The sequence below is a fragment of the Candidatus Njordibacter sp. Uisw_002 genome (assembly GCF_047730155.1).
Classification (GTDB): Bacteria; Pseudomonadota; Gammaproteobacteria; order Pseudomonadales; family Balneatricaceae; genus Njordibacter.
On sequence record NZ_CP159832.1, the window covers coordinates 162,440 to 277,782 of the forward strand.

113 protein-coding genes and 1 tRNA gene (2 of these 114 running past the window's edge) are annotated in these 115,343 nt (G+C 43.3%); 55 read left to right on the forward strand and 59 right to left on the reverse strand.

What is annotated here, in order from left to right; genetic code table 11:
• Positions 1-344 carry the 3' end of a hypothetical protein gene (locus tag ABXT42_RS00765; RefSeq protein WP_443628477.1) on the forward strand. 2,833 nt of this gene lie to the left of the window's left edge, so 344 of the gene's 3,177 nt are visible here — the last part of the coding sequence; the start codon falls outside the window, past its left edge; it ends in the stop codon at positions 342-344.
• Between the two features lie 653 nt (positions 345-997).
• Here ABXT42_RS00765 and exaC read toward each other — a convergent pair.
• Positions 998-2,518: an acetaldehyde dehydrogenase ExaC gene (exaC, locus tag ABXT42_RS00770; protein WP_443628478.1), complete on the reverse strand. Its 1,521-nt coding sequence runs from the start codon at positions 2,516-2,518 to the stop codon at positions 998-1,000.
• A gap of 176 nt (positions 2,519-2,694) precedes the next feature.
• Here exaC and ABXT42_RS00775 point away from each other — a divergent pair, with 176 nt between their 5' ends.
• The gene (locus tag ABXT42_RS00775; RefSeq protein ID WP_443628479.1) at positions 2,695-3,627 is read left to right on the forward strand and encodes a helix-turn-helix domain-containing protein; all 933 of its coding nucleotides are present in this window, start codon (positions 2,695-2,697) and stop codon (positions 3,625-3,627) included.
• A 63-nt stretch (positions 3,628-3,690) separates the two neighbouring features.
• Here the strand turns inward: ABXT42_RS00775 and ABXT42_RS00780 are convergent, their stop codons facing one another.
• From ABXT42_RS00780 to ABXT42_RS00790, 3 genes are all read right to left on the reverse strand, one after another.
• A complete protein-coding gene (locus tag ABXT42_RS00780) occupies positions 3,691-3,942 on the reverse strand; it encodes a hypothetical protein (protein WP_443628480.1) in 252 nt (83 codons plus the stop codon).
• Positions 3,943-4,853: 911 nt separating this feature from the next.
• Positions 4,854-5,450, reverse strand: a complete 597-nt coding sequence (locus ABXT42_RS00785) for a hypothetical protein (protein WP_443628481.1) — start codon at positions 5,448-5,450, stop codon at positions 4,854-4,856.
• A 155-nt stretch (positions 5,451-5,605) separates the two neighbouring features.
• Entirely contained in the window at positions 5,606-6,757 is a 1,152-nt protein-coding gene (locus ABXT42_RS00790) for a DUF6538 domain-containing protein (protein ID WP_443628482.1), read from the reverse strand.
• A gap of 233 nt (positions 6,758-6,990) precedes the next feature.
• Here ABXT42_RS00790 and ABXT42_RS00795 point away from each other — a divergent pair, with 233 nt between their 5' ends.
• The 8 genes from ABXT42_RS00795 (at position 6,991) to ABXT42_RS00830 (ending at position 15,171) form a co-directional block, all read left to right on the forward strand.
• Complete coding sequence (locus tag ABXT42_RS00795) at positions 6,991-8,160, forward strand: tyrosine-type recombinase/integrase (RefSeq protein ID WP_443628483.1); 1,170 nt, start codon at positions 6,991-6,993, stop codon at positions 8,158-8,160.
• Positions 8,153-8,698, forward strand: coding sequence for a hypothetical protein (locus ABXT42_RS00800; RefSeq protein WP_443628484.1), 546 nt, complete (start codon positions 8,153-8,155; stop codon positions 8,696-8,698). The genes ABXT42_RS00795 and ABXT42_RS00800 overlap by 8 nt, the downstream gene beginning before the upstream one ends.
• Positions 8,699-8,740: 42 nt before the next feature.
• Positions 8,741-8,950, forward strand: coding sequence for a helix-turn-helix transcriptional regulator (locus ABXT42_RS00805; protein ID WP_443628485.1), 210 nt, complete (start codon positions 8,741-8,743; stop codon positions 8,948-8,950).
• 47 nt (positions 8,951-8,997) lie between these two features.
• The gene (locus ABXT42_RS00810) at positions 8,998-9,846 is read left to right on the forward strand and encodes a hypothetical protein (RefSeq protein ID WP_443628486.1); all 849 of its coding nucleotides are present in this window, start codon (positions 8,998-9,000) and stop codon (positions 9,844-9,846) included.
• Between the two features lie 378 nt (positions 9,847-10,224).
• Complete coding sequence (locus ABXT42_RS00815; protein WP_443628487.1) at positions 10,225-11,760, forward strand: hypothetical protein; 1,536 nt, start codon at positions 10,225-10,227, stop codon at positions 11,758-11,760.
• 107 nt (positions 11,761-11,867) lie between these two features.
• Complete coding sequence (locus ABXT42_RS00820) at positions 11,868-12,275, forward strand: hypothetical protein (protein ID WP_443628488.1); 408 nt, start codon at positions 11,868-11,870, stop codon at positions 12,273-12,275.
• 516 nt (positions 12,276-12,791) lie between these two features.
• Positions 12,792-13,148 (forward strand): hypothetical protein, encoded by a 357-nt coding sequence (locus ABXT42_RS00825; RefSeq protein WP_443628489.1) that lies wholly within the window; start codon positions 12,792-12,794, stop codon positions 13,146-13,148.
• 52 nt (positions 13,149-13,200) lie between these two features.
• Positions 13,201-15,171 carry a hypothetical protein gene (locus ABXT42_RS00830; protein WP_443628490.1) on the forward strand — a complete coding sequence of 657 codons (1,971 nt, stop codon included), beginning with the start codon at positions 13,201-13,203 and terminating at the stop codon, positions 15,169-15,171.
• A 94-nt stretch (positions 15,172-15,265) separates the two neighbouring features.
• Here ABXT42_RS00830 and ABXT42_RS00835 read toward each other — a convergent pair whose 3' ends face one another.
• The gene (locus ABXT42_RS00835) at positions 15,266-15,967 is read right to left on the reverse strand and encodes a hypothetical protein (RefSeq protein WP_443628491.1); all 702 of its coding nucleotides are present in this window, start codon (positions 15,965-15,967) and stop codon (positions 15,266-15,268) included.
• An 885-nt stretch (positions 15,968-16,852) separates the two neighbouring features.
• Here ABXT42_RS00835 and ABXT42_RS00840 point away from each other — a divergent pair.
• Positions 16,853-17,167, forward strand: a complete 315-nt coding sequence (locus ABXT42_RS00840; protein ID WP_443628492.1) for a hypothetical protein — start codon at positions 16,853-16,855, stop codon at positions 17,165-17,167.
• 80 nt (positions 17,168-17,247) lie between these two features.
• On the opposite strand, the gene ABXT42_RS00845 is transcribed toward ABXT42_RS00840, so the two are convergent.
• Entirely contained in the window at positions 17,248-17,493 is a 246-nt protein-coding gene (locus ABXT42_RS00845) for a hypothetical protein (protein ID WP_443628493.1), read from the reverse strand.
• A gap of 250 nt (positions 17,494-17,743) precedes the next feature.
• On the opposite strand from ABXT42_RS00845, the gene ABXT42_RS00850 reads away from it, so the two are divergent.
• Complete coding sequence (locus ABXT42_RS00850; RefSeq protein WP_443628494.1) at positions 17,744-18,667, forward strand: ADP-ribosylglycohydrolase family protein; 924 nt, start codon at positions 17,744-17,746, stop codon at positions 18,665-18,667.
• A gap of 91 nt (positions 18,668-18,758) precedes the next feature.
• Here ABXT42_RS00850 and ABXT42_RS00855 read toward each other — a convergent pair whose 3' ends face one another.
• Positions 18,759-19,196 carry a hypothetical protein gene (locus tag ABXT42_RS00855; RefSeq protein ID WP_443628495.1) on the reverse strand — a complete coding sequence of 146 codons (438 nt, stop codon included), beginning with the start codon at positions 19,194-19,196 and terminating at the stop codon, positions 18,759-18,761.
• 217 nt (positions 19,197-19,413) lie between these two features.
• Here ABXT42_RS00855 and ABXT42_RS00860 point away from each other — a divergent pair, with 217 nt between their 5' ends.
• Genes ABXT42_RS00860 through ABXT42_RS00875 form a run of 4 tightly spaced genes read left to right on the forward strand, consistent with a single transcriptional unit; the run spans position 19,414 to position 21,189 of the window.
• The gene (locus ABXT42_RS00860; RefSeq protein ID WP_443628496.1) at positions 19,414-19,848 is read left to right on the forward strand and encodes a hypothetical protein; all 435 of its coding nucleotides are present in this window, start codon (positions 19,414-19,416) and stop codon (positions 19,846-19,848) included.
• On the forward strand, positions 19,827-20,393 hold the full coding sequence (locus tag ABXT42_RS00865) for a hypothetical protein (RefSeq protein ID WP_443628497.1): 567 nt from the start codon (positions 19,827-19,829) through the stop codon (positions 20,391-20,393). The genes ABXT42_RS00860 and ABXT42_RS00865 overlap by 22 nt, the downstream gene beginning before the upstream one ends.
• The gene (locus ABXT42_RS00870) at positions 20,390-20,959 is read left to right on the forward strand and encodes a hypothetical protein (protein ID WP_443628498.1); all 570 of its coding nucleotides are present in this window, start codon (positions 20,390-20,392) and stop codon (positions 20,957-20,959) included. The genes ABXT42_RS00865 and ABXT42_RS00870 overlap by 4 nt, the downstream gene beginning before the upstream one ends.
• Before the next feature lie 20 nt (positions 20,960-20,979).
• Positions 20,980-21,189 carry a hypothetical protein gene (locus ABXT42_RS00875; RefSeq protein ID WP_443628499.1) on the forward strand — a complete coding sequence of 70 codons (210 nt, stop codon included), beginning with the start codon at positions 20,980-20,982 and terminating at the stop codon, positions 21,187-21,189.
• A gap of 293 nt (positions 21,190-21,482) precedes the next feature.
• On the opposite strand, the gene ABXT42_RS00880 is transcribed toward ABXT42_RS00875, so the two are convergent.
• Entirely contained in the window at positions 21,483-22,196 is a 714-nt protein-coding gene (locus ABXT42_RS00880) for a hypothetical protein (RefSeq protein WP_443628500.1), read from the reverse strand.
• 261 nt (positions 22,197-22,457) lie between these two features.
• Here ABXT42_RS00880 and ABXT42_RS00885 point away from each other — a divergent pair, with 261 nt between their 5' ends.
• Positions 22,458-23,195, forward strand: a complete 738-nt coding sequence (locus ABXT42_RS00885) for a hypothetical protein (RefSeq protein ID WP_443628501.1) — start codon at positions 22,458-22,460, stop codon at positions 23,193-23,195.
• A 10-nt stretch (positions 23,196-23,205) separates the two neighbouring features.
• Positions 23,206-23,844, forward strand: coding sequence for an AAA family ATPase (locus ABXT42_RS00890; RefSeq protein ID WP_443628502.1), 639 nt, complete (start codon positions 23,206-23,208; stop codon positions 23,842-23,844).
• An 86-nt stretch (positions 23,845-23,930) separates the two neighbouring features.
• Here ABXT42_RS00890 and ABXT42_RS00895 read toward each other — a convergent pair whose 3' ends face one another.
• From ABXT42_RS00895 to ABXT42_RS00905, 3 genes are all read right to left on the reverse strand, one after another.
• Positions 23,931-24,488: a tyrosine-type recombinase/integrase gene (locus ABXT42_RS00895; protein WP_443628503.1), complete on the reverse strand. Its 558-nt coding sequence runs from the start codon at positions 24,486-24,488 to the stop codon at positions 23,931-23,933.
• Between the two features lie 132 nt (positions 24,489-24,620).
• Positions 24,621-24,902, reverse strand: coding sequence for a hypothetical protein (locus ABXT42_RS00900; RefSeq protein WP_443628504.1), 282 nt, complete (start codon positions 24,900-24,902; stop codon positions 24,621-24,623).
• Between the two features lie 15 nt (positions 24,903-24,917).
• Positions 24,918-25,307, reverse strand: coding sequence for a hypothetical protein (locus ABXT42_RS00905; protein WP_443628505.1), 390 nt, complete (start codon positions 25,305-25,307; stop codon positions 24,918-24,920).
• Positions 25,308-26,394: 1,087 nt separating this feature from the next.
• Here ABXT42_RS00905 and ABXT42_RS00910 point away from each other — a divergent pair.
• Positions 26,395-26,769: a hypothetical protein gene (locus tag ABXT42_RS00910; RefSeq protein ID WP_443628506.1), complete on the forward strand. Its 375-nt coding sequence runs from the start codon at positions 26,395-26,397 to the stop codon at positions 26,767-26,769.
• 189 nt (positions 26,770-26,958) lie between these two features.
• Entirely contained in the window at positions 26,959-27,666 is a 708-nt protein-coding gene (locus ABXT42_RS00915; protein ID WP_443628507.1) for a hypothetical protein, read from the forward strand.
• A 263-nt stretch (positions 27,667-27,929) separates the two neighbouring features.
• Here the strand turns inward: ABXT42_RS00915 and ABXT42_RS00920 are convergent, their stop codons facing one another.
• The 3 genes from ABXT42_RS00920 to ABXT42_RS00930 form a co-directional block, all read right to left on the reverse strand.
• Positions 27,930-28,427, reverse strand: a complete 498-nt coding sequence (locus ABXT42_RS00920) for a hypothetical protein (protein ID WP_443628508.1) — start codon at positions 28,425-28,427, stop codon at positions 27,930-27,932.
• 523 nt (positions 28,428-28,950) lie between these two features.
• On the reverse strand, positions 28,951-30,492 hold the full coding sequence (locus tag ABXT42_RS00925) for a hypothetical protein (protein WP_443628509.1): 1,542 nt from the start codon (positions 30,490-30,492) through the stop codon (positions 28,951-28,953).
• Positions 30,493-30,657: 165 nt separating this feature from the next.
• Positions 30,658-31,965 carry a tyrosine-type recombinase/integrase gene (locus tag ABXT42_RS00930; RefSeq protein ID WP_443628510.1) on the reverse strand — a complete coding sequence of 436 codons (1,308 nt, stop codon included), beginning with the start codon at positions 31,963-31,965 and terminating at the stop codon, positions 30,658-30,660.
• A gap of 115 nt (positions 31,966-32,080) precedes the next feature.
• On the opposite strand from ABXT42_RS00930, the gene ABXT42_RS00935 reads away from it, so the two are divergent.
• Positions 32,081-32,554, forward strand: coding sequence for a hypothetical protein (locus ABXT42_RS00935; RefSeq protein WP_443628511.1), 474 nt, complete (start codon positions 32,081-32,083; stop codon positions 32,552-32,554).
• Between the two features lie 130 nt (positions 32,555-32,684).
• Here ABXT42_RS00935 and ABXT42_RS00940 read toward each other — a convergent pair.
• The 3 genes from ABXT42_RS00940 to mutY all read right to left on the reverse strand — a co-directional run bounded on the left by ABXT42_RS00940 (position 32,685) and on the right by mutY (position 34,212).
• Positions 32,685-32,760: transfer RNA gene (locus ABXT42_RS00940), tRNA-Phe, on the reverse strand.
• Positions 32,761-32,899: 139 nt separating this feature from the next.
• Positions 32,900-33,172 carry an oxidative damage protection protein gene (locus ABXT42_RS00945; RefSeq protein WP_443628512.1) on the reverse strand — a complete coding sequence of 91 codons (273 nt, stop codon included), beginning with the start codon at positions 33,170-33,172 and terminating at the stop codon, positions 32,900-32,902.
• The gene (mutY, locus tag ABXT42_RS00950) at positions 33,172-34,212 is read right to left on the reverse strand and encodes an A/G-specific adenine glycosylase (protein WP_443628513.1); all 1,041 of its coding nucleotides are present in this window, start codon (positions 34,210-34,212) and stop codon (positions 33,172-33,174) included. The genes ABXT42_RS00945 and mutY overlap by 1 nt, the downstream gene beginning before the upstream one ends.
• Positions 34,213-34,369: 157 nt before the next feature.
• Here mutY and hisB point away from each other — a divergent pair, with 157 nt between their 5' ends.
• From hisB to hisF, 4 genes are read left to right on the forward strand one after another with little or no spacing between them, the layout of a single operon-like run.
• The gene (hisB, locus tag ABXT42_RS00955) at positions 34,370-34,963 is read left to right on the forward strand and encodes an imidazoleglycerol-phosphate dehydratase HisB (protein ID WP_443628514.1); all 594 of its coding nucleotides are present in this window, start codon (positions 34,370-34,372) and stop codon (positions 34,961-34,963) included.
• A gap of 22 nt (positions 34,964-34,985) precedes the next feature.
• On the forward strand, positions 34,986-35,621 hold the full coding sequence (gene hisH, locus ABXT42_RS00960; protein ID WP_443628515.1) for an imidazole glycerol phosphate synthase subunit HisH: 636 nt from the start codon (positions 34,986-34,988) through the stop codon (positions 35,619-35,621).
• 34 nt (positions 35,622-35,655) lie between these two features.
• A complete protein-coding gene (hisA, locus tag ABXT42_RS00965; protein WP_443629422.1) occupies positions 35,656-36,387 on the forward strand; it encodes a 1-(5-phosphoribosyl)-5-[(5-phosphoribosylamino)methylideneamino]imidazole-4-carboxamide isomerase in 732 nt (243 codons plus the stop codon).
• A gap of 26 nt (positions 36,388-36,413) precedes the next feature.
• Positions 36,414-37,187 carry an imidazole glycerol phosphate synthase subunit HisF gene (hisF, locus tag ABXT42_RS00970; RefSeq protein WP_443628516.1) on the forward strand — a complete coding sequence of 258 codons (774 nt, stop codon included), beginning with the start codon at positions 36,414-36,416 and terminating at the stop codon, positions 37,185-37,187.
• Here the strand turns inward: hisF and ABXT42_RS00975 are convergent.
• From ABXT42_RS00975 to gpmI, 4 genes are all read right to left on the reverse strand, one after another.
• Complete coding sequence (locus tag ABXT42_RS00975) at positions 37,161-37,880, reverse strand: divergent polysaccharide deacetylase family protein (RefSeq protein ID WP_443628517.1); 720 nt, start codon at positions 37,878-37,880, stop codon at positions 37,161-37,163. The genes hisF and ABXT42_RS00975 overlap by 27 nt on opposite strands.
• An 82-nt stretch (positions 37,881-37,962) precedes the next feature.
• Positions 37,963-39,186 carry a S41 family peptidase gene (locus ABXT42_RS00980; RefSeq protein ID WP_443628518.1) on the reverse strand — a complete coding sequence of 408 codons (1,224 nt, stop codon included), beginning with the start codon at positions 39,184-39,186 and terminating at the stop codon, positions 37,963-37,965.
• Between the two features lie 8 nt (positions 39,187-39,194).
• Positions 39,195-40,346 (reverse strand): murein hydrolase activator EnvC family protein, encoded by a 1,152-nt coding sequence (locus ABXT42_RS00985; protein WP_443628519.1) that lies wholly within the window; start codon positions 40,344-40,346, stop codon positions 39,195-39,197.
• Entirely contained in the window at positions 40,333-41,877 is a 1,545-nt protein-coding gene (gene gpmI, locus ABXT42_RS00990) for a 2,3-bisphosphoglycerate-independent phosphoglycerate mutase (protein WP_443628520.1), read from the reverse strand. Before gpmI ends, ABXT42_RS00985 begins: the two co-directional genes overlap by 14 nt.
• Before the next feature lie 139 nt (positions 41,878-42,016).
• On the opposite strand from gpmI, the gene ABXT42_RS00995 reads away from it, so the two are divergent.
• From ABXT42_RS00995 to secB, 3 genes are read left to right on the forward strand one after another with little or no spacing between them, the layout of a single operon-like run.
• The gene (locus tag ABXT42_RS00995) at positions 42,017-42,433 is read left to right on the forward strand and encodes a rhodanese-like domain-containing protein (protein ID WP_443628521.1); all 417 of its coding nucleotides are present in this window, start codon (positions 42,017-42,019) and stop codon (positions 42,431-42,433) included.
• 25 nt (positions 42,434-42,458) lie between these two features.
• The gene (gene grxC / locus ABXT42_RS01000; RefSeq protein WP_443628522.1) at positions 42,459-42,743 is read left to right on the forward strand and encodes a glutaredoxin 3; all 285 of its coding nucleotides are present in this window, start codon (positions 42,459-42,461) and stop codon (positions 42,741-42,743) included.
• Between the two features lie 41 nt (positions 42,744-42,784).
• Positions 42,785-43,318, forward strand: a complete 534-nt coding sequence (secB, locus tag ABXT42_RS01005; protein ID WP_443628523.1) for a protein-export chaperone SecB — start codon at positions 42,785-42,787, stop codon at positions 43,316-43,318.
• 12 nt (positions 43,319-43,330) lie between these two features.
• On the opposite strand, the gene trmL is transcribed toward secB, so the two are convergent.
• From trmL to glnA, 4 genes are all read right to left on the reverse strand, one after another.
• Positions 43,331-43,789, reverse strand: coding sequence for a tRNA (uridine(34)/cytosine(34)/5-carboxymethylaminomethyluridine(34)-2'-O)-methyltransferase TrmL (gene trmL / locus ABXT42_RS01010; protein WP_443628524.1), 459 nt, complete (start codon positions 43,787-43,789; stop codon positions 43,331-43,333).
• A 114-nt stretch (positions 43,790-43,903) separates the two neighbouring features.
• Entirely contained in the window at positions 43,904-45,295 is a 1,392-nt protein-coding gene (ntrC, locus tag ABXT42_RS01015) for a nitrogen regulation protein NR(I) (protein WP_443628525.1), read from the reverse strand.
• On the reverse strand, positions 45,292-46,365 hold the full coding sequence (gene glnL, locus ABXT42_RS01020; RefSeq protein ID WP_443628526.1) for a nitrogen regulation protein NR(II): 1,074 nt from the start codon (positions 46,363-46,365) through the stop codon (positions 45,292-45,294). The genes ntrC and glnL overlap by 4 nt, the downstream gene beginning before the upstream one ends.
• Positions 46,366-46,462: 97 nt before the next feature.
• On the reverse strand, positions 46,463-47,869 hold the full coding sequence (gene glnA, locus ABXT42_RS01025; RefSeq protein ID WP_443628527.1) for a glutamate--ammonia ligase: 1,407 nt from the start codon (positions 47,867-47,869) through the stop codon (positions 46,463-46,465).
• A gap of 478 nt (positions 47,870-48,347) precedes the next feature.
• Here glnA and typA point away from each other — a divergent pair, with 478 nt between their 5' ends.
• The 3 genes from typA to ABXT42_RS01040 all read left to right on the forward strand — a co-directional run bounded on the left by typA (position 48,348) and on the right by ABXT42_RS01040 (position 51,304).
• Complete coding sequence (typA, locus tag ABXT42_RS01030) at positions 48,348-50,156, forward strand: translational GTPase TypA (protein ID WP_443628528.1); 1,809 nt, start codon at positions 48,348-48,350, stop codon at positions 50,154-50,156.
• 198 nt (positions 50,157-50,354) lie between these two features.
• The gene (locus ABXT42_RS01035) at positions 50,355-50,738 is read left to right on the forward strand and encodes a hypothetical protein (protein ID WP_443628529.1); all 384 of its coding nucleotides are present in this window, start codon (positions 50,355-50,357) and stop codon (positions 50,736-50,738) included.
• Between the two features lie 254 nt (positions 50,739-50,992).
• Positions 50,993-51,304 (forward strand): polyhydroxyalkanoic acid system family protein, encoded by a 312-nt coding sequence (locus ABXT42_RS01040; RefSeq protein WP_443628530.1) that lies wholly within the window; start codon positions 50,993-50,995, stop codon positions 51,302-51,304.
• Positions 51,305-51,369: 65 nt separating this feature from the next.
• Here the strand turns inward: ABXT42_RS01040 and hslU are convergent, their stop codons facing one another.
• From hslU to ABXT42_RS01065, 5 genes are all read right to left on the reverse strand, one after another.
• The gene (gene hslU / locus ABXT42_RS01045) at positions 51,370-52,695 is read right to left on the reverse strand and encodes an ATP-dependent protease ATPase subunit HslU (RefSeq protein ID WP_443628531.1); all 1,326 of its coding nucleotides are present in this window, start codon (positions 52,693-52,695) and stop codon (positions 51,370-51,372) included.
• A gap of 12 nt (positions 52,696-52,707) precedes the next feature.
• Entirely contained in the window at positions 52,708-53,247 is a 540-nt protein-coding gene (hslV, locus tag ABXT42_RS01050; protein WP_443628532.1) for an ATP-dependent protease subunit HslV, read from the reverse strand.
• A gap of 124 nt (positions 53,248-53,371) precedes the next feature.
• Positions 53,372-53,953 (reverse strand): SPOR domain-containing protein, encoded by a 582-nt coding sequence (locus ABXT42_RS01055; RefSeq protein WP_443628533.1) that lies wholly within the window; start codon positions 53,951-53,953, stop codon positions 53,372-53,374.
• A gap of 2 nt (positions 53,954-53,955) precedes the next feature.
• Complete coding sequence (gene argS / locus ABXT42_RS01060; RefSeq protein WP_443628534.1) at positions 53,956-55,713, reverse strand: arginine--tRNA ligase; 1,758 nt, start codon at positions 55,711-55,713, stop codon at positions 53,956-53,958.
• A gap of 80 nt (positions 55,714-55,793) precedes the next feature.
• On the reverse strand, positions 55,794-57,983 hold the full coding sequence (locus tag ABXT42_RS01065; protein WP_443628535.1) for a primosomal protein N': 2,190 nt from the start codon (positions 57,981-57,983) through the stop codon (positions 55,794-55,796).
• Positions 57,984-58,276: 293 nt separating this feature from the next.
• Here ABXT42_RS01065 and rpmE point away from each other — a divergent pair, with 293 nt between their 5' ends.
• Entirely contained in the window at positions 58,277-58,489 is a 213-nt protein-coding gene (gene rpmE, locus ABXT42_RS01070) for a 50S ribosomal protein L31 (RefSeq protein ID WP_443628536.1), read from the forward strand.
• A gap of 88 nt (positions 58,490-58,577) precedes the next feature.
• Here the strand turns inward: rpmE and ABXT42_RS01075 are convergent, their stop codons facing one another.
• From ABXT42_RS01075 to ABXT42_RS01085, 3 genes are all read right to left on the reverse strand, one after another.
• Positions 58,578-60,293: a SulP family inorganic anion transporter gene (locus ABXT42_RS01075; protein WP_443628537.1), complete on the reverse strand. Its 1,716-nt coding sequence runs from the start codon at positions 60,291-60,293 to the stop codon at positions 58,578-58,580.
• Between the two features lie 107 nt (positions 60,294-60,400).
• Positions 60,401-62,851, reverse strand: a complete 2,451-nt coding sequence (locus tag ABXT42_RS01080) for an ABC transporter permease (protein ID WP_443628538.1) — start codon at positions 62,849-62,851, stop codon at positions 60,401-60,403.
• Positions 62,844-63,545 (reverse strand): ABC transporter ATP-binding protein, encoded by a 702-nt coding sequence (locus tag ABXT42_RS01085; RefSeq protein ID WP_443628539.1) that lies wholly within the window; start codon positions 63,543-63,545, stop codon positions 62,844-62,846. The genes ABXT42_RS01080 and ABXT42_RS01085 overlap by 8 nt, the downstream gene beginning before the upstream one ends.
• Positions 63,546-63,612: 67 nt before the next feature.
• Here ABXT42_RS01085 and ABXT42_RS01090 point away from each other — a divergent pair, with 67 nt between their 5' ends.
• Positions 63,613-64,260, forward strand: coding sequence for an arylesterase (locus ABXT42_RS01090; protein WP_443628540.1), 648 nt, complete (start codon positions 63,613-63,615; stop codon positions 64,258-64,260).
• Between the two features lie 56 nt (positions 64,261-64,316).
• Here ABXT42_RS01090 and rpoH read toward each other — a convergent pair whose 3' ends face one another.
• From rpoH to ftsY, 4 genes are all read right to left on the reverse strand, one after another.
• Positions 64,317-65,204 carry an RNA polymerase sigma factor RpoH gene (gene rpoH / locus ABXT42_RS01095; RefSeq protein WP_443628541.1) on the reverse strand — a complete coding sequence of 296 codons (888 nt, stop codon included), beginning with the start codon at positions 65,202-65,204 and terminating at the stop codon, positions 64,317-64,319.
• A 241-nt stretch (positions 65,205-65,445) separates the two neighbouring features.
• On the reverse strand, positions 65,446-66,420 hold the full coding sequence (gene ftsX, locus ABXT42_RS01100) for a permease-like cell division protein FtsX (protein ID WP_443628542.1): 975 nt from the start codon (positions 66,418-66,420) through the stop codon (positions 65,446-65,448).
• 2 nt (positions 66,421-66,422) lie between these two features.
• Positions 66,423-67,094, reverse strand: a complete 672-nt coding sequence (gene ftsE, locus ABXT42_RS01105; protein WP_443628543.1) for a cell division ATP-binding protein FtsE — start codon at positions 67,092-67,094, stop codon at positions 66,423-66,425.
• A complete protein-coding gene (gene ftsY / locus ABXT42_RS01110) occupies positions 67,091-68,284 on the reverse strand; it encodes a signal recognition particle-docking protein FtsY (protein ID WP_443628544.1) in 1,194 nt (397 codons plus the stop codon). The genes ftsE and ftsY overlap by 4 nt, the downstream gene beginning before the upstream one ends.
• A gap of 90 nt (positions 68,285-68,374) precedes the next feature.
• On the opposite strand from ftsY, the gene rsmD reads away from it, so the two are divergent.
• The gene (gene rsmD, locus ABXT42_RS01115) at positions 68,375-69,055 is read left to right on the forward strand and encodes a 16S rRNA (guanine(966)-N(2))-methyltransferase RsmD (RefSeq protein WP_443628545.1); all 681 of its coding nucleotides are present in this window, start codon (positions 68,375-68,377) and stop codon (positions 69,053-69,055) included.
• 23 nt (positions 69,056-69,078) lie between these two features.
• Here rsmD and astB read toward each other — a convergent pair whose 3' ends face one another.
• The 7 genes from astB to ABXT42_RS01150 all read right to left on the reverse strand — a co-directional run bounded on the left by astB (position 69,079) and on the right by ABXT42_RS01150 (position 81,480).
• A complete protein-coding gene (gene astB / locus ABXT42_RS01120) occupies positions 69,079-70,446 on the reverse strand; it encodes an N-succinylarginine dihydrolase (protein ID WP_443628546.1) in 1,368 nt (455 codons plus the stop codon).
• 9 nt (positions 70,447-70,455) lie between these two features.
• Positions 70,456-71,919, reverse strand: a complete 1,464-nt coding sequence (gene astD / locus ABXT42_RS01125) for a succinylglutamate-semialdehyde dehydrogenase (RefSeq protein WP_443628547.1) — start codon at positions 71,917-71,919, stop codon at positions 70,456-70,458.
• Positions 71,920-71,928: 9 nt separating this feature from the next.
• Positions 71,929-72,969, reverse strand: coding sequence for an arginine N-succinyltransferase (gene astA / locus ABXT42_RS01130; protein ID WP_443628548.1), 1,041 nt, complete (start codon positions 72,967-72,969; stop codon positions 71,929-71,931).
• 141 nt (positions 72,970-73,110) lie between these two features.
• Positions 73,111-74,118, reverse strand: coding sequence for an arginine N-succinyltransferase (locus ABXT42_RS01135; RefSeq protein WP_443628549.1), 1,008 nt, complete (start codon positions 74,116-74,118; stop codon positions 73,111-73,113).
• On the reverse strand, positions 74,112-75,380 hold the full coding sequence (locus tag ABXT42_RS01140; protein ID WP_443628550.1) for a hydrolase: 1,269 nt from the start codon (positions 75,378-75,380) through the stop codon (positions 74,112-74,114). The genes ABXT42_RS01135 and ABXT42_RS01140 overlap by 7 nt, the downstream gene beginning before the upstream one ends.
• Positions 75,381-75,401: 21 nt before the next feature.
• Positions 75,402-76,619 (reverse strand): aspartate aminotransferase family protein, encoded by a 1,218-nt coding sequence (locus ABXT42_RS01145; RefSeq protein ID WP_443628551.1) that lies wholly within the window; start codon positions 76,617-76,619, stop codon positions 75,402-75,404.
• Between the two features lie 55 nt (positions 76,620-76,674).
• Positions 76,675-81,480: an NAD-glutamate dehydrogenase gene (locus ABXT42_RS01150; protein ID WP_443628552.1), complete on the reverse strand. Its 4,806-nt coding sequence runs from the start codon at positions 81,478-81,480 to the stop codon at positions 76,675-76,677.
• A gap of 164 nt (positions 81,481-81,644) precedes the next feature.
• On the opposite strand from ABXT42_RS01150, the gene ABXT42_RS01155 reads away from it, so the two are divergent.
• Both ABXT42_RS01155 and ABXT42_RS01160 read left to right on the forward strand, forming a co-directional pair.
• On the forward strand, positions 81,645-82,640 hold the full coding sequence (locus ABXT42_RS01155) for a GlxA family transcriptional regulator (RefSeq protein WP_443628553.1): 996 nt from the start codon (positions 81,645-81,647) through the stop codon (positions 82,638-82,640).
• Between the two features lie 25 nt (positions 82,641-82,665).
• The gene (locus ABXT42_RS01160) at positions 82,666-83,256 is read left to right on the forward strand and encodes a MarC family protein (RefSeq protein WP_443628554.1); all 591 of its coding nucleotides are present in this window, start codon (positions 82,666-82,668) and stop codon (positions 83,254-83,256) included.
• 31 nt (positions 83,257-83,287) lie between these two features.
• Here ABXT42_RS01160 and ABXT42_RS01165 read toward each other — a convergent pair whose 3' ends face one another.
• From ABXT42_RS01165 to ABXT42_RS01210, 10 genes are all read right to left on the reverse strand, one after another.
• On the reverse strand, positions 83,288-83,983 hold the full coding sequence (locus ABXT42_RS01165; protein WP_443628555.1) for an RraA family protein: 696 nt from the start codon (positions 83,981-83,983) through the stop codon (positions 83,288-83,290).
• On the reverse strand, positions 83,983-84,681 hold the full coding sequence (locus ABXT42_RS01170; protein ID WP_443628556.1) for an alpha/beta fold hydrolase: 699 nt from the start codon (positions 84,679-84,681) through the stop codon (positions 83,983-83,985). Before ABXT42_RS01170 ends, ABXT42_RS01165 begins: the two co-directional genes overlap by 1 nt.
• Before the next feature lie 2 nt (positions 84,682-84,683).
• Positions 84,684-85,646, reverse strand: a complete 963-nt coding sequence (locus ABXT42_RS01175; protein WP_443628557.1) for a cupin domain-containing protein — start codon at positions 85,644-85,646, stop codon at positions 84,684-84,686.
• A 61-nt stretch (positions 85,647-85,707) separates the two neighbouring features.
• Positions 85,708-86,676 (reverse strand): hypothetical protein, encoded by a 969-nt coding sequence (locus ABXT42_RS01180; protein ID WP_443628558.1) that lies wholly within the window; start codon positions 86,674-86,676, stop codon positions 85,708-85,710.
• Positions 86,673-87,692 carry a LacI family DNA-binding transcriptional regulator gene (locus ABXT42_RS01185; RefSeq protein ID WP_443628559.1) on the reverse strand — a complete coding sequence of 340 codons (1,020 nt, stop codon included), beginning with the start codon at positions 87,690-87,692 and terminating at the stop codon, positions 86,673-86,675. Before ABXT42_RS01185 ends, ABXT42_RS01180 begins: the two co-directional genes overlap by 4 nt.
• Positions 87,692-88,456, reverse strand: coding sequence for an SDR family NAD(P)-dependent oxidoreductase (locus tag ABXT42_RS01190; protein WP_443628560.1), 765 nt, complete (start codon positions 88,454-88,456; stop codon positions 87,692-87,694). Before ABXT42_RS01190 ends, ABXT42_RS01185 begins: the two co-directional genes overlap by 1 nt.
• A 29-nt stretch (positions 88,457-88,485) precedes the next feature.
• On the reverse strand, positions 88,486-89,517 hold the full coding sequence (locus ABXT42_RS01195; protein ID WP_443628561.1) for an ester cyclase: 1,032 nt from the start codon (positions 89,515-89,517) through the stop codon (positions 88,486-88,488).
• The gene (hisD, locus tag ABXT42_RS01200; protein ID WP_443628562.1) at positions 89,517-90,827 is read right to left on the reverse strand and encodes a histidinol dehydrogenase; all 1,311 of its coding nucleotides are present in this window, start codon (positions 90,825-90,827) and stop codon (positions 89,517-89,519) included. Before hisD ends, ABXT42_RS01195 begins: the two co-directional genes overlap by 1 nt.
• A 9-nt stretch (positions 90,828-90,836) precedes the next feature.
• Positions 90,837-91,367: an ester cyclase gene (locus tag ABXT42_RS01205; protein ID WP_443628563.1), complete on the reverse strand. Its 531-nt coding sequence runs from the start codon at positions 91,365-91,367 to the stop codon at positions 90,837-90,839.
• 29 nt (positions 91,368-91,396) lie between these two features.
• Entirely contained in the window at positions 91,397-92,461 is a 1,065-nt protein-coding gene (locus ABXT42_RS01210) for an ABC transporter ATP-binding protein (protein ID WP_443628564.1), read from the reverse strand.
• A 374-nt stretch (positions 92,462-92,835) separates the two neighbouring features.
• Between ABXT42_RS01210 and ABXT42_RS01215 the strand changes: the two genes are divergently transcribed.
• The 8 genes from ABXT42_RS01215 (at position 92,836) to hemW (ending at position 101,117) form a co-directional block, all read left to right on the forward strand.
• A complete protein-coding gene (locus ABXT42_RS01215; RefSeq protein ID WP_443628565.1) occupies positions 92,836-94,083 on the forward strand; it encodes an ABC transporter substrate-binding protein in 1,248 nt (415 codons plus the stop codon).
• Positions 94,084-94,168: 85 nt separating this feature from the next.
• Positions 94,169-95,197 (forward strand): carbohydrate ABC transporter permease, encoded by a 1,029-nt coding sequence (locus ABXT42_RS01220; RefSeq protein WP_443628566.1) that lies wholly within the window; start codon positions 94,169-94,171, stop codon positions 95,195-95,197.
• A gap of 16 nt (positions 95,198-95,213) precedes the next feature.
• A complete protein-coding gene (locus tag ABXT42_RS01225) occupies positions 95,214-96,095 on the forward strand; it encodes a carbohydrate ABC transporter permease (protein ID WP_443628567.1) in 882 nt (293 codons plus the stop codon).
• 4 nt (positions 96,096-96,099) lie between these two features.
• Positions 96,100-97,104, forward strand: coding sequence for an ester cyclase (locus ABXT42_RS01230; RefSeq protein ID WP_443628568.1), 1,005 nt, complete (start codon positions 96,100-96,102; stop codon positions 97,102-97,104).
• Between the two features lie 198 nt (positions 97,105-97,302).
• A complete protein-coding gene (locus ABXT42_RS01235; protein WP_443628569.1) occupies positions 97,303-98,691 on the forward strand; it encodes an L-serine ammonia-lyase in 1,389 nt (462 codons plus the stop codon).
• 15 nt (positions 98,692-98,706) lie between these two features.
• Positions 98,707-99,321 carry a helix-turn-helix domain-containing protein gene (locus tag ABXT42_RS01240; protein WP_443628570.1) on the forward strand — a complete coding sequence of 205 codons (615 nt, stop codon included), beginning with the start codon at positions 98,707-98,709 and terminating at the stop codon, positions 99,319-99,321.
• A 30-nt stretch (positions 99,322-99,351) separates the two neighbouring features.
• Positions 99,352-99,957, forward strand: coding sequence for an RdgB/HAM1 family non-canonical purine NTP pyrophosphatase (rdgB, locus tag ABXT42_RS01245; RefSeq protein ID WP_443628571.1), 606 nt, complete (start codon positions 99,352-99,354; stop codon positions 99,955-99,957).
• Complete coding sequence (gene hemW / locus ABXT42_RS01250) at positions 99,957-101,117, forward strand: radical SAM family heme chaperone HemW (RefSeq protein ID WP_443628572.1); 1,161 nt, start codon at positions 99,957-99,959, stop codon at positions 101,115-101,117. The genes rdgB and hemW overlap by 1 nt, the downstream gene beginning before the upstream one ends.
• Before the next feature lies 1 nt (position 101,118).
• Here the strand turns inward: hemW and ABXT42_RS01255 are convergent, their stop codons facing one another.
• On the reverse strand, positions 101,119-101,574 hold the full coding sequence (locus tag ABXT42_RS01255; protein ID WP_443628573.1) for a DUF4426 domain-containing protein: 456 nt from the start codon (positions 101,572-101,574) through the stop codon (positions 101,119-101,121).
• Between the two features lie 108 nt (positions 101,575-101,682).
• On the opposite strand from ABXT42_RS01255, the gene ABXT42_RS01260 reads away from it, so the two are divergent.
• The 5 genes from ABXT42_RS01260 to ABXT42_RS01280 all read left to right on the forward strand — a co-directional run bounded on the left by ABXT42_RS01260 (position 101,683) and on the right by ABXT42_RS01280 (position 106,052).
• Positions 101,683-102,426, forward strand: coding sequence for an SDR family oxidoreductase (locus ABXT42_RS01260; RefSeq protein ID WP_443628574.1), 744 nt, complete (start codon positions 101,683-101,685; stop codon positions 102,424-102,426).
• Positions 102,427-102,521: 95 nt separating this feature from the next.
• Positions 102,522-103,103, forward strand: a complete 582-nt coding sequence (locus tag ABXT42_RS01265; RefSeq protein WP_443628575.1) for a YggT family protein — start codon at positions 102,522-102,524, stop codon at positions 103,101-103,103.
• Positions 103,104-103,349: an exodeoxyribonuclease VII small subunit gene (locus ABXT42_RS01270; RefSeq protein ID WP_443628576.1), complete on the forward strand. Its 246-nt coding sequence runs from the start codon at positions 103,104-103,106 to the stop codon at positions 103,347-103,349. It begins immediately after the preceding gene.
• 2 nt (positions 103,350-103,351) lie between these two features.
• Positions 103,352-104,248 carry a polyprenyl synthetase family protein gene (locus ABXT42_RS01275; protein ID WP_443628577.1) on the forward strand — a complete coding sequence of 299 codons (897 nt, stop codon included), beginning with the start codon at positions 103,352-103,354 and terminating at the stop codon, positions 104,246-104,248.
• Between the two features lie 4 nt (positions 104,249-104,252).
• Positions 104,253-106,052, forward strand: coding sequence for a 1-deoxy-D-xylulose-5-phosphate synthase (locus ABXT42_RS01280; protein ID WP_443628578.1), 1,800 nt, complete (start codon positions 104,253-104,255; stop codon positions 106,050-106,052).
• Here ABXT42_RS01280 and ribA read toward each other — a convergent pair.
• Positions 106,038-106,628: a GTP cyclohydrolase II gene (ribA, locus tag ABXT42_RS01285; protein ID WP_443628579.1), complete on the reverse strand. Its 591-nt coding sequence runs from the start codon at positions 106,626-106,628 to the stop codon at positions 106,038-106,040. The two genes, ABXT42_RS01280 and ribA, sit on opposite strands and share 15 nt — an antisense overlap.
• A gap of 170 nt (positions 106,629-106,798) precedes the next feature.
• On the opposite strand from ribA, the gene ettA reads away from it, so the two are divergent.
• Positions 106,799-108,457: an energy-dependent translational throttle protein EttA gene (gene ettA / locus ABXT42_RS01290; protein WP_443628580.1), complete on the forward strand. Its 1,659-nt coding sequence runs from the start codon at positions 106,799-106,801 to the stop codon at positions 108,455-108,457.
• A 53-nt stretch (positions 108,458-108,510) separates the two neighbouring features.
• Here ettA and ABXT42_RS01295 read toward each other — a convergent pair whose 3' ends face one another.
• From ABXT42_RS01295 to ABXT42_RS01305, 3 genes are all read right to left on the reverse strand, one after another.
• Positions 108,511-109,332: a mechanosensitive ion channel family protein gene (locus ABXT42_RS01295; protein ID WP_443628581.1), complete on the reverse strand. Its 822-nt coding sequence runs from the start codon at positions 109,330-109,332 to the stop codon at positions 108,511-108,513.
• A gap of 94 nt (positions 109,333-109,426) precedes the next feature.
• Positions 109,427-110,254, reverse strand: a complete 828-nt coding sequence (proC, locus tag ABXT42_RS01300; RefSeq protein WP_443628582.1) for a pyrroline-5-carboxylate reductase — start codon at positions 110,252-110,254, stop codon at positions 109,427-109,429.
• Positions 110,255-110,290: 36 nt separating this feature from the next.
• The gene (locus ABXT42_RS01305; RefSeq protein WP_443628583.1) at positions 110,291-111,076 is read right to left on the reverse strand and encodes a YggS family pyridoxal phosphate-dependent enzyme; all 786 of its coding nucleotides are present in this window, start codon (positions 111,074-111,076) and stop codon (positions 110,291-110,293) included.
• 164 nt (positions 111,077-111,240) lie between these two features.
• Here ABXT42_RS01305 and ABXT42_RS01310 point away from each other — a divergent pair, with 164 nt between their 5' ends.
• From ABXT42_RS01310 to ABXT42_RS01330, 5 genes are all read left to right on the forward strand, one after another.
• Positions 111,241-112,005, forward strand: a complete 765-nt coding sequence (locus ABXT42_RS01310; protein ID WP_443628584.1) for an ABC transporter ATP-binding protein — start codon at positions 111,241-111,243, stop codon at positions 112,003-112,005.
• A gap of 55 nt (positions 112,006-112,060) precedes the next feature.
• Positions 112,061-112,816, forward strand: a complete 756-nt coding sequence (locus ABXT42_RS01315; protein WP_443628585.1) for a transporter substrate-binding domain-containing protein — start codon at positions 112,061-112,063, stop codon at positions 112,814-112,816.
• Positions 112,817-112,887: 71 nt separating this feature from the next.
• Complete coding sequence (locus ABXT42_RS01320) at positions 112,888-113,574, forward strand: ABC transporter permease (RefSeq protein ID WP_443628586.1); 687 nt, start codon at positions 112,888-112,890, stop codon at positions 113,572-113,574.
• Positions 113,574-114,281: an ABC transporter permease gene (locus ABXT42_RS01325; protein WP_443628587.1), complete on the forward strand. Its 708-nt coding sequence runs from the start codon at positions 113,574-113,576 to the stop codon at positions 114,279-114,281. The genes ABXT42_RS01320 and ABXT42_RS01325 overlap by 1 nt, the downstream gene beginning before the upstream one ends.
• Positions 114,268-115,343 carry the 5' portion of an NAD(P)/FAD-dependent oxidoreductase gene (locus ABXT42_RS01330; protein ID WP_443628588.1) on the forward strand. It continues 52 nt past the right edge of the window, so only the first 1,076 of its 1,128 coding nucleotides appear in the window; it begins with the start codon at positions 114,268-114,270; its stop codon lies beyond the right edge, outside the window. The genes ABXT42_RS01325 and ABXT42_RS01330 overlap by 14 nt, the downstream gene beginning before the upstream one ends.

Consider the following 115,343-nt stretch of genomic DNA (forward strand, 5'->3'; position numbering starts at 1 on the left):
GGCGTAAAGTGTTCGTATTATCAAGTGTGCCACTAGACCTAGTTGTAGATCACTTAGTCTCTTGGAAGAAGTTGCAGGATTTTACTGAATGCTGGAAAGCTGGCGGTGGCATAGTGCCACTCAATACGCAGCATCTTAAGAAAGTCTGTAGAGCAAATAAGAGTGATACGACTCTTGATACTTGGGTCGCATCCTTTAGGACTATGCTTCCAGTTATATCAATGATAATGGCCGATGATGAACCAATACTCTCTGATTATAGAGTATCTAAGGCAAAGTTATCTTCTGCTATTCACTCCAAAGACCTGGAAGACCTTGCTTTGACGATAAATAAACATTTGTAATTGAAGCGGCCCAAGGATACCAAATAGAATACCCCAGAAATCCTGATAATATACTTATTAGGGAAACTGGGGTTTTCTCCTCACAATGAACCCATGATTAGTTCGATGGATCCCCAAGTAGCTAAAGTTCATCGGGATCTGTGGTGTAACTCATCTCAACAATACATTAATTAAACCCTGCTATATGGGGTACCTGAATAACTTCAACACCCCCCGATGTTCAAGTATCTAGCCCAGCAAATACCAAAGGTTAGACACGGTTTAGCCACCATCAGAACCACCACTGAGGTTCCATACAAGCCTCCTGAGGGGCGCTATAATACTAACCAAAGCAAGTACATTAGGGATATAGATTAAGGTGTTATGGCATCGGTGATGAACTAAGTTGTACGGACCAGCAGCAGGATCAAAGAAATCAAAGATAACTGGCTTGCTGAAGGGCTGGCATTTCCATTGAAATAAACCAACCGTTAACGAATCTACAGATCCTCAAACGTCAGGACCTAGTAATTAACATTGTCGATAAGCCAACCCGTGCTTAGAAATTAGCAGCATTCAAGGCGCGACGCGCAAACCTTTTAGGTGCGCCTTATTTAAGTCATACCTAACCAACACCTGACTCAACCAATGTGCCAGGCGCTGGTTAATTAGTCTTAGAAAAAACCAAGTGGATTGGTGTCGTAACTAACCAATACGTTTTTGGTTTGCTGATAGCTGCCTATGGCCATCTTGTGTGTTTCACGGCCAATGCCTGATTTTTTATAACCACCAAAAGCGGCATGAGCAGGGTACGCATGGTAGCAGTTGGTCCAAATTCGACCCGCTTCTATCTGGCGGGCTAAATGGTAGGCACGATTCATGTCTCGAGTCCATAGACCGGCCCCCAAGCCAAACATGCTGTCATTGGCAATAGCAATGGCTTCGGCCTCGTCTTTAAAGGTGGTCACACCAACCACCGGACCAAAAATTTCTTCTTGGAACACGCGCATGGAGTTGTTGCCTTTTAACAACGTAGGTTGCACAAAGAAGCCTTTATCGTAGGGCATTTCTAAGTTGGCTGGCCCACCACCGGTTAAAACCTGAGCGCCTTCTTTGCGACCTAGATCGATATAATTTAAGATCTTTTCGTATTGTGCGCTAGAGACCTGCGCGCCAACTTGCGTATCTGTATCTAAAGGGTTGCCACGGACAATACTATTGGTGCGCTTGATGACCATTTCCATAAATGGCTCGTACACGTCTTCTTGTATTAAGGCCCGTGATGGGCAGGTGCACACTTCGCCTTGGTTAAAGAAGGCCAACACTAACCCTTCAACACACTTGCTCAGGTAGCTGTCTTCAAAGTTCATGATGTCGTTAAAGTAAAGATTAGGTGACTTGCCACCAAGCTCTACCGTTGAGGGAATGACGTTTTCAGCAGCACATTTTAAAATTTGAATGCCCACTGGAGTTGAACCAGTAAAAGCGATTTTAGCAATGCGTTTGCTGCTCGCTAAGGCCTGACCCGCCTCTGCACCATAACCATTGACCACGTTTAGAACGCCCTCTGGTAGTAGATCAGCAATGAGTTCTATTAACACTAAAATAGAAGCTGGTGTTTGCTCTGCAGGCTTAAGTACCACGCAATTGCCCGTCACTAATGCTGGCGCTAATTTCCATGCGGCCATCAAAATGGGAAAGTTCCACGGAATGATCTGCCCCACAACGCCCAGTGGTTCGTTAAAATGGTAGGACACTGTGTTGGCGTCTAGTTCACCTAGGGTGCCCTCTTCGGCGCGCATACAGCCAGCAAAATAGCGAAAGTGATCCACGGCTAATGGGATGTCGGCGTTCAGCGTTTCACGGATGGCCTTGCCATTGTCCCATGCTTCCGCCACTGCTAGTAGCTCAAGGTTTTGTTCCATACGGTCAGCTATTTTTAACAGCACATTTGAACGTTCAGTAACCGATGTGCTGCCCCAGGCCTGCTTAGCTCGGTGCGCCGCATCTAAGGCGAGGTTAATGTCTTCTTCAGTTGAGCGGGGAATCTGACAAAAAGTGGCGCCATCAATGGGGCTAATATTGTCAAAATATTGTCCTTTAATAGGTGCCACCCATTGGCCACCTATGAAGTTTTGGTATTGCGTTTTAAAGGTCATTAAACTGCCATTGGTACCAGGCGATGCGTAGATCATAATATTTCCCTAAAAGTGAGCTATAGTTATTTGAATAAGACCTATGATTAATACTATATCAACCATGTGTCTGTTAATTTGTATTATTAATATAACGCTGGCCTGCTAGTGGTTGGTTGCCTGTGAGTACACAACGCTTGCCTTAAAATCCGATGTTTTAGTAAATGGAAAGCACAATGAATGACCTGAAATTAGCCAATAAGCTGGGTTTAGACAAACCGAAAACCTTAGTTGAAAACCGCGTGAGTTTTGCTGGGCCTCATTCAGAACTTAGCATTTACGACACCTACCTACCGGCAGAAAATGTGTTGTTGCATTCTTCTGGCTTACTTTATTGCGGAATGATCCAAGGCCGAAAGTTATTGCACGGCGCCGATGCCAGCACCAATTCAATTGATTCTATGGAGTTTATTCCCAATCAATCATTTGTGATGGCGGCAGACACCACGGTGGCTATTGATTTTCCAGAAGCACGCATTGACCACCCAACACGTTGTTTGACCGTAGAAATTGACAGTGAACGGGTGACGGAAATTAGTGAACGGTTAGACCAACAACTGGGTAGTCCACTGGAGCTGGAGAGTTGGCAGGTTTTAACACAGCAGCATTTGCATACGGCCCATTCGCAAGGCACACAAATGTTACTGCAGCGATTATTTAACAGCTTTATTGAAAATGAATCAGAGCGAAATATCGCCATTGAATTTGGCGTATCTGAACTGATTACGCGCATATTACGTCACCAAGCGCGTGATTTTATTCTACAAAACTCACTTGAAAATTCAGATAAAAGTGGTTTACAGCAATCGATTCACTACATTAAAACCCATTTAAACGAGGGCCTTCATATTGATCAATTATGCAAATTGGCCTGCATGAGTCGCTCAAGTTTTTATCAATCGTTTAAACAAAAACTGGGCTGTACTCCCTTGGAATTGCAACAGCAGTTGCGGCTAGACACTGCAGCGCAGCGGTTGACTGGAGGCGAGTCTGTGAGTAGTGTTTGCTTTTCTTTGGGATATAGTAGCTTGAGTCATTTTAACCACCGCTTTCACGGGCGTTTTGGTATGCCTCCATCTCATTATGCAGGTAAAAAACTGCACCACTAGAATATCATCCCTAAGCAGTCGACGAGCCAAAACGAGGGTAATCCAAGCACCGGTTCGCTTTGCTTAATAGTCAGAAGAATTAACATTAGTAGAGCGGTCAAAAGCTTTGGCTACTTCGATAGCACGATCTAAACTCTGACTATTCTCATTACGAAGGGCCTCACGATATACATTAGCCAGCAAGCCAATCCCTTCACTATTTGGTATGTAATAAAAATCAGGGTTAAGCATGTTCCCAGACCTAACCAACTCATCCTTAGCTAGCTGTTGTATAAAATAAAGCCTCAGCTCTCTTTTGATGTCTGTAATACCCATATTTTTTACCCCTAAAAATGACACTAAGTGTAACCTTTGCAGCATAAAGGGGTTATTGGTAAACCTCAGCTCATATAGAGAAGACACCAAAGTAGCTGCAATACTGCCATTATCTGCAACAACAAAAGTAACGTTAGTTCATCAGAATCTTTGGTGTAACTCATCTCAACAACACATCAGTTACACCCTGCTATATGGTGTACCTGAATAATTTCAACACCCCCCGATGTTCAAGTATCTAGCCCAGCAAATACCAAAGGTTAAACACGGAATAACCACCATCAGAACCACCGCAGAGGCCTCCATACAAGCTCTCTGAGGAACACTAAAATACCAACCTAAGCCTGTGTATTGGTGATATAAATCAAGGTGTAGGAGCTAATGTCGGAGATTAAGAGACCCATCATTAAGTCTAGGAATATCAATAAGTTACATGCTGCAGCTATAAACCCCTCCCTCAGGATCTATTGAGCCTCCTGAGGCCCATATCTAGTCTGTCAGTTATGCCATACATTACGCTTAGACAGCTTTTGCGCTACTCAATAGAACCTGCTGAACGTGTTGACGGTTAGTGTGCTTTACCGTGTGTGAAGTCATGCAGTTATCACAGGAGTTGGGTGGTGTGAGGGGCTATGGGTATTGGGATTATCAATACAAAAATGAAGCCATACATTACAACCATTAGAGGCTGCAATGTATGGCTTTGTTATAACTGTAGACCAAACTGTAGACCGGTGAGATCCTCTTGACCAGCGGGAGAGGCACTGATATCGTTGTAAGTGCATGTATTTGAAGGTTTTGAGACCTTCTTAAGGAATCGAGGCTGTCTCCGGGCACCATAATCCCCTAAGAATCCCTCTGTAACCCGCATTATACCTGCATTTCCATCAATTTTACTTGTGGGTGTGTGTCTAAGAAGCCACTACCAGTTTCCCCTCATCGACTTTTATGCCCAACAGTTTTATGGCGTAACACTCAAGCTCCAAATAGCTAGTAATCCTGCCTGCTTCGTTTGTAGGGTCATCACAAAGTTCAACATCAGCACCCACACAAATTTCTATACTTGTACTTGGATTCGAGTACGCAGAGAACCAAGCAGAAGTCTCATTAGGCCCCGCTATGCATAAGGTGTGGGCTACCTTCGGATTAAGGCATCCCTTCATTGTGGCAGCTGTTGTGTAAGTCAGGCCAGCTCTATTGCCTTCAATAATACGAGGGTCACCTCCTCGTGCTCGATCACCACACTGGATGCGTATCGCAGGTTCAAAGACTGTAGGCGAGACTACTACGCCTCCTACAATCGAGCCATATTGCCTGCCTTTGGTGTCGTCAATTAACACCTCAAGGAGGACGCTACTTTTCGTGACTGGTTTTATAACCGTGGGCAGTCGATAACCAACTCTGAGAGGTTTGTCGTGTCCGAGTTTTGTGTACTCAGAGTATATGAACCCATCATCATTATAGACTTCTACGCCTTTTGCTTGTCTTGTGCAATCAACCTGAGGCATGTTGGGAATACCCTCTGTCAGCACGAAAAGTAGACAGTACGGGTGAACTTGATAATCTGTGTTGTTCATAAATTAATTCCTTCTAGATCGAAAAGCACCCTCGATCTGGGCGCTTTATTAACGTTAATTCGATACTTCAAAGGAGCGGTGCAGTTCTACTCAATCAGTTTGACCCACCTGTGCAACACATCAATAGGATAGCCAGAACCATAGTTTTGACCAGCGCCAGATTTGCTCCAGCCACCAATTGAATCCACTATATCTGTAGGACACTCAACAGCTCGAAGTCTGTCGCGCATACTGTGTCTGAATGAATGAATGACACAGCCATCATCAACATAGTTTTTCATCCACTTGTTTAAAGCTGCACTGGCTGAGTTAGCGTTACACTTGCCACCTTTAGTATATCTGGGAAAGAGGTATTCATCTTTCCTATAAGGTACTTGAATGTTTTGTGTTGCTTGAGTAGCTGCCCAGAGTGCAGCACCCACAAGGGGAACTTTTCGCATACTGGCTTGTGTCTTAAGGCTTCGGCATTCATTGGGTTGAATTATGATGTATGGAGTCGGGCTATCCAAAATGACATCGGAACACTTAAGGCCACAGGCTTCCGCTAACCGAACCCCTGTGTTGCTTACTAAGGCGATAATCCATCTAAGGTCGTCATTAATATCGACACATAATGATTGAACGTGCCTAATCGTGGGCAAAGGGATAGGCTTCCTTTTTTCCATTAAGGGGCCTTCGGGCATGTAGGTCTGTGCTAGAGGATTAGTAGCCTGTAACCCGTGCTCTTTAATCATCAATCCGATAATTGGCTTTAGAGAAGAAAATACTCGCCTTATTGAGCTAACCGCTAAACCACGTTCAAGTAGGAAGTCCCTAAAGACAGCGCCATGCGAGGTCGTGTATTCGTATAAGTCACGATTACCCACAGCATCGATGAGGTAATCGACATTGCGCTCAACAGTGCGCACAAAGACGTGATCCTTACCTTCAGCTTTGAGCTGTATGTAGTGCTCTTTTGCATCCAGTAGGTCATACCCGCAGCCATCTGGCGTGACTGTAGCCACTGGAGCACTAACTAGTCCTTTGGTTATTTCTTCGACGCGAAGAGAACTCCAGTATGTCTCAAGCTGGAAGCTAATCTGATTTGAAACACGCAATGCGATTCGTTTTGTTCGGGTCTTTAGGCTTTTAACGATTCTTTTAGAAGCGTAATGGCCTTCCATATCCAAAGGGACACGTCTAGAAAAGTAATAAATATTATTTCGAAGGTACAGATAGCTATTTTGGTCTACAACCATGGTTTACACACCCACAAGTAAAATTGATGGAAATGCAGGTATAATGCGGGTTACAGAGGGATTCTTAGGGGATTATGGTGCCCGGAGACGGAACCGACACCACGCTTCATGATATATCACTAAGTAACATTATCTATTCAAATTATTGTTTTATATGCTTATTATATACTAGCTTGTATCATTGCGCTTCATTGCGTACCATATAAAAAGATGGGTAAAAAAGTGGGTAAGTGATGAGTGCAAAGCATAGATTGTTAGCAAACGCAGTACGTACAATTCCAGCGGGCATGCATTGCGATGGCAATGGTTTGTGGCTCAAGAAGCGGAAAGAAGGTGGCCATCAGTGGGTGTTGCGTTATCGCATAAATGGTAAAGTGGATGAGATGGGTCTGGGTGGCAGTCATGTCACGCTAAAAGAGGCCCGAAACATTGCAGACGAGTACATGGCTATTGCTAAGTCGGGGACAAACCCAAAGCATCACAAGAGAAAAGTTGGCCGTGAAAGGTCAGAACAAGATAACACCCTTGGTAGAATTACAGAGTTAGCTTTTGAAGCTAAAAAACACAGTCTTAAGGGCGAGGGTACTTCAGGACGGTGGCTATCTCCTCTTACAAACCATGTCTTACCCGTGCTGGGTAAAATGCCAATTGATCAACTCAACCAGCATGATATTAAAGCTGTGTTATCACCTATCTGGCACACTAAGTATGCAACGGCTGCGAAAGCCATCTCTAGGTTAAAAATAGTTTTTAAACATGCAGCTGCAATGGATGTGGAAGTTGACCTTCAAGCTATTGAGAAAGCTAAGTTATTGTTGGGCGAGTCCAGCCATGTTGAAGAACATATAAAATTCCTTCCTTGGCCCGAAGTTCCGGCTTTTTACCAATCACTATCCGAAAGCAGTGCATCCCACCTAGCACTTAAATTGCTGATATTAACTGGTGTGCGCTCCGCTTCAATTCGACAGATGCAAACTGAGCAAATACAGGCTGGCAACTGGATTATTAGTGGTGCTTCAATGAAAGGTCCCAAAGGTAAAACAGCAGACTTTAGGGTGCCGTTGTCAATTGAGGCTAAACGAATAATTGACCTAGCGCTGCCATTTGAACGTAATGGCTACATTTTCACAGGTACGCAGGGGATGCCCATAAGTGATGCGACTATGCCTCGAATTATGCAACGTATGGGCATGGATGAGAGACCTCATGGGTTTCGGACAAGTATACGGATATGGTTGTCAGAGGCAGAAGTTTGTTCTTACGAAGTTGCAGAGACGATAATGGCTCATTCGGTAGGGAACAAGGTCACAAAGGCCTATAACAGAACTGACTACCTATCACTGCGAGGGCAAGCTCTGGAAAAATGGTCTGAATACTTGTCGGGGGAGCGTCACTATGAGTAATAATAGAAGCACAAATTTGGGTTTCATAGAAGGCCCAATGTCAGTAGACGGTTTATTATCTGGGTCAGCTGAATTAGATGCCCAAGCCAAGCAAGAAATCTATCTGAGTACGTGCGCAGTATTTCAGGCAGAGTATTCTGAAGATGATTCGTTGATGTTTAAGTTACTGGATATGGGTATCGTCAACGAATACATGGCCGAGTATATAAAAACAAGATTATCTGGAGCTAAGCAAGGATCGATACTCAATCCGATAAATCTGGGGAGAAAAACGAATCATAAGCCAAATAAGATTCATTTTTCATGGTATTTGATGGTTAGGCACGCTGAGTTAATTAATAAAATTCCCAAAACCAGAGCTTTGAAGCTGGTCGCAGACACACAACTAAAAACTATAAGTCCTGAAACAATCAACTCTTCCATTAAAAGAATCAAGAAAAAGGTTATAGCAGCGCTTGGTGAGGAGCCTGATCTAGATTTGGTCACACTCTGGTGCAAGAATACCAACACTATTATTGCACCCAAAAACGAGAAATAATGGTGGTAATTTGTTGTCTCACACCACAGCATGAGGCACCAAATGAAATTATTATCATTCAAGGAAGTTCAAGTCATATTAGGCGGACGCTCGCGGTCAAGTATTTATCGTGACATTGCATCTAATACTATCCCCCAACCATACAAACTCGCTGGAAGAGTATTTTGGCGAGATGACGAAATATTTGATTTCATCAAATCTCTGACCCATACATCCTCAGATTCGCTTGGGGTTAAGCATGTGCAATCATAACTTAGCAGAGCGTTGCGTTGCCCTTTCAAGGTGGAACGCACTAGAGAATGGGTTCTATAAAGCATCTCGCGTTGGTAACGATGTCTAGTACACCATCGGTTAAAGACTTATTGACTCGAGGTGATGAGCTAGAAATAGTGGATGGTCGCCTTAATATCATCGCTGAAAGTGGACTTCCTGTTACTGCAGAATGGTTAAAGCTGCACGAAGATAAACTGGTTTATGAGTTGGTTAGCCAGATGGCTATTGATGTCCTAGTTTATGAAAGCTACAGCACTGGACGGTATGGGGCGGAGCGCAACAGCGGTGTTAACCTGCAATTCATAAACCTATTAACTGATGATAGTCGGTATGCAGTTTTTAATGCTGACTTAGATCGCGTTAAAGCCACTAAAAAAGGCCCTATTGGCTCACCCCTGCCTAGCGGCCAGTTTCGTGTGGGAAAGCGCAGTAGATTCTGTAGGTTCTGGTTAAATGCAAACCAACCACTTCCCCCAAGGTTGTCGTCATTCCATGACTATATGGGAAACCTTAAAGGCACGTTATTTACAGGAGTTGTTGTTAGAGAAGAGAGGCTTGATAAGCAGTCAATTAAGCTGCTGAACATTACTTATGTGCAGATTGCTGCTGCTTTTTTTCCAAGTGTCTTGCCAGACAATCCACATACACCATCCATACACAGCCCATACAAATACCACACAGCAATGCCATACAACGAAAGCATGAAGCGCCTTATGCAGCGTGGTTTAGAGCCAATTCAAACTACGGGTAATTGCAACTACGGTACAAGCTCATTAGCCAGTAAGGTAACAAGGGGGAGAAGTATTGTGCCTACAACAAAAAAGATACCACAAGATCAAACTGTTGAAGAATGGTTAGAAGATTATGATTTATAGCTGTTCAATTTACATTCGCTTCATGTGAATGCGCAGAAGCATTTTTACAGATGCTCATACTTGGCAAAGGTGTGAGGTAAGGGCTATGGCCAGCCAAGTAGTAATAACTACTCAGCTAGATGGGTTTAGATTTTGATCTGATAATTTGCATATCATGCTATCGATAAAAATCTTGGTTAGTTGACATTGTTTTCAAGGCGTTTAAATATAATAGGGTATTAATTTAGGAAAAATTCTTAGACTTTTCAGTGTAAGTTAAACAACTAGCTTGATCAATATCCACAGTAGCAACCAATATTTTTGCCCATAAATAGATTAGTTTTTCTAGTCAAATATGATTACTGTGTCGAAAGGTATTTAATTTACAGGAGCAGTTTAATGCGCGCATATGGATTCTTATTACTAGCAGTATTTTCCCAAACCTCCGCGGCTTTAGACGTAAGCTCTTGGAGCGATAAAACGCTCTGTAGAGTAGCTAAAGAACAGCCAGAAAACGAAGACTTTAAAAACGCCATAGATTTGCGTGGATTGAGCTGCATTGTTGCAGTTTCAAAAGCTAAGTCACAAGGTGTTATCGCAGGCGAGTACAACACACGCTTGCTTCCACAATACCACAAGTACAAAGACATAATTAAGACACCATTGCGCGGACTGAAGGTGCCTAGTGGGTTTACACTAGTAGACGATTATACTTCGTTTATGAATTGGCATTCTAAAATCACGTACGACAATATGAGGGACACTGAATTTGAAATTGGATATCAAAGCCAGTTTGTGGATCCTGATGTATGCGTAGACGACGTTATTAGTACAATTACATACAAATCATTGTTCAACAATGTCAGCGGAGAATCAGATCAAATGACAACTGCAGTAACGAAATGTCATCAGATGATGTCGCAGAGATTTAGTAACAATCCGAAAACGGGCATTATTGCATACAAGCGTGTTCTGACTTCTTGGCTAAATGAAGGCACATTGAAGAAGGCTAACAAATACAGACGAAGGTACGACCAGCCATATGATTACGGACTGCGCCACAGTGTCTCAAACATAATGGCGCATTATGCAGTTTACCACCGTAGCTACAAATTTACCCCAGCAAAACATGCTGACATTGTGAGTATGTTTGAACAATGGATTACTACATACAAGGCGTATCCGGGCAATGACCGTGTGGGCGGATCATTAAATGTATGTGACTTAAAAAACCCACACACAGGTCATAAGCGCATGCACGTTGACTCAAATCGACGAATCAACCAAGACCATTGTGGTTCTATTAATACTCGAATGGCAGTCTCAGGTATATATTTTGGTTTAGAGTTTAATAGCCAAGTAATACTTGACTCGGGCATTCGTTACACAGAAATGTTCATGGCAATAATGGATAAAAACAAGATGTACAGTAGTCAGATTAGTCGCGGACTGTGTGCAATGTCGTATGCTGACCAAATGAGTCCAATCATTGATCAATTAGACTACGCCCTCAATAAAGCATACGACATTGATTTTGTTAATCTTAAAAACATTCATGGAGTTACGTTAGCAGAAGTTTGGTACAAGTTATATGATGTAGCCAAGGATCCTAAACAGCTGCTTCCATATCATAATCCCCGCCAAACGCAAGATTGTCAGCCAAATCTAACAGGTGGTAAATCACTTGCCACACTAATAGAGAAAAAAAACAAGCGAGCAATATGGGGTGCATTTCATCCAGAACCTTACATACTGAGGTCTCCTAAGGTTGCATCAACTCTTAGACCAAAGCTATGGAATACATATAATAGCGACTCGTTTAGCGTCTTTTTAGGTGGAGCGTTTGCAGCAGGTAACAGTGCAGTTGGCATATCACCACTAGTGTTAAGAAAAGCTACAGGCTGGAAAGCCCACCCAAACTCTAAGAAGCAGTAGATAAGAAAGCCAACCCAGACTCTAGGACTGCTGTATATCCACCGAGTGATTTTTTGAAGGTTAGCAGTGACTTAAAAACACGTATTGCCAATTTAATGGCCAATACGATGAAGATGGAAGTATCTCTTGAAGATTTTTTGAACAATGTATCTAAAGTAGATAAAAAAACTTTTAAGGGTGAGCTATATGGAAGCTACCGGCTAGACTGGTTTATTATCGGTACAGGGCCAAGTGGTGGGTATGATAAAGGCGCAACGGATTACGTTACAATTAATGGAGATGGCATGATCTTTGATAAAGTTGATCGCTCGAGGTTCCCCACTCCAGATTTACGCAAAAAATTGGGATTCACAATGATTGGTGATGGCAACTTTACCCTAAAAGGGCCGTTAGGTACGTTTAATTTAGAAGGTAGATCTTACCCAACAACTATCTTTGGTAATATTCACCAAAAATTGGGCCTTGGTATATGGCAAGAGGGCGATCCGATTTTAGTCAGGTTGACGAAGCAGTAATAGTGCATTGGTCAAGGAGCCTGACTACAGAATAAAAGACAACTCATCTATAGTAATTTAGCTGTGATACTGAACATAAATACGATTAGCCTTGGTCGTAATTGGTTCAGGAAGACTTCTGATTTAAGCCTTACAGCAATTTCTAAGAAGAGCTAATGAGCATTGGTAGCAATGTAGTGCTGGATGAGCGAACGCAGCTTACAGTATGGCTGTAAGGTGCTTAATCGATGTTAGAGCGGAGGGTTAAGAGTGGTGCCTATAGCTCTAGGTAGACTTTAGTGTGATTCCTATGCTAAAAGAGATTATCAAGGTTATGTAGTTGTTAGCCAGCAACATAAATACGTATTAAAGGGCCAAAAGATCAAATCCTTATAAAGGAACACCACCGAACCAATTATGTATTTGCCGTGGCACAGCATTTAGGAATAATTCCTAGAGAATGTATGTTAAGTTTATTTATAGTCAAATTTTTAAGGGTCATCAACAGGAAGTTATGTATTTTAGAGTGTATTTAAATTGAAAGTTTTACATATAAAATCTGATAAATTTTTAGACGGGTCCACATGGCGCCGTAAAGGTTTAGAGATTATAAAAGGAACTAAACCTCTGCAATATACCTCATGTTGTTGGGACTTTAAGCTAGATGATATTAGCGACGTCATTGGGGGCAAGGTTTTTTTGCATCACACAAAAAACAAGCCTTCCTATGTTGGTGGTGTAGTTACTAAAATTGAAGAAGTCACTTTAAAAGATGGCACTAAAAGAGCTGATCGTGTGAAATTCACCTTTATCTCTGAGGCTGAAGGCAAAGGGGCTGAGTGGAGAGGGGCATCTCACTCTATGGCTTGGAACGGAGGATTAGTCGAGGTTTAAATATGAGATCTATTCGGCCGCTCTCAATTTATTACCTTGTTTTAGGATTTATATGAAATTGATAATATTTAGTTTAATTCTTTGTTTCGTGGGTATTGGAATATTCAATGACACTGAATATAAAACATCTGGTGGGTTTCTAACCCTTGGGGCAACATCATGGCTATTATATTTAGTAATTATGCGGCCAATTATTCATCTTATAAAAAAGATTTTTGGGAAAATCCCGACTAAAAAGAAATTAGAGCCAAATACAAATGAACAATTGCCAACAGATTCTAGGTCAAAAACTGATCTTAAAGCCAAACCAAAAAATAACGAAAACATAGAGAGACGTTATATGAAACACCTCATTCCAGCCCATAATCTTCTTGTAGTTTCTATCAGCAAATCAGTTTCTGAGAAGGCTGATATTTATAATGCCGCTCGCTATGCATGGAGGCTGAATGTTGCCCGAGCGCGCCAAGCTGATTATGTAATAGCGCATAAGTCTGGTGAAGTTATTGGTGTGTTTGAAGTTGACGAATGGTTAAATGCGACTGATGTGGCTTTTAAAGGAATGGGAGATGCTGACGAGAGCAGGTGGGGCTTCCATGGGCGTGTAGCTCCATCTGAAGTGTTAATGCAGTACTTTGGTAAGCAACTGCCAGAAGGTTTTATTAAGCGTGGTGCATCTAATCCTGTGCGGTTTATTTTTTTAGATGATGCTGAAAATACAATAGACAAAGTATCAAACACTTCCAAACTAGCGAGATCAATCGAGCATGTAACTTCAGCAATAGTTGACTCAAGTGGCGAATTTTCTGCTGTAGTTGAAATTCAAACTTCAGATTTTGGAGATGATACAGATACTGTATATGTGGAGGCTGATGTAACTGCTGAAATTAACGGAAAAGTCGAACAAGAAGTTGTTTGTGAAAATATAGAAATTGGCGATGGTCCTATTGAGATAAATTCAGGTTATATAGAAGTCCCTAAAAATGTTGATCTTAAATACTCTGTTACAGGCAAAGTGGACATGGTGAAGTTTAGTCCTCCCAATGTGACAGAATTGTCAATTCCATCTAAGAGTGGGGATATAGACATAAAAACCGAGATGAATGGTGTAATAGTGACAAGTATGAGAGGCGAATTAGACGAAGATTCTTATAAGGTTACGTTTAAAACAAAAGGCTCTGCCCCTTATGGTGTTAGTACTGCAATCTGCAGTGAGGATGAAGACCCGTCGCCAACTTATAATATTTCATATGAAAATGAAAGCGAATATGAGGAAATTATCTTCGATATAAAAGCTGGAGATACAGTTAAATTAGTAATCAACTTTTCTGAGACTATCGGGTTTGGTATTGATATAAGTTCAAAAGGCTCTGCCGAAGATTATCGACCCGATGGTGACGGTCTTGGCGAATCTTATGATGATGCAAATGAAACCTCTGAAAGTTCTACTGAATTTGACCAGATTTTCAGTGGCTCAGTTTGCGCCATTACTGTTCAAAATGTTTCCTCAACTATAGATAGTGATTGGGTTAGTGCGTCAAACGGAAGTTTAGAAGGACCTCTTCAAACATTTTATGCCGTGTATAATTCAGATGAAGATGATTATTATTTAATAATACAAGGGGAATCTATATTCTTAGCTTCATCTGATGAATATGGATTTGAAGCTCTTAAATATGCATTAAAAAATATAGAAAATTTATTACAAAAAGAGTTAAAGCTGAAAGATGAGGAGATTGACAGTTTACTGTTCTATCTTGAAGCAAATATCACGGATGAAGCTGAAGACATAGATGATTCCGCATTTACCCATGAAGTGTCAGAAGGTGGACAAGTAAGTAGTGAAGATTATTTCTCTTCGGCTTCGGACATGGAGAATCGAATATGGATAAGTACATCTCAAAGCCTTAATTATGGCGACATTACTCTAAATGAAAATGAAAAAACTTTTGATTTTGATTTTGATCTCTTAGATGAAAAAGAGGTAGTATCTTGGTCTATATTCAACACCAAAGAGAATGCTTAAACAAAAATTGTAAATTTCATGCTCTAAAAAAGTATCAAAATCCTGATATAATTTACTTAGCAAGTGTAAGTAAGGTCAATTGAATCAGGCATGTTCATTCCTTATTCTTATCGCTCCAGTTTTCACGTATTTCTCGAGCTAGGCGTGACCTTGAGTATGTGTCTAATGCTCGCTGCCCACTTAACATTGAAGAAAAAATCATATCAGTTTTTTTTCCATTTTTTTCATAAGTAAGTGTGGTTGAGTTTGATTGAACATCTTTAAAAAAAATTTCCTTTATGCGCTTGGATGCTCCAGCATTTGCTATGACCAATATGTCTGGCATGATTTTGTCAAAAAAAGCTTTTGTAGCTTCGTCTAGACTCTGACGTAAAGAACTATCTCCTAAGAATTTCACAAATTCATTTTGCTGAGTATGCCTTATTGGATAAAGATCATGAAATATGGGATTCACTAAGTCGTCAATGCCAACGTCATTAGCAAAAAAGTCTTTTGCTGTTTTAAAATATTGGTGATTCTCATGCATGTTTCTTTGATCTTCAGCTAACTTTTCAATAAGACTATCAGTTAATTTAGAGTTTCGCGTTAAAATATCACTGTGCTTATCATCAGACTTTACCAAGCTAGGGTTCATGCCTATAAGCCAAACTGGTGATTCATTCTGAGTGATATGAAAACAGGGTTGGCTGAATTTAACTGTGTTTTTATTAGAGGCATTTATGGCTTTTTTGAATTTAGATTCCCATAAATTCCTGATGGTATTGTTATATTGTTGAACACTATTTCTATAATTCATAAATCTTCTAATTAGTTCGAATTGAACCTGCTAGCTAGGTACTCCAAACTTAGACCTAGTCGCCTGATTCAATCTCTTAAAACGTATGTGAACTCATTTATAGACCTTACTAATGTATTTACGAAATAGATATACGTAAATGTCTAAATCTAATTGCAGTAAAGGCCATTAATAAGTGTGGCATTCTATTATTGAACTAAGTCTGGCAGATTAACAATGGGATCAAGAATATTTAAGGGATCATTCCCAGAATCTAGGTAGACAAATTACGTTTTCGGTACACGCATATTAATTATTATATTAAAATACTGCTGTATATAGCCATTAAGGTTATTTTCGACTCCCCCCCTCCACCAATCACGAGTTTTAAGCGTTATTATTGAGACTCTCAATTAGCCTCGGTACCCTTATAAAAGGGTTTCGGGGCTTTTTATTGCCTAGAGGGCATCCTAGACCATACGTGCCAAAGCGCTGCTTTTATAAGGTACACCGCGGTAATGACAAAGCATTTGGTGAAGCGCTTTATAGATGCTCATACTTAGCCAAGGCGCGAGGTAAGGGCTATGGCAGTTTGGGTGCTAATAACTACTCGGGGAGTCGAGTTAAAATGATGACTCGATAATCTACCCATCATTAAAGCACACGATAACTAAGCTTAAAAAACACCCTTACAGCAATTTCTAAGCACCGCTAATGAGGATTGGAAGCAATCTAGTGCTGGATGGGCGAACGCAGCTCAGAGTATGGCTGTAAGGTGCTTAATCGACGTTAGAGCGGGTATTGAGAGTGGTGCCTGTAGCTCGAGGTAGATACTAGGCTGGTCATGTATGCACATAGTCTAATGTGTTAAAATACACCTGATAGATTTATCAAAAGGAGATCAACATGGCATCACATGGCGGCATTCGTATAGGTTCGGGCAGGCCAGCAGGAGCTGTTAATAAGGCTACCTCAGAGCTTAAGTTGAACCTATCAGAGTTGGCTAGGGAGTACACCAGTGATGCCTTAGATACGCTTGTAGAAGTCATGCAATCAAGCCAGAGCGATTCAGCTAGGATTGCAGCCGCTACTGCTATACTTGACCGAGGTTATGGCAGGCCAACAAAAACCACATCGCTTGAAGTTAATGCACCGTTTGTGCCTACTAAAATACAGTTGGTGGCTTATTCAGGTAGGGCGGATGGTAGTATTGTAGATTAGGGGTAAAGTCTGTTTAAAAGCACCACCAATTTATTAAGCACGGCGCCCATAGCCTCGCAGTCATTTGTAATCATGCTCGCTCAGATTCTTCTTCGGCGGGCGTCTATATGATTTAGCATGTAAACTTTCATTTCATCAGAGTCGTAAAAATGGCCACTAGCATCCAAGTCAGCCTTCTGTAGTAGACGGAACGTCGCCATGAGCTGTAAGTGTTGCATTTCTCTAGCTTTTAAAAACTCGTCACCAATTTTTAGATAAATAACTAAGATGGAAATTAGCAAAGTGACTAATACTAAAAAGAATCCGGCAAATACAAGTTCGTACATCAGTAATATCTCCATTTAAAACACGATAAAATATACCACACTATTTTCACTACACGAATCTTGCCCAATGGATCAAAATATTGGTAACTTACGACCATAATCATGACTTTTTGATAGAACTGAAGAGAATTAATTACTGGATGAACTGGCTAGGTGGAGGGAATTGACAGAAGTATTCATGGACGAGGTATGGAAATATTTTATGGCAATAAGAAAAAAATTGGACGGCTGATAAATTGTGGTTAGTTATATGAAGCAGGATCGAACATTCGGTGCAATGTTTGGGCTAGCAGTTGGTGATGCCATGGGCATGCCTGTTGAATTTCGTCCCAGAGGCAAGTTTGACCCTGTAACAGAGTTTCGAGCAGGTGGGCCATTTAAGCTACAAGCTGGACAGTGGACTGATGATACAGCGATGTCGTTGTGCTTAGCCTCAAGCTTAATAGAATGTAACGGCTTTGACGCAGCACACCAGATGAAGCAGTACAGCCGTTGGATTGATGATGGCTACCTTAGCTGCACTGGCAAGGCAGTGGGTATAGGCCAAACCATCTTAAAAGCCATGATTCGTTACCACAAAACCAAAGACCCTACTCAAGGTGATACAAACCCAAGACGATCAGGCAATGGCTGTATTATGCGCTTGGCTCCAGTACCTATTTATTTTAGTCATGACGCAGCCCTAGCTATCCATCACTCTATCCAATCTGCTACTACAACACATGGCAGTGAAATGTGTCTTCAAACCACAGGTTTTTTCGGAGGTATGATCTGGGGGGCTTTAAACGGTGTAAGCAAAGAAGAGCTATTGTCTGACAACTATTCACCTGTTAAAAACTACTACCAGCAGCAGCCTCTGTGTGATGAGCTACTAAGTCTTGTCAGAGGCGACTACAAGGCAAAGCAAGAAGGCGAAGTGGATTCTACTGGGTTTGTTATAGCTGCCCTAGAAGCAGCTCTGTGGAGTTTTTACCATACAAGCACCTATGCCGAAGGCTTGCTGAAAGCAGTTAACTTAGGCGGTGACGCGGATACTGTGGGAGCCATATACGGGCAGTTGGCAGGAGCTTATTATGGCTTTGAAGCAATCCCAACTGAGTGGGTACATGGCTTAGCGTCGAATGAGAAGATTGATGCGGTATGTAACGAGCTAATAAAAAAATACATCGCTTGAAGTTAATAAGCCTTTTGTTCCTACTAAAATACAGCTGGTGGCTTACACAGGTTCAGCTTAAGGCAGTAATATTAATGTCTGTATGAAAATATTATTTATTTAATGCTGTAATCATAAAGTAATAAAACGCTCCCCAAGCTTTTACCTGTCCTATTCGATCTTTGGGAGAAAGATGCCCACGAGTATGCTGTAGTTGAGACAATACATTGTTAGTGTATCGATCGTCAGCTTTGAATAAAAATTGCCTAACATCATGTTTTGTAGGGCTAATATTATTTACAGCCACAGTGACTCTTTTCCCAAGATCGCCTGTTTCATCAAAGAGCTTATCGCTAATTGAGATATTGTTTTCGTACAGCTTTTGTAACGTGATTTCTAGGTCAGGATTTAGGCTAATTAGGGCTACCATGCCAAATCCATGCCAGTCAGCATAACCACTGTATTGCCCACTACCCCCAAGCCTTGAAAAATAATCTAGTACTACTTCTTGGGTCAGTTGTATTAGCTGATCTGATTTATTGTTTGCCATTATGGTTCCTTTCAAAGGGTGAGAGTTATCTTGAACTTCGCATGTCAGGGTTTCTGGCTCAAAGGTACTACACTATAACTATATTTCAAGCATTCGTTGGTAAATCAGGAACCTCATCAGTGCCGTGTAACTTAGTGCAGCCAGCTAGTTGGTAAAGTAGGTTTAGGAAGTGTAAGGTTTATGGCTGGAATGCTTATAACGCCAAAAAGGATAACTGATGATTGCTTGGCCATTTAAACAACTTGTTCAAATAATAGTGCGTTACGTGGTCGCATTGCTCGTAGGCATAGTCTTTGTTAGCTTAGCCCATCTTTTTATCATCAGTGCTTTAAGTAACAGCTTCTTTTCCCAGACAATGATCCTACCTTTGTTTTTACTGATGATGCCTTCAGTTCTTGTCTGGCATTTAATAGCTCAATTCTCACCAATAATGAGACGCTACAAAAGGTATGTTGAAATTAAGTCAGCATCAATAACTGTGGTGTTAGTCTTGGTTGGTATTGTAGTTTGGTTGCCTGAACTTGCTCCTGCAGCCACAATAGATATAACCTTATATGTCAGCACGTTCACAATCGCTGCTGGTTTATGTGGCTTTATAATGGACTGGCTTAAAACCAAGGAATGGATGTTGTGCCGTTTCATCATTACTTAACACCTGAGCTGGTAAGGTTCGTAGTCCGTCAGTTTAAACTGTCACACTCAGGCGTTCATGGGCCAAGCCACTGGATGCGTGTGCGTAAAAACGGTTTGGAGTTGGCTCAGAAGACTGGAGCAAATACTGGGGTTGTTGAGCTTTTTGCTTTGTTCCATGACAGTTGCAGAGTTAATGAAGACACTGATCATGGGCATGGCTCAAGAGGTGCAGACTTCGCTCAGCAGTGCTTTGATGATGGCCTGTTAACGTGTAGTTTGGATGATTTAAAGCTCCTTAAGGTAGCCTGTCAGCAGCATACGGGAGGCACTTATGCTGCTAATGAAACGGTAGCTACTTGCTGGGACGCAGACAGGTTAGATTTACCCCGAGTCTTTATTAAAGTCAATCCACAGCTGCTTTGTACTCAGTATGCAAAAGACCCTGTAATGATTGAGGCAGCAAATCAGCGGGTACAAAGGTGGCTTTCAAAGCGGGATAATCATCATTACAGCGAGGCTGATAATTGGTCAATCAGCAAACCTCGTAGGGTCAAAACGGCATGAGTACAGATCAGATAGTCATTTATATTACAGGGCGTGGTGGAGATGCTAACAAAGGTTTAGGCGCATACTTAAAAACTATTGACCCTCATCGCATAGGTCTTTCAGTTAACAGCATCTTTTTGTCATTGCCGTTTGAGCAACAAATATCAACCATTCACGATTTACTACATAGGTTTGATAGCCCTAACACCAGTATTATTGCTAACTCCTATGGTGCTTACTTACTAACGTCCGCGCTCATCGATCAGCCATCAATAGCTAGCCAAGTGTTACTTTTGTCGCCTGCGTTAGGCTTAACGTTAGTAGAAGAAGAAATGTTCTACTCAAGACCCCCGAATCAAAGACTTTGGTCAGAGGCTCTAGAGCAGGGCAGGATTGCTAAACCTAAATATTTGGCTGTATGTTCTGGTGAGTTAGATGCTGGTTCTTGTAACCCAATTATGGTGCGAAAATTTAGTGAGTTAATAGAAGCTGATGAAGTGCAACTAATTCCAGAACAGGGACATCAGTTAGCTCCTACTGTTGTCCAGTCGGTTGTTGGGCTATTCTTAAAGCCTAGTGGCTAAACCAATTCCAAGGATGCTTTATGACAACGTATCAACATACCATTACCGTTAATGATAGTGAAAGCATTATGCTGGAATCAGCTTTACAGTTTATGATAGAACGGTGTGAGAAGGAGATGGCAACCAATCCAAGAGCGCCATATTATGCCCACCTAAAAAGTGCAAAAGCAGTAATGGCTAGACTAAACGATGACATGGTTCTGACCAGTAAATCGGATTTTAGTGTCTAGTTAAGTTGTACTGCTGAGATAAACTGTTTTTTCAATAAGATGGGTAATAACGTGGGTATTTTTTTCCTAAAGTAGAACTAATCGTTTAAAAACAAAAGGTTCCGTCTAGTTAATGGTGCCCGGAGACGGAATCGAACCGCCGACACGAGGATTTTCAATTGACGCGTCAAATATAACATTAATTATATCAATAGTTTATATAAGTTTATACCTAGTGTGTCAGGTAGTGTGCTATGGATATTGGTGCCTTTATAGGGCAGTGACTAAGTTATATTGTGTTTAACACGACATAACTACTTCCTCTCACGCTTGGGAAATTGACCCTTTCCAGCATTCTCAATGTACTGCTTTGCTATAGTCAGGTGGCGCTCTACAAGGCTGGTCTTACGACGAAGTACTACCTTTTGGCTGTATGCCTTAATAGCATCTTCTTGCCCTTCATCTTTTCGGATCATTATTACTCGCATTGTTGGGTCGACCACCTCATTAACAATCAAGCCGCACTGATCAGCCAACTCCCAATAACTCAATTCGGGTTGTGCCAAATGCTTATCGTAAACATCTAAGTGTTTGGACAGTGAATAGATCACCGCTTTAGTGTGGAGTGGATATTTAGCGCGAGATCCGTGACCACGACCCTTCTTCTTATGCTCATTCAGTGCTCGCTTAAAGCGGCTAATGAGGTAGGTTTTATCTAATTCTAGCGGAATGGTCAGCGTGATGGTATTTTCATCATTAATAGCAGTATTGGTCACTTCTATTTTTCGTTGAGGTGGTTCCATAAAGATAGTGCGATGACGATCCCACCAATCCAAAAAATCATCCTCCTCAAAGATGTTCCCCCAATGCTCATACAACTCAGCATACTTCTTTGGCTTTCCTGTACGACAAAATTTTTCATAACCTGTATTGCGCTTTAGGTACTCAAACCAAAAATAATACGCATTACGTTGATAATCCGGAGCGTCACGATACGGCTGGTTTAATGGTCGTCGTCGCAAGGACACCGCTTCTCTAGGATATGTATGAAGAAAATTCCCTTCATCTTCGTATAGAACACAAGTGTGCTTCACATTATGGGATTTAATGTCCACGTCTATTACCTATAACTAGTAATCAAATTAACTCATAACTTCGCATATTATATAATAGTTATACGGTTTGAGGCAAAGCGATGAACGCAAGCCCTCCGTAAACTAAATAGGTATGAAATTATGAAAAATGTTAAAGCAGTAACTAAGAAGCAAATCGCAAACGCAGCCGCCGCAGTGATCATTCAATCATTAGATACGATTGCTAAAAAGCAAAGTAAGTGGTCTAAAAAGTTCGATAATGTGAATGACAGTTTGTATAACATTCTAGCCGAGTGTTATGAGCAAACAGCCACCATCCGAGCCGCAAAGCGAGATGTTGTACTAGCGTTCAATTCCGAACTAAAAAATCGAGGATTTAAGCGCCTTGATGCGACTAAGTTAGAAACGAAAGTGACTCGAGTTGTGTTTGGCGACATCGGCGCCAATCGTGCTTCTGGTTACGCTAAAGTGCTTGTGATCGCTCGCAAAGAAAGTGTTAAAACCGTCGATCTTGTCGATTGGATCAAAGATGCTGGTGGTGTAGAGGAGGTGCGTCGAACAGATGCTTCAGGAAAAACCCCTACAGTCAGTCGCGAAGATGCCATCACCAATGTGCTCAAAGCGCTTGATCAAGCACCAGAGTTCGATATGAACAGCGTTACTAAGCACGAAGGACTTGAATATAGCGTTATCGTTGTGCGCCGAAATGCTGACCAGTCGGTTGTCCCAGTCGCTGAAGTAGATTCATTGCCTACTGTTAAGAACGTACTAGCAAGCCTAAAGAGCCTTGTCGTTGACCAACAGTCAAAAGATGATAATCAGTTCGCTGCTGAACAACGCAAAAGCCAAGCCCAAATCATCGCTGCTGTAGTTCAGCAGATGACAGAAGCGAGTTCTTCAAACGATCAACTCCCATTAGCAAAAGTAGCATAAGGAAAAGCAGATGAGTTTAGAAAATATCTTATTTGCTGATCAACTGGTCAAGGATGACTTGCTTATGATCATTGACGCAAAAATAGCCACTAACGTATTGCTACACGGAAGTAATGGTACGGGCAAAACGATGATTGCTAATCAAATAGCGACAGACCTCGGACTGAGCGATTGTATAGAGTTCAGTTTTGATCCAACTAACTTTAACGTTGGTAAGTTAGTTGGCACGCTCAACATTCAACGAATGAGCGTTAATGCGAATGGTTTGATTGTCATAGATGAGATTGATCGCCTAAAGACTGAAGCACAGTATGAACTACAGAATTTTGTAGATACATACTGTACAGATACAGCAGAAAAATCTGCTATTTGCAGTGTGATTTTGACGACCAATAATCTGACGAAAGTGATCCCTGCGCTTACCAGTCGTTGCTCTACATATCATATATGTGGTCCGACGCCAGATCAGTTGTTATTGACGTTTTTGTCACGCTTAACCAATGAGAGTGTAAAGATGTCACCGACTGCTGCTTTAGAGTTGTTAACGTCAGCGCTCAGTCCGCATTGTAAACAGTTGTCCTACAGAAATGTAGCACTACAGTTTAGGAAGACCGTATATGCTGCGACGAAGAGAATCGCTCTGTGGTGATCACAGACCAAACAAAAAAGCCGCTATCTTTAGCGGCTTTTCTTTATCTAATAATTACGTCGTGTTAAACACGACGTAATTTGTACTCACAACACAAAGTCATCATAGGTTTTGTTGATATCAGCCTGCTCCAAACCAATGTACCTCATCGTCACTGCTGGCGAACTATGATTTAGCACACGAGCAATGATTTCCAGTGGGACTCCTGCTGACCACATCGCATAACCGCGTGTCTTCCTCATACTGTGCGTACCTAAATGAACACCAATAATCTCACCGACTTCTGCGAACTTGCGAGCAACAGTTTCTCTGCTTAATGGCTTTTGTAGTTTCTTTGCACGGTTTCCAACAGACTGAAATAGATACTTATCGTTTTGGTTAAGTACCTGACGCTGTTTAACAATAGTCTGTGCTTTTTCGTTCAGTTTTATAGTGCGAGATTTACCTGTCTTCTGTTCAATAACAGTGATTGTTTCCCCACCAGCAAAGTCCAGGTAAGTAAGGTTGAGCAAATCGCTAATACGCAAAGCAACATTTAATCCTAATTGCCAGATGTCCTTGTAAATTTCACCGCCGTGCTTTTCTAACATATGACTAACAGTTGAAATTTGTTCTGTTGATTTTACTGCTGAGACTGACTTCATTGCCGTATTCCTTAATCACATAAACATAATATAAGTAATATTATGTGACCTAAGAATGGAGGTCAACCGATTTTGTAAGGGATTGCTGAGTTTGCTAAATCACACAATACTATTCTGTGACTATGGTGGGTTTCATTGTGATTGTTTAAGGTTGGCTTTCTCAACTTCATAACTCAAACCTACATTTCTGAATACCCGCTTTAACAGAACAATCAATTGAGCCTTCATTTCATCTTTATACATTGCGTTTGCTTTACTAATCATTTTTTTATCTATGTCGGACAAACCAATATCAAAAGAACTGAGCATCTGTGCTAAGTCGGTAAAGTCCTTATTGTGCTTGGTGGCTTTCATCTGCTGAATTTTGCGTCTTCCACCTTCAGTGTTGAGGAGGTCTATGTCGTTATATCTCATTTGCCATACCTCAAATTAAAAAACAAACGGTATGCTGGTATCGGCATTTGTTTTGCTTTGGTACAAATTAACGACTGCTTTTATTATGAGATTTCTCACTTGATTGTTTAGGGTGTTGTGATTAGTACTCGTTCTCTCAGCGAGTTCAGTTGTGAGATTTTTTTGTACATCATCAATCTGATGAATTTTATCCACAGTATTGTTTGGCGTTTTGACTGTGATCAATTTCCACATCTCTAAAGTCTCAAGTAAGTTGATGATGGCTTCATCAGATAACTCCAATTCCTGTGATATCAAACTGCCATAATATCCTTCGCTTTTGCCACATCTATAACTGAACTCACGTACAGTGATGTTTGGATCAATTGCTTTCATTTCATTAAATATTTGTTTGGTATAACTCATACATTATGTTCTCCGTATTAAGATGCCCGATTCGGGCAATCTACAAACTTCACCTCACTTAATATTTCTTTCAGAAATATGAATCTCGCTTTGTTTGTATTTCTTTAATTAATTATTGTTTTAATTTTTATGTGTCATTACTTGAGCCATAGAAGCCCTAGCCAGAGCATCTAATAGTTTCCATTACTGTCACCATTCTATTCTGCGATGCTTTAGGAAGTAGCGTGCTTTACTCCCCATACATTACGCTGCCGATTTCACGCGGGATCATCCAAGTCATAGAATAGGTACTACTTGAATAACTTCGTTTAATTTCCACTCACTGGTCAATGAGCACGAATCTTTGCTACTAACATTACTGCGTTCACTTGCTGTCCGTTTTTGCGACTGGGACTATATGACGGAGAGCCCCTGTTAAACATTCTTTAGCGTGAATGTCAGCAACGCTTTGAGTACTGCTAATTAATTTGGTCGCGTGTATAACTTCTTTATACTTTTATTTATCTAATTTTGTAAGAAGCGCCATTTAATGCTCATTAATCGGCGTTTTTAGGAGAGCGGGTGATGTGTTACGGGAGGTGTGATGCTCATCAATGCGATGGTCCGTGACGAAAAGCCTGATACATTTCTTGGATACTAGGTTGATGCTAGTCACTGGATGACTTCATTTAATTAGAGTAAAGTTTATATATTAGGAATACTGGTGGTGGTCATACGACTGATTTGGCTGCTATCAATGAGGTGTCTATATGGAGAAAGAGCAAACTGATAACAAATATTTGCTACTTGATTTTTGGGAGTTCGCGATAATAAGCACCCTTGTAGTTGTATTTTTTCCGTGGTCTTTGCTGTTTAGTGTAGTTGTTTATGGGCTGGACTCTACGAAGTTATTGATTTTTGCTCTTCTACACGATGCTATTAAAACACTTTTTGCCATTATTTCAGTCGTAATTTCAATCGGCGTAATAATTGCTGTCCTCGTTTGGTTGTTTGGCTAGTTCATAGTCTTTAGTTATAAATTTAAGACTATGTATTCACAGAGAACGAAGATCGGCGACGAAATTAACAATCTGATGAGAATATTTATATGGCAGTAATTAAAAGCCTAATGATCAAAGTATTTGTATGGGCGGTATTTAATATTATAGCGGGAACACTGTTTGGAACATATAAAAATTACGAAGGGCTTTGGTGGCAAAATGCTCTGACATATGCAACGACTGGGCTTTTACCAATGTTACTATTTATTGGTGGTGTCATAACATCAGTGATGCTATTTATTGCTATCTGGAAGATTTCTGTTGCTGTAATTAATGTCAAAGGTCATAGGTTTATGACCATTTCTGCTCAAAGTTTAGCAACATTATTTCTTTGTTACTATGCGATAAACCTGAATTACATTATTGCTGTATTTATAGTGCGTTCTGTTTTTGGTTTTGATCCCTATGCAGGATCAGGCTGAGAAGTTCAAATAATGATTAATTTAGCGCAAAAATTATCTAAACTGACGGTCGGTCTGAACGGTGAAATTTAAACCCTAGTCAGTTATTATAGAAGTATCTTTGCACCCCACCTCTAAGTTCTAGTCCAATCGTTTGAATATCAAGTCTATTTTGGTATCCTTACAGGTTAAAATAAATTATGGTTAATTATGAATTTACGACAACGCATCATTATCTTTTTTGCAACAATACTATTAAGTTCCTGCGCAGGGACTACAAGACATCACATTCTTGGCACAACTTATGGTTGGGATAATGATACTGGTGAATATAGTATTCTGCTTGACGCAAAAATTGACAAATTAAGGATACGTCATGTCAGATGGACCAGTCCTGAATCTGTTTGTGTCAGCGGATTTGCTGATCATCTTGAAATCGAAGGCACTATTGGACCTGATTCGACTGCTGCCGTTGAACGCCTTCTACCCCAATTAAATAAATGCATAGATTCAAAAGGAACCTGGATTGTTAATGACGTTTTCCTAAGTTCAGGTGGTGGATTGCTTGCAGATGGTTATGCAATGGGGCGCCTATTTAGGAAATACCAAGTGAAAACCGCTATAACTGGAAAACAACAATGTGCCTCTTCTTGTGCTATCGCATTTTTAGGTGGGAAGTATAGAACCATGGCATTTGATGCTGAACTATTATTCCATGCGCCTTACCTTTCAAACGGAATTGCGATTGATTGTGCTGACTATGGACAGGTTGATGAATTGAAAAAATATTATCAAGCAAACCTTGGAAATTCAGATGGCGAATATTTATTAGACCGAACTATGAGTTATTGTTCTAATTCATCAGGTTGGAGTCTAAATGCTGACGGCGCAAAATTATTCGGAATTACAACAGACTGAAGCGTTAATTTATACGTCAAATTCGCTGTAAATGCAGCAACTTTTTAGTGGCAAGGGTTTACTTCAAAACGTATAGGAAACGTCTACGCAAGAAAGCAATTGGGTTAGTTACAATGAAAACGGAACTGTCTCTAAAGAAAACACAGGAACTTTCAAGAACGATGTGAAGATTAGTGATTGAGTAATCAGAGATTGCCCCCCCTCAAAACTGACAACCTTTTTATAATCTATAAATGCAACTAGTTAATTATGTTTTCTGATACCTACTCTTGCCGTTTCATTATCGCTCTCAGGCGAGCAGCCTGTGCAGCAAGTTTAGCCACTTCAGATGCGGTAGATCTCGGGTTATCAAGTTTATCAAGCGCTTCCTCAACAGCGTCAATCTTCACTTCTTGCTTGCTCTTCTTTATATAGCCACAACAGCCTCCTTGATTAAAACGAGAGCGAGAGTTGATGGCTTGAGGTAATGATGCTGGTGTGAGTCCACGATTGTTTTCATCTGGCAACCGATCAAACCAAATTTGTAGACCCTGATCAGTCTGCAAAAATTCGTGCAAAAACTCAATTAACTGTTCTGCCAACACCTCACTTTTGTGATACATATCTTCAGCAGCAGCAGTCCGTTTTCTGCGACTGTAATTCTCCGCACGAGAATAAAGTAAGTTCACTTTTTGCAGTCGCTCTTTGTATTCTATGATTTCTTCTGGTGGGGAAGATAAGTCAACACGAAGAGATTGCTGTTGTTTCCATTCGCCTTCCATTTGCTTAAATGCACCATCGCCAAGCCAAGTGCTTCACTGACGATTTTGAACGTGTTGCCCATCTAATAACTTGTTCTTTAACTTGACAAGTTTTGCACGCTTTTTTTCAGACTGCTTATCCATTAATCCTCCTGTTCTTCACGCCGTATTGTTTCTAACCTACCGCTATGAATCGCAGCGTTCATTTGTGGCGATACCTTACTATAAAATGTTTCTAGCATCTTCACGCTGGTTCCCATTTGAGTAGCGAGTTGGTGAATGGTCTGTATTCATCTATACCGTATATACGAATACAGACGGGAAACTTTTATGTGGCATAAGTGGTCTTGGCTCGTTGATAAACCCCCGCGCAACCCACTCTTATAACGCCTACTGCTCACTGTGAATATTGTCTTGGTCTATCCTGAGTATCTGTTTGACCAACTTGTCCAGTTCATCACCTGTAAGGTTGTGATGTTCCAAACGGAACTCCGCAACCATCTTTAGTAGTTCGTCATACTTTAATTTTTAACTTTGGTTTTAGTTATTGAGTTTTTTTAATTCTTTTTGATGAGTCTTTTGCATAGTCTTCAAAAATGGATAACCAATCTTCAGAAATACTAGTACCGATGTACTCATGACTTCGTTCTATGAATTCGAAAACAGTTAACGTCGTTAGTTTTTTGTTGTTTCTTTTCTCTTCTTTATATTTTTGATTCAAGGTTACATGGATGAGATGGTCAGTATGATCAAGATATCTCTGAGTTTGATCATAAATCCTCTCAGAAGAAGTAACTGATCTTTTTGTATCAATAATAAAGTTTTCGAATTTGAAATCACTCTTACAAGTTTTTTTATGTCCTAAGTGGCGGCATGCATCAGGGTCAATTTGTTTTTCATATTCAAAGTCGACCCCAACTCTTAATCCTACATCATCAGAAACTAACATCTTTAAAAATAGTTTTTGGAACTCATATCCCTCAAGACGTGCTTGAGGATTAGTCATACGCTTAAATTCAATTGACCTAACTATTTTCGGCAACCGGCGGATTATAAAGTCTTTTTGATCCTCACCTGATAGTTCTAAGAGTATTTGACCGAACGCCGCCGCCATTACATCGCCGTTACACTGGTTAATAAATTTCAATTCATGCTTATTGTTATGTAACCCATGGTGAGTGACAGGGTGATTATTATGGAACTCTGATACTGTCCAGTCTTCTCCCGCAGATTTAAGGTAACCCCTGAGTACATCTAAATACTCATCGACCCCAATAAAATTTCTTTTTCTCTCAATTTTCTGTTCATACGTATACTTGCTAATGTTTAACAATTTACAAATGCCAGTTTTATAATCAACAAATATTTTCTCGATCTTGATTTTTATCGCACCTCCTGAAACCCTTCTGATGCACCCATACTTTTTACACTCGTCAAAGTCAGCATGATAATTATCAGATATCCCTAATATTGCACTTTGACTTGTTTCCATGCTGTGCGAATTTAACTGTTCGATGCCACAACGTCGGATGATATCTTCCAAAAATTCTTTAAGTAAAACTTTAGATTCTTCAATATCCCCCCAAACTATGTCTTCCAGATGTACTCGAGGGTTGATGCCAATATTTATCAATCGATCTTGAAATGAACCTCTTTTCTCTATGACTGAAATAAGTGATTTATCTGACAACTTTACTGCTGTGTAAGTAAAGTTTTCTTGTGCTTCATGATGCAATTTTGTCAAAGAGGTTGAAATTCTTTCATCTGACCATTTTTTGAGTTCCAGATTACCTTTTCCCCTTTTATCTAAAATTTCGCTAACAGACAAACTAGAATTTAAGTCGTGAATGATATGAATTACTTTAGATCGGGTTGTGCTGATTGGATCTTTCGATTCTGAAAAGTTAAATTGCTTGACTGCTCGCTTGGCAATTTCAAGGTTATCAATTCCTGTGACGATATTTTGAATGATAAATGCAATCAGAGTTTTTCGCTTTGAGTAATCCGGATTGACCAAGACTTCCTCTAGAGCACTCCGTTCCTCTATATCTAATGACCGTTGGAAATTTAATCTATTACTCTTCATTATTTGTCTCCTCAGACAGCGGTTACTGCAGGTAAAATATTCGATCTGCCGTTCAATCTGTATTAACTCTCTCGTCCCATCGGTAATCCCCCCATCAATAACCGAAGTTAAAAGTGGAGGTTTAATATGTCGTAGATACGGGTCTTCTAGTTCAACAGACCGAGCCTAATCTTCTTGCTCTTCACGCCACATTGTTTCTAATCTGCCGCTATGAATGGCAGCATTCATCTGTGGGGATACTTTGCTATAAAATGTTTCTAACATCTTCACACTCGTTCCCATTTGAGTAGCGAGTTGATGAATATCAGTGCCAGAAACCAATCTAAATGTGGCGTATGTATGACGAAGACAATACAGACTGCGAGTCACGCCATTAGTGTCTCGTAAGATATCTGCGTGCTCTAAGTACTGTCTGAAACTGCCTCTAAGTGCGTCAGTTGTTGTGTTGTAACCACTACGTGTTCTAAATACATTAATATCTAATTGCTTGGACAACAACTCTTTGAGCGTTAGGTGCTTGATGCTGTCGTTTAGGTCACGCAATCGCTCTAAATAACGAGCCGTGTTATCGCGTGCCACAAGTTGCCGTTTGCCAACCTTGCCATCTACAGCCACTTCTAAATATTCTTCCTTATCCAATCCAGTGAAGTAACGAATGTTTGACCACTTAATGCCTATTGCTTCAGTGCCGTGACGAATGCCGGTGTTTGCCAAAAACAGCACATACTCACGTAAAACCTCACGTAATTCTCTAGTTTCTTGGCGATGACCAGTGCCAGTCCAAGAGCGAAGTCCTTTGTAAATTGCTTGGTATTCATCCAATGAAAAAGCACCACGACTTTCGGTTTTAATACCTTTGTTTAGTACAGTGGGTTTGATACTGTCGGTAATCCAGCCACGCAATAACGCTTCGTCAAAGACACGATTTAACGCTGAGTTATGGGTGTTGATCGTGCTTTGTTTTGCCTTAAATGGTTTCGGTTCTTTGCCGAGTTCTTCTTTAAGTCGCTGATAGTCACTTATCCTGTTCCGCAATCCACGAATGCGAACCTCTTCTTTAGCAGATCCCATCTTCGTATCACGCCAAGATGCGTATTCCATCAATTTACGAGTGTTGATACTATCTACTTTTTGTTTGCCGAAGTAAGGAATAAGGTAGTTGTTAATGACGCGGATATAGTCTTTATAAACGACTTTTCCACCACCAGCATCAAGTTCTTCAGTCATACGCGTTACAGCGTAGCGAGCAACATTGCCGAACTTGCGAGTGTTCTGCGGAAGATTGTTCTTGTCGCGTTCATCGGCACCGTAATACAACTTGAATGCGATATCTTCTGCTTCTGCTTGGTCGTCAGTGCCAGTGCTTTGACGATACCATTCACCATTGTCTAACTTATAGCGACACTGCCAGAGCGGACTTCTGGGTCGTTTGTATAAGGTCAGTTTTTTGGGTCGTAGGTTGATGGTAGACACTAGTTAGTTCCAATTCATTGGAGTAAGGTCAGTGTATTGGGAATGCTGGTGGTGGTCAATACGGCAGATTAGTGTGCTACGTAAAAGTAGATCGTTTTAGTGACAGGGAGTGTGTATGAATAATATGTTAAAAACTTTTAGTACTAGCATTCTTGCTCTATGGTTAGTTGGGTGTGGAGGCGTGGTTTTACAACCTGTGTCTAGTTCACAATCAGAAAGCATAGCCAATTATCGTTTTATTGTTATCCCGATTGAGAAAAGTATTCTCTCAGGTTCAGGGTATGTGACAAAGGAATTTAGCCCAGACGACTGGATAGAAGACATTCTTCTTAAGCGTGGGTTAATTCGAGCATCAGAAGTGCCAGATGGGCAAGCGGATAAGACACTAATTCTAAGATATGCTAATAGTGGAACACGTGACGTTTATATGGGGCTGGGTTATACGATGGAAGTTTCAATTAGTATTCTTGAATCCAGCACTCTGAGACCTGTTTATAACTGCACTGCTGAAGGGATTGGGGACACGGAAGTGGATGATTTAAGAGACGCTATATCTAGGTGTCTGAGTGATTTAGTAGTGGCGAAATAGATTGCCTGTGCTTCAGGAAGATAGATGAATAGTGATCAATACAGTCGTCAAAGTGTGCTATGAGTGTGCTACAGGAATAAATTACACGTTTATGGAAGTTAGCGTATTTTAGGGGGTTTTTTCTAGTAAATGGTGCCCGGAGACGGAATCGAACCGCCGACACGAGGATTTTCAATCCTCTGCTCTACCGACTGAGCTATCCGGGCAATACTTCTTGCTTTCTTCTGTGCTGGTTGCAGGGTGTTACGCTACCAAGAAGAGGGCCGTATTAAACCCGTTTTGCATTTTGCTGTCAACAATAAGTTGCTGAAATTTGGTTATTTTCTTCATTCTAGTAGGTTTTACTTAATCAGCAGGGGGAACATACCCATCTGCTAGGTCGTAATCTTCACCAGAGGCAAATTTTTCTAGCTCACCTTGCAAGTAGGCTCTGCTTTCTGGGTCCATCATGTTTAAGTGCTTTTCATTGATAAGCATAGTTTGGTGCGTCAGCCAGTCTTGCCATGCTTGTTTGGATAAAGTTTCAAATAACTTTTGTCCCTTGGCGCCTGGAAATGGAGGGCGATCCATGGCTTCCATGTCGGTTTTGTATTTGCTGCAAAAAACGGTGCGGGTCATTAGATTTTCTCGAGTAGTTTTTTGATTGGAGTAGCTAAGCCTATTGTATGCAGTTGTTGGGTATCGTACCACTGGCTTTTAGCTTTTTCGGAAACTTTTTTTGGTGTGTTCTCCAATACCAATAGGTGTGGCTCTATGGTGAGCTTGTAATGACTGAATACATGCTTAATAGGCGTGATAGGTTGAGTGTTGGTAGGCAAGCCATCTAAGGCTAGCTGTGTTTGCAGGCTCTTTAGGTCGGCAAACTCTGGCAAGCTCCAAAGCCCGCCCCAAATACCTGTGTTTGGCCGTTGCTCTAGAAGAGTTTGTCCCTGCTTATTTTTGATTAATAACACGCTGATGGTTTTGTGTGGTATTAGTTTTTTTGGCTTAGGTGTAGGTATGGTGGCTACTTGGTCTTCTGCTAGCGCCTTGCACCTTGCTTGCATAGGGCAGGCCACACACAAGGGTTGTTTGGGTTTGCAGATGGTTGCGCCTATGTCCATGATCGCTTGAGTATAATCAGCATTGCGCGTTGTGGGTGTCAGCTTTGTAGCTATCTCCCACAGTTGTTTGTCTATTTGACTTTGCCCAGGCCACCCTTTAATGGCATATAAACGAGTCAGTAGTCGTTTCACATTACCATCTAGTATTACGCCTTGGTCATTATAGGCTTGGCTTATAATAGCCCCTGCAGTAGATCTGCCAATGCCTTTGAGTGATACAAGATCATCTATGCTGGTTGGCATTTCACCTTGGTGTTGCTCTACCACTTCAATAGCGCTGGCATGAAGATTGCGTGCACGGCTGTAATACCCTAGGCCTGTCCACAGAGCTAATACCTCATCACTGTGCGCCTCTGCTAAGTCTGTAATCGTTGGAAAGCGGGCCATGAAGCGCTCAAAATAGGGTATCACAGTGATTACTTGGGTTTGCTGCAGCATGATCTCAGATACCCACACGCGATAGCCTGTGCGGTCTTTTTGCCAAGGCAGGTGATTGCGTCCATGTTGGTCAAACCATATGAGTAGTTCTTTGGCAAAAGAGGCGTTTGTAATCATTAATTGATGGCTTGTGAGTGAGTAAACGTAAGTATTAGCAATTATACAATTGTTTTATCGCTTTTTGGTGCGTTTGTGCTGTGTAAATAAGTGCTTAAAGGTCGTATAATCTAAGCATATTGTGTAGCTATACTTTTTTTAAACGCGAGGACACCTCATGTCGGCACGTACCGCCACCGTAGAACGTAATACCTTAGAAACTCAAATTACAGTCAGTGTTAATTTAGATGGCACTGGTGTGTTTAGTTGTGTTACTGGGCTGCCTTTCTTAGACCACATGTTAGAACAGGTTGCACGTCATGGCCTAATAGATTTAGATATTAATGCCAAAGGTGATTTACATATCGATGCCCACCACACAGTGGAAGATTTGGGCATTACCCTAGGCATGGCCATTGACCAAGCTGTGGGCGACAAAAAAGGTCTGACCCGTTACGGATCTGCTTATGTTCCGCTTGATGAGGCCTTAAGCCGTGTAGTGATGGATTTTTCTGGTCGCCCAGGATTGTTTAATCATGTTAAATACACTCGTGGTCGCATTGGTGGTTTTGATGTGGATTTGTTTGATGAGTTTTTCCGTGGCTTTGTAAATCATGCCAAGCTTACGCTACACATCGACAACCTTAGTGGTAAAAATGCGCATCACCAAGCAGAAACAGTCTTTAAAGCCTTTGGTCGTGCTTTGCGCATGGCCTTAAGTGCTGATGAGCGTATGGCAGGAATGATGCCGTCGACAAAAGGCAGTTTATAAGCTCTGTATTGATAGGCTCGTTATGAAATCCGTTGCAGTAATTGACTATGGTATGGGCAACTTACACTCTGTTGCCAAAGCCCTAGAGCATGTTTGTCCAGATACCCGCGTTTATGTGACAAACGATGCCGCTAAAATTGAAGCCTGTGATCGTGTTGTTCTGCCTGGTGTAGGTGCTATGCGTGACTGTATGGCCGAGATTAAACGTCTGGGCGTCGATCAGATTGTAGCCGACCAAATGGGCAAGAAACCAATTTTAGGTATTTGTGTGGGCATGCAGGCGCTTATGCAGCACTCTAGTGAAAATGGTGGAGTGGATTGCTTGGGTGAGTTGCCAGGAGATGTATCTTTTTTTGGCGACCAACCTAGTGTGCAACAAGCGCATCTGAAAGTGCCACACATGGGCTGGAGCCAAGTGCAGCAAAAGCCTCACAAACTTTGGCATGGTATTGAAGATAATAGCCGATTTTATTTTGTGCACAGCTATTATGTGCGCACCCAAGCACGTCATCTTGTAGCAGCTACGTGTAATTATGGCCTAGAATTTGATGTGGCTTTAGCGCTAGAAAACGTGTTTGCAGTTCAGTTTCATCCAGAAAAAAGTCACTCTGCTGGCCTTAAACTTTTACAAAACTTTCTACAGTGGGACGGTAGTTAAATACTGCCGCAAATAATCTATGTCTCAAACCCCTTTGTTAATGATTCCTGCCATCGATTTAAAAGATGGTGAATGTGTACGCTTACGTCAAGGCCGTATGGAGGAGTCTACTGTATTTTCTGCAGACCCAGTATCAGTGGCCAGTCAGTGGGTTGATGCAGGGTGCAGAAGGTTGCATTTAGTGGATTTAAACGGTGCTTTTGCAGGTAACCCTGTCAATGGAGATATCGTTAAAGCTATCGCCATGGCGCACCCAAAACTGCCGATACAAATTGGTGGTGGTATACGCAATGTAGAGATTATCGAAGCTTACCTGCAAGCAGGTGTTGAGTATGTAATTATTGGCACTCAAGCAGTACGTGATCCAGATTTTGTTACTCAAGCGTGTCGTGATTTTCCTGGACGTATTATTGTAGGTCTAGATGCAATCGATGGCATGGTAGCTGTAGAAGGCTGGGCAGAAGTCACCGATGTGAAGGCAGTAGATCTGGCTAAACGCTTTGTTAATGATGGGGTTAGCTCTATTGTTTATACCGACATTGCCCGGGACGGCATGATGCAGGGTGTGAACGTAGAAGCCACGCGTCATTTAGCCCAAGCAGCAGGTATCCCTGTAATTGCTTCTGGTGGTGTGACTAATATGGATGATGTGCGCGCACTTGCAGCTGTTGCTGGAGATGGCATTATAGGTGCTATCACTGGTCGAGCTATTTATGAAGGCACATTAGATTTAGCCGCAGCTCAAGCTTATTGTGACGCAAGCTAACTTTTACCTATTTTAAGGATACTCTCATGGGTTTAGCTAAACGCATTATTCCCTGTTTAGACGTTAACAACGGCCGTGTTGTTAAAGGCGTGCAGTTTGTTGATATTAGAGACGCTGGCGATCCTGTGGAGGTAGCTAAGCGCTATAATGAGCAGGGTGCTGATGAAATTACCTTTTTAGACATAGGTGCTACCCATGAAAACCGTGACACTATGGTGCACACGGTTGAAAAAATGGCTAGTGAGGTGTTCATCCCTCTCACTGTGGGTGGTGGCATAAGAACCTGCGAAGATATTCGCCGTATGCTCAACGCCGGTGCAGACAAAGTAGGCATCAATTCTGCCGCAGTTTTTAACCCAGATTTTGTCCAGCAAGCAGCAGATCGTTTTGGTGTGCAGTGCATTGTGGTAGCTATCGATGCCAAGCAAGTCAGTGGCCCTGGTGAGCCATTACGGTGGGAAATTTTCACTCATGGTGGGCGCAAAGCTACAGGCATTGACGCGGTCGAGTGGGCGATCAAGATGGTTAATTATGGTGCTGGTGAAATACTACTTACCAGTATGGACCAAGACGGTGTAAAAAATGGTTATGATCTAGGTGTCACGCGCACTATAAGTGACGCAGTGTCTGTGCCTGTGATTGCTTCTGGCGGTGTGGGTAACTTAGATCATTTAGTAGAAGGTGTTACTGAAGGTAAGGCTGATGCAGTGTTAGCGGCTAGTATTTTTCACTTCAACGAATACACTATTCCTCAAGCCAAAAAATATATGGCCTCAAAGGGTATCGAGATGCGGCTTTAGCAGCTCAATGAGCGCCGAGGCTGAAACAAGCTTTATGCCTGCTTCATCCAGTTTACCAAGAGACTGGCTTAAAAAAGCTATCGTCTCTGGGTAAGGGTGGCCAATAAGTACAGCGAATTTATTTTTTCGGGCAACATCCATAGCTTGTTGAAATTGGATCTCTAAAGCTTCAGTGCTGGTGTCATTGTCTAAAAATACATCCCGTTTAAGTGTGGGCACATTTTGCGCTATGGCCTGTTGCCAGGCGACACTTGTGGCACTGGTGCGACTATCTACAAAAAATAGCTCTAGCTCTTTGGCCACATCCATCGTCCACAGCATGGGTAAGGCTTGTTCCGTTAGTGCGCTACCCATGTGGTTATTTAACCCTTGAGTGAAGGGAATGTTAGCGGCATCCTTTCGTAATATATCTTTAAAGGTTTTCTCATCCATACCTAAAGTAAGTCCGCCTTTGCCAAGCTTAATACCCGCATGATTTTGCATTGGCACATGAAGCATGATCTCTTTATCTACTTTAGCTCCAGTGCTAGCTAATGAAGCGCCATGTCGGGTGTGGGGTATTACAGCCAAAGTAATAGGCCCTGGTAAGTTTATGATGCCTAACCCGTTGGCAAGGTTATAGCCTAAGTCGTCGATGATAATGACCATAGAAGGCTGAAAAACATCTGCTTTAACTAAATGTGCGCTGGTCATAAACCAGAACCATAGACACCCAATAAGACAGTGCTGAAACTGGGACATTTTTTTGGATAACTTGTTCAGTTTGTGCATTATATTATTTTTTAGTAACTGTAGATTTAAGCAGCTCTATAGCGGTGGTTAGCTGCAGGTCATCTTGAGCGTCTGTATCTGTGTTACTTACACTTAAGTCAGGCTCGATGCCTTTTAAGTGAATGTTATGGCCAGCCGGTGTGAAGTAGTATGCCGTTGTGAGCTTAACACCTGCGCCTTGTGGCAGTGAAATGATAGATTGAACAGAGCCTTTGCCAAAGCTAGTATCCCCCATAAGTTGGCCACGTTTATGGTCTTTTATAGCACCTGCCACTATTTCTGAAGCTGAGGCGCTACCATTGTTTATTAACACCATTAAAGGCAAACCTTCACTTGGGTCTGCATTACTAGCCTCAAAACGGAGGTTGTCTTCAATTTGACGGGCTTGGGTAGTCACGATGACACCTTTAGTTAAAAATGCATCAGCTACTTTTGCTGCTGCAGACAAAGTGCCCCCGGGATTATTTCTTAAATCCAATACCCAGCGATCAGCCCCAGCTTTTTTTAAGGCCTGCATTTGTGTTATCAAATCTTCTCCAGTTTGATCTTGAAAAAGACTAATACGCAGATAGCCCACATTGCCTGACATTAGCTCACTGCGAACACTCTTGGTAGTGATGATTTCACGCGTTAAGGTAACGCTAAAGGTTTCCCCATTACGCAATATCGTCAGTGTAATTGAAGAGCCAATATCACCTGCCATCAGCTGCACTATGTCATGTACATCTAGCCCTTTTATAGTTTCATCTTGTACGTGAGTAATCCAGTCCCCAGGCTTTATACCCGCACGAGATGCTGGGCTATTGTCGATGGGTGTAATAATCCGAATAAAGTTTCCCTCAGGGACTATTTCTATGCCAATACCTGGATATTCTCCCTTGGTATCTTGTTGTAATGCTGCCATGTCTTGCGCATCTAAATAGCTGGAAAAGCGGTCAAGTTTTAAAATCAAACCTTCAAGTGCCAGCTGCAGTAGCTGTGCATCTGTTTTGGGTGTGACATGATTTTGGCGGATACGTTCATATACAGCCACGAAGGCCTGTAGCTGTGCTAGCGGCACAGCTTTATCCACATTCGTACCAGCAGGCGCGACGCTAACTTGCTGTGGTGGAGTGTCGGCAAGGGTCTGTGAAACGCTAAAACTGCCCAGAAAAAAAGCTAAAATCAGGTGCGCAACAGATTTTCTAAATGGTTTTTTTGTAGTTAGCTTGGTGAGTTTATTTCTCATAGCGTGTTTTATTGCAACCATTGTTTAGGATTTAAAGGATTGCCTTGTTGGCGTAATGAAAAGTATAAGGCAGCTTGAGTATTACCGCCAGATTTACCACTACTTGCGATAAGCTGCTGTGCTGCAGCCTGCTCGCCAGTGGACAAATAAAGTGCTTGATTGTGTCCATATAAGCTTAAAAACCCATCACCATGATCTAGCATGATAACTAATCCATAGCCTTTTAACCAATCTGAAAAGACCACACGCCCACCATGTATGGCCTTCACGTCTGAGCCTTCTGGAGCGGCAATCAACCAGCCTTGTTGGCTTAAAGGGTAGCTGATTTGTGATACACCAAAGCGATTGAGCACTTTACCTTTTAGTGGCCAAGGTAAAAGGCCTTTAGCCCTAGCCAGTGGGGTATCAGCAACTTGGATATTGGCTTTGGCAAGGGCGATTTGTATCTGCTCTAGCAAGTCTTGTGCTTGTATTTGATCGGTTTTAGCGTTGCTCAAGCGCTGAGCTTTTGACAGCTTTACGCTATTTAAAGCGTTAAGAGTGCTCGAAAGTTTAGTTTTAGCTTGTTTTAAGCTTTGCGTTTGGGCGTTTAACTTTTGTGCCTGTTGCTGCAACTCCAGGGTGATATCAGCTTGCTCTTGTTGTACTTGAGTCAGTCCGTCTAAGGTCTGGCGATAAGCAGCCATTTGTTCAGCACTGGCTTGGTTTAAATACTGGTAGTACGCCATGTTGCGAGCTAAGGCGGAAGGGTTATCCAAGCTAAGCAGTACGCTACTGGTGGAGCTTTTACCCTGTTGATATTGGCGTTGTAACTGGCTACTTAACAGCTGTTCTTGCTCTGCTAAGGCATCTTGGAAGTGGCTTGATTGTAGTTCTAGTTTTTCAAGAAGTGAGGTGGACTGTTGGCTTGTGTGTTTATTTTCTTTGATCGCTTTACTTAGGGAGCTTATTTTTTTTTCACTTTTTTGTAACTGTTGTTGTATGTCAGAGGCTTGGCTTTGTGCGGTTTTAAGCCAAGTCTGTAAGCTACCAATATCACTTTGGAGTTGCTGCACGCGTTGCTTTACTTGCTGCTCAGTATCGGCAGATAAGTAGGTGCTCAACACAAGCAGCAACCCAAGAGTTAAGTGAGCTATAGTGCGCAACTTAGTTAAATTCAACCAAATTATGACCAGTCATTTCTTTGGGTTGATCCAAGTTCATTAAGTGCAGCAGTGTAGGTGCTAAGTCTGCCAGTACACCCGAGGACAGTTTGGCATTGCCATTTCTGCTGCTTACATACACTAAAGGTACAGGCCACAAAGTATGGGCTGTATGGGGCTGCCCAGTAGTGGGGTTCGTCATAAGTTCTACGTTGCCATGATCAGCAGTAATTAAGGCTTCACCATCTACTTTTTCTAAAGCAGTAATAATGCGTGCAAGGCAAGCATCTACGGCTTCAACAGCTTTTACGGCAGCGTCAAATTTGCCAGTATGTCCCACCATATCTGCGTTAGCAAAATTACATACGATTAAATCATAGTTGCAACTTTCTATAGCCGCTACAAGTTTGTCTGTAAGTTCTGGTGCACTCATCTGTGGTTGTAAGTCATAGGTGGCAACGTCAGGTGAAGGAATAAGTTCGCGGCTTTCTCCTGGGTAAAGTGTTTCTTGGCCCCCACTAAAAAAGAAGGTGACGTGAGCGTATTTTTCAGTTTCAGCGATACGCAGCTGGGTTTTTCCATTATTCGCCATCACTTCGCCAATGTCATTTTTTAAATCACTGGGAGGAAAAGCGCATGCCGTGTCTATATTGGCGCTGTATTGAGTCATCATCACAAATTCAGCAAGATCAAGAGTATCTCCTCGATCAAAATGATCAAACTCTTCATCTACAAAAGCTTGGGTTATTTCGCGGGTGCGATCTGGTCTAAAGTTAACACAAATCACAGTGTCACCATCTTCTATGGTAGCCGCTTGGCCTGCCTGATCTACAATCACCGTTGCAGGCACAAACTCATCAGTATTATTATTCAGGTAAGACTCTTGCAATGCACTTAGAGCCGACAAACATTCATGTTCTGCTTCACCATAACGCATTGCACGATATGCACTTTCTACCCTCTCCCAGCGTTGGTCTCGGTCCATGGCATAGTAGCGACCACATAAGCTGCCAATGCGGCCACCTAGAGGTTCCAGTACATCCATCAGTGCCTGGATATAATTTTGCGCTGAGTTTGGCGCAGTATCTCTGCCATCTAGCCAGGCATGCACTACAATAGATGAAGCGCCGCGTTTATGGGCCAGCTGACACGCAGCAAACAAATGATCTTGATGGCTATGCACGCCGCCATCAGATAATAATCCGCAAATATGTACTGTGCCTTTATTTGCTACGGCTTTATCAATGGCAGCTAAAATGACTGAATTGGTATTAAAGTCGCCATCTTTTATGGCTTTGCTAATGCGGGTGTAATTTTGATACACAACGCGACCAGCGCCAATATTCATATGCCCTACTTCTGAGTTGCCCATTTGTCCATCGGGCAAGCCTACATCAGCCCCAGAAGTGCCTACTAAGCTGTGGCAGTGGTTTGCTAAAAGAGCATCCCAAGTAGGGGTAATTGCAGCTTCAATGGCATTGGAAGTAGATGATTTGCTTTGTCCCCATCCGTCAAGAATGATGAGGGCTTTTGGGCTAGAAGTAGTCATGGTGTCTTTTATTGGCAAATAGGGCTTTATATTTTAGCAGTCTGCCTCCAATTTATCCATGCTATGGCGTATAATGCTGCCGGACTTGTCGTCCTTATGACGGCCCAGAACCTATAAATCGTTTGGAATAATAAAACTTATGGAACGTTACATCGAATTTGCAATCAATCACTGGGAAATGGTTTTGGCCTTACTGCTAACATTGTCGGTGTTACTGATCACAGAAAGGCGCAAAGCTGCCCCGTCTGTTTCTCCCCAACAAGCCACTGTGTTATCCAACGCAGAAGATGCTTTACTGTTAGATATTCGTACACCTGCAGATTTTAAAGCAGGACGTGTGATTGGTTCTAAAAACATTCCTTTTGCAGATTTAACAAAACGTATGTCAGAGCTTGAAAAACACAAGAACAAACCCATTGTTATTATATGTAAGACTGGTCAGACAGCATCTGGTGCTGCCAATCTGTTAAAAAAGGCAGAGTACACTAACGTGTCGCGTATGGCAGGTGGTATGGCTGAATGGACAGGGCAAAATTTGCCACTTGTTCGTAAATAATAGCGTTAAAACAAAGGCTAAGTACATGACCCAAAACGCACCAGCAAAAACGGCTAACAAGGTGACGATCTATAGCTCTAATCTATGTGGCTTTTGCTTTCGAGCAAAACGGTTGCTTGATAGCAAAGGCGTAGCCTACGAAGAAATTAATGTAGATCAGCGTAATGATTTACGTCAACACATGATGCAAATTACAGGTCGGCGCTCAGTGCCGCAAATTATAATCAATGGCGATGCTATTGGTGGCTGTGATGAACTGTATCTGTTGGATCGCCAGCAAAAGTTAGATCCCTTGCTAGTTGCCTCGTAAACGAAGTAACTCCATATAAATTATATCAAAGAGAATTAAGCATGAGCGAAGAAGAAAAAGGCGCACCAGCACCAGCACCAGCACCAGAAAATAGTGGCCAACCACAAATTATGATTCAGCGCGTCTATCTAAAAGACTTGTCTTTTGAGTCACCTAATTCACCACAGTCTTTCACAGCAGAGTGGAAGCCAGAAGTGAGCGTAGATTTAAATAGCCAAGCCCGCCAGCTTAACGAAACTTCTTTTGAGGTGGTTTTGCGTATCACTATCACTGCTAAAGCGGAAGATAAGACGGTTTACTTAACTGAAGTTCAGCAAGCAGGCTTGTTCCACATTGCCAATGTCCCACAAGAGTCCATGGGTCAAGTATTAGGTGCATTTTGTCCTAATATTCTATTCCCGTATGCTCGTGAAGCTGTTGATAGCTTAGTGCAACGTGGTAGTTTCCCTGCGTTAATGCTTGCGCCTGTAAATTTTGATGCTTTGTTTGCACAGAACATGGCTCAAAAAGCTGCTCAAGCTGCTCCAGCTGCTCCAGGTGAAGAAAGCGAACCTGCTCCAGAACAAACTCACTAAATATTAGTTTGCTTAGCTTGCGCCTTCGTAATTAAGTTGGCGCCATGCTTCATAAACTGTAATAGCCGCACAATTTGATAAGTTCAAACTGCGGCTTTCTGCCGTCATGGGCAGGCGAATTCTACCATCACATCTCTCCCTGATCTCCTCAGGTAGGCCACGGCTTTCTGGGCCAAACAATAAAGCGTCATGCTTTTTAAACTTTGCCTTACTGAAACAATCACTGCCCTTGGTAGTCATGGCGTAAATGGTTTTAGGCGCTACACTTGCAATGAAATCGTCGTAGCTTTTGTGCACCTGCATGCGCGCCCATTCATGATAATCTAATCCAGCACGCCTTAGCGCCTTGTCTTCTAGTTTAAAGCCTAGGGGTTCAATTAAATGTAGCTGAAATCCTGTATTTGCGCATAGACGAATAATATTGCCTGTATTTGGAGGAATTTCTGGTTCAAATAGTACAACGTGTAACATGGTATTTTTAAGTCTCTAGGCAAATGTATACTTTCAACAATCAACTAATGTTTTAGTAACAACCTTAGTATTTGTTACAGATGGCGTTATTACAACACACTTGAACAACTGAAGCTAAAGCCCAAGCTCGTTAATTTTTCTAGTGAGTGTATTCCTGCCCCAGCCCAATAGCTGAGCTGCTTCTCTGCGGCGGCCATTTGTGTACTTAAGGGCTTCTTGAATCATAATGGTTTCAAACGCAGGCAAAGCTTTGTCTAAAAGTGGTTGCTGATTAAGTTGCAATTCTCTTTTAGACCATCTTGAAAGAGCTTCTTGCCAACTGTCTTGTACACTGGGTTTGGTCGTTTGTGCATGCAACTCTGGTGGCAGGTCACTCACTAATATTTGGTTGCCACTGCCCATAACACTTAACCAGCGGCATACATTTTCTAGTTGGCGCACATTGCCAGGCCAATCAAATGTTTGTAAATGAGCGGCGGCGGCACTAGAAAGGGTTTTTGTTTCAACCGCAAGCTCTTTGGCGCTACTCACTAAAAAGTGTCTGGCTAACGCTGGAATATCTTCGCTACGCTGGTTTAGATTTGGCAAAGGAATACGGATAACATTAAGTCTATGAAATAAATCTTCTCGGAACAATCCTTGCTCTACACGTTTGGTTAAGTCTTGATGGGTAGCTGCAATAATGCGCACATCTACTTTGACTAAATTATGACCACCCACGCGATAAAACTCGCCATCAGCTAACACTCTTAATAGTCGGGTTTGAGCTTCGGCTGGCATATCGCCAATTTCATCGAGCAATAATGTGCCCCCATGAGCTTGTTCAAAGTGGCCTTTACGCTGGCTAACCGCGCCTGTAAACGCACCTTTTTCATGACCAAACAGTTCTGATTCGATGAGGTCTTTTTGAATCGCAGCCATGTTCAAGGGAATAAAAGGCTGCTTAGCTCTTGGGCTGTGTTGATGCAACGCTTGAGCAATTAGCTCTTTACCAGTGCCTGAGGCACCATTGATCATGACCGTCATGTTGGATTGTGACAGACGACCAATAGCTCTAAACACTTCTTGCATGGCAGGTGCTTCACCAATTATTTGAGCGCTAGGCTTTTGTGGTTCAGGTGCTGTTGGGACTGCTTGTTGTTGTGCATGTTGCAGGCCTCGTTGCGTCAAGGCTACTGCGTCATTTATGTCAAACGGCTTGGGCAAATAGTCAAATGCGCCGCCTTGATAAGAGGCAACAGCGCTATCTAGATCTGAGTGAGCCGTCATAATAATGACGGGGATATGTTCAACCTGCTGCTGCAGGCGTTGTAATAGGGTTAGGCCATCAAGGCCTGGCATGCGAATGTCGCTAATAATTAAATTAGGGGCGTCAAAGTCAAGTGCGTCCAGCAACTGCTGACCATTTTCAAAACTACGACTGGTTATCTTTGCCTGTTGTAAGGCGCGCTCTAGCACCCAGCGAATAGCATGGTCATCATCTACAATCCATACATCTTGGCTCATGGGTTATTCTCCATGGGTAAATAAATATTAAAGCAGGTTTGGCCTTTTTGGCTATTACATTCAATAAGGCCTTGGTGCTGCTGTATAAGGCTTTGGGCTATACTTAATCCTAAGCCCGTGCCCTGGGCACGACGAGTGACTAGGGGGAAAAAAATATCTTCTATAAGATCTGCTGCTATGCCTGGGCCATTGTCAATAATGCTGATACAACACACCAGACGATGACAGGTGTTGCCTATGGTAAAGCGCCTAACGGCTCTTGTTTTTAGGCTGATTTGTCCAGGCTGAATGTCATTCTCAAGCAGTGATTGTAATGCATTACGACCTACATTTAGCAGCACTTGAGTGATCTGGTTAGCGTCAATAAGAAGCTCTGGTAAGCTAGGATCATAGTCGCGTATTAGTTGTATTTGCTCACCTGCTTCGGCTTTCAACAGCTGCTCAATTTTGTCCAACACTTGGTGGATGTTGTAGCGTTGCTTTTGCGTTTGACGTTGTGGGCCAACTAACCGGTCAACAAGATCTCTTAAACGATCAGCTTCAGAGATAATGATGTCGGTAAACTCGTGGAGTGAGGGGTCTAGCTCGCGTTGTAAGAGTTGTGCAGCACCACGAATTCCACCTAGGGGGTTTTTTATCTCGTGGGCAAGGTTACGCACAAGATTTGCCGATGTCTGCTGTTGGGTGGACATGCGGGCTTCTTGCGTGAGCTTTTTCACACGTTCTAAAGGCTGAATTTCTAGGGCCAAGCTGCCGTGTTCATCCACTGCGGTCACGCTCAAGTCTACCCATAACATCCGACCATTGGTTTGTTGTATCTGGGTGTCACGGCTAGTGAAAGATTGTTGTTGTTTCGAGCTGTGCTCTAGCTGCTGTTTTAAAAGAGGGTCAAGTAATAATAAGTTACTGACAGGTTCTAGCTGCATCTGATAATGGCTGGCACGAAACAAATTTTCGGCAGCTAGGTTCAGAGCAACAATTTCCATACGAGCGTTAATTAAAACGATGGCCGTAGTTAAGTGATTAACCAGGCCGGCTAGAGCGTTGCTTGTTTGCTGTGGATTAGGCATTGCACTCCCTTTGATCATCGCTGTAAAAATATAGCGCACCAAAATAGTGCACACGCTTTGCTTAAAAAGCCCTCCTTAGAGGGCTTTTATTATCAGATTAGCAAGAGTAGTAAAGGCCAAACTCAACAGGGTGAGTTACGCTGTTTACAGCTTCTACTTCGCCATTTTTAAGCTCAATGTAAGCGTCAATCATTTCATCAGTAAATACGCCGCCACGGGTTAAGAACTCGCGATCTGCTTCCAAACTATCAAGTGCTTCTTCTAAGCTTCTAGCTACTGTAGGAATAGCCGCTGCTTCTTCTGCTGGAAGGTCATACAAATCCTTATCAGCTGCATCGCCTGGGTGGATCTTGTTCTGGATGCCGTCAAGGCCTGCCATTAGCAATGCTGCAAAGCACAAGTATGGGTTAGCAGTGGGGTCAGGGAAGCGCACTTCTACGCGACGACCGCGTGGGTTACTTACATAGGGTATACGAATAGACGCAGAGCGGTTACGAGCTGAGTAAGCTAGCATAACAGGAGCTTCAAAACCTGGAACTAAACGCTTGTAAGCGTTAGTAGAGGCGTTGGTAAACGCGTTAAGAGCTTTAGCGTGCTTAATGATGCCGCCGATATAATACAAAGCCATATCTGACAAGCCACCATAGCCGTCACCAGCAAAAAGGTTAACGCCATCTTTCGCAATAGACTGATGCACATGCATGCCAGAACCGTTGTCACCAACAATTGGCTTAGGCATAAAGGTAGCGGTCTTGCCGTAGGCGTGGGCAACATTGTGTACGCAGTATTTAATAATCTGTACTTCGTCAGCCTTGCGGATTAGCGTGTTGAACCGTGTGCCAATTTCGTTTTGGTTAGCGGTTGCCACTTCATGATGATGTACTTCAACTTCAACGCCCATCGCTTCCATGGCATCGCACATTGCGCCACGCATGTCGTGAGATGAGTCCACTGGAGGTACTGGAAAATAACCACCCTTAATGCCTGGGCGGTGGCCAGTGTTGCCGCCTTCAATAGTTGCGTTAGACTGCCAAGCTGCTTCTTCAGAATTGATTTCGTACATGGCGCCTTGCATATCGGCTTTCCACTTAACATCATCAAATACAAAAAACTCTGGCTCTGGGCCAAAGAAGGCAGTGTCGCCGATGCCTGTAGATTTTAGGTATTCTTCAGCTCGGGCTGCAACTGAGCGCGGATCACGATCATAGCCTTGCATGGTGGCAGGCTCAATAACGTCACAACGCACATTTACAGTAGTTTGTTCGGTGAATGGATCTAGTACTGCAGAACTATCATCAGGCATGATGATCATATCGGAGTCGTTAATGCCTTTCCAGCCAGCAATTGATGAGCCGTCAAACATTTGGCCTTCAGAAAAGAAATCTTCATCTACAACGCGAGCCGGAATGGTCACGTGGTGCTCTTTGCCTTTGGTGTCAGTGAAACGTAAATCGACCCAGCGTGCTTCGCTGTCTTCGATCATCTTAATGGTATTTGCAGACATAGAGTCTCTCCAATAAAAACCAGCTTAGTGCCAGTGGGTTACATGTTCGGTTACCAGCGGATGAGCTGGCATTACTAGTTATAGTATAGCAACGCGCGTGCCAACTTTGCTTTAATTTCTTCAAAGCGTAAAAAAAGACTAATCTGCGCCATTTTGGATATTATTCCATGATTTTTTTAGTCGATTACTCTATTTACTATGAGTTATTGTATTTTTTTTCAAAAACGCTATGAGCCAGATGTTTTTGTTTAGGTATTTTGCACTAAAAGGAGTCACTTTTAAACCAATATTGCACCATACTAGTGCGATATTTAAAAAAACACAAATCTCAAAGAAATAACCTCCTTGTTTGCACCTTAAGTGCTGTGTTGTCTGGTTAGTTTTGCTATAATTCGCGCTGCATTTTTTTGGCGCTGCACTCAAGTCGCGCCCATACGTATCTTGGCCGTGTTCTATTGAGGCCGTTTGGAGTAGTGAGATGATCGAAAAGTTAAGAAATGTGGCGATTGTAGCCCACGTAGACCATGGTAAAACCACCCTGGTAGACAAGTTGCTAGAACAATCCGGCACCCTAGATCGTCGTGACCAAGGCACTGAACGCCTTATGGACTCTAACGACCAAGAAAAAGAGCGCGGTATTACCATTACAGCAAAAAACACCGCTGTAAGCTGGAACGGTTACCATATCAACATCGTAGACACACCAGGGCACGCCGATTTTGGTGGTGAAGTTGAGCGTGTTTTATCTATGGTAGATTGTGTGTTGTTATTGGTTGATGCTGTAGATGGCCCGATGCCACAAACACGTTTTGTGACGCAAAAGGCATTTCAGCAGGGCCTTAGCCCAATCGTAGTAATCAACAAAATTGACCGTCCTGGCTCACGTCCTGATTGGGTTATGGATCAAGTGTTTGACTTGTTTGACTCTTTAGGTGCCACAGACGAGCAGTTAGACTTCCCTGTAATGTACACCTCTGCCATTAATGGCATCGCTGGTACATCGCCGGACAACATGGCTGATGATATGACGCCACTGTTTGAATCATTAGTTGAAAATGTTAAGTCTCCCAATGTAGATCTTGAAGGTCCTTTGCAGATGCAAATTTCTGCCCTTGACTACTCAAGCTATGTTGGCGTTATCGGTGTAGGCCGTATTAAACGCGGTAGCATGAAAGTAGGTCAGCAAATCAAAGTCGTTGCATCTGATGGCAAGGTGCGTGCAGCTAAGCTACAAAATGTAATGAGTTATATGGGCCTTGAGCGTATTGATGTAGCCACAGCTCAAGCGGGCGATATCGTTTGTGTTACAGGTATAGATGGGCTTAATATTTCTGATACGATTTGTCACCCAGATCATGTTGAAGCATTACCTGCTCTAAGCATTGATGAACCAACCGTATCTATGACCTTTCAAGTGAACGATTCACCGTTTGCTGGCTTAGACGGAAAATTTGTAACCAGTCGCAACATCCGCGACCGTTTAGATCGTGAGTTAATTCATAACGTTGCTTTGCGTGTTGAGCCAGGCGACTCGCCAGATCGTTTCGTAGTGTCAGGCCGTGGTGAGTTGCACTTGTCAGTGTTAATTGAAGCCATGCGTCGTGAAGGTTTTGAGATGGGTGTAGGCCGTCCACAGGTTATCGAAAAAGAAGTAGATGGCGTGAAGATGGAGCCATACGAATCAGTATTGATCGATTGTGAAGATCAGCACCAGGGTTCTTTGATGGAAGAAATGGGTCGCCGTAAAGCGGAAATGACTAACATGGAACCAGATGGTAAAGGCCGCACTCGTTTAGAGTTTATTATTCCTTCACGCGGTTTGATTGGCTTTCGAGGTCAGTTCTTAACCTTAACTTCTGGCAGTGGTGTAATGACTTCTGTGTTTGACCACTATGGTCAAGTGAAACAAGGTGCTCTAGCTGAGCGTGAGAAGGGTGTATTAGTGTCTATGGTTAAAGGCAAGATCTTAGCTTTTGCTTTGTTTAACTTACAAACACGTGGACGTTTGATGGTGGAGCCAAACATTGATGTATACGAAGGTATGTTGATTGGCGTTCATAGCCGTGGTAATGATTTAGCAGTTAACCCAACCAAGGGTAAGCAACTTACTAACATCCGTGCTGCAGGTACTGATGAAAACATCGTGCTTAGCCCACCTATCCGTTTCTCACTAGAGCAAGCGCTTGAGTTTATTGAAGACGATGAGCTGGTAGAAGTTACACCTAACTTTATTCGTTTACGTAAGCGTCTACTTACAGAAAATGCACGTAAGCGCGCACCTAAGTAAGTTAAGTTGGTTAAGTACTATCTAGTGAAGTCACAATGATATTAAAAAAGCCGATCACTGATCGGCTTTTTTGTGGATATTACACATTCAATTAGATATTGCTGTCTGGTGTTAGCTTTCTGATAACTTAAAGCACTGAGGAACTTGCTACTATAAACGTTGTCTTTGTTAAGTGTTAAGTAAGAGATATGGAAATTCATGAATAAAATCATTATGGTATTAGCTTGTATGTGGCTTGTGGCTTGTGCCAACTCCGCTTCAAATTCAAATCCTAGTTTAAGTAATGGCGCAACGGATAACTTGCCTAGCTTTACGGTGGGTTATGATGCATTTAGCTGTGACCAGCTGTATTCAGAGGCCAGGCGTATTACTGTGCAGGCAAAGGATATAGCAGGAGTGAGAGATGAAGACGCGAAAATGGAGCGTTTGGAGTTTGTAGGCGGTGTATTGTACTGGCCAGTTTTGTTTTTGGTAGATGGCAGTGGTGACTCAAAAGCTGGACAGGCTGAATACGAGCAACTCAAGAATCGTCTATTAAGTTTGTCTGATTGGATGCTAACTAAGGAATGCGTCCGCCAATAACCAAATAAAAGACATAAAAAAAGCAGCTCGGTTGAGCTGCTTTCTGTGGCTGGTTTATTTTTATTATTAAGCCAAAGGGTATATTTTTTTCTTATTGCGCTTTTTATTTTTATTTGCGCTGAGGGGATATTACCAACATTGAGCACAGTGTCTAATACTTAAAAGTTATATATTGCTTTCAAAAAGATATATAAAAAATGGTAATCCTCCTCTAGTCGTCAACGAGGTTGTTTATGGGCGTTAGCAATACTAATATGGCGTCTTCAATCTATTATCTTTGTGATTCCCTTATGGCCAATATACACGTTTTACATCCACACCAGCGCACTATGTTGCAAGCCCGCGAAGCGGTGCAGGTTTTTTCTACTAAACTTGAGGCAAAGTTAGGGGTGACAAGTGTTTGGAACGATGATGTATTGATACTTGAGCGACAAGGTGTAAAAGGCACTATGGCGCTAACAGAAGGGGTAGTAGAGGTAAAACTAACCCTTGGATTAATGCTAACTCCCATGAAAGGGCAAATCGAAGCAGAAGTTAACAAGCAGCTTACGCGCTGCTTAGGGTGAACCATTAGCTTATAAGGCCGTGCCAACATGGCAGGACGTTATAAGCTTGTATGCACAGAGTCCAGCTACAATATATAACGACTCAAATCCTGGTCCTTCACAAGATCTTGTAGGTTTTTATCGACGTATGTTTGGTTAATCACTACTTTGGCCCCTGCGGCTTGATTGGCTGTAAACGACAGGTCTTCTAGCAAGCGCTCCAGTAGCGTATGCAAGCGACGTGCGCCAATGTTCTCAGTGCTCTCGTTCACCTCAAAGGCAAGCTCTGCGATACGTTTAACGCCATCTTCGCTAAACTCTAGATCAACCCCTTCTACCTTAAGTAAGGCTTTATACTGCTGAGTGAGTGAGTAATTAGGCTCTACTAGAATGCGTGCAAAATCTTCAGGGCGAAGTGCATTTAACTCAACCCGAATAGGCAAGCGCCCTTGCAGTTCTGGAATTAAGTCTGAAGGTTTAGCAACGTGGAATGCACCAGACGTAATAAACAGGATATGATCTGTTTTCACCATGCCGTATTTAGTAGTGACAGTGCAGCCTTCAATCAATGGCAATAAATCACGTTGTACCCCTTCGCGTGATACATCGCCACTGCCGCCTTCTTGTCGCTTAGCTATCTTGTCTATTTCATCTAAAAATACAATGCCATTTTGCTCTACCGCATCTAAGGCTTTTTGTTTAAGGTCTTCTTCTTTCACTAAGCCTGCTGCTTCTTCATCTTGTAACTGTTTTAGAGCATCGGCAATGTTCATTGTTTTGGTTTGCTTTTTGTCTTTGCCTAAATTAGCAAACATACCTTGAAGTTGGTTAGTCATGTCTTCCATGCCAGGAGGCGCCATGATTTCTACACCCATAGGAGAATTTGACACTTCAATTTCTATTTCTTTATCATCTAGCAGGCCTTCTCGTAGCTTCTTACGAAACACTTGACGGGTACCTGATTCTTTAGTGTCTGACGTACCCTCATTACCCCGTGCAGGTGGCAAAAGTACATCTAAAACACGCTCTTCTGCACGATCTGCTGCTTGGTTAGCAACGGTTGTCATAGCCTCCTCACGCAACATCTTCATGGACGTTTCCATAAGGTCTCGAATAATAGACTCTACATCACGACCCACGTAACCGACTTCTGTAAACTTTGTGGCTTCAATTTTGATAAAAGGAGCATTTGATAGCTTTGCTAAGCGCCTAGCAATCTCAGTTTTACCCACGCCTGTAGGGCCGATCATCATAATATTTTTAGGTGCAATTTCCGCCCGCATATTGGGTTCAAGTTGCATGCGACGCCAGCGATTACGCAAGGCAATAGCGACGGCTCGTTTGGCGGCGTCTTGGCCGATAATGTGATTATCAAGTTGGCTGACGATTTCAGCTGGGGTCAGTTGAGACATGGTTGCGCCTTATTATTTAGCTTGAGCAGTAAAGTCAATGGTTTCGATAGTGGTTTGGTGATTGGTGAAAACGCAAATGTTAGCAGCAATATCTAGACTCTTAGCGACAATATCGTGGGCAGATAGCTGTGTGTTATCTAATAAGGCCAACGCTGCAGCCTGGGCAAAGTTACCACCAGAGCCAATAGCAATAAGCCCGTGTTCTGGCTCTATGACGTCACCAGTGCCGCTTATAATCAAGGAGGCGTCTTCATTAGCAACCACTAGCATAGCTTCCAACTTTCTTAACGCTCGATCGCTACGCCACTCTTTGGCAAGCTCTACAGCTGCACGCACCAGTTGACCGTGGTGTTTTTCTAGTTGGCTTTCAAAGCGCTCAAATAAAGTAAATGCGTCAGCGGTGCCGCCGGCAAACCCTGCAATGACTTTGTCATGATATAAGCGGCGTACTTTTCGGGCATTACCTTTCATTACGGTGTTGCCTAAAGAAACTTGCCCGTCGCCACCTAAGACAACTTGGTTACCGCGGCGTACTGATACAATGGTGGTCATGTTTCATTCCTAATTAATGATAAAGCTAGAGGATGCGCTATAGATATCTACGTGTGTGAAAATGCTATAGTTTTAGAATGGGGCCAAGACACTAAAATTCAAGCGTAAAAGCGTTAACCCACTATTAGTTAGCGCTTTTATTGATGCGAATGGATTCAATACCTTGTTGGGCAAGTATATCTTCAGCTTTATTGAGGGTAGAGCGGTTACTAAATGGCCCAATACGAACACGGTACCAAACAGAGCCACTACTGGACACTGTTTTTTCTGCTACGACATTGTTCATGTTTAGCAAAATTAACTGTGCCCGTAATCGGTTGGCGTCAGCAAGTTTACGAAAAGACCCTGCTTGCAATAAAGTGTTGGTCTTCTTTAGAGGATCTTTAGGTGTGGAAATGTAAGCCTCCACTTGCCCAGGGATCACTTCACTATCAGGTAGTAAAGTGTAGAAATCAAATTTGTCTTTTTGTTCAGCCTTTGGCGTTGTACTTTTGGGCGCCAATGTAGCTGCTGGGGCAGCGCTGTTGGCGGTTTTTTTAGCTACTGCAGAGCTGACGTTCACATCATCGGGCTGTTGGGATAGCATGACAAGAGCCAACAGAAAAGCCATGCTCACCGCTAGGGTAAATACCATTACCCAGCGCGACACTAGCGGTTTTTTTTGCTTCTTCTTGGGCTTTCGTTTAGCGTAATCGTGAGATGCCATGCCTACATATGCTCCGGTGCATCAACACCTAAAAGGTCTAGTCCGTTAGCCATTACTTGGCGTGCCGCCATACAAAGGCACATCCGAGCGTTACGCAGTGGCACATCATCAATCACCATCCTGTGGGCATTGTAGTAGCTATGGAAGTTGCCAGCTAAGTCTTTGAGGTAATGAGCAATTTGATGAGGTTCGTGATTACTGGCAGCGTTAGCAAGGACTTCAGGGTAAAGTGCAATCTGCTGCATTAAGGTAATTTCAGCGGCTTCCTTGAGTTTTTCCAGTTGCTTAAGCCCCATGGCGCTATCCCATGCCATATTTTCCTGCGCCAACCTATTAATTAAGGTGCAAATGCGAGCATGGGCATACTGAATATAATATACAGGGTTATCTTTGCTTTCTGTTTTTGCAAGTTCTAAGTCAAAATCCATGTGTTGTTCAGATTTACGAGTGACATAAAAAAAGCGTGAAGCATCTTTTCCAACTTCTTCTCGAAGCTCGCGTAAGGTAACAAATGAGCCACTGCGAGTAGACATTTGTACGCGCTCTTCGCCGCGATACAAAATAGCAAACTGCACAAGTTTTACCACTAATCTTTTGGGATCTATTCCCAAGGCTTCAAGTGCAGCTTTTACGCGAGTGATGTAGCCATGATGATCTGCTCCCCAAACATTAATAACAGTATCCATGCCACGCTCAAACTTGTTCAAATGGTAGGCAATGTCAGATGCGAAGTAGGTCGTTTGGCCATTATCACGTTTAACTACACGGTCTTTGTCATCACCAAAAGCTGTCGAGCGAAACCACAAAGCTCCACCGTCTTCATACACGTGCTCTTGCTCTTGTAACTTTTTGATGGCGCGATTGATTTGGTCATCTTGATCTAGGCTGCGTTCAGAGAACCAGTGTTGGTAGTCCACACCAAAGCCGTGTAGGTCTTGCTTGATATCATCACGAATAGAATCAAGGCCCGCATCAAACACTAACCAGTAGTCACTTTCGCCTAGCAAATCTTTAGCACGAGCAATCAAATCGTCGATGTGTTTCTCTTTATCACCTTCAGGGCCATCGGCATGTAAATTTGCCATAACTTGGGTGGCACTATGTTTAAGACGATCGCCTGCACTTTGGTGGAGTTGCTCAGCGATATCCTTAACATAAGCGCCTTGATAACCGTTGCTAGGAAAAACAATGTCTTCACCAGCTTGTTGTAGATAGCGTAGCCATACACTGGCGGCCAATATGTTCATTTGGCGGCCAGCATCGTTGACGTAATATTCCCTTTCTACCTCATAGCCAGAAGCTTCAAGCAAATTAGATACACTCGCACCGTATGCCGCGCCACGACCATGGCCAACATGCAAAGGACCGGTAGGATTGGCAGATACAAATTCAACTTGTACTTTATGGCCTGCGCCACTGTTGTTGCGGCCAAATTTTTCACCTTCTTCAAGCACTTTACCAATAATGGCTTGTGTCGCATCTTGGCTGATGAAAAAGTTAATGAACCCTGGGCCTGCAATCTGGGTTTTTGTCACAGATGCTGATGCAGGCAAATGACTGCATATTAGCTGCGCAATGTCTCGTGGTTTGCGGCGTGCAACTTTAGCTAAAGTGAGGGCGACATTACATGCAAAGTCGCCATGTTGCTTGTCTTTGGTATTATCGATTTGTATCTTAGCGACAAGATCAGCGTCAAACTCACCTGCGGCTTTTAGAGCATCGATGGCGTCTTGAATAAGGTCTGCAATATGTTGCTTCATGGTGGTGTTTTAGCTTCTAAAAGGTTTAAGTGCGTCGCCGAAAATAAGGCGGTAACAACGAACTGTTGATCAACGGTTAATTATCCCAGTTCTTGCGGGTCTATGTCTAGGCTCCAGCGTATTTTACGTGCTGCAGGGTGTTGATCTAATAAGTGGCACAATTGCGCAACTAACTGCTGTAATAGCTTACGACTAGGGTGTTGTAGCTGTAATTGAGCACGATAGTAATGTGCGCGACGGGCCATAAAAGCGGGCATAGGCCCAAATAGGAGTAAAGACTCAGTGAGTGTTTGCAATGCAGGGTCTTGTATTTGCTCACCTAGCCAGCTTAGTAGAGCAAAAGCCTGTGTAGCATCTTTGGCTTGAGCATGAAATAAAGCCATATGACCCAAAGGAGGTAGGCCACTTTTGTGCCTGCTGGTAAGCTCTTGTTCGGCAAAGGCATTATAGCCTTGGTTGACTAAAATATTGATTGTGGGATGGTCCGCTTGATAAGTTTGGATCACCGCAGTGCCTGGTATTTTTGCCCGCCCAGCTCGGCCTGCAGTTTGTACTAGCAGTTGTGCGAGCTTTTCTGGCCCCCGAAAGTCACTACTAAATAGGCTCGCATCCGCATCTAAAATAGCCGCTAAGGTAACATTGGGAAAGTGATGGCCTTTTGCCAACATTTGGGTGCCCACCAACAAGCATGGTTTGCCCAGGTGAACTTGTGCAAGCATCGCTTCTAAACTGCCTTTTTTGCTTGTCGTGTCTCTATCTATACGGTGCACAGGTATATTTGGGAACAAAGTATTTAGCTGCTCTTCTGTGCGTTCGGTACCTTGGCCTAGGGGCTTTAATTGGTGGCTTTGGCATTGTGGGCAATATAGATACACCGGTTGTTGGTGTTCGCAATGATGGCAGTGTAGCCGTGGAGGCCTACGGTGCAAGGTCATATTTGCATCACATGCTGGGCATTGTGCAGTTGAACCACAAGACTGACATTGTAGGCTAGGAGCAAAACCTCGACGATTAAGCATCAATAACACTTGATGACCTAAATCTAGTTGGACTTGGATCATGGCTTGCAACTGTTCAGATATACCCGCGCTTTGTGGCTGATTGCGTAAATCGACTACTTCGTAGGTTTGCGTGCTGGCTATGCCGGCACGTTGAGTCAATAACCATTGGCTAAAGCGGCCTCGGGCCACATTGGCTAAGCTTTCCAATGATGGAGTGGCAGAGCCTAATAAAATAGGGATCTTGGCATTTGATGCTCGTTTTATAGCTAAGTCACGGCCATGATAACGAAAACCTTCTTGTTGCTTGTAAGCTTGGTCATGTTCTTCATCAATAATGATAAGGCCTAAGTCTGGAATAGGAGTAAATAAGGCAGAGCGGGTGCCAATGATAATGTCAGCCTGTCCAAGCCCAGCTTGTTGCCAAGCGTTAAGTCTTTGGTGCTCTGTAAGTCCAGAGTGCAAGGCCAATACGCGATTATTAAAGCGTTGTTCAAGACGCTGGAGTAGTTGGTGGGTAAGGCCTATTTCAGGCACTAATAAAAGTGTTCTTTTACCAGCAATTAATTGATCTGCAATGGCTTGGAAATACACTTCAGTTTTGCCACTACCTGTTACCCCATTTAAGAGACTGCAGCTAAATACATCTTTTACCTTAGACAAGTGCGCTACAATCTTTTCTTGTTCTGAATTTAGTTCTAGCGCCTTTTCAGCAAGCTGCAAGTTGACGCTTTGAGGTTTTGGATAGCTGGTAGTGAGCCATTTTTTGTCTAAAAAAGGCTTTAGCTGACTGGGTTTAATATCGATGCTTTTTAGTTGGTTCAAATTAAAAGCTGGCGCTAATTTTCGAAGTTGTGCCCAAAGTATTTGCTGTTTTTTTGCCCTGCCAAATTCAACCTCTACATCAGCGATTTGCCAATTGAGTTGAATGAGTTGATTTTGTATTGGTTGTCTTAGTTTAGCAGGCAGTAAATGCATCAGTGAGTCACCTACTGGGTGATTATAGTAATCTGCCGCCCATAGGCCTAATTCCCATAGATATTGAGGCAATAGTGGCGTTTCATCTAATACTTGAATAATAGGTTTAAGCTTTTTAAAATCAACATCTGTGGTTTTATTAACCCCCACTATGAGGCCTACTCGCTCGCTGCGGCCAAAATTGACACGCACGCGTAAACCTATCTTTGGCGTATAAGAGGCCTTAGTTTCCTCTGTTGCTAAATAAGTAAACTCTTGACGTAGGCCAGTTGCGAGGACAATTTGTAGATACATAAATACTAAAAGTTAGTTCAATAAAGGCAGTTGAGTTAGGAAAGATATCCTACACCAAAGTAGTTGTGTTTGTGGCTCTTTAGTAAGATTAACTACACTTTGAGCATTACTAAACGCGGTCTCGCTAAAAAGGCTTGCTTATCTGGAGTTGTCTGGTAGAATTTCGCCTCTATTTTTATGGCTTGCCGATTTTCGGTTAGCTAATTTTGAAAGAGATCTTTGAAAGATCTCTGATCGGTGCGGTGCTTGGCAATAGATCAAGTGGCGGCGCCATAACCCTGAGGTTATTTCCCATGCAAAAAGATATCCATCCTAAGTACGAAGCAATCAAAGCAACATGTTCTTGTGGCAACGTTGTAGAGACACGTTCTACATTATGCAAAGACATGCACATTGATACGTGTTCTGCATGTCACCCGTTTTATACTGGTAAGCAGAAGAACATCGATGTTGGCGGCCGTATTGATCGCTTTAATAAGCGTTTTGGTGCTCGCGTAACTAAGTAATTAGTTTAGGCTTGTGCAATTTAAAAACCCCACCCTGGGCAACCACGGTGGGGTTTTTAGTATCTAAAATCTAGGTTTTAATAACAACTTAGCGATTTTCACAGCCACTGCAGCTGTGGCCACTCAACTTAGTATCAATGGCGCTAAGGGCTAGAGCTTTGGTGGCAAACATATTACGCTTTCCAATAGTTTTTATATGGCCGTTACGGATAATGGGTTTAATCACTGTGCCATTAAGGTTACAAAGGTATAATCCTCCACCTTTGGCGGCCAAACGTTTAGCCTCGTTGGCTAATAAAGCTGTGCCTGCCAAATCTATAAAGTTAATTCCACTAGCCACAATTAGTACATGCTTTTGTGGAATGCTCATCAACGCTGTTTGCACATAGTCTACGGCACCAAAAAATATAGACCCATCAATACGTATAATTTTAATAGCCTCACATTCAGGCATACCGGTCTTTTTAGCATCCACTAGCATCTTGGCACCTTTACTACTGGCTAACACCGTGATGTTAGGTTTAGACGTGCGACGTAAATACAGCACTAATGACAAAAGCACACCCAAATAAATAGCAAACTCCATGGGTAATAACAAAGTAGCCGTAAAGGTGACACTGAAAACCATGGTTTCACTTTTGCCAGCACGGTAGATGATTTTTATGTGATGACCATCAATCAGATTCCATGACACCATCAATAATATTGCGGCCATGCTAGGTAAGGTGATGTAAGCAGCTAAGGGTGCAAATAACAGTACAATAATGGCAAGAAATAGTGCCGCAAATAGGGCGGCCAAAGGGCTTTTTGCCCCTGCTTCATAATTCACCCCAGTGCGAGTAAATGAACCAGAAGTGGCGTAGCTTGAGGAAAAGCTGCCTAGAATATTAGACATGGCTTGGCCAATAAATTCTTGATTGCCATGGATTTGTTGGCCTGAGCGAGTAGCTACAGAGCGAGCAATAGATACAGCCTCCACTAGGCCTAATAAGCCTAATGCCATAGCGCCAGGTGCCAGCTGACGTAATAAGTCCCAGCTCATCAATGGAGCAGATAAAGGTGGTAATTGTGATGGTATCTCACCAACTAGGGCAATATCACTAGCGCCTAACCAAGAAGTTAGAAGCAGCAATTGGGTAGCTAGACTGCCCACCACCATCGCTATGAGCATGTTAGGCCAGCTTTTGCGCCAGCGCTTCACCCCAATAAGAGTGATTAAAGTAAGTGTGGCAATAAAGAAACTAGGCAAATGTGTTGCCAAAATATTATCTGCCACCGCGACCCAATTGAGTATAAAGTGGCCACTAGAGGGCACATCTAAGCCTAAGGCATTTTTTATCTGACTTGTGGCGATCACTACTGCTGCGCCTGCGGTAAACCCAACTACTACAGAATGAGATACAAAATTGACTAAAGAACCCATGCGCACTAAAGATAAAATCAGCTGAAATAAACCTGCTAACAAAGTTAAAGTAAGCACTAAGCTTATGTAATCTGATGAGCCTACTTCGGCTAGGGGGCTGATGGTAGTAAACACTACAATTGAAAGTGCTGCGGTTGGGCCTGATATAAGGTGCCACGAAGAGCCAAATAAAGCGGCAACGATAGCAGGAACTATGGCGGCATATAGACCATATTCAGGAGGTAGGCCAGCAATTAACGCATAAGCTACACCTTGGGGTAGTACTATGATTGCTCCTGTGATGCCAGCCACTGCATCTTGGCGTACACTTTGTGGCGTAGTTTGCCTAGCCCAGCTTAAAAAGGGCAGAAATTTCAACAAATAAGTTAGGACCAAGGACATACATTACCTAATAAAAAAAGACTTGCTGTCTATTGTAATGTATTTTTTGTCCTTGGTATTTAAAACCTGCTTGATCTTTCATGTTTAGTAGTGGCTAATTAATTCAATTACCCTTGTCTTAGCGTTTTAAGAGGTGGTGCGGTGACTACTGTACGATTAAACCACCAGCCACAGCTACCGATGATGACCATCCCAGTGAATGGTGTAAGCACCCACAAAGGCCAATGCAGCTGCAATGGCATCTGAAATAATTGATGCTGTAATACAGCCACTAAAGCTTCAGCACTAACCCCCGCGATAAGCCCCGCTACAAAGCCAAGGCTAGCGTACTCTACCAATAAGATTGTGCGTATAAGAGACTTACTAGCCCCTAAAGTACGTAAAATGGCACTTTCATGGCGGCGTTCATCTATGCTAGCTTGAATGCTAGCTACAAGCACTAATATACCAGCGCCTAATACCATCACTAATATACTTTCAACAGCCAGAGAAAGCTGAGCCACTACACGTTGCACTTGCTGCAAAATTTGATCCACATCCAGCATAGAGATAGTAGGTTGTTGGCGCAATAAGGGGCCAATTTTGCTTCGATCCTGCGGAGCTATATAAACACTAGCCATATAGCTGGCACTGTTAGCATCCACCAGGGGTTGTGAAAAGACAAAAAAGAAATTGGGCTGCATGCTGCTCCAATCCACTTCTCTAATGTTGCTAAAGGTTGCTTTACGAGAGATACCGGCTACATTGAAGGTAAGGGTTTGGCCAAGTATTAAGCCCATATCTTGGGCATAGTCAGACTCTATAGACACTTCTAATGGGTTAGATGCGCCATTTTCCCACCATTGACCATCAATAACACTATTGCCAGGGGATAGCACCTCACTCCAGGTAAGGTTAAGCTCCCTGTCTCCACGAGGGTTGTCTACCTTAGGCTCTGTCAGTCTAGCTCTGGCAATAGGGTAGAAGGTTACCCCATCAGTGGTGAGCCCTTCTTGTTCCATTGAGGTCAGTAAAGACTCTCTTTGCTGCTGGTAAATGTTGAATAAAAATAAGTTTGGCGTATCTTGCTTTAGCTGTTGTTGCCAATCGTTAATTAAAAAGCTACGTACAGAAATCAGACTAAATAGCAGCATTAATGCTAACCCAAATATAGCCACCTGAAGACTATTTTGATTTTTTCTGCGAGCCAGGTTAGCAAAGCCTATTTTTCCACCTTGGCTAAGGTAGGGTCGCAGTCTATTGCCTAATTTAATTAACACGTTAGCTAGTAGGGCTAAAAGAGCTAATATAACGCTTACGCCTAAAATTAGGGCAGTACTAATTAATATAGACTGACTGTGCCAGTAAACCAAAGCTATTACTGCACCAAAGCCAATAATCAAATGGCCTAGGTTGGTCTTGCTTTGACTTGAAGATTGTCTAAATACTTGCGCTGGAGCAACTTTTGCCAGCGCCAACATGGGAGGTAATACAAAAGCTAACAAACATAATGTTCCAGTTGCTGCGCCCAGAATAAAGGGGGACAGGGGAGGTATGATAGATGATGCTTTAATATACTCAGACACAACTAACAATAAGCCTTGATACAAACCAAAAGCTAAAGGCAGGCTGATCAATAAAGCTATTAATGCCAAAAACACCATTTGACTGAGGTATAAAAGGCGCAATTGCTGAGGCTTGAGACCAAGACACTTAAGTAAAGCGACATGCTTTGCTTGCCTTAGGCTATAGCGACGAGCAGAAAGTGACAAGGCTACTCCTGCAAGCACTACGGCTAATGAACCTGCTAACAATAAAAACTGTTCTGCTTTATCAAGAGTAGCTGCCACATTGGCATTCCCATCTTGAGGGGATTGCCATGTTTGGTTGGAGGTAAGGTTAGGTGAGATATTTTCTTTGAGCGTGTTTAGGTCATCTTCCTTGCCCGCTAACAGCCACCTATGTCTCACTCTACTGCCCGTTTGTACAGCTTCAGTAGCTGCAAGGTCTGCTAGGTTCATCATGGCACTAGGAGCGAAACTTGAAAAGCCACTAGCTTGATCAGGTTCAGAAATCAGAATTTGGCTTATTTTTAGGCTCAGTTGGCCTACATCAATAGTCTCGTTGACAGACGCATTAAGGCTAGCAAGTAGGCGTGAATCGGGCCATATTTCACCTTGTTTGGGCCCATGTTCTATTACTTGGCCTACTTCAAAAGCTGCGCTGCTAACGCTGATCTCACCACGCAATGGGTAAGTGTCTGATACCGCTTTTATTCTTGCTAACTGCATGCCTTGATCAGCGAATACCATGGCTTGAAATTGACTAAGATGGGCTTGTTGCAAAGATAAGTCTAGCGCTTTTTCTCGCCATAGCGTGGGCACCGGTTGGCTGCTGTTCAGGCGTAAGTCTGCAGCGATTAAGTCTGCCCCTTGTGCCTGCATTGACTGTTTTACTTGATGTGTAAAAAGGCTAATGCTGGTGACACTGGTGGTGGCTAAGATTAAGGCGATCAATAATAAAGACAGCTCTCCTCCACGCCAGTCTCTCCAAGCTAATCGTGCAGCAAGCTTAAGCATGGGTCAGTTCCGTTAGCTTGCCTGCAGTTAAAGATAAGCGTCGTTGGCAGCGTTTGGCTAGTTGTAAATCGTGGGTAACCAATACTAATGTAGTTTGATGCTGTTGATTAAGGTCAAATAATAGCTCAATAATATGATGGCCAGTTTGTGTGTCTAAATTCCCCGTGGGTTCATCAGCAAATAAAATAGGCGCTTGGGCAGCAAACGCTCGGGCGATAGCCACACGCTGTTGTTCGCCACCGGAGAGCTGATTTGGGTAATGGTGGCCCCTCTCAGCAAGGCCCACATGGCTTAGGTACTTCTTTGCTAAATCTTTGGCGCCACTTGTGCCTTTTACTTCTAGTGGCAACATGATGTTCTCTAAAGCGGTAAGGCTAGGTAGCAACTGGAAACTTTGAAATATAAAGGATACGTTGTGCTTTCGAAGATCAGCTCGAGCCTCTTCATCTAGTTGGGTTAGATCTTTATGGGCTAAAAATATTTCACCATGACTAGGGCTGTCTAAACCTGCCATCATACCCAGTAAAGTAGTTTTTCCCGAGCCAGATGCACCCACTATAGCCACAGACTCTCCAGCTTCTATGGTAAAATTTACATCCTGCAGTATATGTAAATCGTTAGCTTGAGTGGTTTGCGGATTGGCTACAATTTGACTAACATTGCGGGCAGCCAAAAAAGGTGTGGAAAGGGACATAATAAGGACAACTCATTTATCTAGCGGGCGTGTATTATGGCGTCTGGCGAGTCACTAAGGAACGGGCATGAGACAATTTTTCAAATTATTTACATTTTATTTTATGTGCATGGCTAGTGCAGCAGGTTCATTTTGGATGCCTATAGCTTGGGCTAAAGATAACACAGTGTTGGTGATGGGAGACAGTTTAAGTGCAGGCTATGGGATGTCTTTAGAGCAAGCCTGGCCAACACTTTTACAAGGCAAGTTACATGAGAGTAGCTCAAAGGAAACGTGGCAAGTCATTAATGCCAGTGTCAGTGGTGAAACGACACAAGGTGGTGTGAGGCGCTTACCTGCTTTACTAGAAAAATTTGAGCCTAGGTGGGTTTTGTTGGAGCTAGGGGCAAACGATGGCCTGCGAGGTTATCCTATAGTAAATATCACAGCCAATTTATCCGCCATGATTGAACAGATTCAAGCCTCGGGCGCTAAAGTTGCGGTGCTTGGGATTCAGTTGCCTCCCAATTATGGGGCACGTTATACCAGTCCATTTTTTGCTCAGTATGCAATACTTGCAAAGAAGTACAACACTGCTCTAGTCCCTTTCTTATTGGAAAACGTTGCAGGTAACAGTGAGTTGATGCAGGCAGATGGCTTGCATCCTACATTGTCGGCACAGCCCATTATTATTGCTAATATATGGCAACATTTAGGTGAATTTTGGTTACCTTAAAATAGAAAAACCCACTCAAGGTGGGTTTTAAAATTGCTGTATTGCTTAAGCTTTGGTTAAAAAGCGTAAGCACCTTCACCATTATTTTCCATACCCACACTCATTGCAGCTTTGAGTTTTTTCATAGCGTTCTTTTCTAGTTGACGAATCCGCTCCGCAGATACTTCATACTGATCAGCTAAATTGTGTAATGTAGCCTTTGAATTACTAAGCCAGCGCTGTTGCAAAATATCACGGCTGCGCGGGTCTAAATCACCCATTGCAGTTGCCAAGCGAGTATTAGAGTCTTCTTCCCAATCACTTGCCTCCAATTGTCTAGCAGGATCGCCTGAATGATCTTCAAGATAATAGGCAGGGGCTTGGTATGCACTGTCGTCCTCGCCTTCTGGCGCATCAAATGGGGTGTCATGGGCAGACATACGACCTTCCATTTGCATAACTACCTTAGCATCAACACCTAGATCGGCAGCCATAGACTGCACTTCGTCATGGGTTAACCAAGCTAGCTTCTTTTTAGAGCTGCGTAAGTTGAAGAATAACTTACGTTGGCTTTTGGTAGTGGCTACTTTCACAATGCGCCAGTTACGTAAAATGTACTCGTGCATTTCAGCCTTAATCCAATGTACAGCAAAAGAAACTAAACGTACGCCCACTTCTGGGTTGTAGCGTTTCACAGCTTTCATCAATCCAGCATTACCTTCTTGCACTAAATCAGCAATAGGTAAACCATAACCAGAATAGCTTTTAGCGATATGAGCAACAAAGCGAAGGTGAGACATAACCAGTTGGCGGGCAGCATCTAAATCATTTTCATAATATAGGCGCTCGGCTAATGCACGTTCTTGCTCAACCGTGAGTATTGGGATGGTGCTAATCGTTTGTAGATAAGCTTCATGGCTTTGACCTGGTGCCAATGCATCGATGGCTGACAATGATTTAGTCATATATATCTCCGTTGTCTTTGGTTCGGTCTTAGGTATCACTTAAATATGGCTTTTGTTTTTTAGCCATTTTTCTGGATTACTGCCGTAATTACATGTGGTTTATGTTCAAAAATGACGATTACAAATACTTTTTGACTAAAACCGATAAAACTATGATAACTATTTTAGGGTTCAAATTGCCAGAGTGCAATGGCCAGGCCATTTTTTTAGCTGTAAAGCTCTGTAAACTATGCTTTAGGCTTCACTTAGGCTCAATTAGATTTAATTGTCGCCTTACAGCCAGCCCGGCACCCAGCACTGATAAGCTGCAGCTTGTCGCGATAAGGCTAAGGCTTCCCATCCAATTTAAACCCTGTAACTGCCAATCACTTTGGTAGCTTTGTGCCAGTGAAAGCAGAGGCTGATGTAAATAAATAACACCCAATTGAAGTATGATCCAAGCAATTAAGGCTGAAAATAGACCCGTCCAAAACCCCGCGTAGAGAAACGGACGGCGCAGATAGGCGTCAGTACCACCCACTAACTTAATCACCAAAATCTCCTCCCTGCGGCTTTCTATGTGCAAGCGCACAGTATTGCCCACCACAAGTAAAACACCAAGTGCTAGTAATAAGGCTAAGCTGTAAGTAAAACGCTGGCTTGTCAGTAATAGTGATTGCAGGCGGTCCAACCATGCCATATCAACTAATACCTGATCAATATTATCTTGCAGACGTAATTCTTGTGTCATCTTTTTTAGGGCATGTGGACTTAAAGATGCATTTGTAGGCTCTATAAGTATAGTGGCAGGTAAGGGGTTTTCTGTAAGGCTAGATAATATATCCTCAAGTCCACTACTGGATTTAAACTCGATTAAAGCCTGCGCAGCAGAAAGGTAGCTCACTTTAGCAATATCTGGCCTTGTAGCTAACTCTCTACTAATGAGTTGTCCTTGCTCATCAGTGGTATTAAGAGACAAAAACACACTGATGTGGCTACTTTGGTTTACCTGTTGGCCTAGGTGTGAAGCTTGACTTAAAAGCAACATTAACGCTGCGGGCAGTGCCAATGCTATGGCGACTGTGAGCCAGGTTAATAAATTTGATAGAGGTGTTCTCCACAAACGTTCCCAGCTACTAACGAGCACTTCTTTGTGCTCTCTAAGTAAACGTTTACTTGCGCTTTCCGGTTGTGTGCGACTAGCGTTGTGGGTAGGTGGTTTGTTAAAAAATGCCATTATTAATGTCCCATCAACGAAGCAGACCCACTTATTCGGCCTTGGTTAAGCGCAATAACTGGATGTGGTAAACGTTGAATAAGCTCTAAATCATGACTTGCAATAAGTATGCTGACACCAACTTGATTAAACTGCTGAAATAAACGCATTATTTCAGCTGATAAATCAGGATCTAAGTTACCTGTAGGTTCGTCAGCCAATATAAGTTTGGGTTTGTTAACAATAGCGCGTGCTATGCCAACGCGCTGTTGTTCTCCGGTAGAAAGAGTTTGGGGTGATAGCCTTTCTTTATCGAGTAAGCCCACTTTATCAAGTGCGGCTCTTACGCGTCGTCCAGAATCACGTTCATTGTAGCCGCTAATTTTAAGAGGCAGGGCCACGTTATCAAATACAGAGTAATCCATTAATAGCTGGTGATTCTGAAACACTAGGCCAATTTTTCTACGATGAGCTGGCACTTGTGCGCGACTAAGTTGGCTCAAATCTTGTCGATCTACAATGACTTTACCGCTAGTTGGGCGTTCCATAAGCATTATTAACTTTAATAATGTACTTTTTCCTGCTCCTGAATGGCCTGTTAAAAAAGCCATAGCACCACGTTGTAAATGGAAGTTTGCATTTACTAAGGCGGTTTTTTCATGATATTTTTTGCTGACCTGCTCGAAACTAATCATGAGTCACTTTCTTTGCTATTATCGTCGCTTAGATTAGCCTCACTAAAGAGCGCATCAATAAATTCCTTAGCTTCAAACGGACGCAAGTCTTCAGCCTGTTCACCTACTCCAATAAAACGAATGGGTAGTTTTAGCTGCTGCGCCATGGCAAAAATAACACCGCCCTTAGCTGTTCCATCAAGTTTGGTGAGGGTGATCCCTGTCACGCCAACAGCAGCACCAAACAAGGTAGCTTGGCTTAAAGCATTTTGGCCAGTAGCCGCATCAAGCACTAACATGACTTCATGAGGTGCATTAACATCAATTTTTTGCATAACGCGCACAATCTTACTTAATTCGTCCATAAGGTGTGATTTATTTTGCAAGCGTCCAGCGGTATCAGCAATCACTACATCAATGCCTTTGGCTTTTGCGGATTGTACGGCATCAAAAATGACAGAAGCACTATCTGCCCCCGTGTGCTGCGCCACCACAGGTACTTCGTTACGCTTACCCCATTCTTGCAACTGTTCAACAGCTGCTGCACGAAACGTGTCACCGGCGGCCAGTAATACAGACTTACCTTGGCTTTGGAAGCGCTTACTTAACTTACCTATGGTAGTGGTTTTGCCTGCGCCATTAACCCCCACCATAAGAATAACGAAGGGAGTGTCTTGTTGTGGAATTTCTAGGGGTGCTTGGCTACTTTGTAACAATGCCCCAAGTTCATCCTTTAATGCACTATAAAGGGCTTGGGGGTCTTGTAGGTCTTTACGTGCCACCCCTTCGCTAAGCTTTTTAAGTAAGCTAGTGGTTGCTTCTATACCAACATCAGCGACCAATAATTGGGTCTCAATTTCTTCAAATAGGTCATCATCAATCTGTTTGGCACCTAAAAACAAATGGGCCAGGCCATCTCCTAAATTACTACGAGTGCGACTGAGACCACTTTTAATACGTCCAAAAAAGCTTTTTTTAGGTAAATCCTCTGGCTTGATTTCGACAACAATTCGGGCTTGCTCTTCTAAAATAGTGGCTGGTGCGCTAGCTTCTTCATATGCTAGCGCATCTTGTAAGGGGGCATTTTCTGGCTTCACTAGAGGCGCTGCTTCTTCTGGTGCAGGTTTTTTGTTTTTACCAAATAAGTTGAACAGGGCCATAGTGTTTGGTGTGTCTCGGTGTATGCAAACTAATAAGTTAAATTTTAGCATAGCTTTTACTTATGTATGCTTCTTTTATGTAGCGATTGCCTTAGAATAGAGACCCTGACTGATTCAAAAAAATGACCCTTAGGCACCTGTATGGCCCGTAAACCTGTTTCAAAATCTAATCGCTCTTCTGCTAAGCCACATGCCTTTGGTGTTGCTTCAAGTAAAGTGGTGCCAATTGGACAGGCAGGCCGTCAAAGCTTGCGCATTATTGCTGGGCAATGGAGAGGGCGAAAAATCCCTTTTGCTACAGTGTCAGGCCTTCGACCTACTCAAGATAGGGTGAGAGAAACGCTATTTAACTGGGTGGCTGATGGCATTTCTGGTGCAAGGTGTTTAGATTTATATGCAGGCACTGGAGCTCTTGGTTTGGAAGCGTTGTCTCGTGGCGCTAAGCAGGTTGATTTTGTGGAACTATCTAACGTGGCTTCCAGTGCACTCAATGACAACTTAAAAAAACTGCCTATCGAACAAGATCAAATTGCAAAAGTAGAGCAAATGAGTAGTTTTGATTGGCTCAGATGTTATAAAAATAACTCACAAGCAATAGGACAGGCCAAACCCTATAATCTAGTGCTGCTAGACCCGCCCTTTGCCCTAGCGCTTATGCAAGACACTCTCACAGCCTTATTTGAAGCTCAATGTTTAGCTCCCAAGGCCTTGATCTATGTAGAGCAAGCCACAGCGCTTTCAGAGCTAGAGTTGCCAGCAGGCTGGACGTTATACCGTAGTAAAAAAGCAGGCCAAGTGTTTTATGGGCTGATTAGCTGCTAACCAGCTTGCCTACTTGCCTACAATTAATGTTGAAAGGGGTAAACGCTGCCTAAACACAATATTTGGGTTAATTCATCTAGTGCACTATGACTCTCTATTAGCAGCTGTGGATCTGCTAGGTCTTGCTCACACAAAGACTCTCGGTAATGCGTTTCTGTCCAAGCCATTAAACGATCAAACAAGCTTTGATTCATCATACACGCAGGGTTCACTGCCGCCAGCTCAGTCACATTAAGCACCACGCGAAGGCGCAAACAAGCAGGGCCACCGCCATTGCTCATACTTTGTTTAAGATCAAATGCAAGCACTTCTTCTATGGCGTTGTCACCAGCAACAAGCTCATCTAAATAGGCGCTTACAGGGCCATTTTGACGACACTCTTGAGGCACAATAAGGCCCATTTTTCCACTTTTTAGGTGTGGAAGATTTAATAATTGACTGTTAAATAAGTAGCTATTAACGGCATCTTCAAGAGATACTTTGGCAGTGGGCACTTCAATAAACTGCACTGGGTCATGGCCAAGGCTTCGCATTGCTTTTTGCAAGCTGTGGTTAACTTGGTGAGTATTGAGAAAGGCCTGTTGGTGGTAAAAAGACACATTACCATTGCCTACAGCGATCACATCATTGTGAAATACACCCGCGTCGATCACCTTTGGGTTTTGCTGAGCAAACACTGTGTGTTGATCTTTTAAGCCATGTAAACGTGCTACGGCTTCAGAGGCTTCTAAGCTTTGCCGTGCAGGGTACTTAGCAGGCTTTGGCGCTTGGGCATTGAAGGATTGCTGGCCATAAACAAAAAATTCTACTCCAGGCTTGCCATAATCTTGGCAAAAACGGGTGTGGTTGGCTGCACCTTCGTCACCAAAATGGTCAGAAGAAGGTAGTGCTTTGTGGTGAGCAAACACATTTTCATCGTTAAAGGTGGCTTGTAAAATGCGCCCCGTAGTGTCGTGCTCAATAGAGCGGTGAAAACGATTCACTAGGTTTGCTGGGGTAAAATGCAAACGACCATCCATACAGTCAGCACTGGGGGACACTGTGGCAGCATTGGCTGACCACATGCTAGAGGCAGAATAACAAGAGGCTAGTATTGCAGGACTTACTTTTGCTGCGTGTTGAATCACTTGGCTATCAGTGCCAGTAAATCCAAGGCGTCGTAAAGTATGTAAATCTGGACGAGAATGCGGCGCTAGCACCCCTTGTGCCATGCCCATGTCGTGCAGAGCTTTCATCTTTTGCAGGCCTTGTTGGGCGGCTTGTTTAGGGTTGGATGAGCGTGCGAAATTACTCTGGGAGGCCACATTGCCATGAGACAATCCACCGTAGTTATGGGTGGGCCCTACTAGGCCATCAAAATTTGCTTCGCAAGTGGGTATAGACGAGTTCATTTTGACTCCTTATAGATCTAGGCCTGGGCTTAATTGTGCTGGCATAGTGAGGGTATCTGCTTCGATAGACGCCACAGGATAAGCACAATAATCAGCCGCATAAAAAGCACTGGCACGGTGGTTACCACTGGCTCCCACACCGCCAAATGGAGAGGCACCACTTGCGCCTGTAATCTGTTTATTCCAGTTGACGATACCCGCACGAATACGAGGTAAAAAATAATCGTATTCTTTGCGAGAATCACTTAACAAGCCTGCAGATAAACCAAAGCTTGTATCGTTTGCCATAGAAATGGCTTGGTCAAAATCGTCATAGCGCACTAGGGTAAGTAATGGGCCAAAATACTCTTCATCGGGTAAGGCAGTCACGTGGGTTACATCTAACAAGGCTGGGCTTAGTAGCCCAGTATTTTGCACCAGCAAAGTCATCTCCACCAAAGCCTTAGCACCTTTGTTGATTAACCTTTGCTGTGCGCTCAACAATTGCTGGGCTGATGCAGATGAAATAACGCTGCCCATAAATGGCGCAGGCTCATCATCATACAAACCTACTCTAATTTTACCAATAGCGCTCACCAAAAGATCGACTAACTGATCACCTTGCTTACCCTTAGGCACATACAAACGACGGGCACAGGTGCAGCGTTGGCCAGCAGAAATATAAGCAGATTGAATAATTTCATGCACTGCAGCGCGTGGATCGCTCACTTGGCTTACAATAAGAGGATTATTACCACCCATCTCTAACGCCAAAATTTTGTCAGGGCGACCGGCGTATTGCTCATGCAATAACATCCCCGTGCTAGAGCTTCCTGTGAAAAATAAACCATCAATACCCTTGTGGTTGGCCAATGCAATGCCTGTGTCACGAGCGCCTTGCACTAGGTTAAGTACCCCTGCAGGAAGCCCCGCATCCAACCAACATTGCACTGTAAGCTCTGCCACCATTGGTGTTTGCTCGCTGGGTTTAAATACCACTGTATTACCTGCCAAAAGGGCGGGCACAATGTGCCCATTGGGTAAATGACCTGGAAAATTGTAGGGGCCAAAAACAGCTACTACACCATGGGGGCGGTGGCGCAACCATGCTTGAGTGCCAGGGGGTGAGGGCTTACTCACAACACCTGTTCGTTGCTCGTAGGCTTGGGCAGATAAGTCGATTTTACCCACCATAGCACCTGCTTCAGTGCGTGTTTCCCATAAGGGTTTACCTGTTTCTTGCGCGATAGCTACGGCTATGCGCTCGGCCTTTTCTTTCAATTGCGCTTGAAAGGCTTTGACCATGTGTAGGCGTGTTTCATAGGGTGTTACAGCCCAAGCAGGAAAAGCCTTGCGAGCAGCCATAATAGCGTCATCCACTTGCTGGCTATTAGCCCCTTGGCCTTGCCACAGCACATCGTTATTGGCAGGGTTAATAGAACAAAAGGAGGGACCATTGCCTGCTAACCATTGGTTATTAATTAAGTGTGTCATCACTATTCCTTATGCTGAGGCGCGTTGAGAAAATAAAGGCACTAACCTAACGGTGTCTAAGGCAGTGACGTGTAGATTGCTGGCTAATTCACTGCTAATGCACAGTGGGCCAGACTCAGGTACCTTGATATAAACCATAGTGCACCGATAACCATCCAAAAGAGTATTACTAATAAGGTAAGGAACTGTACCGATAGGTATATGGTCTTCTATTTTTACAAGATAATTTTTACTCTCTCTTACCGCTCGAATATCGTTTACTTGTGTTTCTAAGGTAGGTCCAGCATCAAAAATGTCTACATACCCTTGATACCGAAACCCTTCATCTTCTAACATTTTTCGCGCAGGCAAGGTGTTGCCATGCACTTCGCCTATTACGTCACGGGCGGCTTTTGGCAATAAATTAATGTACAAAGGATGTCTTGGCATTAACTGCGCAATAAACTCTTTTTTGCCTAGCCCTGTTAAGTGATCTGCATCAGCAAATGGCATATCAAAAAAGTGAGCACCTAATCCATCCCAAAAAGGAGATTGCCCATTTTCATCGGACACACCACGCATTTCAGCAATAATTTTAGCTTCAAAACGATGTGCAAATTGAGCCAAGAAAAGGAATCGGCTCTTGGATAGCAATTGACCATTTTTACTATGGCGGTAGTCGGGGTCTAAAAACAATGTACACACTTCTGCGCATGCGGTTTGATCATTACTTAAATACAAAGTGGGAAAAGAATTGTGTACCTTAAGCTCGCGGCTAGAATGCACTAAAGTACCAATGCGGTAACTATACCAAGGGCTAGATAAACCAATAGAGGATTCAATGCCACAAATACCCACCACTGTATTGGTGTGGGTGTCTTCCATAACAAACACATAGCTTTGCTCAGTAGTAAAATCTACCTCACTATTAAAGGCTGACAGTGACGCTGTAATTTTGCCAGCAATATGATTAGGATCTGCAGGCAACGAAGTAAAGCCTACTCCTGCTTTATAAGCCAAATTGAGCAAAGCATCGGCATCGCTGGCCATTAAAGGGCGGATTATCATCATAGGTCTGTTCCAGAAGGTCTATGTACACTATCTTATGTAGCAATAGTATAGGTATAGGTATGCACATTCTTTAGCATTTACACTTCTGGATTTAGCCATAGAGACTTTTTTGACTAGGGTTTTATAAAGGCAATCAAATTTTTATAGGTGGCAATAGGTGAGGGTGTTGCCAGCGGCTACCTGTAAACCCTCCAGTTGGGCCTTGCTAAGCACCAAAGCGTCACTTTGTTTACGAGCCAAAATGCAACGAAAATCAACACAGCTATTGTTGCACACCAACACGCGCTTACCTTGCACTACTTCATCACCCATTACTGCTTGGGTTTGTTCTGCGTGGCGTATGGTACGTATAAGCCGAGTTCGTGCTTCCAGTATAGGCCCCGCATCAAAAATATCCACATGGCCTTCTAGGTGCATGCCTTCGTGTTCTAAAATATTTACAATGTCTTCGGCATCATCATGGTGCTGGCCTATCACGTCTTGTGCTTGCTGATTTAACAAAGGCACATACAGCGGGTAACGTGGCATAAGGTTGGTGATAAAATGCTTGTTGCTAGAGGTGGTTAGCAAATCTGCTTTGGCAAAGTCCATAGTAAAAAAATGTCGACCTACACCTTCCCAAAAAGGGGAAATGCCATTTTCGTCAATCACACCTTTTATTTCGGCAATAGTAGTCGCTGAAAAGCGCTCTGGAAAACAAGTCATAAATAGTAAGCGAGATTTGGAAAGAAGTTGGTCGTAAAAATCGCAACGGTAATCTGGCTCTATATAAAACGAGCTTAGGCGTGAAGCACCAGTGTAATCATGGGACATGTGCAAAGCCGGTACACGGTTGTTAATTGCTAAATCACTAGAGCTGTGAGTCACCTGATCTATGCGGTAGGTATAGTAAGGCTCACTCAAACCCACGGTGGCATCAGCGGTGCAGGTGCCTACCAATTGGTGGGTAAGGGTGTCTTCCATTACAAAGGTATAACCCTCTTCACCGGCGTGATCTACACTTGCTGCAAACGACAGCTCACTGTGGTTTATTTTTTGCGCAAGCTGGACAGCGTTGTTAGGCAGGTTGGTGTGGCCTACGCCCGCCGCTGCCGCAAAGTTATTAAAGGTTTTGGTGTCATCTTTTTTGATCGGTCTTACGATTAACATGGCATAGACTCCATACCTTCTCGCTTAAGCCAAGCTAAGTCGTTGCTTTGGGCTAGGCGTAATAAGATTAAAGCACTTAATTGTGAGCGAGTGGTGAGGCTTGATAACACCATGTATTCATCGCTACTGTGTATTTTACCACCCTGCACGCCCAAGGTATCAATGTTGGGTAGGCCTGCAGCGGCCAAATTATTGCCATCACAGCAGCCTCCAGTGGGTAAAAACTCAAGGGCTAAGCCTAAGCTCTCACCACAAGACTGCACCAGTTTACACAGGGTTTCATTAGCAGGGCTTAGTACTTTGGGCGCACGGCCAAAACCGCCATGTAGCTCTATAGTAATGCCATCTTTGGCATTAATAGTGGCTAAAATGATGGCTATTTGTGCTTCACACCAAGTTTGTTGCTTACTATGTTCAATACGGATATTAAAGCGCATGGTGCAGGTGTCAGGTACTATATTTACAGCCCCTCCGCCTTGTATAAAGCCTGGGTTGATGGTGATACCTTGTTGTTGGCCATTAAGGTCATCTAAGGCGCTGGTAAAATCGGCCATAACGCGCAGGGCGTTGCGGCCAATGTGATGTTCTCTGCCGGCATGAGCTGCCTTGCCTTTGGTAACCACCGCAAAATTACCACTGCCTTTGCGAGCTCCTGCTAGGTTGCCATCTGCAAAGGAGGGTTCGTAAATTAAACCCAAGTGATGGCGTTTTGCAATGTTACCAAACAAGGCGCTAGAGCTTGGTGAGCCTATTTCCTCATCAGGATTAAATAAAATCTCCCAGCCCAATTTTTCTTGTAGTGAGCTACGCTCAAAGGCCTCTAGGGCTTTAAGCATTACTACAATGCCGCCTTTAAGATCGGCCACCCCAGGGCCATTGATTGTGTCCTCATCTAGCTGTGTGATGGTCTGGAATGGATGGTCAATTGGGAAAACTGTGTCCATATGTGCGCATAAAAAAATCTGTGTGGGTGCTTGTGGGCGCTTAAATAGGCGTAAGGCTTGACCTAAGGGTTTTTGATTTCGATTACCAAAATCATCCACCACTTCATGGGGAGGCATGGGAATGTATTCTAATTCACAGTCTAGTACTTTGCTCCATAAAGCTAAAGTGTCAGCTACTTTGTTGACACCTTCTACATTATAGCTGCCCGAGTTAATGCTGGCCAAGGTCCACAAGTGTTGCACCATAACGCTTTGCTGTGTGGCAATCCATTCTAAGGTTTGTGCTTCCAATGTATTGTTCACAGTAAAGTCAGTCATGGTTTTCTCGGTGCTTTTCTATTATGTGGCGTTAATGATGTCACTAATGGCGGCTTCTAAAATAGCCAAGCCTGCATCAATATCAGCCTCGGGTATTAATAGAGACGGTGCCATTCGGATTACGTTTGGCCCAGCAACCAATACCAACAAGCCTTTGGCTTGGGCCGCTTTTAAAAACTCACCCGCTCGACCTTGGTATTCACTATTAAGTGCGCAGCCCAACAATAAGCCTTTACCTCGTACTTCGTTACAAAAAGGTAAACGAATATTAATGGCTTCAAGCCCAGCTTTGAAACGCTTACTCTTGGCGTTGACACCAGCCAACACTTCAGGAGTATTAACAATGTCGATGACTGCTTCAGCAATGGAGCAAGCCAATGGGTTACCACCGTAAGTGCTGCCGTGGGTGCCAATGGCTAGGCTTGTGGCTACTTTGTCAGTGGTGAGCATGGCAGCCACAGGAAACCCATTACCCAAACCTTTAGCTGTGGTTAGGATGTCGGGAATAACGCCTGTTTGTTGATACCCATATAAAGTGCCTAAACGCCCAGCGCCAGTTTGCACCTCGTCCAAAACTAATAATGCGTTATGCTGATCACACAACTCACGGGCGCGTTTTATGAACGCCGGATCTGCATCAATAATGCCGCCTTCGCCTTGCAGTGGCTCCATAATAATGGCACATGTTTTGTTAGAAACTGCTGCTTCTAAAGCTTTAATATCGTTGTACGGTAAGTGGGTAATGCCTTCTAAAGCTGGGCCAAAGCCTTGGCTGTATTTAGGCTGCCCACCTACACTCACAGTAAATAAAGTGCGTCCGTGGAAACCTTGCTCAAAGGCAATGATTTCGTTTTTCTCTTCACCAAAATGATCTACAGCAAAGCGGCGCGCCAATTTAAACGCAGCTTCGTTGGCCTCAGCGCCAGAGTTTGCAAAGTATACTTTTTGCGCAAAAGTAGCATCTGTAAGTTTTTTGGCCAAGCGCAAAGCCGGCTCGTTGGTCATTACGTTGGAAATGTGCCATAGCTTCTCGCCTTGTTCCTTTAAGGTGGCTACAAGCTTAGGGTGACTATGGCCGACACTAGTTACTGCAATGCCACCGGCAAAATCGATGTATTCATTATCACTTTGGTCCCAAATACGTGAGCCTTTTCCTCGCACAGGTATCACTGGGGCTGGCGCATAGTTAGGCACCATTACTTCATCAAACAGGGCGCGTGTTACGGGGGTATTAGTCATAAAAAGTCCTAAGTTCTGTAATGTTTAATAATGTTTTCAATAACGCTCATGGCTCTTAGCTGGCTTTAAGCTTAGCGATTTCTCTCACCGCAACAGACAGCATAGCCAAATTGATGTCGGTATTACTTTGTAGCTCTCCAAACACACTTAAACAGCGTTCAATCTTATCTTTATTGCGCAATTCCCATGCTGGGTTTTGATCGCTAGAAATTACTGCTTGGGTGAGCTTAGCTAAGCTGTCTTCAAACTCTTGTTTAAGGCTAACCTTTGCTTTGCGCTGCCATGGATCTTGGCTTGGCAAATTGGCAATAGCTTGGTTTAGCCAATCGCCTTCAAAACGTTCATATAACCCATACCATGTTTGAGCGGTAGCTATTACTTGTGTGCCACACTGGTTGGCCACTTGCACCACGTCTAGGCCATGGTATAAAAAATCTAACAGGCTTAAGCGCCTACTAGTGTTTGATTCCATACCGTTTGCACTGAGTTCATCTGCGTTAGTGTCGATGCGCTGAGATACTGCTTGCGGTAATAAATCGCCTAGGGCCGCGTAATAAATGGCCATAGGCTCTTTATAAAGGTCTACCATGGTTTGAATAGGCTCACCTTGGTGGGTGCTTAATAACCATAACGTAAGATCTTCTAATAAATACTGAACGTTTGTATGCAGTGCCATAGACTGTTTGTAGTCTAATATTAATGTCACTCTATCCAGCTCACTCCAAAGACTCTTGGCATCTATAATGTCGCATGCAGCAGTAAATACGCGTGCGATATCGCCTGCTTGGGCGCCCATGTCTTCTTGTAAATAGTCACCAAAAGTGGCGCCCATGCGGTTGCCAATTTGGTTGGTAACATGGGTTGCAATAATTTCACTGCGCAGTGGGTGGGTTGCAATAGCTGGAGCATATTTTTGGCTAAGCACCTTTGGAAAATAATCCTCTAGGCTGTGAGCTAAATAGCTATCATTGCCAATGTCAGCATCCATTAGCTGGTCAAACCAACGCATTTTACTATAAGCCAATAACACCGATATTTCAGGGCGAGTTAAGCCGTCTTGGGCTTTAGCAAGTTCGTCGATGCGGGCATCATCAGGCAAACCTTCTAAGGTACGGTTCAAACGGCCTTGCTTTTCTAGGCTATGTATAAGGCGTTTATGATCACTTAAGCTTGCGCTGGCCTGACCCTGGGCGATACTTAATACTAAGGTTTGATGGTAATTGTGGTTGAGTACTAAATCACCCACTTCATCGGTCATACTCGCAAGCAAAGTATTGCGTTGTTTTAGGGTCATGTCGCCTGCATCAACTAACTGGCTGAGTAGTATTTTAATGTTAACTTCATGGTCAGAGCTGTCCACACCAGCAGAGTTATCGATGGCATCGGTGTTGATAAATCCACCGGCTTGGGCAAATTCAATACGCCCATGTTGAGAGCAGCCTAAATTACCACCTTCGCCAATCACTTTAGCGCCTAGTTGATTGCCATTCACTCGCAGGTTGTCATTGGCAGGATCGCCAATGTCGCTATGGCTTTCGTTACTCGCCTTGACATAAGTGCCAATGCCACCATTCCAAAATAGGTCCACGGGCATTTTTAGTAAGGCATGGATCAACTCATTAGGTGCCATCTGTGTAGCATCGGTGCTGAGCATGCTCTGCATTTGCGGACTAAGTTTGATGGACTTTGCCGAACGATCAAAAATACCGCCACCTTTAGAAATAAGCTTGGTGTCATAATCGCTCCAGCTGGAGCGAGGCAATACAAACAATCGTTGACGTTCAGCAAATGTTTTAGCGGCATCAGGTGTGGGGTCTATAAAAATATGCAGGTGGTTAAATGCAGCTTGTAAACAAATATTCTCAGACAAAAGCATGCCGTTGCCAAACACATCGCCTGCCATGTCGCCTACACCCACCACCGTGAAGTTTTGGGTTTGGCAGTCTCGGCCTTGTTCGGCAAATAAACGTTTAACAGATTCCCATGCACCACGGGCGGTTATGCCCATTTTTTTATGGTCATAACCATTGGCGCCGCCAGAAGCAAAAGCATCGCCTAGCCAAAAGCTATTTTTTTCTGAAATCGAGTTAGCAAGGTCAGAAAATGTTGCGGTGCCTTTATCGGCTGCTACAACTAGGTATGGGTCGTCATCGTCATAACGCACCACTTGTTTAGGAGCAATGACCTGCTTTTCGACTATATTATCGGTGATATCAAGCAGGGCTTGAATAAAGGTAGAGTAGCTGCGGATTACTTCTGCCATCATTACTTCTCGGTCTTTTGTGGTGGGTAATTGCTTACATACAAATCCACCTTTAGCACCCACAGGCACAATAACGGCATTTTTTACCATTTGAGCTTTTACCAAGCCCAACACTTCTGTGCGGTAATCTTCCCGGCGATCAGACCAGCGTAAACCGCCTCGCGCGACCTTGCCGCCCCGCAAATGAACACCTTCCACCCAGGTGGAGTAGATGAAAATTTCGTACTTAGGTAAAGGTAAAGGCACCCCAGGAATAAGGCTTGGGTCTAGCTTACATGATAGGTATTCATGGCGTTCACCACTGCCGTCAGTTTGATAGTAGTTGGTGCGTAACATGGCCATAATAGTGGCCAAGAAATACTTCACTATTCGGTCTTCGTCAAGGTTGCTCACCCTTTCTAAGGCTAAACTGATGTCTTCTTGTAGTGAATCAATAAGGCCATTTGATGGCCTATTTTCAGGGTCGAATCTAGCTTCAAATAAGCGCACTAAGGTATGAGTAATGCTTGCATTGCTCACCAAAGTTTTCTGCATATAGGTTTGACTAAAGGGCACTTGTATCTGCAGTAAGTAGCGACTGATAGCCCGAATTAGTACGGTTTGTTGCCAAGTGAGTTGGGCGGTCAATATAAGGCTATTGAAACGATCGTTAGCCACACGTCCTGTATAAATCTGGCTAAAGGCTTCTTGGAAGTGCTCTTTCACATTGGCGGCATCAAGGTCTACTTGATGGTCAATCTCAATCACAAAATCAATAATCCACTGATCCAACCCCGACTCTGATTCAATCGTATAGGGGTGGGCATTGATTACTTTTACCCCCATGCGCTCCAAAATAGGTAGCACGTCTGATAAAGCTTTTGCTTGGCCATGGCCAAACACTTTGAAGCTTAAGCTTTTATCGACGTTGCGTAATGAGCGATATAAGTAGGTTGATAAGGGTTTTTCATGACTAATTTTCTGCAAGCGTAGCAGGTCCATAACTGCCACTTGCGCAGAAAAATTTTCTTGATACGCCAAGGGAAACGCCTGGCCATATTGTTTAAACAGTTGGTTGCCTTTGGCTTCACCTTGTTTACTGTTCAAAGCGTGATGTAAGTGATCACTCCAAGACAGCATGGCATCACGCATTTGTTGTTCAATGTCGTTAATGTCAAAGTCTGTGTTGTGAATGTCATGGCCATGCACTGTTAGCTGAACCCGAGCTAAGGGTTGCTCAGAAAACATCACGTTAAACTCAACGCTGGTGCCGTCAAACTCACTCATGAGAATGTTTTGCATTTTTATACGAAGGGCTGTATTAAACCGCTCTCTTGGCACGTAAACCAAGGCCGTAGCAAAGCGACCAAAGGTGTCCAGACGCAAGAAAAGGCGCAAATGATGACGTTCTTGGGTTTGCAATATGCCGCGAATGATAGGGTAGAGCTCATCTACACTGGCTTGCAACATCTCATCGCGGGGGTAGCTGTTGAGTATGTGCTGTAAAGCTTTGCCTTTGTGGCTATTGGGTAGTTGTTCAATACGATCACGCAGATCTTGGGCTTTGCGTCGAAGTAATGGAATCTCATCTATACGTGCGGTGTAAGCGGCAGAAGAATATAAACCAAAGAACCGCTCTTCACCAATCACATTGCCTTGCTCATCAAAACGTTTGAGTCCAAGGTAATCAAAGTTAACAGGGCGATGCACCGAAGAGCGGCTGGTCGACTTGGTCATTACCAGCATGTCGCTGCGCATGGCTAGCTCTGAATGTTGTAACGATAAGGTGCTGGGCAAAAGGCTATCAGGCGTACAATTGTCATCTCGAAAACTACCCAAACCTGTACCTTTTTTTGGTTTAAGTTCGCATAAGCCAGTTATAGGGTCTTTTTTAAGCCCATAAGAACGATAACCAATAAAGGTGAAGTGGTTGTTTGATACCCAGCGTAAAAAGGCAATATTTTCTTCTAGGTCTTGCGGTGCAATGGGTAAATTTTGTGACTCCAAGGTGTCAATAATAGACACTAATTTACTGCGCATAGGCACCCAATCATCCACCACTAAACGTACATCACTGATTATTTGAGTGAGGGTTGTAATAATCTGTGTAACCACGCTAGGCTCATTTTGCTGATCAATTTCAAACCGCATCACCGCTTCCAAATTGGCGTTTTCGGCTTTGCCCGTAAAGGGTGAGATACTAGTAATATTGCCTTTTTTATCTCGCTCTACAGCTACTACAGGGTGAGTGGTAATATGAATAGTGTGGCCTAGATGAATCAAAGCGTTAGTAATGGAGGACACCAAAAAGGCCTTGTCATCGCATACGATATCGACCACGGTATGGCTGGTATACCACTGATGTTCCTCATGGTTAGGGTTATATACACGAATATTAACCTGGTCGTTATGACGTGGTTTTACACTATCCCACAAGCTGGTTACTGCGCCATATAAATTGTCTGTATCAAATTGTAATAACTCTGCTGGAATGCTTTCAGCATAATACAGGCGCGCAAATTGCTGCATAAGTTCACTGTTAGGCTTTTTTTGGCGCTTATGGATGAGATCGCAAACTAAGTCTATGGCGATATTTTTTTTATCCGTTAAGGTGCGCATTCAGTATTTCCTTGAGTCAAAATAAGAATCTTGTTATTGCAGCGTCTATTATTCAAGAAACTGCCTTTGGGCACTAGGGGGTAAGTTGAGTCGGTGCGACCCATTTTTTGGTAAAATGACGTTTTTGTGCCCCAACTCAATAATACAGTGTATCCTTGCGACTTATGTCTAATTCTCAAAATTTTCACACTGTTGGACTGCTTTTACTCCCCCATGCAAGCTTGAGCCATTATGGTCAAATTGCTGAGCTGTTATTGCATACTAATCAGGTATTGGAGCACACTAAATACAAACTGCAGCCCATGTGTGTAGGTGGTGAGTGCGTGTTAGGAAAAGTGGCCAATTATTTAGATAGTGGGAAAGTGGAAACCCTGTTTATTGTTGGGAATTTGATCGCACCTTATGAAACAGATGTCGTGTTAGAACGCTGGTTGGTTCAGCAATCTAGAATGGGTGTAAAAATCTTAGCCATAGGTACTGGAATATTTCCTCTAGCTAACGCAGGCTTACTCAATAATAATCGCAGTTGTTGCCATTGGTCGATGATTGAAAAGTTGCGTATTAGCCATCCCCAAGTCCTTTGGACTCATCAGCTTTTTGAACAAGAAGAACAGCTAATGACTTGTGCGGGCGGGGCCTCAACCACAGACCTTTTACTTGCATGGTTGGCCCAACAGCAAGGGTTGGATGTGGCAGTGCAGCTGTCTGAGTGGTTTTTAGTTGAACGCATGCGGCCCCAAGACGCTCAACAACGCATCCCGTTGAAAGCTCGTATTGGTTCCAGCCAACCCAAGCTTATTGAAGCGGTTACTTTGATGGAAACTAATATTGAAGAACCACTATCGCCTGATGACTTGGCTTATCATGTGGGCCTGTCTAGGCGACACTTAGAACGTTTGTTTAAAAAACACTTAGATAGTGTGCCATCACGCTTTTATTTGCAATTAAGGTTAGACAAAGCTCGCCAAATGTTACGAGACACAGACCGATCTATTGTCGAGGTGGGCATGGCGTGTGGATTTTCTTCTGCCAGTCACTTTAGCACCACATATCGAACCCATTTTAACGTGACGCCACGCCAAGAGCGTGGTCGGGCCACTTATGTAGAATCTGCCCCCAGTTGGAACCATACCGTTGCTATTCAGCGACGCTTAGATTAATTTTTTATGCCCTATTGAGACTTTTATGGATATTTTTGCAGCCGCCACTTTATTGTTTTTAGTTATGGACCCTTTGGGAAATATCCCGTTATTTTTGTCTGTATTAAAGCAAGTGCCTGAAAAAAGGCGTAACTTAGTGCTGCGCCGTGAGCTGATTATTGCTTATATTGTTTTGTTAATGTTTTTGGTACTTGGCCCCTATATTTTGTCGTTTTTGCAAGTTTCTCAAGAAGCTATCCGTATCGGTGGGGGCATTGTCTTGTTTGTGATTGCCTTAAAAATGGTGTTTCCACAAGAAGCGGGTTTGCTAGGGAAAACACCAGCGGGTGAACCATTTATTGTGCCACTAGCGATTCCTTTAATGGCAGGGCCGTCTAGTTTAGCTATGATTATGCTAATGCGTAAATCAGCTGAAGGTCAGTGGCTGGAGCTATGGTTAGCAGTAACAGCTGCTTGGATTGTATCGGCAGCTATCTTGCTGGCTTCCAAGAAACTCTATCGTTTACTGGGTGAAAAAGGTTTGTTTGCCATTGAACGTTTGATGGGAATGGTGCTCATTATTATGGCTGTGCAGATGTTGCTTGAAGGCACTGCGCAATATCTGCATTTGCGATAATTTAACCCATACCTAGGTATAAAATTTTTACTTAGGTGCGGGCATTTTCAAATTCCGCCCAGGCCTTTTCAAACGCAGCAAAATCAAAGCCTTTTTTGCTTGCCGGGCCAAGGATCAGTTGTTCGGTGCTAAGTAATTTATCGATGGCTGCTTCTAGCACTGGAATTACCTGGGGTGGAATGACTAGTGCGCCATGCCTATCAGCATGTACTAGATCTCCATTGTTCACTTGCATGCCAAAAATAGTCACAGGTTGGCCAATGGTGCGCACATGCACAAACCCGTGACTTGGGCCAATGGAACCCGCAACTACTGGAAATGCACTAGGTAAGTCACCCAAATCTCGCATTACCCCATTAGTGAGCGCGCCACCTAAGCCAAAAGCTTTGTGTATAGTAGTGTTAATCTCCCCCCAATAGGCACCAATAGCATGGGGATAATCCAAATCCTCAACTACGGCAATAGCCGGTCTAACGCCTGCAGACATGTACTCATAGTAATCTGCCCGTCTTTGTTTAATTATGCTGGGGTTTTCTGAAGAGGGCGCTAGAGCTGCAATTTGTGCTGTGCGAGCATAGCCCACCATAGCGCCATCTATAGTGCTTGAGGCAAGCATTGTGCCTCTAGTAAATTGGTTGAATCCACGCTGGCCTTGGGCCACTTCGATAGCATTACATACCGTAGGAGTATCTACTGTTTTGAGTTTTTCTAGCAAAGAATTATTCATTATTTAGTCATCCATTGTGTGAGAGCGGCAGAGGTTGCTTTGGGCTGCTCAAGTGGGGGAATATGGCCAGCCTTAGGAATACTGATGAAGGTTGACTGAGGTAAGAGCGACATCATGCATAGGTGCCGATCTAAAGGACATAGCTCATCTTCTTCACCCATCAATATTAGACAAGGTTTATGAAAATTGGCTAAAGTGTCTTGTTGATCGTGGCGATTTTTCAGAGCCAGCGATTGTCTTATAAAGGCCTCTTTGCCTAAAGTTAATCCCATATCGATACACAGTTGCTCTAATTGTGTGTGGGGATAATGATTAGTGAAATAACGTGGCACCATAGTTTCACGCAACACTTGCTCCAAAAAACCTGCCTTTGCAGCATCTATTTGCGGCTTACGAGCTGCTTTCACATCTGCTATTTCGGCTTTAGGATTAGTATCCATCAAGGCCAGACGGGTGACTCTATGTGGGGCTTGGCGAACTATCTCCATAGCTACTATACCTCCCATAGATAAACCAGCTAAGGCAAACTCTTTAGGTGCTCGAGCTAAAACTTGAGCAGCAATATCAGCCATATTATCAGCCCCACTAATACAGCCTACCTGACATTGGGCAATATTTTTTAGAGCATCGATTTGTGGGGCATACATACGGCTGTCACACATCATGCCGGGCAATAAAATAAGTGCGGGAAGACTCATCGTTATTTCTTGTCGCGCAGCCAAGTAAAACCTGCTTTATCGTCTGTGCCACTTATTCGATACAAACTTGCTTCACCACTTACGCATACTTCTAGTCCATGAGATAGATTGGGAGGTATCCAGCATGTGTCGCCGGGGTTTAATACCACCTCATTATTCCCCCACGTTAGACGCCAATGGCCACAGACGACCATCAATACTTCATGTTGAGGATTAACATAAGCCTGGCAAGTAATAGATCCACGAGTTAGCAGCTCTACTTCAAAGCCTGGTTTGTCCTTGATAAGGGAGGTCTCTCCAATGACTGGACAGGGTTCATCTCTTGCTAAGGCCATCATATCCCAATACCTGGCGACGTAGTCGGGCACTATTTGGTGCACAGGGGTTTCACTGATTTGTGCCAGCTGCTGCTCTGAAAGCTGCGCCATGGGTTGTTCATCAGCAGGCAACATTTGACCTTTTTTAGTGTCGTACAAAACACCTGATTCACTCAAGGTTAGGCCGTGTGATTTTGCAGTTTCCAATACATGAGGAGCCCATTCAACGCCGCCTCCCGAATCGTCTCCACCTAAAATAGCCATGATCATGGCGTAGTCTGTGCCCACGTTTTCAAAGCCGCGAAACACTCTAGTAGGAATATTAATGAGGTCTCCCTTTTGTAAGATTACTTCACCCGCATCGCCGTTTATACCCCAAAAAAAACGCCATTTACCGCTTAATATAAAAAACACTTCTGCAGTATTATGAAAATGCAACGAATTGATACAGCCAGGAGGTTGGCCAGCCGCGCCGATATTAAACCCTGGTGTGGCTTTGATGTGTACGTGTTGATCAGGGCTTTCGGCAACACCAGCACCAATAATAGTGAAATTCTCCTTTTGGTTTGAGCCTGGTGTGTGGGCATCAATAAATGCACTGCGACACGGCTTTAGATTGCCATAACGTACTACTTCTGGTTCCATCATAGGGTTATCCTGAGTGTCTAATAAGAGATGTTTGACTGTGCTTCATTATCAATTGGGAGCGCTAGCCCGCGTGCATAAGAATTTGCTTCCACACCGAAGTCTCATCAAACAAAACAAATTCACGCCTTAGCCCGTGGGGGCCAAATTCAACGTGAGCAGCCGCCATAACATAAACATCGGCCCCTGTGGGTTTGCCAAAGCTGCCCCAACCGTCATGCTTACCATGCAAGCTGAAGCGGATAGCAGCTCTAGGTGACATCATAGGGTCTTGGCGACCTATTTGGTGCTCAATGGTAAATTTTGCACTTGGAAAGCTGGCACGTAACCCCATCCAGAATCGCTCAACAGCATCCCACGAATGCGAAGTAACCCCTCCAGGCTGCTCTGCCTGACAGGCGCGGTCATATTCAGATTTTATGCAGCTAATTTCAGCGCTCATGATGCGATGCAAAATATCTGCATAGCGCTGACCAAATTCATCATCGTTACCTTTGCCTTGGTATGGGCCTGGCACATCGATGGCGGGGGTGAAAGGTTGCACGCATTGATCTACACCACCTTCTGTGGCTATTAAGTCTGCGGCGAAATCTTTAGGGTCAATGCCAAGTTGGCGCACAACGGCACCTTGATCACGGATGAGCCATTCATCATCGATTTGATTGTTTTTTGCGTGACAATCGGCAATCACTCGGTACTTCAGCGCTTTACCTGAGGCCTTGCCATAAATACCATCACCTAAATGAGTAGCAGTGGTTAGAATTCGATGAGAAGACAGCATTCCATCTTCGGGTGTGCCAGACCAGATTACATCTTCACCAAGTAATTGCCGGTCGGGGAACTCCGCAAGAGTAGCCATGGTAGCCCCAATCACATGCTGATTGCCGATTACTAAGGAGCCTGGTGAGCGCACTGGAATGTGTTTACTGTAGTAATGGTTGAGTGAAGCTAAATCACGATGTTCCCAAATTTCTTGAGTAATACCTAAGATATAGTCGGGAAAATCCTTAAACTTGCTATTAAAGCCTTTCATGAAATCCATCCTTCAGGGATGCGGGCAGAGCCGCGTACAATAATAGGGGAGCCTATAGATATTTGCTGGCTTTGCAGGCCATTACCATGTATTTGTTCCATTAAAATGCGCACGGTTTCTTGCACCATTTGTTCTGCACGCTGACGCACAGTGGTTAGGTTGTAAGCTGGCCACGCTGCTGCTGGAACGTCGTCATAGCTGATCACTGATATATCTTCTGGTATCCGCAAGCCTAATTCAAAGCGTAATGTGTCCATGACTGCAAAGGCCATATGATCATTAGCTACAAAAACTGCATCGGGTTTGTTTTTAGCAAACATGCGTCTAGTGGCTTCACTTGCTTTTTCCATAGAAAAATTACCTACTTCACGAGCGTATAAACCCATACCCGCTTGCTGCAATGCGGCAGTAAATCCAAATTCCCGGTCACGTTGCGTTGAAGCGCCTTCCCAGCCGGCGATATAGCCAATCTTTTCATGACCTGCGGCTAACAAAAATCGCGCTGCTTTTGCGCCACCTGAAAAGTTATCTGAGGTGACGCAAGAGAGACCTTCTCCGTCTTGCGATCGGTTAAAAAGCACAATGGGCACGCCGGCCAAATGGCAACGTTTAGCCAGCTGCGAAGACAGTGCTACAGAAGCAACAATAATGCCTTCAACCTGATAATCAAGGATTTCTTCAACTACAGAATCAATATTCCCAGCTGTTTTAGAAGCCATGAAAATCAACACGTGATAGCCCTTTTCTTGCAACTGGGTGGATAGTTTTTCAATGGCGTCTGGGTAGAATTGATTTTCTAAATAGGCCACAACTAAACCAATGATTCGACTTTTCCCCGACACCATTGCCCGCGCAAGTACGTTGGGCCGATAGCCTAATGCCGCGGCTGCTTTATGCACTTTAAGAATGGTTTTTTTAGAGGCAGAGGCCCCTGATGTGTATACACGACTCACCGCAGACTGACTAACGCCAGCTAGTTGAGCAACCTGTTGAGAAGTAACTTTTTCTTTTAGCATTAGCCTGCAGTCCAGCCACCATCAACCATTAAAGCACTGCCTGTGACTAGAGATGAAGCATCACTTGCTAGATATATAACAGCCCCCATAATATCTTGTACTGTGCCAACTCGGTCTAGCTTAATCTTGCTATCGATCCATGCACGTTTCTCAGGATCTGCAAAGGTGGCTGCAGTCAGCTCTGTAAGTATAAAAGTAGGGCAAATAGTGTTGACTCGAATACCTTGCTTTCCCCATTCAATCGCCATCGCTTTAGTAAAACCTTCAACGGCATGCTTTGACGCACAATAAGCGGCCCTTTCTTGACCACCGATATATGCCATTTGACTAGATATGTTAATCAAACTCCCCTCTTTTTTACTGGAAAGTAGGCCCTTTGCAACAGCTTGAGTAAGAAAGTACGCCCCTTTAAGATTAATATTCATCACAGCATCAAAGTCGTCAGGCTGAGTATCTATGGCCTTACAATGGCGGGCTAAGCCTGCCGAATTAACAAGTATCTCAAATGGGCCATGTGCTTCAATCAATTTTTGTGTCTGCTCAATATTAGAGACATCCATAACCAAAGCGCTTGCTTTTAGGCCTTCTGCAATTAGCGCCTGTGTGATGGTGTCTAATTCAGATGCTCGGCGAGCTGCCAAGGTGACATCGGCTCCTGCTCTGGCTAGGGCTACTGCACAGGCAGCGCCTATTCCAGAGGAAGCTCCTGTGACGATGGCTTTTTGTCCAACCAGACTAAAGCTGGGTGATGCTGGTAAAATCATATCTTATCTCTTTTGTGGTGTGCTCAAGCTTATATAGTGCGAGCTTTATTTAATTCACGCAAGCGTGAAAACACATTTATACCTACTTGATTGTATACGTCTAATAAATCCACCAACACCCAGTTTTCACGGATCAAAGCGCCATCTAGGCGCCAAAAATCTAGGCTACGCAGAGTTATATGTTGACCACTAGGCGCAATACCTAGCCACCCGCCATGGGTAATGGTTTGCTTCATATTGGGCCAGCCAGTCACTGCTGCGTATTGCCCCTCTCCGAAAAAGTGAAACTTAAGCTTGTCGTCATCGGTGCCTCGATCAGGCATTGCATTTAAAAAGGGTATTTGATGCCAATTACGAAAACCTTCAATACCTCTTGCTGAACCAATGCCTGCGGGACCATACCAATTCATTTTTGGGTGCCAAAAGCGTTCTAACTGCATCACCTCTGGCCCTCCTTGTTTGGGATGAAGGATCAAGTGGTTCAACATATCCACGACATGTTGGACGGTTTTGTCGCCTTGGTCTTCATATGTGTTACTGATATTTAAGCCGTCTTGACTTGCTGGACCTGGAATGAAACCTTCCCAGCCTAAAGAAGGACATAAAGGCCAAGCATTTGCCTGTAGCATCACCTCTGAAATGTCCCAAATCGCCTGTATTTCTACAATTTTCCCTTCTTCAAAGCGGAAAAATTCATGAAAGCGCATATGGCAAATGTGTCCGGTGGGAGCTATGTCCAACCATGGTGCAACAAAAGTACCTAAGTAATGCCCTGCACATCCGACCCATTCTTGACCTTGTTCAGTAATGCCTGACATGACGATTAAATCTCGTCTCTCAAGGTCAGGCATGGCCAATAATAAAGGTGCATAACACGTGTCATAAAAGGCACAAGGGCCTTTAACATCATTGAAGGGGAAGCACATGTGAGCAATGCTTTGCTCTGCCATCAAGTCCATTAATAATGACTTAACTTGGTGTTCTTCAAAGTCGTGCATTGCCTTCAGCAATGGCGCTAAAATCTCTTTATTAACCACACTTTTAAAGGTGTTATCAGACACTACAAAGCACCCGTTCCGTAAGGGACATTTTTGTTGCCGTAGCGCCTAACTCTTAAATTACATTGTTCGGCATGACCTACAAATCCCTCTAACATACATAAACGAGAGCCATACTCACCGATTAACGTGGCCGCTTCATCCGTAGTTATTTTTTGATAGCTGTGGGTTTTGAGAAATTTTCCGACCCATAGTCCACCCGTATAACGCCCTGCTTTTTTAGTGGGCAAAGTATGGTTGGTGCCAATCACCTTGTCTCCGTTAGACACGTTGGTGCGAGGCCCCAAGAATAAGCCCCCATAACACGTCATATTATCTAAGAACCAATCGTCTCTGTCTGTCATAACTTGTACGTGCTCATAAGCTTTTTCCTCAGACACTTCGAGCATTTCTTGGTAGCTGTCACAGACAATTACTTCACCATAATCTCGCCAACTAACGGACGCAGTATTTGCCGTGGGCAATATTTTTAGTAGGCGCTCTATTTCCAACATAGTGGCTTTTGCTAAATCCATGCTTGTGGTGACTAATGCAGCCGGAGAATCATAGCCATGCTCTGCCTGTCCTAATAAGTCTGTGGCACACATTTCTGCATCTACAGTATCGTCTGCAATCACCATAGTTTCTGTAGGACCTGCAAATAGATCTATGCCTACACGGCCAAATAACTGTCGTTTGGCTTCTGCGACATAAGCGTTACCAGGGCCCACCAAAAGATGGACCGGATCAATTGTTTCTGTGCCTATAGCCATAGCACCTACAGCTTGAATGCCTCCCAAAACATAAATTTCGTGAGCTCCTCCTAAATGCATTGCAGTGATTACTGCTGGGTTTGGCTCGCCATTAAAAGGAGGGGTGCAAGCGATTATTCTGGGCACGCCAGCTACACTAGCAGTGGCAACTGACATATGAGCAGACGCAACCATAGGGAATTTTCCGCCTGGAACATAACACCCTACTGATTGTACTGGAATGTTTTTATGTCCTAAAATAACCCCTGGCATAGTTTCTACTTCAACATCTAGCATTGAATCACGCTGGATTTGGGCAAAGTTTCGTACCTGCTTTTGGGCAAACTTAATGTCCTCCAACTCACGTGGTGACACCTTGGCCATAATTCTTTTGATATCTTCTTCTGATAAACGAAAAGATGCTGGCGTGTAATTATCGTGAGTCTTTGCCAGCGCTCTTACCGCTTCGTCACCTCTAGCTTCTATTTCTGCCAATGTCGTTTCTACTACCGCTTTGGTCTGGGCGTCGTCTTGGGCCCTGTCAGTAGCGCTTTTGCTGCTTTTTAAATAGGTGATCGCCATATTATTTCCTCAATTCTTGTGCTGATCAGATGTTTGTTCATCGTCATTAAATTTTTCCCAACCTTCGCTGTTAAAAACATCGACGCCTAGTTGTGAGAGTACGTGTGGGAAGTCCACCATCACCCAGTTATCGCAAATCTTTCCATCCTGCACTTTCCAAAAATCCATGTATCTAATCTCTACTTTCTTCCCAGTAGGAGCCACACCCATAAATAACCCAGTATGCATGGCTTCTTGGCGCCCAAAAGCTGCAGCCCATTCACCCATATATAAGCGAGCCTCATCGATACATACTTTATCGGAAAACGCAGCCTGAAATGGTTTTTGCCAATTAGCTTGAAAGTCTTTTAAACCCCGTTTAGTACCACAGCCTTGGTTGCCCATCCAGCGGAATGATTCTGAAAAAAAATCTCCAATATCAGCAATTCTATGATCGTTAAGGCCATCTACCATAGATTCAATGACTGCTCTAGTCTCTGCTGTTTTTGACATGTCTGTGTTGGCGCTGAGTTGAGCCTGCGGTGGGCGACTGCCTTTCATCGATGTTTTCCTTATAGAGATGTTCAGTATTATAGGTGCTGACCAGTTTTGGCATCAAACAAATGGCACAAGTTGGGCATAATACGAGCGCTAAATTTTGCGCCGATGACTGCACGATAATCTTTACTGGCTTTAATAGAGACCAAACTGTCATTTATACGAGCAGTAACCATTGTTGAATCACCCAATAACTCTAAAGAGAATACGCTCAGGTTTAATTCAGCACTAAGTTCTGCGTCATTGCTGGTATCGATCACATCAGCATCTTCAGCACGAAAACCTAAAGTAATTGGGCCACTAAGAGCAGTATCAAAGCCAGAAATAGATATTCCTTCAGCTGTAAATAACCCTTCTTCAATATGGCCATTGACCAAATTCATCGCAGGCACACCAATAAAGCTTGCAACAAAAGTGTTGGCAGGGTTGTCGTATATGTCTGTAGGGGTGCCCACTTGTTGAACCACACCTTTATTCATTACCACAACACGATCTGCTAGGGTCATGGCCTCTATTTGGTCATGGGTCACATAAATCGTCGTTACCTGTAATTCATGAGACAGGTTTTTAATTTGAGCTCGTGTAGAGACGCGTAATTTAGCATCTAAATTTGATAGTGGCTCGTCCATTAAAAACACTTTTGGTTTACGCACGATAGCTCTTGCCAAGGCGACACGTTGACGCTGGCCTCCAGATAATTCAGCTGGTTTGCGGTGTAAGAAATCTTCTAGCTCTACCATCGCCGCAGCTTTCATGACCCGCTCATGATGCTGGGACTTGGGAACCTTACGCACCTTTAATGGGAACTGAATATTTTCATAAACGTTCATATTTGGGTATAAGGCGTAGCTTTGAAATACCATGGCGACATCGCGGTCTTTAGGATCAAGATCGTTGACGACTACACCATCAATAATGATCTGTCCTTCGCTCACGCTCTCTAAGCCAGCAACCATGCGCATAGTGGTGGTTTTGCCGCAGCCAGAAGGGCCCAGTAATACCAGGAACTCCTTGTCTGCAATAGTTAAATCAACGTTGTTGACGCCTATGAAGTCGCCCCAGCGCTTACCAATATTTTGTAGTTTTATTTCTGCCATTACGGTTTAATCTTTTTTAAATACGTATGCAAAAATTATCATAAATTATTCATTTGGGCAACAGAATAAGAAAATAATTATAAAAATTAAAGAGACCTTGTTTATTTTCCAGTATATTAAAAAATTATAATATAATAATTTTTGTTAATTTATACAATAAATAAATCAATTAAAACAACTGTTTAGGGATAATTATTGCGTTTAGTGCGCTAGTATCTATTTAAAGGCTTGTTAACCACTGTATAAAAATAGTAGAATTTTGGTTACGCATGCAATTCATATTCAATATTGTTGATATAACATTGAAAGGTACGCATGTAGAACAAGGCCATAATTTGGTCGCAGATTAATCAATTTTAAAGGATGCGTTCATCATGAGTACAATAAAAACAATGGCTCTCTCCGTAACTGCTGCTGCAGTGTTATCGAGTTCAGCCGCTTTTGCCGATTGTGGTATTAAAGGGAATGCCAACGTAAGCATATTGGGAAATGACTTTCCTGCATTGCACGCCGTATTTTCTGCCGCTGAGCAGTGTGCAGGTAATGGAGTTACTGTGACTAAAAACCATAACAAAGATTACAAAGATCTTATGGTACCAGCCCTTAGTAGTAGCCCAGCAGAATATTCAACTTTACATGTTTCCAACGCGACCTTGGTTACATTAATGAATGATGGTTTGGTTCGGCCGCTAGATGACTTGATCGCAAAATATGGCTCAGGCCTGAACAAAGCACAGTTGGTTACTGTTAATGGCCAAGTTATGGCAGTGGCCTTTATGGCTAACGCACAACACCTTTTTTACCGCTCAGACATTCTAAATCAAGTAGGCGTCAAGGCAGACCAGCTAGAAACATATGAGCAAGTGCTAGCAGCTGCTAAAGCTATACGTGAGGCGGGTATTATGGAATACCCAGTTGCTTTAAACACTAAAGCAGGGTGGAATTTAGGTGAAGAATTTGTGAATATGTACCTGGGCACCGGCGCAGACATGTTTATGCCAGGCACAGCAAAAATTAACATCAATAATGCCCACGGTATTGCGACGTTAAATATGCTTAAAAGTCTTGCAAGCTATTCTCATCCAGATTTCCTAACCTTTGATTCAAATGCTACTCAAGCACTTTGGGAAGGTGACAAACTTGCATTAGCCACAATGTGGGGCTCTCGTACTGCAGGTATCTTGGATGATGAAGGATCTAGCGAAAAAGTGGTCAATAATACTGATTTCGCCTCTGCTCCAACATTTAATGAGGGCACTGTGCCCGCATCTTCTTTGTGGTGGGACGGTTTTGCTGTCGCTAAAAACGTTTCAGATGCTGATGCCGAAGCTAGCTTTATTGCCATGATGAATGGCATTTCTACTGAAATGGTACAGGCTAATAATGATGTGGCTACATGGTTAGTAAAAGGATACAAGCCTAGTAAGGCTGCAAAGGGTGTTACTGCGACGGCTATGAACGGCGCTTCACCTTATCCGATGCTTCCGTTTATGGGTGCATTGCACGGCGCCGCAGGTTCTGAGCTAACTGACTTTTTGCAAGGCAATGAAAGTGCTGAGCAAGCATTAGCTGATATGGAGGCTGCATATACTGTTGCTGCTAAAGAAAAAGGCTTTCTATAAAGTCTTTTGATTATTACTAGCTAAAGAGAGTAATGCCATTTGAGGCCTTACTCTCTTCTTTTTTGTATAAGCGAGAATTATTTATATGCCGCATCGTACATTTTTTTGGTTTATTATTCCGTCTCTAGCGGCCATGATATTGTTTATCGCATTCCCTGTAATTTCAGTAATAACCCAGTCTTTGCACGTAGAGCATGAGAAAGTGCTTATAGTCTCTGAAAATTGTGGTCCATTTGGTTGCAAGCAGATCACAACCATTGATGTGGCCGCTACAGCGCAGCTAAAATCTGATCAACCTTTGGGGAGATTTAGTGGTTTTGATAACTATACCAATCGCAACCACCTAGCGTTCGATGAAGTAGTGTTAGCTTGGAAGAGCAGCCAGAGCATGAGTGCTTTTGTTAAAAAACTACTTAATTTACCATTCTATAAAGCATTATCGTTTACCTTAACCTATACATTTGTAGTCACGCCTCTAGTTATTTTATTAGGCTTGGCAATTGCTTTAGGGGTTAATGCATTACCCAAATTTGCGAAAGGCCCCACTATTTTTGTGTCTCTTTTACCGATGATTGTGACACCTCTCATTGGTTCACTCATTTTGTTTTGGATGATTGATGGTGACGGAGTCATTGGCGCATCAATACAATACTTTTTTAATGACCCTAATTTATCTTTAAAAGCTTCCCCTGTGCTGACTTGGATGATGTTGATTGTTTACGGCGTTTGGCATTCAGCACCATTTTCCTTTATCGTTTTTTATGCAGGACTTCAAACTGTGCCAGAGGACACTCTTGAGGCAGCTACGATTGATGGCGCCAACAGGTGGCAGCGTATTAGATATGTAGTAATACCTTACATGAAACCATTAGTTGTGTTCATCACATTAATGCAGTTAATGGATAACTTTAGAGTGCTGGAACCTATTGTAAGCTTTGCTTCAGAGGCCAGCGCCACTTCATTAAGCTGGATTATATACAAGGACTTAACCTCGGATACGCAATTATTTGGTTCAGCAGCAGCTACGTCTATACTTACTATTATTGGCGTTGCTATTTTATTATTGCCTGTGCTTATTAGAACTTGGCGCGATTTCAGTCGCACAGCACACTAAAAATAAGGCGTACACCATGTCAAATATAGCCCAACGTCGTTCTACTAGTTTAGCCATTATCTCAAGCGGGTTTGTACTTCTGTGGGTCATAGTGGCCGCTGGCCCTTTTTTATGGACCCTCTGGGGGTCTTTTAAAGTACAAGGAGACTTCTTTTCCAAAGCAGATTGGACTAATGCCTTCTATGGCGTTCGAACAATGATTGAAACAGGTGATTATTTCACTGCTAACGGGTATTACGGCGCTTGGGTGGAACATGGCTTTGGGGAATCGGTCATCAATACAATGATCGTAGTGGTGTCTACGGTGATTATTTCTCTCACCTTGGGCACTTTGGGAGGTTATGCCTTGGCTAGATCTGGTTTTAAGTATTCGTTCTGGATATTAATGCTGGCTTTAGTGTTTCGAGCAATGCCTCATATTACTTTGGTTTCAGGTTACCTTTTACCTTTCTTTGAATGGAATGTTTGGGGCTATTTGCCTACGTCGATTGTCGTTTTAGTGGCTATTAATCAACCCTTTACCTTATGGATGTTGCACTCATTCTTTTTAAATATTCCCAAAGACCTAGATGAAAGTGCAATGGTTGATGGTTGTACCCGTTTTCAAGCTTTTCGGCACGTGATTATACCGGTCATGTGGCCAGGTGTTATTACCACAGGTTTATTTAGTTTTTTATTGGCTTATAACGACTTTGCAGTAACTGCGTCTTTATTAAGCCAAGATAACCAAACTATGATTCCTAAAATAGCTAGCTTTTTAGGCACCACACAAGTAGAGGGTAACGTGATGTTTGCGGTTGCAGCTGTGGTATCAGCAATGGTGCCGCTGTTTATTTTAGTGATGTTCTTCCAGCGTCAAATTGTTTCTGGCTTAACCGCCGGAGCAGTCAAAGGGTAGATTAATGAGTGTAGAAAGTGATATTCAAAGTGCCAAAGATTTGGTGACTAAGTTTTACAGTTGTTTAGACAATGCCCATGTGGATACTTTGGCTGATGTAATGCTTGAACATACCGCACCAGATTACCTTTGGCGAGGTTATCACCCATTTCACGAGCTAAGCTTGCCTGAGGAAGTGGCTAGTGTATTTTGGCAGCCCTTGCGACATTCATTAAAGCACCTGCAGCGTCGCCAAGATGTTTTTATGTCAGGGCGTAATGAAATGGATGATTTTTCATCTACATGGGTGGTCTCCATGGGTCATCTTATGGGATTGTTTGATGAGCCGTGGTTAGGTATTAAGCCTACAGGCAAGATGGCTATGCTTAGGTACTGCGAGTTCAGCAAAGTTGAAAATGGTAAAATATCTGAAACAGCTATGTTTTTTGATATACCCCACCTTATGGTGCAAGCAGGGTTGCAGCCGTTCCCACCTCAAACAGGTACGCAGCTTGTTCAGCCAGGTCCAGTGTGCCACACAGGCTTAATGTTTAATGCGCAGCAACCTGCAGAGGGCGAAAAAACCTTAAACGCTATTAATTACATGATCAATACCTTAGGTAACTGGGATCAGAAACTTTCCCTTGAGCAGGAGTTGAGGTTAAGCTGGCATGAAAATATGATTTGGTGGGGCCCCACTGGAATAGGCTCCAGCTATACTATTGAGCGCTATATTCAGCAACACTCTGGACCCTTTAGAAGCAGCTTTAAAAACCGTGACTTCAATGGTCACATTTGTCGTATGGCGGAAGGTGAATTTGGAGGTTTTTTCGGTTGGCCTAATTTAACCCTAGAGCCTACAGGTGGTTTTATGGGCATGCCTGCAACGGGTAAGTCAGGTGAGATGCGCGTGATAGATATTTATCGCCGAGATGGAGATAAGTTAGCTGAAAACTGGGTATTTATTGATCTTTTGCACTTTTGGAATCAGCAAGGTGTTGATATATTATCCCGAATGGAAAAGCTGTAATAAACTTCAGATTGATAAATTCTTTTTTAATCGCTAAAACCTCATGCATTTAAATAAAAAATTGCCCCAAAATGGGGCTTTGAGAACTTAAAAGCTACTTCCATGTCGCACCAAGATAGGTTGCTTAGGACATATTAGTTGATAGTCACCGGCTAACCAATTAACCTTGTGGTATAACCGCAAACCAAGGCACCTGACATGACTTTAAGCGTATTTGACCTGCTAAAAATAGGCATAGGCCCATCTAGTTCTCATACTGTTGGTCCTATGAGGGCAGCCTTAGCTTTTGTGGAACAGCTTAAAAATGAAGGTACGCTTACTCAGGTAACTCGGATTAAAGGTGAGCTATTTGGTTCCCTTGGCGCTACGGGTAAAGGCCATGCCAGTGACATTGCTGTTATTCTTGGTTTGTTGGGTGAAGCCCCAGACACAATCGATCCTCCACAAGTACAACCTATGCTGGATGAAATTTTGCTCAATGAGCGCTTGCCTCTTAACCGTGAGCACGAAATTGGATTTGTTCAGCACCGTGACATCATTCTTAATCTTGAAGAATCACTTCCCTATCATCCCAACGGCATGGTGATGAGCGCTTTTAACGATCACGGTGATGTGGTGCTTGAGTGTTCTTATTATTCAGTGGGTGGTGGGTTTATTGTTGATGAAATAGCTGCCAAAGCAGACGAATTACCAGCAGATGATGACCAGCCTAAAGTGCCTTATCCGTTTACCTCAGCAGCACAGTTACTTGTTCATTGTAAGAATACAGGGCTGAGTATTAGTGAAGTGATGATGGAAAATGAAAAGACTTGGCGCACAGAAGAAGAGGTAAAAAATGAAATCTTGCATCTATGGAAGGTGATGAAAGAGTGTGTTCACAATGGTTGTCACACTGGGGGTGTCTTGCCAGGTGGTTTGAATGTGAAACGTCGCGCTGCAGATTTGTATCAAAAACTAAGTAGCCTAGGTTCCATAAAAGTCATCACACCACAGTTATCAGCGATGGATTGGGTTAACCTATACGCCATGGCAGTTAATGAAGAAAACGCTGCTGGTGGACGCATTGTTACCGCCCCTACAAATGGTGCTGCCGGAATTATCCCCGCAGTATTGCATTACTACGACAATTTCTATCCATCAGCCAACGATAAAGGTATTGTAAGCTTTGTATTGGCTGCAGCTGCAGTGGGTATTTTATGTAAGCTCAATGCCTCTATTTCAGGCGCAGAAGTGGGTTGTCAGGGTGAGGTAGGTAGTGCCTGTGCAATGGCAGCTGCAGGCTTGGCTGAAGTGATAGGCGGTACTCCTGAGCAGGTGGAAAATGCCGCAGAAATAGGCATGGAGCACAATTTGGGGCTTACCTGTGACCCCATTGCAGGCTTGGTGCAAGTGCCATGTATAGAGCGCAATGCTATGGGTTCTATCAAAGCTATTAACGCAGCTCATATGGCTATGCGTGGTGACGGAGAACATCTGGTATCATTAGATGACGTGATTAAAACTATGCGTGAAACGGGTGCTGATATGCAAGACAAATATAAAGAAACCTCAAGGGGTGGTCTTGCGGTCAACGTAACTAATTGTTAAATAAAAGGAGAAATGATGTCTACACTTCGCCCTGAAGCGGGCATACTGCCTCCTGTTCCCAACCCAGCCCTACAACAAGGCAACTTCGGTGAGCGTTTAAGAGCGTTGCGACAAGACCGGAAAATGACTTTGCAGCAAGCTAGTAAAGTCACAGGTGTTGCACAGTCGACTTTGTCGAAAATGGAAAACAATCAATTGTCACCGACCTTTAATTTGATGCAAAAGTTGGCATTAGGTTTGGGCATCGACATGCCTCAATTATTTGCTCCTGTAAAAGAAGTACGTATATCTGGTCGTCGAAGTGTCACTAAAAAACAACAGGGCCGTGAACATTTAACGGCGACCTATGAGCATGAACTACTGGCCACAGAGTTAGATTCCAAACGTATGGTGCCATTTAAGAGCCGTGTGCGAGCTAGAACATTAGAAGAGTTTGGCGGCTGGGTGAGGCACGAAGGTGAAGAATTATTGCTAGTGCTTGAGGGTGATGTGGTGGTATACACTGAAGAATATGAGCCCTTAGCCCTTACTGAAGGCGATAGTACTTATTTTGACAGCACTATGGGGCACGCAGTGGTGTCCACAAGTAAAGGGGATGCACTAATACTTTGGGTATGTGTCGCCACCTAATTAAGCCAATGCTAATCATAAGGTCAAGTAATGAAACAGGTAGTATTAGCTAGCGGCAACGCTGGGAAATTAAAAGAGTTTGGCCAATGCTTAGCCCCCCTAGGCATTGAATTGATCCCTCAAGGTCAATATATTACGCAAGAAGTGATCGAGTCTGGCCTTAGTTTTGTGGAGAATGCCATTCTCAAAGCCCGCTATGCTGCACAAATGTCAGGTATGCCAGCGCTAGCTGATGACTCAGGTTTAGAAGTAGATGCATTAGGAGGAGCTCCTGGTATTTATTCAGCCCGTTACGCAGGCTCTTCACTTAAGGGGCCATCTAAAGATGCAGCTAACAGCGCTCAATTGATTGCCGACCTGGCTCACACTCCATTAGCTAAGCGCACTGCACGGTTTCAATGTGTATTAGTGTATATGCGCCATGCTAAAGATCCTACCCCATTGATATGCCAAGCGTCGTGGGAAGGAATGATTATGGAGAATGGGCAAGGAGAGCATGGCTTTGGTTATGACCCTATTTTTCAAGTATTAGAAAAAGATCGCCGGGCTGCGCAGCTTACCCCTGCCGAAAAAATTGCCATCAGTCACCGTGGAAAAGCCTTGGCGAAGCTAAAAAGAGCGCTTGCTGAAACTTAATGACATCACCTACAAACTTGCTAGTACTGCCCACTCTTAGCCTCTATATACACATCCCGTGGTGTGTCCGTAAATGCCCATACTGTGATTTCAACTCCCATGCTACTCAAGATGGGGAAACTATCCCTGAAGCTAGTTATATCAAAGCGTTGCTCAGTGATTTAGCTCAAGAGCTAACCTCTGTAAGCGGCCGCACGTTGCATAGTGTTTTTATAGGAGGGGGTACACCAAGCTTAATGAGTGCTAAGGGTATTGGCACTATACTTAACTTTGTCAAAGCCAACATTGCCTGTGAAGATGATATGGAAGTGACACTTGAAGCCAATCCAGGCACTTTTGAGCAAGCTAAGTTTGCAGGTTTTTTGGAACAAGGTGTAAACCGTCTTTCTATTGGAGTACAAAGTTTTGATAACGATTGTTTGCATGCCCTTGGGCGCATTCATGATGCTAGTCAAGCTAAATTGGCTATCGCTAAAGCACAGACTTTAGGTTTTAACCGAATTAACTTAGATTTAATGCACGGTTTGCCGGGACAAACTGTGCAACAAGGCTTAATGGACTTGCAGCAAGGATTAGCCTTTGGCACTGATCATCTATCTTGGTACCAACTAACCATTGAGCCTAATACACAGTTTCACAATAGTCCGCCTAATTTACCTGATGAAGATATTCTTTGTGATATACAAGATCAAGGCCAGCTGTTAATAGAAGCTGCTGGCTTAAGTCAGTACGAAGTCTCAGCTTATTCAAAGCCAGGCAGTCAAGCTAGGCATAATCTCAACTATTGGCAATTTGGTGATTATATTGGTGTAGGTGCCGGTGCTCACGGGAAAGTGAGTTTTTTAAAGACTGGCCGAATGCAGGTCGAACGCAGAGTAAAGTTGCGACAACCTAAGGCCTATATGGCAGCGATATCACCACTTGCATCAAGTCATTATGTTACACCACAAGAGCTAAAGCTTGAATTCTTTATGAACGCCCTACGGCTTGAAAAAGGGGTGCTTAATAGCAGTTACTTAGCTCAAACAGGACAATCTTTAACGTCTGTGGAGAGTGCTATTTTTTCTGCCAGACAAGCTGGACTTATGATGCCTGATCGCCTTCAGGCTAGCCCATTAGGTTGGCGCTTTCTAAATGATTTATTGCACTATTTTGAATAGACTACTGCTCTAAATAAAAAATCTGACTAAACTTTAATGGGATTGGCTTGGCATTCAAGTCAGGCTGTATCTGCAGTTCAAAGCGCCACATCTCTTCTTCGGTGAAACGTAATTGTGCAATGTAATAGATGGCGTTTTCTTCTTTAATTTGTTGAAAATCTAGCGGTAAAACTTGCCCAACAATATTAGTTCGAGTGCCAGTCACTACTGCTGGCAATGCTTTTTGTGTAGCGGCATCCAAGACTGAGATGTTTAGCAAAGCACGGTTTCTGGCGCGGGTGAAACCATAATTTTGAGCCGTATCTGGGGTAACCATCATGGTATTAAAAGCATTGTAATGGATGTCATGCTTTTGGCTCTGTATGACTTGCTCGGCGTAACTAGGCAGTGCCCATGAAAGTGCTAGTGAGGCTAGTAATGAGCAAGAGATGGCACTAAGATTGCGTATAGGTTTCATAAAATGCTCACTTTAGTTGTCCCATGATCAAAGGACAGTTGATGATGCGCTTATTGTGCGTGATTCGTGTTAAAAAGTAAAAACATAAGCGCACCACTGGAGCAGTCAATGGGTAATATTCTAATCACAGGGGCTAGCCGCGGTATTGGCGAGGCTACGGCGCGGGTTTTAGCTGCAAAGGGCCATAATGTCTGTATTAACTATCACACACAAAAAGACCTAGCGCACCAGCTGGTAGTCGATCTAACACAGCAAGGCGTTAAAGCCATAGCAGTGCAGGCCGATGTGTCTCAAGAGCAACAAGTGGTAGATTTATTTAACACCATGGATGAGCAATTAGGACCATTAACTGGGTTGGTTAATAATGCGGGTATTTTGCTGCCCCAGATGCTGGTAGAGCAGATGGATGCGCAGCGCATAAATCAATTATTTAGCACTAATGTTACTAGCTACTTTTTATGTTGTAAGGAAGCTGTTAAGCGTATGGCACTTAAACATGGTGGGCAAGGTGGCGCTATCGTCAATGTTTCTTCTGCTGCAGCAAGGCTTGGATCTGCGTTTGAATATGTGGATTATGCCGCCAGTAAAGGCGCTATAGATACGCTAACCCGTGGTTTATCTTTAGAAGTAGCTAGAGAAGCTATTCGAGTTAATTGTGTACGCCCAGGATTTATTGCTACAAATATGCATACTGATGGCGGCGAGCCCAATCGTATTGAGCGTATCAAGCCTACCATTCCAATGGGGCGTGGTGGCCAGCCTGTAGAAGTGGCTAATGCAGTGGCTTGGCTATTATCTGCAGAGGCATCTTATGTCACAGGTTCATTTATAGAAGTAGCAGGTGGACGTTGAGTAATCTGTTTACTGGCATCACTAGTAGTGCGAATGCATTCAATATGAGACACTTGGCAAAGTTAACTGAAGTTTATTAAGGGCGTTGTTTTATCATGGCAAATGCAGGTATTTTTTTAGTACAAAGCGTTTTTGGTTTGTACCTTACGATCGTTATCGTAAGGTTTATGTTACAGCTTGTTAAGGCTGATTTTTATAATCCTTTAGCTCAAGCGGTAGTGAAACTAACTCAACCATTTGTTGTGGTTTTGCAAAAGGTAATGCCACGTACAGGAAGGCTGAGCCTGCCTACTTTAGCATTGGCTGTCTTAGTGCAGCTGCTATTAATAGTTGCGGTACTCTTAATTGTAGGGTTTGATCTGCCAAACCCAATGAGCTTAGTAGTTTGGAGTCTCATTGGTGTGGCATCTCAAACGCTTGATTTATTATTTTTTGCGGTGCTTGCGGGCATCGTTTTAAGTTGGCTGGCTCCTCAAACTAGACATCCTGGAGCCCATTTATTACATCAGCTTACAGAACCGGTTATGGCTCCAGTACGACGTATGTTGCCTAATATTGGGGGGTTAGATTTTTCACCTATTTTGGTATTTATAATGATTAATTTAGTAGATGAGCTAGTGATTCGAAATATGGCGTCTACCTTTGGTATGCCTAGTGGCTTGGTATTGGGGTTATAAATGACTAAAAAAGAACAGGTCAGTGCATTTAATTTCGAAGCGTCTTTGGCTGAATTAGAAGCTTTAGTACAGCAAATGGAGCAAGGGGACTTAACCCTAGAAAACTCTTTAGCTGCTTTTGAACGTGGTATTTCATTAACAAGAGGTTGCCAAACTGCCTTGGCGCAAGCTGAACAAAAAGTTAATGTGTTGATGCAAGATGCTCAAGGAAAAGTGGTTGAGCAACCCTTTAGTAAGGAGTCCTAAGGTTGCGATTTAATTCACTGGATGAGTTTTTAAGTCATTCTAAGCTACGTGTTGAAAAAACGCTCAATACAGCTATTTCTGAGAACAGAGCTAGTGAAATTCTGTCTGAAGCGATGGCCTACAGTGCTGGACAAGGTGGCAAGCGAGTAAGAGCAGCTTTGGTGTATGGTGCTGCCCGTGCATGTGGCGTACAGGGCGTTGCCTTAGACCCCTTAGCTTGTGCAGTTGAAGCGATACATGCCTACTCTTTGATTCATGATGATCTGCCTGCCATGGATGATGATGCTCTACGCAGGGGCAAGCCTAGCTGCCACATTGCCTTTGATGAAGCCACTGCGATTTTAGCAGGTGACGCCTTGCAAGCCTTAGCATTTGAATTGCTAGCCCAAGCCCATGGTGCTCAAATCAGTGCCACACAATGTTTGGCTATGGTGACATGTTTAGCCAAAGCTTCTGGAGCTAAAGGTATGGTTGCCGGGCAAATGCTGGACATGGCGGCCGGACATAATACTATAGATCTAGCCCAATTAGAGCGTTTACACGAGCTAAAAACTGGTGCCTTAATTGGCGCTAGTGTAGAGCTTGGTGCCTTATCATGCAGCCATGTAACTGACATTCAGCTTGATTGTTTGCGTCACTATGCTCAAGCGATTGGTCTAGCCTTTCAGGTGCAAGATGATATTTTAGATATTGAGAGTGACACCGCTACCCTAGGTAAAGCGCAAGGCTCTGATGTTATTAATGAAAAATCAACTTACCCAGCATTACTTGGCATGGCTGCAGCTAAAGAGCGTTTGGGTCAATTACATCATGAGGCCATCAGCAATGTACAAATATTTGGCGAAGCTGCACAACCTTTAATCTGGTTGGCAGACTTCATCGTTACTCGAAAGCATTAGTGTGATGTTTCCCACTATCCTAACCATTCCACAGCACCCTCCTACTACTGATTTGTTTGATACAGTGGATGGTGTAAATGATTTGCGTAAACTCACTTGCGAACAACTCCCTCAGTTAGCTTATGAGCTGCGTTTAGCATTACTATATAGCGTAGGCCAAACAGGTGGTCACTTAGGTGCCGGTCTAGGTGTAATAGAGCTGACCATTGCGTTACATTATTTACTGGACACGCCTACTGATAGGCTAATATGGGATGTGGGTCACCAAGCCTATCCACATAAAATGCTGACTGGGCGAAAAAACTCTATGTTGAGCATGCGTCAAAGCGGTGGTCTAGCGCCATTTCCTAAACGTGACGAAAGCCCATTTGATACGTTTGGTGTGGGCCATGCCAGCACCTCAATTAGTGCTTTATTAGGTATGGTGTTGGCCAGTAAAAACCCATTGGCACAGCATGTAGCTGTGATTGGAGATGGAGCGCTGACAGCCGGTATGGCGTTTGAAGCACTAAATCATATGGCCCATTGCCAAGCAAATGCTCTTATTATTGTTAATGATAATGACATGGCGATTGATGAAAACCTGGGCGGGCTAGCTACTTTTTTAGATGATCAGCAGGGCTACGGAGGGCCATCCCAATGGTTTACGGCCCTTGGTTTTACCTATCGTGGGCCTGTAGATGGACATGATTTACCTGAGTTAATGTCTAATATTAGTCACTTATTAAGCCTTTCTGGGCCAAAGTTATTACATATCCACACCTTAAAAGGCAAAGGCTATGGGCCAGCACAGAGTGACCCTGTGGGTTATCATGCGTTGGCAAAAATTGATCCCATTCAAAAGCTACCTGGGTCGCCTACATTCAATAAAAAATCCCCTACTTTTGCCCAAATTTTTGGTCAGTGGATTTGTCAAAAAGCCCGTGAGGATGATCGGCTGATGGCTATTACACCGGCTATGGTAGGTGGCTCTGGTCTTGTGCCCTTTGCTAAAGAGTTTGGTGCACGTTTGTTTGATGTGGCTATAGCAGAACAACATGCCATTACTTTAGCTGCAGGCATGGCCTGTGAGGGTGCAAAGCCTGTGGTAGCTATATATTCTACTTTTTTACAGCGTGGTTATGATCAACTGATTCATGACATTGCCCTGCAAAAATTAGATATATTATTAGCTATTGATCGAGCTGGAGTAGTGGGAGAGGACGGAGCTACGCATACAGGTGCCTATGATCTGGCATTTTTACGATGTTTACCCAATTTAGTTGTGATGACTCCAAGTACCGCTTTGGAAACTCATGCCATGCTAGACTTTGCTTATGCGTACATTGGCCCTGTTGCCGTGCGCTACCCCCGAGGTGAAGCTTTTGATGCAGCACTTTTAAGTGCTCCTGTAGAGCTGGGTAAAGGCCAGTTGCTTCGAAACACAGATAAATCTATTGGTATCGCTATACTCAACTTTGGTGCCTTATTAGACAAAGCTATAGCTGTTGCAACCACATTAGATGCCACTTTGGTGGACATGCGTTTTGTAAAACCACTGGATGAGGCTTTGTTAGAAAAGTTGCTTAAGCAACATAATGGCTTTGTGACCATAGAGGATCATAGCTGTATCGGTGGTGCAGGTTCTGCTGTAAGTGAGTGGCTAGTTAAGCAAGAAACTCAGGTTAGGCTTTTATCCCTAGGGCATGAGGATAGCGAACTTGCGCATGGTACTCGTGAGCAAGTGTTGCACGATACTCAGCTATCTGAACTTGCAATGACAGCAAAGATTAAGCTTTGGCAAGCGCAACTATTGACCAAATAAATGGTTTAGCTTGTTTGCTTTAGTAGCTAGGTAAGCTTCGTTATGACTGTTTTCACCTACCTCTAATGCTTGGCGTTGCTCGACTTTAATGCCAAGTTCTGTGAGAGCTTCGATTTTTCGTGGATTATTGGTCATCAACCGCACAGATTTCACGTTGAGGTGACCAAGCATATCTTTGGTCATACCATACTCACGCATGTCTGCGTCAAAACCTAGTTTTTCGTTAGCTTCTACAGTATCAGCGCCTTGGTCTTGCAAGTTGTAAGCTTTTATCTTGTTGACTAAACCGATGCCACGGCCTTCCTGGCGCAAATACAAAACCACACCACGGCCTTCTGCAGCAATGCGTTTTAAAGCTTCTTGTAACTGATACCCACAATCACAACGCATACTAAACAAAGCATCGCCTGTTAAACATTCTGAGTGCAAACGAGTAAGCACAGCACCACCACTGGCGAGGTCGCCCATACTGAGGGCTAAATGTTCCTTATTAGTTTCGCTATCGGCAAAACCATGCATATCGAAAGTGCCGTAAGGGGTGGGCAGCAATGAAGAGGCAACGTGGGTAGTAGGCACAGATATTCCTTAAACAACAATGGTGATAAAAATACACTATCCCCTTTAGTGGGGGTTGCAAACCATATCACAAGTGGGCAGATGGCTAAATACTATGGTGGGTGCTTTTCCCCTTTTAATGACGTCTCAGGGTATAATAGGGTATATATTTTAATCGATTAGGAAATCACATGGCGCAGTTTGTGTATACGATGAATCGGGTTGGAAAAGTGGTTCCTCCCAAGCGAGAAATTTTAAAAGACATTTCTTTGTCTTTTTTTCCAGGGGCAAAAATTGGCGTATTAGGCCTAAATGGTTCTGGTAAATCTAGCTTGTTGCGTATTATGGCAGGCGTTGACACAGAATATAACGGTGAAGCCCGTCCTCAACCTGGTATTAATGTGGGTTACTTAGAGCAAGAGCCTAAGTTGGACGACTCTAAAACTGTGCGTGAAGTGGTTGAGGAAGGGGTTGCTGAAGCTAAAAATGCATTAACTGCACTGGATGCAGTCTATGCCGCTTATGCTGAACCTGATGCAGATTTTGATGCACTTGCCGCGCAGCAAGCCAAGCTAGAAGATATTATACAAGCCACGGATGCACACAACTTAGAACGCACGCTAGAAGTGGCAGCCGAGGCATTACGCTTGCCAAGTTGGGATGAAAATGTAGTACATTTATCTGGTGGTGAGCGTCGTCGTGTGGCTTTGTGTCGCTTATTATTGAATAAGCCAGATATGTTGTTATTAGATGAACCTACTAACCATTTGGATGCTGAATCTGTAGCTTGGTTAGAACGTTTTCTAGTAGATTACAATGGCACCGTAGTGGCTATTACTCACGACCGTTATTTCCTTGATAATGCAGCGGGCTGGATCCTTGAGTTAGACCGTGGCCACGGTATTCCATACGAAGGTAACTATTCGTCTTGGTTAGAGCAAAAAGAAGCGCGTTTGGTGCAAGAAGGTCGTCAACAAGCGTCGCACGAAAAGGCAGTGAAGTCGGAGCTAGATTGGGTGCGCAGTAACGCAAAAGGCCGCCAAGCTAAATCTAAATCTCGTTTAGCTCGATTTGAAGAGTTAAGCTCGCGTGAATTTCAAGAAAGAAATGAAACTTCTGAAATTTACATTCCACCAGGGCCACGTTTAGGTGACAAAGTCATTAATGTGAAGGGCGTAAGTAAAGCCTTTGGCGATAAAATGTTAGTGGAAGATTTGGAATTTAGTATGCCCCAAGGCGCTATTGTTGGTGTTGTAGGAGGTAACGGTGCTGGTAAATCTACACTGTTCAAAATGCTCACAGGCGAAGAACAGCCAGACTCAGGCAGCATAGAAATAGGAGACACAGTTGAACTGGCTCACGTAGATCAAACTCGTGCGTTAGATGGCTCTAAAACTGTGTGGGAAGAGTTGTCAGATGGACAGGACATCATTACTGTAGGTAGCTACCAAGTGCCTTCACGGGCCTATGCGGGCCGCTTTAATTTTAAAGGCAATGATCAACAAAAATTTGTTAAAGATTTATCAGGTGGTGAGCGTAACCGCTTACACCTAGCTAAGCTACTTAAGCAGGGTGGCAACGTATTGCTGCTAGACGAACCGACTAACGACCTAGACGTAGAAACCTTAAGAGCGTTAGAAGAAGCTTTGCTGGCTTTCCCTGGGGCAGCGATTGTTATCTCGCACGACCGTTGGTTCTTAGACCGAGTTTGTACTCATACGCTGGCTTATGAAGGTAATTCTAAGGCTACTTTCTTTGAAGGTAACTACTCTGAATACGCACAAGACTTTAGAGCTCGCACGGGCAAAGATCACCAACCTACACGGGTGAAGTATAAAAAATTGGCCTAAGCCTTTTGCAGCACACTGCCTAGCTTAGTCTAGGCAGTGTGCTTTATTAAGCTTTAATCCTTTGTCACCTGATGGATATGAATGTCTTGTTGAGGGTAGGGGATTGAAATGCCATTTTCATCAAATGAGACTTTTATTTGACGAATAAGATGCCACCGTACTAACCAGTAGTCGGCAGTATTGACCCATGGGCGAACGATAAAGTTCACGCTATTATCCGCCAGTTCTGCCACCGCGACTGTGGGTTCGGGGGTAGTTAAAATGCGCTGGTCATCGGTGATGCACTCCAGCAATAACTGTTCAACTTTTTGTAAATCATCACTGTATCCAACCCCAATCACAAGGTCGATACGTCGTGTCTGCTTAGCTGAAGCATTAATGATCACTCCACCATAGATCTGACTATTTGGTACTGTGATTTCACGATTGTCGCCCGTTTTCATTTGGCTCGTAAAAATGCCAATCTTTTCTACTACACCACCCACCCCAGCAGCTTCTACATAGTCGCCTATGGTAAAAGGTTTAAAGAGGATTAGCATGACGCCAGAGGCAACGTTGCTAAGTGTGTCTTTTAAAGCTAAACCAATTGCTAAGCCTGCAGCAGCAAACACGGTAAGCAATACAGCAGTATCAAAACCCAAAAAATCTAGAGATACCATAAGTGCAACAAAAGTTAGGGCGACACGGGTAATGGTTATTATAAAATACTGTAATGGGTCATTAATTCCGCGAGATATTAGAATTCGCTTAACTAAAGCAGCTATTAAACGGGCACTCGACCAGCCAATAAAGAAAATTATGGCAGCCAACGATAAGTTAACTAAGCCATCTAAGGCAATGTCTAGCCAAGCGCTAGTAAAGGCAAAATCTACCATTTATTGCTACTCCATTAAGGGTAATAAAAGATGTGATTTAACGCCTTTATTAGCATTGCCGCAAGTAGTTTTTGATGGGCTTTATTCAAGGCTGCTACGCTTTGAATAATTGCGCCAATTCTTTAGATCGGTGGTATGCAGCAGTCATGGCTTGGCCACACAGCGCACTAAAGCCGCCTTTATTAAAGGTATTCAAGGCTTGCTCTGTAGTGCCTTTAGGTGAGGTTACTGCAATTCTCAACTGTTCTGGGGTTTGATCACTTTGTTGGGCCATTTGCGCAGCGCCTATGGCGGTTTGAAGCACTAGTTGTTGAGCCACTTGGGCGCTTAAACCAAGCTCTTGGGCTCCAGTCATCATCGCTTCCATCATCAAAAAGTAATAGGCAGGCCCACTCCCAGAAACAGCGGTCACCGCATCAATGTGTTCTTCGGACTCCACCCATAAGGCTAAACCCACTGATTGCATAATAGTAGTAGCTGTGGTTTTTTGCACTGCTGAAACATTACCGGTGGCAAATAACCCAGCAGCTCCATGGCCTACCAATGAAGGGGTGTTGGGCATGCAGCGTACAATAGGCATCTTTTTTCCAAGCCATGTTTCGATACTGTCAGCTAAAACACCAGCAGCTATAGATACGATAAGTTGTTTGGTGGGGTCTACTGCTGGTGCAATGCTTTTCACTAAGTCACCCATCATGGCTGGCTTTACGCCCAATACAATGACATCTGCTTGTTGACACACGGCTAAGTTGTCTGTGCTGGTGTGAATGCCTGTTTGGGCTGCCAATATGTCCACTTTAGATTGCGTACGGCCGCTGGCAGAGATTTTTTCTTGCGGGTAACCTGCAGCAAGCATACCTTTAAGAATGGCTTGGGCCATGTTGCCAGCGCCAATAAATGCAATGTGAGGAGTGTGGAGCATGATATATTCCTGGTGATTTAGATATTAATTTTTTAACTAAGGCTTTGGTGTAAAAGTACTGCGCGCGCCAAAAATGTCTGTGCCAATGCGCACAATTGTTGAGCCGCAAGCAATGGCGTTAGTTAGGTCGCCGGACATGCCCATAGATAGTTGCTGTATTAGTGGGTAGGTATGCTCAAGGTAGTCTCGTGCTGCAGTCATCTTAGTAAAAGCTTCACGCTGAATTTGCTCAGGTTGGCCTACAGCAGGTATACACATTAAACCGCATAACAATAAGTTAGGCAGTTTTGCTACTTGTTCCACTAGTTCTTCTAATTGATCTAGCGCTACACCGCTTTTGTTATCTTCGTTACTGATATTAACTTGTATAAGTACTTTTAATGGAGGTAGATGAGTAGGTCTATGTTGACTTAGCAGTAGGGCAACCTTTTGCCTGTCTAAAGTGTGAACCCAATCAAATTTGCTTGCTATAGTCTTGGCCTTTTTACTTTGGATTGCCCCAATAAAGTGCCATGCTATATCTTGATGAGTGCAGTATTCAATTTTTTCCAAGGCATCTTGAAGATAGTTTTCTCCAAAATGGCGTTGGCCATAATCATAGGCTGCCATTACATCACTTAAAGGTTTAGTTTTACTGACAGCTAAGAGCATGACTTCATCAGCGCTTCTAGTTGAAGCTTGGCAGGCTTCCTTAATGCGCTGTTGAGTTTGCATTAATGCAGCACTAATGGTTTGTTGGTTAGTTGGTAAAGGCATAAGCAAGACAATAAAGTCCACTGGTAAACGATAGAACCATGGTAACAATTCTAGCGGGCGTCTCATAGTGTGTTTTAAGGGCTAAAAGTGTTAGTAAATGGACCCAAACTTCACACAATGCGACTTGCTTTCATGTATATGAGACGAATAGCTTGAGGTTGGCGATATTAGATAATATTATTAGTTACTAAATTAACGATGCAATATGCCTCGCTCCTTTCGGATCCACGATGACCTTAGCCCTATCCATTTCAGATTTACACAAAAGCTTTAATCAAAACGAAGTGATTAAAGGTATGTCTCTTGACGCCAATAAAGGTGATGTAATCTCACTTATCGGTGCCAGTGGCTCGGGTAAGAGTACATTTTTGCGATGTATTAACTTGTTAGAAACCCCCAACAGTGGTGAGGTAAGGGTAGATGGCGAGTTGATTGAGATGAAGACCAACAGTAAAGGCAACCGTATGCCCGCTGACCAAAAGCAAGTGGATCGAATTCGCACTAAATTAGGTATGGTATTCCAAAGTTTTAATCTTTGGAGTCATATGACTATTTTACAAAATGTGACAGAGGCCCCAATACATGTATTAGGGCAAACCAAAGCTGAAGCCAATGAAAAGGCAATGCTATTGCTAGAAAAAGTGGGTATTGCTGATAAAGCACATCAATACCCTGACCACTTGTCTGGTGGGCAGCAACAGCGAGCGGCCATTGCCCGTGCATTAGCTATGGACCCAGAGGTGATGCTATTTGACGAGCCTACATCTGCTCTTGACCCTGAGCTAGTAGCAGAGGTGCTTAAAGTGATGCGTCAGTTAGCTGCAGAAGGTCGCACCATGATTGTTGTGACCCATGAAATGACCTTTGCTCGGGAAGTATCATCTAAAGTTGTTTTTCTCCATCAAGGAATGATTGAGGAGCAAGGCACGCCAGAAGAGGTATTCCAAAACCCAAAATCAGAACGATGCCGGCAGTTTTTGGCTTCGAGCTATTAACGAGTAGCCTTTTTTTGGCTCATTAAAACCATCCTAACTCAACCATGAGGTTCTTATGAATAAATTATTTGCTGCAGCTCTAACTGCAGGTGCACTAACGATGTCTTTGGGAGCTGTTGCCTCTGATACCATTTTAATGGGTACTGAAGGAGCTTATCCTCCATACAATTACTACGACAATGAAAACAACCTAATTGGTTTTGACATTGATGTGGGCGATGCAATCTGTGTTGCTATGAAAGCAGACTGTGAGTGGGTGACCTCTGACTGGGATGGTATTATCCCAGCTTTGTTAGCTAAAAAGTTTGACACTATCCTTGCCTCGATGTCTATTACTGAAGAGCGTATGCAGAAAATCGACTTTACCAACAAATATTACAATACACCTAACCGTTTCATTCGTGCTGCAGGTTCAAGCACGCAAGCCACTTCAGGTATGATTGTTGGTGTACAAAGCTCTACAGTGCAAGAAAACTACTTGCGCGGTGAATTTGGCGATATTCTAGAGATCCGTACCTACGGTGCTCAAGAAGAAGCTAACTTAGATTTTGCAGCTGGCCGTGTAGACATGTTGTTTGTAGACGTGATTGTTGGTGATGAAATGATGAAGGGTGCAAACATGGAGGGTGAATTTTTCGGCCCAGACATCGCAGACTCTAAGTATTTTGGAGCTGGTGCAGGTATTGGTGTACGTAAAGAAGACACTCAACTACGTGACCGTATGAATAAAGCGATTGAGCAAATCATTGCTGATGGCACTTATGATGCTATTAGTAATAAGTGGTTTGGTTTTAGCGTTTATGGTGGCTAATTTTGCCATTGCAAAGGGCGGCTTAGGTTAGCTTAGGCCGCCCTTTTTTTAACTATCAGGCAATGAGTTTTATGTTAGATTTGCATGGCTATGGCTGGCTTTTATTTGACGGTTTACAATTGACTATCGCAGTAGGTCTTTGCGCAATGGTGGTTGCTGTTTTATTAGGTTTATTGGGCAGCTGGGGCAAACTAGCCCAAAATCGGTGGGCCAATTTCGCCGCCAATACTTACACCACTGTTATTCGTGGTGTGCCTGAACTTATTCTTTTATTGTTGGTGTACTTTGGTACACCAACACTGATTCAATCCATTGCTACCAGCATGGGTTATGACATACGTGTTGATATTAATCCATTCATTGCAGGCACGATAACCATCGGGTTTATCTATGGTGCCTTTTCTACAGAAGTTTTGCGTGGAGCTTTTCAAGCCATTCCTAAAGGCCAAGCGGAAGCCGCTAGAGCCATTGGCATGTCTAGTTTAAAGGTTTTTCAGCGTATTCTATTACCCCAAGCCTTGCGCTTTGCGTTACCTGGCTTAGGTAACGTTTGGATGGTGTTGATTAAAGCGACGTCGCTAATTTCCATTATTCAGTTGGACGAACTTATGCGTAAAACTAAGATTGCGTCCAATGCGACCCACGAACCTTTCACCTTTTACTTATTAGCGTCGTTTATATATTTAGGTATTACTTTAGTGTCAATGATGGTGCAAAAACGAGCTGAAATTTGGGCAAACAAAGGAGTGATGCGCTAATGGATTTCTCTATTGTATGGCAGTATTTACCAATGTTGTTGGAAGGTGCGTGGGTTACTTTGTGGATCACTGTAGTGAGTTTGATGATTGGTTTGGCCTTTGCTGTCCCAGTGTCTCTTGCTCGGTTATCTAATAATCCTTTCTTTTCATCCCCAGCCTACCTATTTGTATTGTACTTTCGAGGGACTCCTTTGTTAGTGCAAATATTTTTGATTTATTATGGTAGTGGTCAATTTAGGCATGAGCTCACTGACTTGGGATTATGGGGATTTTTTCGTGACCCATGGTTCTGTGGAATTTTAGCTTTAGTGTTAAATACCACAGCATATTCTGCAGAAATTTTTCGTGGGGCAATTAGTGCAGTGCCTCGCAATGATATTGAAGCAGGCCGCGCGTGTGGCATGTCTGGGTTATTACTGTTTCGTCGTATTACTATGCCAAAGGCATTTCGTATCGGTTTGCCGGCCTACGGTAATGAAGTCATTTTTTTATTACAAGCCACATCCCTTGTGTCCACTATTACCATTTTGGATTTAACAGGTATCTCTCGCCAACTTATCTCTAAGACTTTTGCAGTGTACGAGTTTTACCTCACAGCAGCCGCTATGTATTTAGTCATGACGTATGCACTGGTTTATTTATTTCGGATGTGGGAGAAGCGCTTAAGTGGGCACCTGCAAGAACGAGTTGTTAGTGAACCTCGTTGATCAGCAACTAGATCATTATGACTGGATCATCGTTGGAGGTGGTTTGGTTGGTGCATCAATTGCGTATGGGTTGATACAAAAAAAGCCCCATTTACGTATTTTGGTACTTGATGGCGAGGATACTGATCACCGTGCATCTGTAGGTAATTTCGGTCTCATTTGGGTGCAAGGCAAAGGCTTTGATTTCCCTGCGTATGCTAAATGGAGCCTTAAAGGAGCAGATTTGTGGCCTAATTTTGCTAATCAACTAAGCCAGACAAGCCACATAGATATTGCCTATGAAAGACGTGGGGGTTTGGAGTTTGCACTTAATCAGCGACAGCTTAAGGCCTTAAGTGAAGAAATGGCCGCCATGTCACACCATACTCAAGGTGATTTTCAATATACAGTATTAGATCGCAACGCTGCACTAGACATGCAACCTGGGCTGGGTGAATCTGTTGCTGGGGCGATATATAGCCCACAAGATGGTCAGGTTAACCCTTTATATCTTCTAGCGGCCTTACACAAAGCAAACCAACTGCTAGGAGTGAAGTATCAGCCTCGTTGTGTGGTTAAGCGTATAGAAGTGTTGGCGCAAGGTTTTGATGCTGACGGGTTTGTGGCTAAAAAAATAGTGCTTTGTGCAGGGTTGGACAATGAACGCCTAGGCAAACAGTTGGGTATGCACTTACCTGTGAACCCAGTCAAAGGACAAATGCTCATTACACAAAGAGCCACTCCAGGCACGCTAAAATATGCTTCCCCGCAGATGAGGCAAACTGGGGATGGCACTATTCAGATTGGAGGCTCACATGAGCATTCTGGTCTAGACGATCGCTCTAGCCTTGATGTGATGCAAACTATCGCTCAAGAGGCTGTAGCAGTGCTGCCAGAATTAGCCCAACTACAGTTGGTTCGGAGTTGGGGAGCTTTGCGAGTGATGTCTCCAGATGGAGCGCCCATTTACCAACGATCGCAAAATTATAAAGGTGCTTTTGGCGTATGTTGCCATAGTGGCGTTACTTTAGCAGCAGCTCATGCAGGCCCTTTATCTAGTTGGTTGCTGGACGATTCAAATGA

Coding starts and splice junctions, on each gene's coding strand:
- grxC (WP_443628522.1), top strand. CDS start 42,459: ATGACCCAAAACGCACCAGCAAAAACGGCTAACAAGGTGACGATCTAT.
- ABXT42_RS00945 (WP_443628512.1), bottom strand. CDS start 33,172: ATGACCCGCACCGTTTTTTGCAGCAAATACAAAACCGACATGGAAGCC.
- hisB (WP_443628514.1), top strand. CDS start 34,370: ATGTCGGCACGTACCGCCACCGTAGAACGTAATACCTTAGAAACTCAA.
- ABXT42_RS01165 (WP_443628555.1), bottom strand. CDS start 83,983: ATGAATAATTCTTTGCTAGAAAAACTCAAAACAGTAGATACTCCTACG.
- ABXT42_RS00830 (WP_443628490.1), top strand. CDS start 13,201: ATGAAATTGATAATATTTAGTTTAATTCTTTGTTTCGTGGGTATTGGA.
- ABXT42_RS00905 (WP_443628505.1), bottom strand. CDS start 25,307: ATGAGTTATACCAAACAAATATTTAATGAAATGAAAGCAATTGATCCA.
- ABXT42_RS01155 (WP_443628553.1), top strand. CDS start 81,645: ATGTCTAATTCTCAAAATTTTCACACTGTTGGACTGCTTTTACTCCCC.
- ABXT42_RS01230 (WP_443628568.1), top strand. CDS start 96,100: ATGAGTGTAGAAAGTGATATTCAAAGTGCCAAAGATTTGGTGACTAAG.
- ABXT42_RS00840 (WP_443628492.1), top strand. CDS start 16,853: ATGGCATCACATGGCGGCATTCGTATAGGTTCGGGCAGGCCAGCAGGA.
- ABXT42_RS01205 (WP_443628563.1), bottom strand. CDS start 91,367: ATGAAAGGCAGTCGCCCACCGCAGGCTCAACTCAGCGCCAACACAGAC.
- ABXT42_RS00810 (WP_443628486.1), top strand. CDS start 8,998: ATGGGTTCTATAAAGCATCTCGCGTTGGTAACGATGTCTAGTACACCA.
- hisH (WP_443628515.1), top strand. CDS start 34,986: ATGAAATCCGTTGCAGTAATTGACTATGGTATGGGCAACTTACACTCT.
- ftsE (WP_443628543.1), bottom strand. CDS start 67,094: ATGATTAGTTTCGAGCAGGTCAGCAAAAAATATCATGAAAAAACCGCC.
- ABXT42_RS00995 (WP_443628521.1), top strand. CDS start 42,017: ATGGAACGTTACATCGAATTTGCAATCAATCACTGGGAAATGGTTTTG.
- ABXT42_RS00975 (WP_443628517.1), bottom strand. CDS start 37,880: ATGACCAGCGCACATTTAGTTAAAGCAGATGTTTTTCAGCCTTCTATG.
- ABXT42_RS01260 (WP_443628574.1), top strand. CDS start 101,683: ATGGGTAATATTCTAATCACAGGGGCTAGCCGCGGTATTGGCGAGGCT.
- ABXT42_RS01040 (WP_443628530.1), top strand. CDS start 50,993: ATGGCGTCTTCAATCTATTATCTTTGTGATTCCCTTATGGCCAATATA.
- ABXT42_RS00835 (WP_443628491.1), bottom strand. CDS start 15,967: ATGAATTATAGAAATAGTGTTCAACAATATAACAATACCATCAGGAAT.
- ABXT42_RS01065 (WP_443628535.1), bottom strand. CDS start 57,983: ATGTATCTACAAATTGTCCTCGCAACTGGCCTACGTCAAGAGTTTACT.
- secB (WP_443628523.1), top strand. CDS start 42,785: ATGAGCGAAGAAGAAAAAGGCGCACCAGCACCAGCACCAGCACCAGAA.
- ABXT42_RS01180 (WP_443628558.1), bottom strand. CDS start 86,676: ATGAAAGGCTTTAATAGCAAGTTTAAGGATTTTCCCGACTATATCTTA.
- ABXT42_RS00795 (WP_443628483.1), top strand. CDS start 6,991: ATGAGTGCAAAGCATAGATTGTTAGCAAACGCAGTACGTACAATTCCA.
- ntrC (WP_443628525.1), bottom strand. CDS start 45,295: ATGAGCCAAGATGTATGGATTGTAGATGATGACCATGCTATTCGCTGG.
- ABXT42_RS01160 (WP_443628554.1), top strand. CDS start 82,666: ATGGATATTTTTGCAGCCGCCACTTTATTGTTTTTAGTTATGGACCCT.
- ABXT42_RS01315 (WP_443628585.1), top strand. CDS start 112,061: ATGAATAAATTATTTGCTGCAGCTCTAACTGCAGGTGCACTAACGATG.
- ABXT42_RS01080 (WP_443628538.1), bottom strand. CDS start 62,851: ATGCTTAAGCTTGCTGCACGATTAGCTTGGAGAGACTGGCGTGGAGGA.
- glnL (WP_443628526.1), bottom strand. CDS start 46,365: ATGCCTAATCCACAGCAAACAAGCAACGCTCTAGCCGGCCTGGTTAAT.
- ABXT42_RS00800 (WP_443628484.1), top strand. CDS start 8,153: ATGAGTAATAATAGAAGCACAAATTTGGGTTTCATAGAAGGCCCAATG.
- ABXT42_RS01170 (WP_443628556.1), bottom strand. CDS start 84,681: ATGAGTCTTCCCGCACTTATTTTATTGCCCGGCATGATGTGTGACAGC.
- hslU (WP_443628531.1), bottom strand. CDS start 52,695: ATGTCTCAACTGACCCCAGCTGAAATCGTCAGCCAACTTGATAATCAC.
- exaC (WP_443628478.1), bottom strand. CDS start 2,518: ATGATCTACGCATCGCCTGGTACCAATGGCAGTTTAATGACCTTTAAA.
- ABXT42_RS01265 (WP_443628575.1), top strand. CDS start 102,522: ATGGCAAATGCAGGTATTTTTTTAGTACAAAGCGTTTTTGGTTTGTAC.
- ABXT42_RS01035 (WP_443628529.1), top strand. CDS start 50,355: ATGAATAAAATCATTATGGTATTAGCTTGTATGTGGCTTGTGGCTTGT.
- astB (WP_443628546.1), bottom strand. CDS start 70,446: ATGAACTCGTCTATACCCACTTGCGAAGCAAATTTTGATGGCCTAGTA.
- ABXT42_RS01225 (WP_443628567.1), top strand. CDS start 95,214: ATGTCAAATATAGCCCAACGTCGTTCTACTAGTTTAGCCATTATCTCA.
- hisD (WP_443628562.1), bottom strand. CDS start 90,827: ATGGCGATCACCTATTTAAAAAGCAGCAAAAGCGCTACTGACAGGGCC.
- ABXT42_RS01240 (WP_443628570.1), top strand. CDS start 98,707: ATGTCTACACTTCGCCCTGAAGCGGGCATACTGCCTCCTGTTCCCAAC.
- typA (WP_443628528.1), top strand. CDS start 48,348: ATGATCGAAAAGTTAAGAAATGTGGCGATTGTAGCCCACGTAGACCAT.
- ABXT42_RS00780 (WP_443628480.1), bottom strand. CDS start 3,942: ATGGGTATTACAGACATCAAAAGAGAGCTGAGGCTTTATTTTATACAA.
- ABXT42_RS00860 (WP_443628496.1), top strand. CDS start 19,414: ATGATTGCTTGGCCATTTAAACAACTTGTTCAAATAATAGTGCGTTAC.
- ABXT42_RS00805 (WP_443628485.1), top strand. CDS start 8,741: ATGAAATTATTATCATTCAAGGAAGTTCAAGTCATATTAGGCGGACGC.
- ABXT42_RS01305 (WP_443628583.1), bottom strand. CDS start 111,076: ATGAGACGCCCGCTAGAATTGTTACCATGGTTCTATCGTTTACCAGTG.
- ftsX (WP_443628542.1), bottom strand. CDS start 66,420: ATGGCATTTTTTAACAAACCACCTACCCACAACGCTAGTCGCACACAA.
- ABXT42_RS01190 (WP_443628560.1), bottom strand. CDS start 88,456: ATGATTTTACCAGCATCACCCAGCTTTAGTCTGGTTGGACAAAAAGCC.
- gpmI (WP_443628520.1), bottom strand. CDS start 41,877: ATGACTACTTCTAGCCCAAAAGCCCTCATCATTCTTGACGGATGGGGA.
- ABXT42_RS01210 (WP_443628564.1), bottom strand. CDS start 92,461: ATGGCAGAAATAAAACTACAAAATATTGGTAAGCGCTGGGGCGACTTC.
- ABXT42_RS01055 (WP_443628533.1), bottom strand. CDS start 53,953: ATGGCATCTCACGATTACGCTAAACGAAAGCCCAAGAAGAAGCAAAAA.
- proC (WP_443628582.1), bottom strand. CDS start 110,254: ATGCTCCACACTCCTCACATTGCATTTATTGGCGCTGGCAACATGGCC.
- ABXT42_RS01175 (WP_443628557.1), bottom strand. CDS start 85,646: ATGATGGAACCAGAAGTAGTACGTTATGGCAATCTAAAGCCGTGTCGC.
- ABXT42_RS00820 (WP_443628488.1), top strand. CDS start 11,868: ATGAAGATGGAAGTATCTCTTGAAGATTTTTTGAACAATGTATCTAAA.
- ABXT42_RS01255 (WP_443628573.1), bottom strand. CDS start 101,574: ATGAAACCTATACGCAATCTTAGTGCCATCTCTTGCTCATTACTAGCC.
- ABXT42_RS00775 (WP_443628479.1), top strand. CDS start 2,695: ATGAATGACCTGAAATTAGCCAATAAGCTGGGTTTAGACAAACCGAAA.
- ABXT42_RS00935 (WP_443628511.1), top strand. CDS start 32,081: ATGAATAATATGTTAAAAACTTTTAGTACTAGCATTCTTGCTCTATGG.
- ABXT42_RS01320 (WP_443628586.1), top strand. CDS start 112,888: ATGTTAGATTTGCATGGCTATGGCTGGCTTTTATTTGACGGTTTACAA.
- ABXT42_RS01220 (WP_443628566.1), top strand. CDS start 94,169: ATGCCGCATCGTACATTTTTTTGGTTTATTATTCCGTCTCTAGCGGCC.
- ABXT42_RS00855 (WP_443628495.1), bottom strand. CDS start 19,196: ATGGCAAACAATAAATCAGATCAGCTAATACAACTGACCCAAGAAGTA.
- ABXT42_RS00850 (WP_443628494.1), top strand. CDS start 17,744: ATGAAGCAGGATCGAACATTCGGTGCAATGTTTGGGCTAGCAGTTGGT.
- ABXT42_RS01150 (WP_443628552.1), bottom strand. CDS start 81,480: ATGCGCACCTTAACGGATAAAAAAAATATCGCCATAGACTTAGTTTGC.
- ABXT42_RS01075 (WP_443628537.1), bottom strand. CDS start 60,293: ATGTCCTTGGTCCTAACTTATTTGTTGAAATTTCTGCCCTTTTTAAGC.
- ABXT42_RS01310 (WP_443628584.1), top strand. CDS start 111,241: ATGACCTTAGCCCTATCCATTTCAGATTTACACAAAAGCTTTAATCAA.
- rpoH (WP_443628541.1), bottom strand. CDS start 65,204: ATGACTAAATCATTGTCAGCCATCGATGCATTGGCACCAGGTCAAAGC.
- rpmE (WP_443628536.1), top strand. CDS start 58,277: ATGCAAAAAGATATCCATCCTAAGTACGAAGCAATCAAAGCAACATGT.
- astA (WP_443628548.1), bottom strand. CDS start 72,969: ATGATGATAATCCGCCCTTTAATGGCCAGCGATGCCGATGCTTTGCTC.
- ABXT42_RS01135 (WP_443628549.1), bottom strand. CDS start 74,118: ATGTTAATCGTAAGACCGATCAAAAAAGATGACACCAAAACCTTTAAT.
- ABXT42_RS00925 (WP_443628509.1), bottom strand. CDS start 30,492: ATGAAGAGTAATAGATTAAATTTCCAACGGTCATTAGATATAGAGGAA.
- ABXT42_RS01215 (WP_443628565.1), top strand. CDS start 92,836: ATGAGTACAATAAAAACAATGGCTCTCTCCGTAACTGCTGCTGCAGTG.
- ABXT42_RS01140 (WP_443628550.1), bottom strand. CDS start 75,380: ATGACTGACTTTACTGTGAACAATACATTGGAAGCACAAACCTTAGAA.
- ABXT42_RS00845 (WP_443628493.1), bottom strand. CDS start 17,493: ATGTACGAACTTGTATTTGCCGGATTCTTTTTAGTATTAGTCACTTTG.
- ABXT42_RS00890 (WP_443628502.1), top strand. CDS start 23,206: ATGAGTTTAGAAAATATCTTATTTGCTGATCAACTGGTCAAGGATGAC.
- ABXT42_RS01270 (WP_443628576.1), top strand. CDS start 103,104: ATGACTAAAAAAGAACAGGTCAGTGCATTTAATTTCGAAGCGTCTTTG.
- ABXT42_RS00900 (WP_443628504.1), bottom strand. CDS start 24,902: ATGAGATATAACGACATAGACCTCCTCAACACTGAAGGTGGAAGACGC.
- ABXT42_RS00895 (WP_443628503.1), bottom strand. CDS start 24,488: ATGAAGTCAGTCTCAGCAGTAAAATCAACAGAACAAATTTCAACTGTT.
- ABXT42_RS01235 (WP_443628569.1), top strand. CDS start 97,303: ATGACTTTAAGCGTATTTGACCTGCTAAAAATAGGCATAGGCCCATCT.
- ABXT42_RS01185 (WP_443628559.1), bottom strand. CDS start 87,692: ATGCTAAAAGAAAAAGTTACTTCTCAACAGGTTGCTCAACTAGCTGGC.
- ABXT42_RS01280 (WP_443628578.1), top strand. CDS start 104,253: ATGTTTCCCACTATCCTAACCATTCCACAGCACCCTCCTACTACTGAT.
- ABXT42_RS00980 (WP_443628518.1), bottom strand. CDS start 39,186: ATGAGAAATAAACTCACCAAGCTAACTACAAAAAAACCATTTAGAAAA.
- rdgB (WP_443628571.1), top strand. CDS start 99,352: ATGAAACAGGTAGTATTAGCTAGCGGCAACGCTGGGAAATTAAAAGAG.
- hslV (WP_443628532.1), bottom strand. CDS start 53,247: ATGACCACCATTGTATCAGTACGCCGCGGTAACCAAGTTGTCTTAGGT.
- astD (WP_443628547.1), bottom strand. CDS start 71,919: ATGACACACTTAATTAATAACCAATGGTTAGCAGGCAATGGTCCCTCC.
- ABXT42_RS01145 (WP_443628551.1), bottom strand. CDS start 76,619: ATGACTAATACCCCCGTAACACGCGCCCTGTTTGATGAAGTAATGGTG.
- hemW (WP_443628572.1), top strand. CDS start 99,957: ATGACATCACCTACAAACTTGCTAGTACTGCCCACTCTTAGCCTCTAT.
- ABXT42_RS01090 (WP_443628540.1), top strand. CDS start 63,613: ATGAGACAATTTTTCAAATTATTTACATTTTATTTTATGTGCATGGCT.
- ABXT42_RS00915 (WP_443628507.1), top strand. CDS start 26,959: ATGAATTTACGACAACGCATCATTATCTTTTTTGCAACAATACTATTA.
- hisF (WP_443628516.1), top strand. CDS start 36,414: ATGGGTTTAGCTAAACGCATTATTCCCTGTTTAGACGTTAACAACGGC.
- ABXT42_RS01325 (WP_443628587.1), top strand. CDS start 113,574: ATGGATTTCTCTATTGTATGGCAGTATTTACCAATGTTGTTGGAAGGT.
- ABXT42_RS00815 (WP_443628487.1), top strand. CDS start 10,225: ATGCGCGCATATGGATTCTTATTACTAGCAGTATTTTCCCAAACCTCC.
- trmL (WP_443628524.1), bottom strand. CDS start 43,789: ATGTTACACGTTGTACTATTTGAACCAGAAATTCCTCCAAATACAGGC.
- glnA (WP_443628527.1), bottom strand. CDS start 47,869: ATGTCTGCAAATACCATTAAGATGATCGAAGACAGCGAAGCACGCTGG.
- rsmD (WP_443628545.1), top strand. CDS start 68,375: ATGGCCCGTAAACCTGTTTCAAAATCTAATCGCTCTTCTGCTAAGCCA.
- mutY (WP_443628513.1), bottom strand. CDS start 34,212: ATGATTACAAACGCCTCTTTTGCCAAAGAACTACTCATATGGTTTGAC.
- ABXT42_RS00790 (WP_443628482.1), bottom strand. CDS start 6,757: ATGGTTGTAGACCAAAATAGCTATCTGTACCTTCGAAATAATATTTAT.
- ABXT42_RS00870 (WP_443628498.1), top strand. CDS start 20,390: ATGAGTACAGATCAGATAGTCATTTATATTACAGGGCGTGGTGGAGAT.
- argS (WP_443628534.1), bottom strand. CDS start 55,713: ATGAAGCAACATATTGCAGACCTTATTCAAGACGCCATCGATGCTCTA.
- ABXT42_RS00910 (WP_443628506.1), top strand. CDS start 26,395: ATGGCAGTAATTAAAAGCCTAATGATCAAAGTATTTGTATGGGCGGTA.
- ABXT42_RS00785 (WP_443628481.1), bottom strand. CDS start 5,450: ATGCCTCAGGTTGATTGCACAAGACAAGCAAAAGGCGTAGAAGTCTAT.
- ABXT42_RS00875 (WP_443628499.1), top strand. CDS start 20,980: ATGACAACGTATCAACATACCATTACCGTTAATGATAGTGAAAGCATT.
- ABXT42_RS01295 (WP_443628581.1), bottom strand. CDS start 109,332: ATGGTAGATTTTGCCTTTACTAGCGCTTGGCTAGACATTGCCTTAGAT.
- ABXT42_RS01085 (WP_443628539.1), bottom strand. CDS start 63,545: ATGTCCCTTTCCACACCTTTTTTGGCTGCCCGCAATGTTAGTCAAATT.
- ABXT42_RS00920 (WP_443628508.1), bottom strand. CDS start 28,427: ATGGAAGGCGAATGGAAACAACAGCAATCTCTTCGTGTTGACTTATCT.
- ettA (WP_443628580.1), top strand. CDS start 106,799: ATGGCGCAGTTTGTGTATACGATGAATCGGGTTGGAAAAGTGGTTCCT.
- ftsY (WP_443628544.1), bottom strand. CDS start 68,284: ATGCTAAAATTTAACTTATTAGTTTGCATACACCGAGACACACCAAAC.